This window comes from Paraburkholderia kururiensis, from assembly GCF_034424375.1.
Taxonomy (GTDB): domain Bacteria; phylum Pseudomonadota; class Gammaproteobacteria; order Burkholderiales; family Burkholderiaceae; genus Paraburkholderia; species Paraburkholderia kururiensis_A.
In genome coordinates this window covers 3,896,941-4,009,714 of the sequence record NZ_CP139965.1, presented here as the reverse complement: position 1 = coordinate 4,009,714, position 112,774 = coordinate 3,896,941, and the positions used below count along the sequence as shown (strand labels likewise).

The 112,774-nt window shown below is 63.2% G+C and carries 115 protein-coding genes, 6 tRNA genes, 3 rRNA genes and 1 riboswitch (2 of these 125 running past the window's edge); of the genes, 108 read left to right on the top strand and 16 right to left on the bottom strand.

Annotated features, from left to right (window positions below):
• Positions 1–520 carry the 3' portion of an Lrp/AsnC family transcriptional regulator gene (locus tag U0042_RS18010; RefSeq protein ID WP_114814995.1) on the top strand. 8 nt of this gene lie to the left of the window's left edge, so 520 of the gene's 528 nt are visible here — the last part of the coding sequence; its start codon lies off the left edge, out of view; its stop codon occupies positions 518–520.
• A gap of 183 nt (positions 521–703) precedes the next feature.
• Here U0042_RS18010 and U0042_RS18005 read toward each other — a convergent pair whose 3' ends face one another.
• The 7 genes from U0042_RS18005 to paaA form a co-directional block, all read right to left on the bottom strand.
• Entirely contained in the window at positions 704–1,369 is a 666-nt protein-coding gene (locus tag U0042_RS18005; protein WP_114814996.1) for a GNAT family N-acetyltransferase, read from the bottom strand.
• Positions 1,370–1,608: 239 nt separating this feature from the next.
• Positions 1,609–2,211 carry a TetR/AcrR family transcriptional regulator gene (locus tag U0042_RS18000; RefSeq protein WP_114814997.1) on the bottom strand — a complete coding sequence of 201 codons (603 nt, stop codon included), beginning with the start codon at positions 2,209–2,211 and terminating at the stop codon, positions 1,609–1,611.
• A 145-nt stretch (positions 2,212–2,356) separates the two neighbouring features.
• Positions 2,357–3,445: a 1,2-phenylacetyl-CoA epoxidase subunit PaaE gene (gene paaE / locus U0042_RS17995; RefSeq protein ID WP_114814998.1), complete on the bottom strand. Its 1,089-nt coding sequence runs from the start codon at positions 3,443–3,445 to the stop codon at positions 2,357–2,359.
• Between the two features lie 2 nt (positions 3,446–3,447).
• A complete protein-coding gene (gene paaD, locus U0042_RS17990) occupies positions 3,448–4,020 on the bottom strand; it encodes a 1,2-phenylacetyl-CoA epoxidase subunit PaaD (RefSeq protein WP_114814999.1) in 573 nt (190 codons plus the stop codon).
• Between the two features lie 37 nt (positions 4,021–4,057).
• A complete protein-coding gene (gene paaC / locus U0042_RS17985; RefSeq protein ID WP_114815000.1) occupies positions 4,058–4,861 on the bottom strand; it encodes a 1,2-phenylacetyl-CoA epoxidase subunit PaaC in 804 nt (267 codons plus the stop codon).
• A 10-nt stretch (positions 4,862–4,871) separates the two neighbouring features.
• Complete coding sequence (gene paaB / locus U0042_RS17980) at positions 4,872–5,156, bottom strand: 1,2-phenylacetyl-CoA epoxidase subunit PaaB (protein ID WP_114815001.1); 285 nt, start codon at positions 5,154–5,156, stop codon at positions 4,872–4,874.
• 123 nt (positions 5,157–5,279) lie between these two features.
• Complete coding sequence (paaA, locus tag U0042_RS17975) at positions 5,280–6,278, bottom strand: 1,2-phenylacetyl-CoA epoxidase subunit PaaA (protein WP_114815002.1); 999 nt, start codon at positions 6,276–6,278, stop codon at positions 5,280–5,282.
• 225 nt (positions 6,279–6,503) lie between these two features.
• Between paaA and U0042_RS17970 the strand changes: the two genes are divergently transcribed.
• From U0042_RS17970 to dsbD, 55 genes are all read left to right on the top strand, one after another.
• Positions 6,504–7,775: an SGNH/GDSL hydrolase family protein gene (locus U0042_RS17970; RefSeq protein WP_114815004.1), complete on the top strand. Its 1,272-nt coding sequence runs from the start codon at positions 6,504–6,506 to the stop codon at positions 7,773–7,775.
• Between the two features lie 439 nt (positions 7,776–8,214).
• Positions 8,215–9,745: ribosomal RNA gene (locus U0042_RS17965) — 16S ribosomal RNA — on the top strand.
• Positions 9,746–9,808: 63 nt separating this feature from the next.
• Positions 9,809–9,885, top strand: a tRNA-Ile gene (locus tag U0042_RS17960).
• Positions 9,886–9,974: 89 nt separating this feature from the next.
• A tRNA-Ala gene (locus U0042_RS17955) sits at positions 9,975–10,050 on the top strand.
• A gap of 292 nt (positions 10,051–10,342) precedes the next feature.
• Positions 10,343–13,223 (top strand): 23S ribosomal RNA (locus U0042_RS17950).
• Between the two features lie 138 nt (positions 13,224–13,361).
• A 5S ribosomal RNA gene (rrf, locus tag U0042_RS17945) occupies positions 13,362–13,475 on the top strand.
• Together the 16S, 23S and 5S rRNA genes with 5 tRNA genes alongside form the textbook arrangement of a ribosomal RNA operon.
• A gap of 145 nt (positions 13,476–13,620) precedes the next feature.
• Positions 13,621–13,706, top strand: a tRNA-Tyr gene (locus U0042_RS17940).
• A 42-nt stretch (positions 13,707–13,748) separates the two neighbouring features.
• Positions 13,749–13,822, top strand: a tRNA-Gly gene (locus tag U0042_RS17935).
• Positions 13,823–13,837: 15 nt separating this feature from the next.
• Positions 13,838–13,912 (top strand) — tRNA-Thr (locus tag U0042_RS17930).
• A gap of 63 nt (positions 13,913–13,975) precedes the next feature.
• Complete coding sequence (gene tuf / locus U0042_RS17925) at positions 13,976–15,166, top strand: elongation factor Tu (RefSeq protein WP_327204985.1); 1,191 nt, start codon at positions 13,976–13,978, stop codon at positions 15,164–15,166.
• A 63-nt stretch (positions 15,167–15,229) separates the two neighbouring features.
• Positions 15,230–15,305: transfer RNA gene (locus tag U0042_RS17920), tRNA-Trp, on the top strand.
• A 36-nt stretch (positions 15,306–15,341) separates the two neighbouring features.
• Positions 15,342–15,722: a preprotein translocase subunit SecE gene (secE, locus tag U0042_RS17915; RefSeq protein ID WP_114815396.1), complete on the top strand. Its 381-nt coding sequence runs from the start codon at positions 15,342–15,344 to the stop codon at positions 15,720–15,722.
• A gap of 1 nt (position 15,723) precedes the next feature.
• The gene (gene nusG, locus U0042_RS17910) at positions 15,724–16,281 is read left to right on the top strand and encodes a transcription termination/antitermination protein NusG (protein WP_026121916.1); all 558 of its coding nucleotides are present in this window, start codon (positions 15,724–15,726) and stop codon (positions 16,279–16,281) included.
• 151 nt (positions 16,282–16,432) lie between these two features.
• Complete coding sequence (gene rplK / locus U0042_RS17905) at positions 16,433–16,864, top strand: 50S ribosomal protein L11 (RefSeq protein WP_114815397.1); 432 nt, start codon at positions 16,433–16,435, stop codon at positions 16,862–16,864.
• The gene (gene rplA, locus U0042_RS17900) at positions 16,865–17,563 is read left to right on the top strand and encodes a 50S ribosomal protein L1 (protein WP_114815398.1); all 699 of its coding nucleotides are present in this window, start codon (positions 16,865–16,867) and stop codon (positions 17,561–17,563) included.
• A 302-nt stretch (positions 17,564–17,865) separates the two neighbouring features.
• Entirely contained in the window at positions 17,866–18,363 is a 498-nt protein-coding gene (gene rplJ / locus U0042_RS17895; RefSeq protein ID WP_114815399.1) for a 50S ribosomal protein L10, read from the top strand.
• Between the two features lie 72 nt (positions 18,364–18,435).
• Positions 18,436–18,813, top strand: coding sequence for a 50S ribosomal protein L7/L12 (rplL, locus tag U0042_RS17890; RefSeq protein WP_114815400.1), 378 nt, complete (start codon positions 18,436–18,438; stop codon positions 18,811–18,813).
• A 380-nt stretch (positions 18,814–19,193) separates the two neighbouring features.
• On the top strand, positions 19,194–23,300 hold the full coding sequence (gene rpoB / locus U0042_RS17885) for a DNA-directed RNA polymerase subunit beta (RefSeq protein WP_114815401.1): 4,107 nt from the start codon (positions 19,194–19,196) through the stop codon (positions 23,298–23,300).
• A gap of 21 nt (positions 23,301–23,321) precedes the next feature.
• Positions 23,322–27,563, top strand: a complete 4,242-nt coding sequence (gene rpoC / locus U0042_RS17880; protein ID WP_114815402.1) for a DNA-directed RNA polymerase subunit beta' — start codon at positions 23,322–23,324, stop codon at positions 27,561–27,563.
• Positions 27,564–27,808: 245 nt separating this feature from the next.
• Positions 27,809–29,656, top strand: coding sequence for a DNA helicase RecQ (gene recQ / locus U0042_RS17875; RefSeq protein ID WP_114815403.1), 1,848 nt, complete (start codon positions 27,809–27,811; stop codon positions 29,654–29,656).
• A gap of 230 nt (positions 29,657–29,886) precedes the next feature.
• A complete protein-coding gene (gene rpsL, locus U0042_RS17870; protein ID WP_017777150.1) occupies positions 29,887–30,267 on the top strand; it encodes a 30S ribosomal protein S12 in 381 nt (126 codons plus the stop codon).
• Positions 30,268–30,443: 176 nt separating this feature from the next.
• On the top strand, positions 30,444–30,914 hold the full coding sequence (rpsG, locus tag U0042_RS17865) for a 30S ribosomal protein S7 (RefSeq protein ID WP_114815404.1): 471 nt from the start codon (positions 30,444–30,446) through the stop codon (positions 30,912–30,914).
• A 138-nt stretch (positions 30,915–31,052) separates the two neighbouring features.
• Entirely contained in the window at positions 31,053–33,155 is a 2,103-nt protein-coding gene (gene fusA, locus U0042_RS17860; protein ID WP_114815405.1) for an elongation factor G, read from the top strand.
• A gap of 47 nt (positions 33,156–33,202) precedes the next feature.
• Complete coding sequence (tuf, locus tag U0042_RS17855) at positions 33,203–34,393, top strand: elongation factor Tu (protein ID WP_327204985.1); 1,191 nt, start codon at positions 33,203–33,205, stop codon at positions 34,391–34,393.
• A gap of 130 nt (positions 34,394–34,523) precedes the next feature.
• Complete coding sequence (rpsJ, locus tag U0042_RS17850) at positions 34,524–34,835, top strand: 30S ribosomal protein S10 (RefSeq protein WP_017777154.1); 312 nt, start codon at positions 34,524–34,526, stop codon at positions 34,833–34,835.
• Positions 34,836–35,054: 219 nt separating this feature from the next.
• Positions 35,055–35,714 carry a 50S ribosomal protein L3 gene (gene rplC / locus U0042_RS17845; RefSeq protein ID WP_114814102.1) on the top strand — a complete coding sequence of 220 codons (660 nt, stop codon included), beginning with the start codon at positions 35,055–35,057 and terminating at the stop codon, positions 35,712–35,714.
• A complete protein-coding gene (gene rplD, locus U0042_RS17840) occupies positions 35,714–36,334 on the top strand; it encodes a 50S ribosomal protein L4 (RefSeq protein ID WP_017777156.1) in 621 nt (206 codons plus the stop codon). Before rplC ends, rplD begins: the two co-directional genes overlap by 1 nt.
• Positions 36,331–36,645 (top strand): 50S ribosomal protein L23, encoded by a 315-nt coding sequence (gene rplW / locus U0042_RS17835; protein ID WP_017777157.1) that lies wholly within the window; start codon positions 36,331–36,333, stop codon positions 36,643–36,645. The genes rplD and rplW overlap by 4 nt, the downstream gene beginning before the upstream one ends.
• Before the next feature lie 2 nt (positions 36,646–36,647).
• On the top strand, positions 36,648–37,475 hold the full coding sequence (gene rplB / locus U0042_RS17830; RefSeq protein ID WP_114813981.1) for a 50S ribosomal protein L2: 828 nt from the start codon (positions 36,648–36,650) through the stop codon (positions 37,473–37,475).
• Positions 37,476–37,484: 9 nt separating this feature from the next.
• Positions 37,485–37,760: a 30S ribosomal protein S19 gene (rpsS, locus tag U0042_RS17825; RefSeq protein WP_004199273.1), complete on the top strand. Its 276-nt coding sequence runs from the start codon at positions 37,485–37,487 to the stop codon at positions 37,758–37,760.
• 12 nt (positions 37,761–37,772) lie between these two features.
• Entirely contained in the window at positions 37,773–38,102 is a 330-nt protein-coding gene (gene rplV, locus U0042_RS17820; protein ID WP_004199272.1) for a 50S ribosomal protein L22, read from the top strand.
• Positions 38,103–38,113: 11 nt separating this feature from the next.
• A complete protein-coding gene (gene rpsC / locus U0042_RS17815; protein ID WP_017777159.1) occupies positions 38,114–38,914 on the top strand; it encodes a 30S ribosomal protein S3 in 801 nt (266 codons plus the stop codon).
• A gap of 2 nt (positions 38,915–38,916) precedes the next feature.
• Complete coding sequence (gene rplP / locus U0042_RS17810; RefSeq protein WP_017777160.1) at positions 38,917–39,333, top strand: 50S ribosomal protein L16; 417 nt, start codon at positions 38,917–38,919, stop codon at positions 39,331–39,333.
• A gap of 10 nt (positions 39,334–39,343) precedes the next feature.
• Positions 39,344–39,538, top strand: a complete 195-nt coding sequence (gene rpmC / locus U0042_RS17805) for a 50S ribosomal protein L29 (protein ID WP_017777161.1) — start codon at positions 39,344–39,346, stop codon at positions 39,536–39,538.
• Positions 39,535–39,807, top strand: a complete 273-nt coding sequence (gene rpsQ / locus U0042_RS17800) for a 30S ribosomal protein S17 (RefSeq protein ID WP_009888377.1) — start codon at positions 39,535–39,537, stop codon at positions 39,805–39,807. The genes rpmC and rpsQ overlap by 4 nt, the downstream gene beginning before the upstream one ends.
• Before the next feature lie 308 nt (positions 39,808–40,115).
• Positions 40,116–40,484 (top strand): 50S ribosomal protein L14, encoded by a 369-nt coding sequence (gene rplN / locus U0042_RS17795; protein WP_004197951.1) that lies wholly within the window; start codon positions 40,116–40,118, stop codon positions 40,482–40,484.
• Between the two features lie 9 nt (positions 40,485–40,493).
• A complete protein-coding gene (rplX, locus tag U0042_RS17790) occupies positions 40,494–40,802 on the top strand; it encodes a 50S ribosomal protein L24 (protein ID WP_114813982.1) in 309 nt (102 codons plus the stop codon).
• A gap of 16 nt (positions 40,803–40,818) precedes the next feature.
• Positions 40,819–41,358 (top strand): 50S ribosomal protein L5, encoded by a 540-nt coding sequence (gene rplE / locus U0042_RS17785; RefSeq protein WP_017777164.1) that lies wholly within the window; start codon positions 40,819–40,821, stop codon positions 41,356–41,358.
• 7 nt (positions 41,359–41,365) lie between these two features.
• Positions 41,366–41,671 (top strand): 30S ribosomal protein S14, encoded by a 306-nt coding sequence (rpsN, locus tag U0042_RS17780; RefSeq protein WP_017777165.1) that lies wholly within the window; start codon positions 41,366–41,368, stop codon positions 41,669–41,671.
• 14 nt (positions 41,672–41,685) lie between these two features.
• Positions 41,686–42,081 (top strand): 30S ribosomal protein S8, encoded by a 396-nt coding sequence (rpsH, locus tag U0042_RS17775; protein ID WP_114813983.1) that lies wholly within the window; start codon positions 41,686–41,688, stop codon positions 42,079–42,081.
• A gap of 18 nt (positions 42,082–42,099) precedes the next feature.
• A complete protein-coding gene (gene rplF, locus U0042_RS17770; RefSeq protein ID WP_114813984.1) occupies positions 42,100–42,630 on the top strand; it encodes a 50S ribosomal protein L6 in 531 nt (176 codons plus the stop codon).
• Between the two features lie 12 nt (positions 42,631–42,642).
• Positions 42,643–43,008, top strand: a complete 366-nt coding sequence (gene rplR / locus U0042_RS17765; protein WP_017777168.1) for a 50S ribosomal protein L18 — start codon at positions 42,643–42,645, stop codon at positions 43,006–43,008.
• Positions 43,009–43,022: 14 nt separating this feature from the next.
• Positions 43,023–43,541: a 30S ribosomal protein S5 gene (gene rpsE, locus U0042_RS17760; protein ID WP_004197945.1), complete on the top strand. Its 519-nt coding sequence runs from the start codon at positions 43,023–43,025 to the stop codon at positions 43,539–43,541.
• Positions 43,542–43,551: 10 nt separating this feature from the next.
• Complete coding sequence (gene rpmD / locus U0042_RS17755; RefSeq protein ID WP_004202755.1) at positions 43,552–43,734, top strand: 50S ribosomal protein L30; 183 nt, start codon at positions 43,552–43,554, stop codon at positions 43,732–43,734.
• Between the two features lie 30 nt (positions 43,735–43,764).
• A complete protein-coding gene (rplO, locus tag U0042_RS17750; protein ID WP_114813985.1) occupies positions 43,765–44,199 on the top strand; it encodes a 50S ribosomal protein L15 in 435 nt (144 codons plus the stop codon).
• 47 nt (positions 44,200–44,246) lie between these two features.
• The gene (gene secY / locus U0042_RS17745; RefSeq protein ID WP_114813986.1) at positions 44,247–45,593 is read left to right on the top strand and encodes a preprotein translocase subunit SecY; all 1,347 of its coding nucleotides are present in this window, start codon (positions 44,247–44,249) and stop codon (positions 45,591–45,593) included.
• Between the two features lie 7 nt (positions 45,594–45,600).
• Positions 45,601–45,819, top strand: coding sequence for a translation initiation factor IF-1 (infA, locus tag U0042_RS17740; RefSeq protein ID WP_004521905.1), 219 nt, complete (start codon positions 45,601–45,603; stop codon positions 45,817–45,819).
• Between the two features lie 20 nt (positions 45,820–45,839).
• Complete coding sequence (gene rpmJ / locus U0042_RS17735) at positions 45,840–45,956, top strand: 50S ribosomal protein L36 (protein WP_026121918.1); 117 nt, start codon at positions 45,840–45,842, stop codon at positions 45,954–45,956.
• Between the two features lie 47 nt (positions 45,957–46,003).
• Entirely contained in the window at positions 46,004–46,369 is a 366-nt protein-coding gene (gene rpsM, locus U0042_RS17730) for a 30S ribosomal protein S13 (protein WP_017777172.1), read from the top strand.
• 28 nt (positions 46,370–46,397) lie between these two features.
• Positions 46,398–46,802, top strand: a complete 405-nt coding sequence (gene rpsK, locus U0042_RS17725) for a 30S ribosomal protein S11 (RefSeq protein WP_017777173.1) — start codon at positions 46,398–46,400, stop codon at positions 46,800–46,802.
• Between the two features lie 149 nt (positions 46,803–46,951).
• Positions 46,952–47,575 (top strand): 30S ribosomal protein S4, encoded by a 624-nt coding sequence (gene rpsD, locus U0042_RS17720; RefSeq protein ID WP_114813987.1) that lies wholly within the window; start codon positions 46,952–46,954, stop codon positions 47,573–47,575.
• 124 nt (positions 47,576–47,699) lie between these two features.
• Positions 47,700–48,677, top strand: coding sequence for a DNA-directed RNA polymerase subunit alpha (locus U0042_RS17715; RefSeq protein WP_114813988.1), 978 nt, complete (start codon positions 47,700–47,702; stop codon positions 48,675–48,677).
• A gap of 161 nt (positions 48,678–48,838) precedes the next feature.
• Positions 48,839–49,234: a 50S ribosomal protein L17 gene (gene rplQ / locus U0042_RS17710; RefSeq protein WP_114813989.1), complete on the top strand. Its 396-nt coding sequence runs from the start codon at positions 48,839–48,841 to the stop codon at positions 49,232–49,234.
• A 169-nt stretch (positions 49,235–49,403) separates the two neighbouring features.
• Complete coding sequence (cutA, locus tag U0042_RS17705) at positions 49,404–49,736, top strand: divalent-cation tolerance protein CutA (RefSeq protein WP_114813990.1); 333 nt, start codon at positions 49,404–49,406, stop codon at positions 49,734–49,736.
• Complete coding sequence (dsbD, locus tag U0042_RS17700; RefSeq protein WP_114813991.1) at positions 49,729–51,591, top strand: protein-disulfide reductase DsbD; 1,863 nt, start codon at positions 49,729–49,731, stop codon at positions 51,589–51,591. Before cutA ends, dsbD begins: the two co-directional genes overlap by 8 nt.
• Before the next feature lie 141 nt (positions 51,592–51,732).
• Here dsbD and hemB read toward each other — a convergent pair whose 3' ends face one another.
• Together hemB and yihA are read right to left on the bottom strand one after the other, a co-directional pair.
• Positions 51,733–52,731 carry a porphobilinogen synthase gene (gene hemB, locus U0042_RS17695; protein ID WP_198665387.1) on the bottom strand — a complete coding sequence of 333 codons (999 nt, stop codon included), beginning with the start codon at positions 52,729–52,731 and terminating at the stop codon, positions 51,733–51,735.
• Positions 52,732–53,024: 293 nt separating this feature from the next.
• Entirely contained in the window at positions 53,025–53,684 is a 660-nt protein-coding gene (gene yihA / locus U0042_RS17690) for a ribosome biogenesis GTP-binding protein YihA/YsxC (RefSeq protein WP_114813994.1), read from the bottom strand.
• A gap of 263 nt (positions 53,685–53,947) precedes the next feature.
• Between yihA and U0042_RS17685 the strand changes: the two genes are divergently transcribed.
• The 5 genes from U0042_RS17685 to msrQ all read left to right on the top strand — a co-directional run bounded on the left by U0042_RS17685 (position 53,948) and on the right by msrQ (position 60,097).
• A complete protein-coding gene (locus U0042_RS17685; protein ID WP_114813995.1) occupies positions 53,948–54,601 on the top strand; it encodes a c-type cytochrome in 654 nt (217 codons plus the stop codon).
• A gap of 131 nt (positions 54,602–54,732) precedes the next feature.
• Complete coding sequence (locus tag U0042_RS17680; RefSeq protein WP_114813996.1) at positions 54,733–56,946, top strand: cytochrome c biogenesis protein ResB; 2,214 nt, start codon at positions 54,733–54,735, stop codon at positions 56,944–56,946.
• 4 nt (positions 56,947–56,950) lie between these two features.
• Entirely contained in the window at positions 56,951–58,162 is a 1,212-nt protein-coding gene (gene ccsB / locus U0042_RS17675; protein WP_114813997.1) for a c-type cytochrome biogenesis protein CcsB, read from the top strand.
• A gap of 182 nt (positions 58,163–58,344) precedes the next feature.
• Positions 58,345–59,349 carry a protein-methionine-sulfoxide reductase catalytic subunit MsrP gene (msrP, locus tag U0042_RS17670; protein WP_114813998.1) on the top strand — a complete coding sequence of 335 codons (1,005 nt, stop codon included), beginning with the start codon at positions 58,345–58,347 and terminating at the stop codon, positions 59,347–59,349.
• 58 nt (positions 59,350–59,407) lie between these two features.
• On the top strand, positions 59,408–60,097 hold the full coding sequence (gene msrQ, locus U0042_RS17665) for a protein-methionine-sulfoxide reductase heme-binding subunit MsrQ (protein ID WP_232833522.1): 690 nt from the start codon (positions 59,408–59,410) through the stop codon (positions 60,095–60,097).
• Between the two features lie 118 nt (positions 60,098–60,215).
• Here msrQ and lysA read toward each other — a convergent pair whose 3' ends face one another.
• Both lysA and lptM read right to left on the bottom strand, forming a co-directional pair.
• Positions 60,216–61,478 carry a diaminopimelate decarboxylase gene (lysA, locus tag U0042_RS17660; protein ID WP_114814000.1) on the bottom strand — a complete coding sequence of 421 codons (1,263 nt, stop codon included), beginning with the start codon at positions 61,476–61,478 and terminating at the stop codon, positions 60,216–60,218.
• Positions 61,479–61,486: 8 nt separating this feature from the next.
• Positions 61,487–61,810, bottom strand: a complete 324-nt coding sequence (gene lptM / locus U0042_RS17655) for an LPS translocon maturation chaperone LptM (RefSeq protein WP_114814001.1) — start codon at positions 61,808–61,810, stop codon at positions 61,487–61,489.
• A gap of 35 nt (positions 61,811–61,845) precedes the next feature.
• On the opposite strand from lptM, the gene cyaY reads away from it, so the two are divergent.
• Positions 61,846–62,163 (top strand): iron donor protein CyaY, encoded by a 318-nt coding sequence (cyaY, locus tag U0042_RS17650; protein WP_114814002.1) that lies wholly within the window; start codon positions 61,846–61,848, stop codon positions 62,161–62,163.
• Between the two features lie 45 nt (positions 62,164–62,208).
• On the opposite strand, the gene U0042_RS17645 is transcribed toward cyaY, so the two are convergent.
• Positions 62,209–64,632 carry a penicillin-binding protein 1A gene (locus U0042_RS17645; RefSeq protein WP_114814003.1) on the bottom strand — a complete coding sequence of 808 codons (2,424 nt, stop codon included), beginning with the start codon at positions 64,630–64,632 and terminating at the stop codon, positions 62,209–62,211.
• A 247-nt stretch (positions 64,633–64,879) separates the two neighbouring features.
• Here U0042_RS17645 and pilM point away from each other — a divergent pair, with 247 nt between their 5' ends.
• The 8 genes from pilM to ugpQ all read left to right on the top strand — a co-directional run bounded on the left by pilM (position 64,880) and on the right by ugpQ (position 73,165).
• Positions 64,880–65,890 carry a type IV pilus biogenesis protein PilM gene (gene pilM, locus U0042_RS17640; RefSeq protein ID WP_114814004.1) on the top strand — a complete coding sequence of 337 codons (1,011 nt, stop codon included), beginning with the start codon at positions 64,880–64,882 and terminating at the stop codon, positions 65,888–65,890.
• Positions 65,891–65,894: 4 nt separating this feature from the next.
• A complete protein-coding gene (locus tag U0042_RS17635) occupies positions 65,895–66,593 on the top strand; it encodes a fimbrial assembly protein (protein ID WP_114814005.1) in 699 nt (232 codons plus the stop codon).
• Between the two features lie 200 nt (positions 66,594–66,793).
• On the top strand, positions 66,794–67,510 hold the full coding sequence (locus U0042_RS17630; RefSeq protein WP_157977881.1) for a hypothetical protein: 717 nt from the start codon (positions 66,794–66,796) through the stop codon (positions 67,508–67,510).
• Complete coding sequence (locus U0042_RS17625; protein WP_232833514.1) at positions 67,507–69,216, top strand: type IV pilus secretin PilQ; 1,710 nt, start codon at positions 67,507–67,509, stop codon at positions 69,214–69,216. Before U0042_RS17630 ends, U0042_RS17625 begins: the two co-directional genes overlap by 4 nt.
• Positions 69,217–69,376: 160 nt before the next feature.
• Positions 69,377–69,928 (top strand): shikimate kinase AroK, encoded by a 552-nt coding sequence (aroK, locus tag U0042_RS17620; RefSeq protein WP_114814007.1) that lies wholly within the window; start codon positions 69,377–69,379, stop codon positions 69,926–69,928.
• Positions 69,929–69,944: 16 nt separating this feature from the next.
• Entirely contained in the window at positions 69,945–71,036 is a 1,092-nt protein-coding gene (aroB, locus tag U0042_RS17615; protein ID WP_198665388.1) for a 3-dehydroquinate synthase, read from the top strand.
• Positions 71,037–71,104: 68 nt separating this feature from the next.
• Complete coding sequence (locus U0042_RS17610; protein WP_114814008.1) at positions 71,105–72,313, top strand: deoxyguanosinetriphosphate triphosphohydrolase; 1,209 nt, start codon at positions 71,105–71,107, stop codon at positions 72,311–72,313.
• Positions 72,314–72,403: 90 nt separating this feature from the next.
• Positions 72,404–73,165, top strand: a complete 762-nt coding sequence (gene ugpQ / locus U0042_RS17605) for a glycerophosphodiester phosphodiesterase (protein ID WP_232833515.1) — start codon at positions 72,404–72,406, stop codon at positions 73,163–73,165.
• 68 nt (positions 73,166–73,233) lie between these two features.
• On the opposite strand, the gene U0042_RS17600 is transcribed toward ugpQ, so the two are convergent.
• Positions 73,234–73,611: a DUF883 family protein gene (locus U0042_RS17600; RefSeq protein WP_114814010.1), complete on the bottom strand. Its 378-nt coding sequence runs from the start codon at positions 73,609–73,611 to the stop codon at positions 73,234–73,236.
• Between the two features lie 345 nt (positions 73,612–73,956).
• The gene (locus U0042_RS17595; protein ID WP_114814011.1) at positions 73,957–74,679 is read right to left on the bottom strand and encodes an OmpW/AlkL family protein; all 723 of its coding nucleotides are present in this window, start codon (positions 74,677–74,679) and stop codon (positions 73,957–73,959) included.
• 187 nt (positions 74,680–74,866) lie between these two features.
• Here U0042_RS17595 and U0042_RS17590 point away from each other — a divergent pair, with 187 nt between their 5' ends.
• From U0042_RS17590 to thpR, 4 genes are all read left to right on the top strand, one after another.
• Positions 74,867–75,574 carry a transposase gene (locus U0042_RS17590; protein WP_114814012.1) on the top strand — a complete coding sequence of 236 codons (708 nt, stop codon included), beginning with the start codon at positions 74,867–74,869 and terminating at the stop codon, positions 75,572–75,574.
• A 312-nt stretch (positions 75,575–75,886) separates the two neighbouring features.
• A complete protein-coding gene (locus U0042_RS17585; RefSeq protein WP_114814013.1) occupies positions 75,887–80,593 on the top strand; it encodes a glutamate synthase-related protein in 4,707 nt (1,568 codons plus the stop codon).
• A gap of 105 nt (positions 80,594–80,698) precedes the next feature.
• Complete coding sequence (locus U0042_RS17580) at positions 80,699–82,165, top strand: glutamate synthase subunit beta (protein WP_114814014.1); 1,467 nt, start codon at positions 80,699–80,701, stop codon at positions 82,163–82,165.
• A gap of 233 nt (positions 82,166–82,398) precedes the next feature.
• Positions 82,399–82,953, top strand: coding sequence for an RNA 2',3'-cyclic phosphodiesterase (gene thpR / locus U0042_RS17575; RefSeq protein WP_114814015.1), 555 nt, complete (start codon positions 82,399–82,401; stop codon positions 82,951–82,953).
• Between the two features lie 15 nt (positions 82,954–82,968).
• On the opposite strand, the gene U0042_RS17570 is transcribed toward thpR, so the two are convergent.
• Positions 82,969–84,717, bottom strand: coding sequence for an ABC transporter ATP-binding protein/permease (locus U0042_RS17570; RefSeq protein ID WP_114814016.1), 1,749 nt, complete (start codon positions 84,715–84,717; stop codon positions 82,969–82,971).
• Positions 84,718–84,969: 252 nt separating this feature from the next.
• Positions 84,970–85,083, top strand: a riboswitch (TPP riboswitch).
• Between the two features lie 223 nt (positions 85,084–85,306).
• On the opposite strand from U0042_RS17570, the gene U0042_RS17565 reads away from it, so the two are divergent.
• The 28 genes from U0042_RS17565 to tatC all read left to right on the top strand — a co-directional run bounded on the left by U0042_RS17565 (position 85,307) and on the right by tatC (position 106,780).
• On the top strand, positions 85,307–86,437 hold the full coding sequence (locus U0042_RS17565; RefSeq protein ID WP_114814017.1) for an FAD-dependent oxidoreductase: 1,131 nt from the start codon (positions 85,307–85,309) through the stop codon (positions 86,435–86,437).
• Positions 86,438–86,479: 42 nt separating this feature from the next.
• Positions 86,480–86,677, top strand: coding sequence for a sulfur carrier protein ThiS (gene thiS, locus U0042_RS17560; RefSeq protein WP_114814018.1), 198 nt, complete (start codon positions 86,480–86,482; stop codon positions 86,675–86,677).
• A 41-nt stretch (positions 86,678–86,718) separates the two neighbouring features.
• The gene (locus U0042_RS17555) at positions 86,719–87,534 is read left to right on the top strand and encodes a thiazole synthase (protein ID WP_114814019.1); all 816 of its coding nucleotides are present in this window, start codon (positions 86,719–86,721) and stop codon (positions 87,532–87,534) included.
• Positions 87,531–88,631: a thiamine phosphate synthase gene (thiE, locus tag U0042_RS17550; RefSeq protein ID WP_114814020.1), complete on the top strand. Its 1,101-nt coding sequence runs from the start codon at positions 87,531–87,533 to the stop codon at positions 88,629–88,631. The genes U0042_RS17555 and thiE overlap by 4 nt, the downstream gene beginning before the upstream one ends.
• Before the next feature lie 128 nt (positions 88,632–88,759).
• Positions 88,760–89,578: an ABC transporter ATP-binding protein gene (locus U0042_RS17545; RefSeq protein WP_114814021.1), complete on the top strand. Its 819-nt coding sequence runs from the start codon at positions 88,760–88,762 to the stop codon at positions 89,576–89,578.
• The gene (gene mlaE, locus U0042_RS17540; RefSeq protein WP_114814022.1) at positions 89,575–90,342 is read left to right on the top strand and encodes a lipid asymmetry maintenance ABC transporter permease subunit MlaE; all 768 of its coding nucleotides are present in this window, start codon (positions 89,575–89,577) and stop codon (positions 90,340–90,342) included. Before U0042_RS17545 ends, mlaE begins: the two co-directional genes overlap by 4 nt.
• Before the next feature lie 89 nt (positions 90,343–90,431).
• Positions 90,432–90,971 (top strand): outer membrane lipid asymmetry maintenance protein MlaD, encoded by a 540-nt coding sequence (gene mlaD / locus U0042_RS17535; RefSeq protein WP_114814105.1) that lies wholly within the window; start codon positions 90,432–90,434, stop codon positions 90,969–90,971.
• Between the two features lie 20 nt (positions 90,972–90,991).
• Positions 90,992–91,939, top strand: a complete 948-nt coding sequence (locus U0042_RS17530) for a VacJ family lipoprotein (RefSeq protein WP_198665389.1) — start codon at positions 90,992–90,994, stop codon at positions 91,937–91,939.
• 113 nt (positions 91,940–92,052) lie between these two features.
• The gene (locus U0042_RS17525) at positions 92,053–92,685 is read left to right on the top strand and encodes an MlaC/ttg2D family ABC transporter substrate-binding protein (protein ID WP_114814024.1); all 633 of its coding nucleotides are present in this window, start codon (positions 92,053–92,055) and stop codon (positions 92,683–92,685) included.
• Positions 92,682–92,960: an STAS domain-containing protein gene (locus tag U0042_RS17520; protein ID WP_232833516.1), complete on the top strand. Its 279-nt coding sequence runs from the start codon at positions 92,682–92,684 to the stop codon at positions 92,958–92,960. The genes U0042_RS17525 and U0042_RS17520 overlap by 4 nt, the downstream gene beginning before the upstream one ends.
• A gap of 219 nt (positions 92,961–93,179) precedes the next feature.
• Positions 93,180–94,106 (top strand): ABC transporter ATP-binding protein, encoded by a 927-nt coding sequence (locus tag U0042_RS17515; protein WP_114814025.1) that lies wholly within the window; start codon positions 93,180–93,182, stop codon positions 94,104–94,106.
• Entirely contained in the window at positions 94,103–94,858 is a 756-nt protein-coding gene (locus U0042_RS17510) for an ABC transporter permease (protein WP_114814026.1), read from the top strand. The genes U0042_RS17515 and U0042_RS17510 overlap by 4 nt, the downstream gene beginning before the upstream one ends.
• A 14-nt stretch (positions 94,859–94,872) precedes the next feature.
• Positions 94,873–95,112, top strand: coding sequence for a BolA family protein (locus U0042_RS17505; protein ID WP_114814027.1), 240 nt, complete (start codon positions 94,873–94,875; stop codon positions 95,110–95,112).
• A gap of 111 nt (positions 95,113–95,223) precedes the next feature.
• On the top strand, positions 95,224–96,486 hold the full coding sequence (gene murA / locus U0042_RS17500) for a UDP-N-acetylglucosamine 1-carboxyvinyltransferase (RefSeq protein WP_114814107.1): 1,263 nt from the start codon (positions 95,224–95,226) through the stop codon (positions 96,484–96,486).
• Complete coding sequence (hisG, locus tag U0042_RS17495; protein WP_114814028.1) at positions 96,483–97,190, top strand: ATP phosphoribosyltransferase; 708 nt, start codon at positions 96,483–96,485, stop codon at positions 97,188–97,190. Before murA ends, hisG begins: the two co-directional genes overlap by 4 nt.
• A gap of 27 nt (positions 97,191–97,217) precedes the next feature.
• Complete coding sequence (gene hisD, locus U0042_RS17490) at positions 97,218–98,537, top strand: histidinol dehydrogenase (RefSeq protein WP_114814029.1); 1,320 nt, start codon at positions 97,218–97,220, stop codon at positions 98,535–98,537.
• A gap of 88 nt (positions 98,538–98,625) precedes the next feature.
• Positions 98,626–99,696 carry a histidinol-phosphate transaminase gene (gene hisC / locus U0042_RS17485; RefSeq protein ID WP_114814030.1) on the top strand — a complete coding sequence of 357 codons (1,071 nt, stop codon included), beginning with the start codon at positions 98,626–98,628 and terminating at the stop codon, positions 99,694–99,696.
• Between the two features lie 77 nt (positions 99,697–99,773).
• A complete protein-coding gene (gene hisB / locus U0042_RS17480; protein ID WP_026121934.1) occupies positions 99,774–100,361 on the top strand; it encodes an imidazoleglycerol-phosphate dehydratase HisB in 588 nt (195 codons plus the stop codon).
• Positions 100,362–100,610: 249 nt separating this feature from the next.
• Entirely contained in the window at positions 100,611–101,252 is a 642-nt protein-coding gene (hisH, locus tag U0042_RS17475; RefSeq protein ID WP_114814031.1) for an imidazole glycerol phosphate synthase subunit HisH, read from the top strand.
• Between the two features lie 183 nt (positions 101,253–101,435).
• Complete coding sequence (gene hisA, locus U0042_RS17470) at positions 101,436–102,188, top strand: 1-(5-phosphoribosyl)-5-[(5-phosphoribosylamino)methylideneamino]imidazole-4-carboxamide isomerase (protein WP_114814032.1); 753 nt, start codon at positions 101,436–101,438, stop codon at positions 102,186–102,188.
• Positions 102,189–102,386: 198 nt separating this feature from the next.
• Positions 102,387–103,160 carry an imidazole glycerol phosphate synthase subunit HisF gene (gene hisF / locus U0042_RS17465; RefSeq protein ID WP_114814033.1) on the top strand — a complete coding sequence of 258 codons (774 nt, stop codon included), beginning with the start codon at positions 102,387–102,389 and terminating at the stop codon, positions 103,158–103,160.
• 1 nt (position 103,161) lies between these two features.
• Entirely contained in the window at positions 103,162–103,587 is a 426-nt protein-coding gene (hisI, locus tag U0042_RS17460; RefSeq protein ID WP_114814034.1) for a phosphoribosyl-AMP cyclohydrolase, read from the top strand.
• Positions 103,584–103,949 (top strand): phosphoribosyl-ATP diphosphatase, encoded by a 366-nt coding sequence (locus U0042_RS17455; RefSeq protein WP_114814035.1) that lies wholly within the window; start codon positions 103,584–103,586, stop codon positions 103,947–103,949. The genes hisI and U0042_RS17455 overlap by 4 nt, the downstream gene beginning before the upstream one ends.
• Before the next feature lie 130 nt (positions 103,950–104,079).
• Positions 104,080–104,475, top strand: coding sequence for a DUF4870 family protein (locus U0042_RS17450; RefSeq protein WP_114814036.1), 396 nt, complete (start codon positions 104,080–104,082; stop codon positions 104,473–104,475).
• 72 nt (positions 104,476–104,547) lie between these two features.
• Positions 104,548–104,916 (top strand): histidine triad nucleotide-binding protein, encoded by a 369-nt coding sequence (locus U0042_RS17445; protein ID WP_114814037.1) that lies wholly within the window; start codon positions 104,548–104,550, stop codon positions 104,914–104,916.
• Positions 104,917–105,082: 166 nt separating this feature from the next.
• The gene (tatA, locus tag U0042_RS17440; protein WP_114814038.1) at positions 105,083–105,316 is read left to right on the top strand and encodes a Sec-independent protein translocase subunit TatA; all 234 of its coding nucleotides are present in this window, start codon (positions 105,083–105,085) and stop codon (positions 105,314–105,316) included.
• 74 nt (positions 105,317–105,390) lie between these two features.
• A complete protein-coding gene (gene tatB / locus U0042_RS17435) occupies positions 105,391–105,966 on the top strand; it encodes a Sec-independent protein translocase protein TatB (RefSeq protein ID WP_114814039.1) in 576 nt (191 codons plus the stop codon).
• A 34-nt stretch (positions 105,967–106,000) separates the two neighbouring features.
• On the top strand, positions 106,001–106,780 hold the full coding sequence (gene tatC, locus U0042_RS17430) for a twin-arginine translocase subunit TatC (RefSeq protein ID WP_114814040.1): 780 nt from the start codon (positions 106,001–106,003) through the stop codon (positions 106,778–106,780).
• Between the two features lie 56 nt (positions 106,781–106,836).
• On the opposite strand, the gene U0042_RS17425 is transcribed toward tatC, so the two are convergent.
• Entirely contained in the window at positions 106,837–108,051 is a 1,215-nt protein-coding gene (locus tag U0042_RS17425; RefSeq protein WP_114814041.1) for a Do family serine endopeptidase, read from the bottom strand.
• Between the two features lie 19 nt (positions 108,052–108,070).
• Here U0042_RS17425 and U0042_RS17420 point away from each other — a divergent pair, with 19 nt between their 5' ends.
• From U0042_RS17420 to U0042_RS17395, 6 genes are all read left to right on the top strand, one after another.
• A complete protein-coding gene (locus U0042_RS17420; protein ID WP_114814042.1) occupies positions 108,071–108,817 on the top strand; it encodes a Nif3-like dinuclear metal center hexameric protein in 747 nt (248 codons plus the stop codon).
• Between the two features lie 206 nt (positions 108,818–109,023).
• Complete coding sequence (petA, locus tag U0042_RS17415) at positions 109,024–109,644, top strand: ubiquinol-cytochrome c reductase iron-sulfur subunit (RefSeq protein WP_114814043.1); 621 nt, start codon at positions 109,024–109,026, stop codon at positions 109,642–109,644.
• Entirely contained in the window at positions 109,645–111,030 is a 1,386-nt protein-coding gene (locus U0042_RS17410) for a cytochrome b (protein ID WP_114814044.1), read from the top strand.
• Between the two features lie 22 nt (positions 111,031–111,052).
• Positions 111,053–111,832 carry a cytochrome c1 gene (locus tag U0042_RS17405; protein ID WP_114814045.1) on the top strand — a complete coding sequence of 260 codons (780 nt, stop codon included), beginning with the start codon at positions 111,053–111,055 and terminating at the stop codon, positions 111,830–111,832.
• A 95-nt stretch (positions 111,833–111,927) separates the two neighbouring features.
• The gene (locus tag U0042_RS17400) at positions 111,928–112,539 is read left to right on the top strand and encodes a glutathione S-transferase N-terminal domain-containing protein (RefSeq protein WP_006052302.1); all 612 of its coding nucleotides are present in this window, start codon (positions 111,928–111,930) and stop codon (positions 112,537–112,539) included.
• Between the two features lie 110 nt (positions 112,540–112,649).
• On the top strand, positions 112,650–112,774 hold the 5' end (the start) of the coding sequence (locus U0042_RS17395; RefSeq protein WP_114814046.1) for a ClpXP protease specificity-enhancing factor. The gene runs 394 nt beyond the window's last position; 125 of the gene's 519 nt are visible here — the first part of the coding sequence; it begins with the start codon at positions 112,650–112,652; its stop codon lies beyond the right edge, outside the window.

The window sequence follows — 112,774 nt, the reverse complement described above, 5'->3', positions numbered from 1 at the left end:
AATCGAGATTGATGCAATCGACCGGCGCATTCTGGCCATCCTCCAGGAGAATGGGCGACTCTCCAACCAGGAGATCGCCGAGCGGGTGAACCTCTCGCCAAGCCCGTGCCTGCGGCGCATCCGCCGACTCGAGGAAAGCGGCGTGATTCGCGGCTATGTGGCGCTGCTCGCGCCGCAAAAGCTTGGGCTGGATCTGCTCGCGTACGTGAGCGTGAGGCTGGAGAAGCGGGGCGGCCCGGCCCCGTCGACGCCCGCGGCGGGTGGGCCAGGCTCACCGGCTCGCGCCGGGGCAACCCACGCGGAGCTGTTTCGCGCGGCGGTGCAGGCGTGGCCCGAAGTGGTGGCCTGCCACGCGATGACAGGCGACATGGACTATCTGCTGCGCGTGCAGGTGGAAGACATGGCGCACTTCTCGCGCTTCATGCAGGAGCAACTGCTGCATCACCCGTCGGTGATCGACGTGAAGACGAGCTTTTCGCTGGAAACGTTCAAAGAGACGACGGCGCTGCCCATTCCTTGAGGTCACGCGCGGGATGGCAGTGGGTGGGTGAGGCGTTGGGGGGGGGCCAAAGACCAGGAGGGCGCCAGGCCGCGAGGTCGCCAGAAAAGCAGAAGGGCGGCCAAGGCCGCCCTTCGTCGTCTGTCATTATCGTCGCCATCGCGGCGGGCGCCAGGCTGGCGCCACGTCCGGCGGCCAGTTCGCTTAAGCGGCGATGGCGTGCGGCAAGATCGACTCGATGATCTTCGATGCCTGGCGCGCCTGGCGCTTCAGCGCGTAATCGAACGCGGCGGCTTGCTCCTGCAGCATTTCCGCGATGATGCTCGTCTGGTCCGCAGGCGGCAGGGTGAGATACGCGTCGGCTTCGCCGTAGGCGTATTCGATCTTCATGCCGGCCTTCTTGGCGATGTGCATCATCGTGCTGTTGCGCGACAGGCAGTGCATGTAGAGCGTGGTGACGTGGGTGTTGCGGCTGCGGATGGCGGCGCGCTCGAACAGACGCGTGCCGATGCCCTGGCCGCGCGCGCTTTCGGTCACGGATACGCCGAACTCGGCTGTGCGCTTGTCGCCTTCGGCCGGAAGATAGGCGAGGTGACCGACGCCCACCAGTTGCAACTGTTGATCGAACACGCCGAACACGGTGTCGCGCGAGAAGTCGAGCGTGCGGACGTAGTTTTCGATCACGTGGTCGGGAACGACCTGGCCGAAACGCAGCAGGCGATCGTCTTCGTCGAGCGCGAGAAAGTGAGTGAGCAAGCGCTCACGGTCGATGGAGGTCAACTCCCGCACAAGCGCCGGCGCGCGACCAGCCGGCAACAGGCGATCGAAGGTCTCGATCGGCTCGTCGGTGAGGGCGGTAGGCGTGGTCATGGCGGGTTCTCCTGTTTGTCGAGCGCGTGATGCGACGCAAAACGAATTCTATCGGAGAAGGATGCCAATAACTAGGGAAAACCCCGATTCTCGGCTGAGCTGATCCTCTAACGCGATTTGACGCTAATTTTAAGTATTTGTTTTTGTGGTACTTTATTTTGATGCGCTTCGCATGGCACCGTTGTTCTGCGTCGACGGACAAAGCGTCGCACTTATGCTGCTTTGCAAAATCAGGCCGCTCAGCCGCTGATGAGGCCGTGGTCGATCACGGCAACGACCTGTTCCGCGAAATCGCGATAGCCCATGCGGCCGCCCGGCTTCAGCCAGGTGAACGTCCAGTTGATCATGCCGAACACCATCATCGTGAGCGCCGTCTGGTTTTCCCGCGTGACCCGCTGCGGATAGGCTCGCGACAGTTGCCGCGCGAACGCCGCCACCACGTCGCGCTGGCGATTCAGGATGATCTCCCGCTGCGCGTCTTCGAGATACTTGACGTCGTTGAGAAGCGCCACGTGCCGGCTATGCGACGTCTCGTACTCGGCGAGAAACGCGCGGATCAGCTCGGCGAAGGTTTCGCGCTCGTCGAGGCCGCGCCGCTGGCTTGCGCCTTCCACCTCCGCGATGATCAGCATCAGCCGCTTGGTGTAGCGGTCGAGCAGATCGAACAGAATGGCTTCCTTGCTCTCGTAGTAGTGGTAGAGCCGCGCCTTGGAGGTTCCGCTTGCCGCCGCGAGGTCGGCCATCGACGTGCTCGGGTAGCTCGTCTGCGCGAACTTGCCGGCTGCGAGTTCGAGGATCTGATCGCGTTGAGTGTCGTGATCGGGGGCGCGGGTGCGGGCCATGATTGTTGTTCTGGTCGGGTTGTCTGCGTCGAAGCGGTCAGGCCCGGCGACGGGCGATGACATAGAAAAGGCCGCTCGCGCGCCGGCGTACCGGGCGCGCGAGCGGCCTTAGTGTAAGCGGATCGTGCGCGGGGTTCCAGCCGCGCTAGCGCTCGTCGTAGCTCACCACCACACGCTCGCTGACCGGATGGCACTGGCAGGTCAGCACGAAGCCGTCGCGAATTTCCTGCTCTTCGAGCGTGTAGTTGCGGTCCATTTTTACTTCGCCCTCCAGCACCTTCGCGCGGCAGGTGCAGCAGACGCCGCCCTTGCACGCGTAGGGCAGCGCGAGCCCCGCGCGCAGGCCGACATCGAGCAGGCTCACGCCTTCGTACGGCAGGCGCAGCCGGCGCGTCTTGCCGTCCAGCACGATTTCGAGGTCGGCTGCAGGCGTGTTTTCAGTGATCTCCACGGGCGGCACACCGGCCTGCGGCAGCGGCGAGCCGAAGCGTTCCCCATGGATCTTTTCCTCGGCAACGCCCGCGCCGCGCAGCGCGCGCTCGGCGGCGTCCATCATCGGCGCGGGGCCGCAGATGAACGCTTCGTCGATGCCGTTTGCCGGAAGCAGCGTTTCGAGGAACGCCGCGCACTTGGCCTCGTCGAGCACGCCGTTGAAAAGCTCGACTTCCTGCAAGTCGTCGGAGAGCACGTGATAGAGCGCGAACCGGTTCATGAACCGGTTTTTCAGGTCTTCGAGCGTCTCGGCGAATATGATCGAATCGACGCTGCGGTTGCCGTAGACCAGCGCAAACGTGCTGCGCGGCTCCGTTTCGAGCGTCGTCTTGATGATGGCAAGCACCGGCGTAATGCCGGAGCCGCCAGCGAACGCCACGTATTGCTTGCCGTTCTCGGCGTTCAGGTGTGTGAAGAAGCGGCCGTCGGGTGTCATCACGTCGATGGTGTGACCCGGCTGCAGCGTGTCGAAGGCAAAGTTGGAGAAACGGCCGCCGCGCACGCGCTTGATGCCGATGCGCAATTCGCCGTCGCGGTCATAGTCCGTGACGCCGACGCAGATCGAATACGAGCGGCGCGTCTCTTCGCCATCGATGTGGGCCTTGAGCGTGACGAACTGCCCTTGCGTGAAGCGATACGCTTCGCGCAGCTCGGGCGGCACTTCGAACGCGACCGAAACGGCGTCGACAGTTTCGGGCCGGACTTCGCGGATGCGCAGCGGGTGAAATTCCGGAGTGGCCATAGTCAGTAGGGTTTGAAATAGTCGAAGGGTTCGCGGCAATCGAGGCAGCGGTACAGCGCCTTGCAGGCCGTGGAGCCGAACTGCGAGAGGCGTTCGGTATGTGCCGACCCGCAGTGCGGGCAAGCGGGTGGGACCAACGCGGCCGGCGGCACGAAGCGCAGCGCTTTTTCCGTGACGGTGTTCTGGCCGGCGTCTGTCGCGGCATCGTCGCCGCATTGCCCGGTGGGCGGCGCGATGCCGTACGCGCGCAGTTTTTCGCGCGCGTCGGCCGTGATCCAGTCGGTCGTCCAGGCGGGCGCCAACGTGGTCTCGATCCGGCAAGGTCCGAGTCCCGTGATTTCCAGCGCGTGCGCAATGTCTTCCGCGATCTGGGCCATCGCGGGGCAGCCCGAGTACGTCGGCGTGATGACGACTTCCAGCACGCCGTCCGCGGCGCGACGCACGTCCCGCAGAATGCCCAGTTCCCGGATGGACACGACCGGAATCTCCGGGTCGGGCACGCCCTCGAGCGCCGCCCAGGCGCGTTCGAGCATCGAGTCGGTGCTCGCGCGGGACGTGTCTGCAGTTGTCGTCATGGTTGTTTCCGCAATGGCCTGAGTGATCGGCGGCGGGCTACCACGTGGCACCAGGATGTTGCCGCGCGAGGCTTTGCATCTCGGCGAGCAGATAGCCCATATGCTCGGAGTGCTCGCCGTGCTTGCCGGTGGTGACGTGCTTGACCGGCGCCGGCAGCGCGAGCGTGGCCTCTTCGAGTGCGGCGCGCACGTCTTCATTCCAGGCGGCTTCGAGGTCGGCCGTTTTCGGCCCGATGCCCGCCGCGGCAATCGCGTCTTCCACAGCGTCCGACGCGAACAGCTCGCGTGTGTAGGGCATCAGATAGTCGAGCGCGGCCTGGGCGCGACAATGCGATTCGGCCGTGCCGTCGCCGAACCGCACGAGCCACTCGCGTGCGTGATGCAGGTGATAGCGCGTTTCCTTGAGCGACTTCGCGGCGATAGCGGCGAGCACTTCGTCCGACGACGCCGTGAGCGCGGTCCAGAGATGCGCCATCAGTGCGGCATACAGGAAGTTGCGCACGATCGTGACGGCGTAGTCCTTGTCGGCGTGCGCCGTGCCCGCGAGCGGGCCGTAGTGCGGCAGTTCGACGAGCGTGTAGTTGGCGAATTCGCGCTCGGCGCGGAAGTACGCGTAATCGTCTTCGGTGCGCTTGCGTCCGTTGAGCGCGGCTTCCAGCGTGGCGGCGTGCGTGTACAACAGCCGCGCCTGGCCGATGAGGTCGAGACTCATGTTGGTAAGCGCGATGTCCTCTTCGAGCGCCGGGCCGTGGCCGCACCACTCGGCGTTGCGCTGGCCGAGAATCAGCGCCGTGTCCGCGAGGCGCAGCACGTATGTGAGGTGGTCTTGCGTGGGCGTCATGGTGCACGTCTTACATGTGGTTGACTTCGTCGGGCAGTGTGTAGAACGTCGGATGACGATAGATCTTGTCGCCCGCGGGTTCGAAGAGCACGTCCTTCTCGTTCGGGTCGGATGCGGTGATGGCCGACGACGGCACGACCCAGATGCTTACGCCTTCCTGGCGCCGTGTGTAGACGTCGCGGGCCATGCGCAGTGCCATCGACGCATCCGCTGCGTGCAGGCTGCCGCAATGCTTGTGATCGAGCCCTTGCTTGCTGCGCACGAACACTTCCCAGATGGGCCATTCCTTGTTCATCGTGAATCTCCTGGAGTCTCTTGCTGATCGTTGTTCGGGCTTGCCTTGCGCGTGTGGCGCTTGATGCCTTTGAGCCCGCGGGAGCTGTGACGCGATTGATGCGGCAACTGGTGCGGGTAAGCGTCAGGCAGCTTGCTGGGCGGCGCGTTGGCGCACCTTTTCGGCGTGGGCGACGGCGGCCTCGCGTACCCAGGCGCCGTCGTCGTGCGCCTTGACGCGCGTGGCGAGCCGCTCGCGGTTGCACGGGCCGTCGCCGTTCACGACGCGCCAGAACTCGTCCCAGTCAATCGCGCCGTAGTCGTAATGGCCGCGCGCCTCGTTCCACCGTAGATTGGGGTCGGGCAGCGTGACGCCGAGAACCTTGGCCTGTTCGACGGTGGCATCGACGAATTTCTGCCGCAGGTCGTCGTTCGAAATGCGCTTGATGCCCCATTTCGTCGACTGGTTGCTGTGGATGGAGTCGGCGTCGCTCGGCCCGAACATCATCAGGACCGGCCACCACCAGCGGTTCACGGCCTGTTGCACCAACTCGCGCTGGGCTTCGGTGCCTTTCATCATGGCGAGGAGGGCGTCGAAGCCCTGGCGCTGGTGAAACGACTCTTCCTTGCAGATGCGGATCATGGCGCGCGCGTACGGGCCGTACGAGCAGCGGCACAGTGGAATCTGATTCATGATGGCCGCGCCGTCGACGAGCCAGCCGATCACGCCGACATCGGCCCAGGTCGGCGTCGGGTAATTGAAGATGCTCGAGTACTTGGCCTTGCCGGCGTGCAGCGCATCGATCAGCTGCTCGCGCGAAACGCCGAGTGTTTCCGCGGCGCTGTAGAGATAGAGGCCGTGGCCGCCTTCGTCTTGCACCTTGGCCAGCAGGATCGCTTTGCGCTTCAGGCTGGGCGCGCGGGTGATCCAGTTGCCTTCGGGCAGCATGCCGACGATCTCCGAGTGCGCGTGCTGCGAGATCTGGCGCACGAGCGTCTTGCGGTACGCGTCGGGCATCCAGTCCTGCGGCTCGATTTTTCCGTCGGCGGCGATCGTGGCGTCGAAACGGGCCTGCTCGGGCGAAGCGGCGCCGGCATCGAGCGGGGCGACGTTGCCGGGAATGTCGAGGGATTGCGTGTACATGGCGGGCGCTCTCGTGCGAAGTTGGTCCGTACGGCGCAGTATAAACCAACCGACCGGTCGGTTAATGGAATTTTCAAGCCACCGGGGGCACGCGGTAGTGGCGCTGGGCGGGGATGGCCGGAGTCGGAGCAGCTTGCCGAGCCGTGCTTTGTCGGGCCTCGTCCGGCACGGCGATCAGGCACAATGGCCGCCTTCCTTCTTCCCGATTTCCCACATCGCTTTAGCATGAAGACTCTTACTCTGGCACGCGTGCTCGGATTGCTGTTTCCGCTGCTGTCCCCGGCGCTCGCCGTCCCCCCTGCCGATGTCCAGACGCACTGGGTTGCCGCCTGGGCGACGGCGCTTCAGCCTATCCCGCAACGGGCCGATCTTCCGCCGCTCTATCGGGCGCCTGAGGTGGCAGGCCGTACGGTGCGGCAGATTGTTTATCCGACGTTAAGCGGGCGCGCTGTCCGGATTCGCATCAGCAATGAGTATGGGCGAACGGCGCTCGTGATTCGTGGCGTCCATATTGCGCGGTCGACGGGCGGTGCTGGTATCGATCGGCAGCGGGACATTCCGGTGACGTTTGGCGGCAAGCCCGGAGTCTCGGTGCCCGCGGGTGCTGACGTTGAAAGCGATCCTGTACCGATCGAGATCATCGCGGGAACGCCTTACGCAATCAGCTCATATATGGGGCAGGAGCAAGCGATGGTCGCGTGGCACCGGGTGGCTAGCCAGATCAATTACGTATCGCCCCCAGGCGATTACGTCGCCGATGCTTCGGGTGCTGGCTGGCGCCAGCGGTTCACCCAATATGCGTGGGTGAGCGGGCTCTCGGTGGAAGCGCCGGGCGCGACGGCGATTGTGGCGATCGGCGACTCCATCACAGACGGGATGCGCTCGAGCATCAATCGCAACCGGCGCTGGCCGGACGAGTTGGTACGGCGCCTCGCCAGGGAGCGGGAGATGTCGGTTGGCGTAGTGAATCTTGGGATTAGCGGTAACCGTCTGCTCAGCGATTCCCCCTGTTACGGCGAGGCACTCCAGAAGCGGTTCGAGCGGGATGCGCTTGCGCAGCCGGGCGTGAGAGCGGTCGTGCTACTGGTCGGCATCAACGACATCAATTTCGCCGCGATGCCGCCGCGCGCCGGACTCGATTGTGACTTCCCGCATACCCAGGTTACGGCGCAAGCGCTGATCGACGGCTACAAACGCGTAATCGCCGAGGCTCACCGCCGCAGTGTGCGGATTTATGGTGCGACGCTGACGCCGGCCTCATTGCCCCCGCAGAGGGAGATGATCCGGCTTGCCGTGAACAACTGGATCCGGACCGGCGGTGTGTTCGACGGCGTGGTGGATTTCGATGAAGCCCTTCGCGATCCCGCGCGGCCGGATCGCTTACGGGTCGTGTACGACAGTGGCGACCACGTTCATCCGAGCGACGAAGGCTACGCGGCGATGGCTCAGGCGGTGCCGCGCGCCGTGGTGGAAGCCGCTACGGCCGCCGGGAAGTGAGCGCGTTTGGTACGGGGCGAAAAAAGTTTGCGTCATCCCCTTGTCATACGGCCGGTGTTGGCCTACTATTCGCCTCCCCGTTGCAAACACGGGCCGCTGCAGAAACAGCGGGGCGCGAAGCCGACAGATTTTTAAGCGAACGCAAAATTATCTGTTGACGAAGCGACAAAGAGTCTTCATAATCTCGTTTCTCTGCTGCTGATGCAGCGACGCAGGCGGTACCGGGGTGAAGTGTCCTGGTGGCGCGGCGGACGATCTTTAAAAACTTACAGCCGATAAGTGTGGGCGCTTGATGGCGGCGCGCCCGGTGACGTGAAGTTGCCGGGAAGCAAAGGTATCAAGAGTCTCACACGGTAAGGAAGGTAGTGAAGAGATTCACGACCTGTCAGTACCGAGTTGAGCGACCTGTCCGGAGACGGACAGAGACAGTAACAGGTTTGAACTGAAGAGTTTGATCCTGGCTCAGATTGAACGCTGGCGGCATGCCTTACACATGCAAGTCGGACGGCAGCGCGGGCTTCGGCCTGGCGGCGAGTGGCGAACGGGTGAGTAATACATCGGAACGTATCCTGGAGTGGGGGATAGCCCGGCGAAAGCCGGATTAATACCGCATACGCTCTGAGGAGGAAAGCGGGGGACCTTCGGGCCTCGCGCTCAAGGGGCGGCCGATGGCGGATTAGGTAGTTGGTGGGGTAAAGGCCTACCAAGCCGACGATCCGTAGCTGGTCTGAGAGGACGACCAGCCACACTGGGACTGAGACACGGCCCAGACTCCTACGGGAGGCAGCAGTGGGGAATTTTGGACAATGGGGGCAACCCTGATCCAGCAATGCCGCGTGTGTGAAGAAGGCCTTCGGGTTGTAAAGCACTTTTGTCCGGAAAGAAATCATCGGGGCTAATACCTCTGGTGGATGACGGTACCGGAAGAATAAGCACCGGCTAACTACGTGCCAGCAGCCGCGGTAATACGTAGGGTGCGAGCGTTAATCGGAATTACTGGGCGTAAAGCGTGCGCAGGCGGTGCTGTAAGACCGATGTGAAATCCCCGGGCTTAACCTGGGAACTGCATTGGTGACTGCAGCGCTGGAGTATGGCAGAGGGGGGTGGAATTCCACGTGTAGCAGTGAAATGCGTAGAGATGTGGAGGAACACCGATGGCGAAGGCAGCCCCCTGGGCCAATACTGACGCTCATGCACGAAAGCGTGGGGAGCAAACAGGATTAGATACCCTGGTAGTCCACGCCCTAAACGATGTCAACTGGTTGTTGGGGATTCATTTCCTTAGTAACGTAGCTAACGCGTGAAGTTGACCGCCTGGGGAGTACGGTCGCAAGATTAAAACTCAAAGGAATTGACGGGGACCCGCACAAGCGGTGGATGATGTGGATTAATTCGATGCAACGCGAAAAACCTTACCTACCCTTGACATGTACGGAACCCTGGTGAGAGCCGGGGGTGCCCGAAAGGGAGCCGTAACACAGGTGCTGCATGGCTGTCGTCAGCTCGTGTCGTGAGATGTTGGGTTAAGTCCCGCAACGAGCGCAACCCTTGTCCCCAGTTGCTACGCAAGAGCACTCCGGGGAGACTGCCGGTGACAAACCGGAGGAAGGTGGGGATGACGTCAAGTCCTCATGGCCCTTATGGGTAGGGCTTCACACGTCATACAATGGTCGGAACAGAGGGTTGCGAAGCCGCGAGGTGGAGCCAATCCCAGAAAACCGATCGTAGTCCGGATTGCAGTCTGCAACTCGACTGCATGAAGCTGGAATCGCTAGTAATCGCGGATCAGCATGCCGCGGTGAATACGTTCCCGGGTCTTGTACACACCGCCCGTCACACCATGGGAGTGGGTTTTGCCAGAAGTGGCTAGTCTAACCGCAAGGAGGACGGTCACCACGGCAGGATTCATGACTGGGGTGAAGTCGTAACAAGGTAGCCGTATCGGAAGGTGCGGCTGGATCACCTCCTTTCCAGAGCAGCGCGTCCAAAGTCAGAGCGCTCACACTTGTCGGCTGTATGAATGACAGACTCAGGGGTCTGTAGCTCAGTCGGTTAGAGCACCGTCTTGATAAGGCGGGGGTCGTTGGTTCGAATCCAACCAGACCCACCATGTCGATGCGCGTTGGTGCTTCAGCACCTACGGGCATCCCACCCCCGAAGGGGGAGGGCGGATCACCTGGGTATGAATTGGTTATGCTTGGGGGCATAGCTCAGCTGGGAGAGCACCTGCTTTGCAAGCAGGGGGTCGTCGGTTCGATCCCGTCTGCCTCCACCAGTCCCCAGCGCGCAGCATCCGCATGAAGGCGGGTACTGCGCCCTGGCGACTGCCAGCCAGACGGCATGAAGTTGATGCCGCTGTCGTTCTTTAACAATCAGGAAGCAGCAGTAATTTGACTGATGCGAAAGCGCCTTGTGAGATGGGCGTGAGTAGGTCAGTCAGGGTTGTGATTGTATCGAAGTATCTCAGGGCCATTGCAAGATGGCATTGGAATACGGCACAACGCGAGAACTCAACCTGTAGCGGTTGTGGTCATGTCTCCATTGGGGACGAGACTCACCCGTTATAGGGTCAAGCGAACAAGTGCATGTGGTGGATGCCTTGGCGATCACAGGCGATGAAGGACGCGGTAGCCTGCGAAAAGCTCCGGGGAGCTGGCAAACAAGCTTTGATCCGGAGATGTCCGAATGGGGAAACCCACTCCTTCTGGAGTATCCGTGGCTGAATACATAGGCCATGTGAGGCGAACGCGGCGAACTGAAACATCTAAGTAGCCGCAGGAAAAGAAATCAACCGAGATTCCCAGAGTAGTGGCGAGCGAAATGGGAGCAGCCTGTACTCTTTATCTGCAGTGTTAGCTGAACGCTCTGGAAAGTGCGGCCATAGCGGGTGATAGCCCCGTAGGCGAAAGCATTGTGGAAGAACTGGGTGTACGACAAGTAGGGCGGGACACGTGAAATCCTGTCTGAAGATGGGGGGACCATCCTCCAAGGCTAAATACTCGTGATCGACCGATAGTGAACCAGTACCGTGAGGGAAAGGCGAAAAGAACCCCGGGAGGGGAGTGAAACAGATCCTGAAACCGCATGCATACAAACAGTCGGAGCCCTGAAAGGGGTGACGGCGTACCTTTTGTATAATGGGTCAGCGACTTACATTCAGTGGCGAGCTTAACCGTATAGGGCAGGCGTAGCGAAAGCGAGTCCGAACAGGGCGTCCAGTCGCTGGGTGTAGACCCGAAACCAGGTGATCTATCCATGGCCAGGCTGAAGGTGCGGTAACACGTACTGGAGGGCCGAACCCACTGACGTTGAAAAGTCAGGGGATGAGCTGTGGATAGGGGTGAAAGGCTAAACAAACCTGGAAATAGCTGGTTCTCTCCGAAAACTATTTAGGTAGTGCCTCGTGTATCACCTTCGGGGGTAGAGCACTGTCATGGTTGAGGGGTCCATTGCGGATTACCTCGCCATAGCAAACTCCGAATACCGAAGAGTGCAATCACGGGAGACAGACATCGGGTGCTAACGTCCGGTGTCAAGAGGGAAACAACCCAGACCGCCAGCTAAGGTCCCCAAACATGGCTAAGTGGGAAACGAAGTGGGAAGGCTAAAACAGTCAGGAGGTTGGCTTAGAAGCAGCCACCCTTTAAAGAAAGCGTAATAGCTCACTGATCGAGTCGTCCTGCGCGGAAGATGTAACGGGGCTAAGCCATGTACCGAAGCTGCGGATGCAGATTTATCTGCATGGTAGGAGAGCGTTCCGTAAGCCTGCGAAGGTGCACCGGAAGGTGTGCTGGAGGTATCGGAAGTGCGAATGCTGACATGAGTAGCGATAAAGGGGGTGAAAGGCCCCCTCGCCGTAAGCCCAAGGTTTCCTACGCAACGTTCATCGGCGTAGGGTGAGTCGGCCCCTAAGGCGAGGCAGAAATGCGTAGCTGATGGGAAGCAGGTCAAGATTCCTGCACCGGCGTGAAATGCGATGGGGGGACGGATCGCGGAAGGTTGTCCGGGTGTTGGAAGTCCCGGTCGCTGCATTGGAGAAGGTGCCCTGGCAAATCCGGGCACGCAATTCAAGGGTGTGGCGCGAGCGGCCTCGGCTGCGAAGCAACTGGAAGGGGTTCCAGGAAAAGCCTCTAAGCTTCAGTTTCACGTTGACCGTACCGCAAACCGACACAGGTGGGCGAGATGAGTATTCTAAGGCGCTTGAGAGAACTCGGGAGAAGGAACTCGGCAAACTGGTACCGTAACTTCGGGATAAGGTACGCCCTGGTAGCTTGACCGGCCTGCGCCGGAAGGGTGAAGGGGTTGCAATAAACTGGTGGCTGCGACTGTTTAATAAAAACACAGCACTCTGCAAACACGAAAGTGGACGTATAGGGTGTGACGCCTGCCCGGTGCCGGAAGATTAAATGATGGGGTGCAAGCTCTTGATTGAAGTCCCGGTAAACGGCGGCCGTAACTATAACGGTCCTAAGGTAGCGAAATTCCTTGTCGGGTAAGTTCCGACCTGCACGAATGGCGTAACGATGGCCACACTGTCTCCTCCCGAGACTCAGCGAAGTTGAAGTGTTTGTGATGATGCAATCTACCCGCGGCTAGACGGAAAGACCCCATGAACCTTTACTGCAGCTTTGCATTGGACTTTGAACCGGTCTGTGTAGGATAGGTGGGAGGCTGTGAAGCGTGGACGCCAGTCTGCGTGGAGCCGACCTTGAAATACCACCCTGGCTTGTTTGAGGTTCTAACCCAGGTCCGTGAATCCGGATCGGGGACAGTGCATGGCAGGCAGTTTGACTGGGGCGGTCTCCTCCCAAAGCGTAACGGAGGAGTACGAAGGTACGCTAGGTACGGTCGGAAATCGTGCTGATAGTGCAATGGCATAAGCGTGCTTGACTGCGAGACCGACAAGTCGAGCAGGTGCGAAAGCAGGTCATAGTGATCCGGTGGTTCTGTATGGAAGGGCCATCGCTCAACGGATAAAAGGTACTCTGGGGATAACAGGCTGATACCGCCCAAGAGTTCATATCGACGGCGGTGTTTGGCACCTCGATGTCGGCTCATCTCATCCTGGGGCTGTAGCCGGTCCCAAGGGTATGGCTGTTCGCCATTTAAAGAGGTACGTGAGCTGGGTTTAAAACGTCGTGAGACAGTTTGGTCCCTATCTGCCGTGGGCGCTGGAAGTTTGAGGGGGCCTGCTCCTAGTACGAGAGGACCGGAGTGGACGAACCTCTGGTGTACCGGTTGTCACGCCAGTGGCATCGCCGGGTAGCTATGTTCGGAAGAGATAACCGCTGAAAGCATCTAAGCGGGAAACTCGCCTCAAGATGAGACTTCCCCGGGGCTTCGAGCCCCTTGAAGGGTCGTTCAAGACCAGGACGTTGATAGGCCGGGTGTGGAAGCGCAGTAATGCGTTAAGCTAACCGGTACTAATTGCCCGTAAGGCTTGATCCTATAACCGGTGTGTTTCAGACACACACCGCCACAGTTGCGCGTTGTGCCCAGTCACAACCCCCATTACCACGCTGCTTCCCGATTGGCTGCGCCGCAGCCGGGCCACCTACGCCCCCAGCGACGCAGCAACCCGTCATGCCTGATGACCATAGCGAGTCGGTCCCACCCCTTCCCATCCCGAACAGGACCGTGAAACGACTCCACGCCGATGATAGTGCGGATTGCCCGTGTGAAAGTAGGTAATCGTCAGGCTCCCCTTGCCGATACAGACCCCGCCCCTCAAAAGGCGGGGTCTTGGCTTTGCGCCGACGGTTATAAGTGAGAACGCCTTGGCGTGGATCCCGCTGTTGGTGCTTGACATCGAGCGGTTACTCCCCCATAATCATCAGTTCTCTGCGGAGGGGTGCCCGAGTGGCTAAAGGGGGCAGACTGTAAATCTGTTGGCTTACGCCTACGTTGGTTCGAATCCAACCTCCTCCACCAGAATTGCTAAGCTGAGGTCGCGGCAGGAAATCGAAGGCCCTTGCGGGTGTAGCTCAATGGTAGAGCAGAAGCCTTCCAAGCTTACGACGAGGGTTCGATTCCCTTCACCCGCTCCAGCGTACAAAAGTAACGCCCATGTGGCTCAGTGGTAGAGCACTCCCTTGGTAAGGGAGAGGTCGGCAGTTCGATCCTGCCCATGGGCACCAGCGAGTGTCAGTGACAGTTTGCGCCCAGCGCAACGTACGGAAAAATCCTCTTAGGAGTCGAAAATGGCTAAGGGTAAATTTGAGCGGACCAAGCCGCACGTGAACGTGGGCACGATCGGTCACGTTGACCACGGCAAGACCACGCTGACGGCGGCGATTGCGACGGTTCTGTCGGCGAAGTTCGGCGGTGAGGCGAAGAAGTACGACGAGATCGACGCGGCGCCGGAAGAAAAGGCCCGCGGCATCACGATCAACACGGCGCACATCGAGTACGAAACGGCCAACCGCCACTACGCACACGTTGACTGCCCGGGTCACGCGGACTACGTGAAGAACATGATCACGGGTGCGGCGCAGATGGACGGCGCGATCCTGGTGTGCTCGGCCGCGGACGGCCCGATGCCGCAGACGCGCGAGCACATCCTGCTGGCGCGCCAGGTGGGCGTGCCGTACATCATCGTGTTCCTGAACAAGTGCGACATGGTGGACGACGCCGAGCTGCTCGAGCTGGTGGAAATGGAAGTGCGCGAGCTGCTGTCGAAGTACGACTTCCCGGGCGACGACACGCCGATCATCAAGGGTTCGGCCAAGCTGGCGCTGGAAGGCGACAAGGGCGAGCTGGGTGAAGTGGCGATCATGAACCTGGCCGACGCGCTGGACACGTACATCCCGACGCCGGAGCGCGCGGTGGACGGCGCGTTCCTGATGCCGGTGGAAGACGTGTTCTCGATCTCGGGCCGCGGTACGGTGGTGACGGGCCGCGTCGAACGTGGCGTGATCAAGGTCGGCGAGGAAATCGAGATCGTCGGTATCAAGCCGACGGTGAAGACGACGTGCACGGGCGTGGAAATGTTCCGCAAGCTGCTGGACCAGGGCCAGGCGGGCGACAACGTCGGTATCCTGCTGCGCGGCACGAAGCGCGAGGAAGTGGAGCGTGGCCAGGTGCTGGCCAAGCCGGGTTCGATCACGCCGCACACGCACTTCACGGCTGAGGTGTATGTGCTGAGCAAGGACGAAGGCGGCCGCCACACGCCGTTCTTCAACAACTACCGTCCGCAGTTCTACTTCCGTACGACGGACGTGACGGGCTCGATCGAGCTGCCGAAGGACAAGGAAATGGTGATGCCGGGCGACAACGTGTCGATCACGGTGAAGCTGATTGCACCGATCGCGATGGAAGAAGGCCTGCGCTTCGCCATCCGTGAAGGTGGCCGTACCGTCGGCGCCGGTGTCGTCGCCAAGATCATCGAGTAAGCCAGCTAGTTCTCGTTGATCGGTTGTTTCGGGGTTGGCGATATCGTCAACCCCAAATGGTTTAGGGGTATAGCTCAACTGGCAGAGCGTCGGTCTCCAAAACCGAAGGTTGGGGGTTCGATTCCCTCTGCCCCTGCCAAATTCTCGCGCTTGTCGCGATGTTCGTTAAGGTGTTATGGCGAATCCTTCCGTCGAAACTGTAAATACATCCGGTGACAAGCTGTTGCTCGTCGCGGGCGTATTGTTGGTGGTGGCCGGGTTCGTGGGCTTTTTCTGGCTCGGTAGCCAAGAATGGTATGTTCGCGGCGCCGCGCTGGCGGTTGGCGTGGTCGCAGGTGTGGTGGTCGGTTTGCTCTCGGCGCCCGGTAAGGGCTTTATCGCATTCGGCAAGGATTCGTACCGGGAAGTTCGCAAGGTTGTCTGGCCTACCCGTAAGGAAGCCACGCAAACCACGCTGGTGGTTTTCGGCTTCGTGCTGGTCATGGCCGTGCTCCTCTGGATCAGCGATAAGTCCATCGAATGGGTGATTTTCTCGGTGATTCTGGGTTGGAAATGATATGAGCGATACTCCGGCATCCCCGAGCGGAAAGCGTTGGTACGTCGTGCACGCCTACTCCGGCATGGAGAAGAGCGTGCAACGTGCGCTTCAGGAGCGCATTGAGCGCGCCGGCATGCAAGACAAGTTTGGTCAGATTCTCGTTCCGACCGAAGAAGTGGTTGAAGTGAAAGGCGGTCACAAGTCTGTGACCGAGCGTCGTTTCTTCCCGGGCTACGTGCTCGTCGAGATGGAAATGACCGACGAGACGTGGCATCTCGTGAAGAATACTGCCAAGGTGACCGGGTTCGTGGGTGGTGCGCGTAACCGGCCCAGCCCGATTTCGCCGCGCGAAGTCGAAAAGATCATGTCGCAGATGCAGGAAGGCGTGGAAAAGCCGCGTCCGAAGACCCTGTTCGAAGTTGGCGAGATGGTGCGGGTGAAAGATGGTCCGTTTACGGACTTCAACGGTAGCGTCGAAGAAGTCAATTACGAAAAGTCGCGCGTCCGGGTTTCTGTCACTATTTTTGGCCGCGCAACGCCGGTTGAACTCGAGTTCGGCCAGGTCGAGAAGCTTTAATCCAGATTTCGCGGATCGCGCCGGTGAGGCGCGGTCCGCCTTTCGCGCTTACGGTCCGCGCAATGGCCGTTGAGGAGCGTCAGTAGTCAGTTCACCGACGAGCGCGCGTTACTACTCACCGAACGCTCACGCGTTCCACTGAGGTTTTCAAATGGCAAAGAAAATTATCGGCTTTATCAAGCTGCAGATTCCTGCGGGTAAAGCCAATCCGTCGCCCCCCGTCGGTCCGGCGCTGGGTCAGCGCGGCCTGAACATCATGGAGTTCTGCAAGGCGTTCAACGCGCAGACGCAGTCCATGGAGCCGGGCCTGCCCGTCCCGGTGGTCATCACCGCATTCGCCGACAAGAGCTTCACGTTTGTCCTGAAGACGCCGCCGGCAACGGTTCTGATCAAGAAGGCCGCGAAGATCGACAAGGGCTCGAGCAAGCCGCACACCGACAAGGTCGGTTCGATCACGCGCGCTCAGGCCGAAGAGATCGCCAAGACCAAGATGCCGGACCTTACGGCAGCTGATATGGACGCAGCGGTTCGCACGATCGCTGGCAGCGCCCGCTCGATGGGCATCACCGTGGAGGGCGTGTAAATGGCCAAGCTTTCTAAGCGTCTGAAGGCATACGCGAACAAGGTCGACCGTCAGAAGCTGTACCCGATCGGCGACGCGCTCGCACTCGTGAAGGAATGCGCTACGGCGAAGTTCGACGAGTCGATCGACGTGGCCGTGCAACTCGGCATCGATGCCAAGAAGTCGGACCAGGTCGTTCGTGGCTCCGTCGTGCTGCCGGCTGGTACCGGTAAGTCGGTTCGCGTGGCAGTGTTCGCGCAAGGCGACAAGGCTGAACAAGCTCGCGCCGCCGGTGCGGAAATCGTCGGTATGGAAGATCTCGCCGAGCAGATCAAGGCCGGCAATCTGAATTTCGACGTCGTGATCGCTTCGCCGGACACGATGCGTGTGGTCGGTACGCTGGGTCAGATTCTCGGCCCGCGTGGCCTGATGCCGAACCCGAAGGTCGGCACGGTGACGCCGGACGTGGCCACTGCAGTCAAGAATGCGAAGGCCGGCCAGGTGCAATTCCGCGTCGACAAGGCGGGGATCATCCACGCGACCATCGGTCGTGCTTCGTTCGAACCCGCAGCGCTGCGCAGCAACCTCGATGCACTCGTCGACGCGCTGAACAAGGCGAAGCCGGCAACGAGCAAGGGCGTGTACCTGCGCAAGATCGCCGTGTCGAGCACGATGGGTGTTGGCGTGCGTGTCGATCAGGCCACGCTCGCGGCGCAGTAATCGTTTTGTCGCTCCGCTGCGGCATCGGGCGGAGCGCTTAAGGGCTTTGGGCGGTCGTGGGATGGCAGTGTGCATCGCGCGGCCGGTTGTCAAAGACCGTTGGTGGGGCGTAGCGGTTGGACGTTCCCTTAATGCAAACCAACGCAGATGGCGAACCCGAAAAGGTTTTGAAGTGCTGAAGCGGGTTGTCGCGCGCAGCAATGCGGGCGGGAACCAGCTGAAATACTCCGGACTGGTCGGACGCCGTTGTTGAACCCGATGCACAAGGCTCGTGCCGCGTGTATCGAATCTGGAGGCTAACCGTGCCACTCAACAAGGAAGACAAGCAGGCCGTCGTAGCTGAGGTTTCCGCGCAAGTTGCGAAAGCCCAGACGATGGTTCTTGCTGAGTATCGTGGGATTGCGGTTGGCGATCTGACCAAGCTGCGCGCGAAAGCGCGCGAGCAGCAGGTGTACCTGCGCGTGCTGAAGAATACGTTGGCACGTCGCGCAGTTGAAGGTACCCCGTTTGCTCCGCTGGCAGAGCAGATGACTGGCCCTCTGATCTACGGCATCTCGGAAGATGCCATTGCCGCTGCGAAGGTCGTCAACGACTTCAGCAAGGGCAATGACAAGCTGATCATCAAGGCCGGTGCCTACGAAGGCAAGGTGATGGACAAGGCTGGCGTGCAAGCGCTTGCCAACATCCCGAGTCGCGAGGAACTGCTCTCGAAGCTGTTGTTTGTCATGCAGGCCCCGGTTTCTGGCTTCGCGCGCGCATTGGCTGCGCTGGCGGAGAAGAAGCAAGGCGAAGCTGCGTAACGAACTTCAGCCTGGCGAGATCTGCGGACAGGATCGCTGGCTGTATCCGAATTCAATCTAGGAGTATTTCACATGGCAATCGCAAAAGAAGACATCCTCGAAGCCGTTGGCGCGATGTCGGTTCTGGAACTGAACGAACTGGTCAAGGCGTTCGAAGAGAAGTTTGGCGTGTCGGCAGCTGCCGTGGCAGTGGCAGGCCCGGCAGGCGGTGGCGGTGCTGCTGCCGCTGCTGAAGAGCAGACCGAATTCACGGTCGTGCTGACCGAAGCCGGTGGCAACAAGGTCGCCGTGATTAAGGCTGTTCGCGAACTGACGGGTCTGGGCCTGAAGGAAGCGAAGGACCTGGTCGACGGTGCACCGAAGCCCGTTAAGGAAGCGGTGCCCAAGGCTGCTGCTGACGAAGCGAAGAAGAAGCTGGAAGACGCTGGCGCGAAGGCTGAAATCAAGTAAGTTCCGGCGCGCTGTGCGAAGGCTGGCGGTTTTCACACCGCCGGCCTTTTTGTGCTTTGTGGGGACCGTGTTTTTTGCGCCTATCGGGGCGGAAACCGGCGCCCCAGAAGCCAAAGAAAATCGCCTTTCCAGACCTTCGGGTCACGTTTGAACGGCGCTTCTCTTTGTCTTCTGAAGCGACTGCAGAAGGCAAGTTTGGTCGGGCAGCGGGCAACACTGGCATCCGCTGCCGTCAGCCAGCGGTTGGTAGCGGCCAACCACCAAGCTTCTAAGGCTCGTTCAAGCCATCGGACGGCCATCGGGTCTCAGTCGGTGAACACTCGGGTCGTACCTGTCGGGCAATCCTGCCCCCGGCAACCCCGCCGTGATTCGGAGATCGTATGCAATATTCCTTCACCGAGAAGAAGCGTATTCGCAAGAGTTTCGCGAAGCGCCCCATCGTTCACCAGGTTCCTTTCCTGCTGGCCACCCAGCTTGAATCATTCAGCACATTTCTGCAAGCGGACGTGTCTACGGCGCAGCGCAAGCCCGAGGGCCTGCAAGCGGCGTTCACGTCCGTGTTCCCCATTGTTTCGCACAACGGCTTCGCGCGTCTCGAGTTCGTCAGCTACGCACTCTCGCCGCCCGCATTCAACATCAAGGAATGCCAACAGCGCGGCCTGACGTACTGCTCGGCGCTGCGCGCCAAGGTGCGTCTGGTGCTGCTCGACAAGGAGTCGCCGAGCAAGCCGGTCGTCAAGGAAGTGAAGGAGCAGGAAGTGTACATGGGCGAAATTCCGCTCATGACGCCGACGGGCTCTTTCGTGATCAACGGCACGGAACGCGTGATCGTGTCGCAGCTGCACCGCTCGCCTGGCGTGTTCTTCGAACACGACAAGGGCAAGACGCACAGCTCCGGCAAGCTGCTGTTCTCCGCGCGCATCATTCCTTACCGCGGCTCGTGGCTCGACTTCGAATTCGATCCGAAGGACGTGCTGTACTTCCGCGTCGACCGTCGTCGCAAGATGCCGGTCACGATCCTGCTGAAGGCGATCGGCCTGACGCCGGAACAGATCCTCGCGAACTTCTTCGTGTTCGACAACTTCACGCTGATGCCGGACGGCGCGCAGATGGAGTTTGTGCCCGAGCGTCTGCGTGGTGAAGTCGCGCGTTTCGACATCACGGATCGTGATGGCAACGTGATCGTCCAGAAGGACAAGCGCATCAACGCGAAGCACATTCGCGACCTCGACAACGCGAAGACGAAGTTCATCTCGGTGCCCGAGGACTATCTGCTCGGCCGCGTGCTGGCGAAGAACATCGTCGACAGCGAAACGGGCGAAGTGATCGCCAACGCGAACGACGAAGTCACGGAAAGCGTGCTCGAGAAGCTGCGCGAAGCGGGCATCAAGGACTTCCAGACGCTCTATACGAACGATCTGGACCAGGGCCCGTACATCTCGTCGACGCTGCGTGTCGACGAAACCGCCGACCGCATGGCCGCGCGCATCGCGATCTACCGCATGATGCGTCCGGGCGAGCCGCCCACCGAAGAAGCGGTCGAGGCGCTGTTCAACCGTCTGTTCTACAGCGAAGACGCGTACGACCTCTCGAAGGTCGGCCGTATGAAGTTCAATCGCCGCGTGGGCCGCGATGAGATCACGGGTCCGATGACGCTGCAGGACGACGACATCCTCGCGACCATCAAGATCCTCGTCGAGCTGCGTAACGGCAAGGGCGAAGTGGACGATATCGACCACCTCGGCAATCGTCGCGTGCGTTGCGTCGGCGAACTGGCGGAGAACCAGTTCCGCGCTGGTCTCGTGCGCGTCGAGCGTGCGGTGAAGGAACGTCTGGGTCAGGCCGAAAGCGAAAACCTGATGCCGCACGACCTGATCAACTCGAAGCCGATTTCGTCGGCGATTCGCGAGTTCTTCGGATCGTCGCAGCTGTCGCAGTTCATGGACCAGACCAACCCGCTGTCGGAAATCACGCACAAGCGTCGTGTTTCCGCACTGGGCCCGGGCGGTCTGACGCGCGAACGCGCAGGCTTCGAAGTGCGTGACGTGCACCCGACCCACTATGGCCGCGTGTGCCCGATCGAAACGCCGGAAGGTCCGAACATCGGTCTGATCAACTCGCTCGCGCTGTATGCGCACCTGAACGAGTACGGCTTCCTCGAAACGCCGTATCGCAAGGTCGAAGACGGCAAGGTCACGGACCAGATCGATTACCTGTCGGCAATCGAAGAAGGCCGTTACGTGATCGCGCAGGCGAACGCCGCAGTGGCCGACGACGGCACGCTCACCGACGAACTGGTGTCGTCGCGCGAAGCCGGCGAAACGCTGATGGTCACGCCGGACCGCATCCAGTACATGGACGTGGCGCCGTCGCAGATCGTGTCGGTGGCGGCTTCGCTGATTCCGTTCCTCGAGCACGACGACGCGAACCGCGCGTTGATGGGCTCGAACATGCAGCGTCAGGCTGTGCCGTGTCTGCGTCCTGAAAAGGCCGTGGTCGGTACGGGCATTGAGCGCACGGTGGCGGTCGACTCCGGTACGACGGTTCAGGCGTTCCGCGGTGGCGTGGTCGATTACGTCGACGCGGGCCGTATCGTGATTCGCGTGAACGACGACGAAGCGGTGGCCGGTGAGGTGGGTGTCGACATCTACAACCTCATCAAGTACACGCGTTCGAACCAGAACACGAACATCAACCAGCGTCCGATCGTGAAGGTGGGCGACATCGTCTCGCGCGGCGACGTGCTGGCCGACGGCGCCTCCACGGACCTGGGCGAGCTCGCGCTCGGCCAGAACATGCTGGTCGCGTTCATGCCGTGGAACGGCTACAACTTCGAAGACTCGATCCTGATCTCCGAGAAGGTGGTGGCCGACGACCGTTACACGTCGATCCACATCGAAGAATTGAACGTCGTTGCTCGCGACACGAAGCTCGGACCGGAAGAAATCACGCGCGACATTTCGAACCTCGCGGAAGTGCAGTTGAGCCGTCTCGACGAGTCGGGCATCGTGTACATCGGCGCGGAAGTCGAAGCGGGCGACGTGCTGGTGGGCAAGGTGACGCCGAAGGGCGAAACGCAGCTCACGCCGGAAGAAAAGCTGCTGCGCGCGATCTTCGGCGAGAAGGCATCGGACGTGAAGGACACCTCGCTGCGCGTGCCGTCGGGCATGAGCGGCACGGTGATCGACGTGCAGGTGTTCACGCGTGAAGGCATCCAGCGCGACAAGCGCGCCCAGCAGATCATCGACGACGAACTGAAGCGCTATCGCCTCGACCTGAACGACCAGCTGCGTATCGTGGAAGGCGACGCGTTCCAGCGTCTCGCACGCATGCTCGTGGGCAAGGTTGCGAACGGTGGTCCGAAGAAGCTCGCGAAGGGCACGAAGATCGACCAGGCGTACCTGGAAGACCTCGACCACTACCACTGGTTCGACATCCGCCTCGCGGACGAAGACGCAGCGGCGCAGCTCGAAGCCATCAAGGACTCGATCGAACAGAAGCGTCACCAGTTCGACCTCGCGTTCGAAGAGAAGCGCAAGAAGCTCACGCAAGGCGACGAACTCCCGCCGGGCGTGCTGAAGATGGTCAAGGTGTACCTCGCGGTGAAGCGCCGTCTGCAGCCTGGCGACAAGATGGCCGGCCGTCACGGTAACAAGGGTGTGGTGTCGAAGATCGTTCCGGTCGAAGACATGCCGTACATGGCCGACGGCCGTCCGGCCGACGTCGTGCTGAACCCGCTCGGCGTGCCGTCGCGGATGAACGTGGGTCAGGTGCTGGAAGTGCACCTGGGCTGGGCCGCGAAGGGTCTGGGCTGGCGTATTGGCGAAATGCTGCAGCGTCAGACGAAGGTCGAAGAGCTGCGCGTGTTCCTGACGAAGATCTACAACGAGTCGGGCCGCTCGGAAGAGCTGGACAGCTTCTCGGACGACGAGATCATCGAACTCGCGAAGAACCTGCGCGAAGGCGTGCCGTTCGCGACGCCGGTGTTCGACGGCGCGACCGAAGAGGAAATGTCGAAGATGCTGGATCTGGCGTTCCCGGACGAGATCGCCGAACAGCTCGGCATGACTAAGTCGAAGAACCAGGTCCGCCTCTACGACGGCCGCACGGGTGAAGCATTCGAACGTACGGTGACGGTGGGCTACATGCACTACCTGAAGCTGCACCACCTGGTCGACGACAAGATGCACGCGCGCTCCACGGGTCCGTACTCGCTCGTGACGCAGCAGCCGTTGGGCGGCAAGGCGCAGTTCGGTGGTCAGCGCTTCGGTGAAATGGAAGTGTGGGCGCTCGAAGCGTATGGCGCATCGTACGTGCTGCAGGAAATGCTGACGGTGAAGTCGGACGACGTGACCGGCCGTACCAAGGTCTATGAGAACCTGGTGAAGGGCGACCACGTGATCGACGCCGGTATGCCTGAGTCGTTCAACGTGCTGGTGAAGGAAATCCGGTCGCTGGGTATCGACATCGACCTGGACCGGAACTAATCGGACTACTGGAGAGAAGCGATGAAAGCTTTGCTCGATCTATTCAAGCAAGTCCAACAAGAAGAAGTTTTTGATGCGATCAAGATCGGTCTGGCCTCGCCGGACAAGATCCGGTCGTGGTCGTTCGGCGAAGTCAAGAAGCCGGAGACCATCAACTACCGCACGTTCAAGCCGGAACGCGATGGCCTGTTCTGCGCCAAGATCTTTGGCCCGATCAAGGACTACGAGTGCCTGTGCGGCAAGTACAAGCGCCTCAAGCACCGTGGCGTGATCTGCGAAAAGTGCGGCGTCGAAGTGACGCTCGCCAAGGTGCGTCGCGAACGCATGGGCCACATCGAACTGGCCTCGCCCGTCGCGCACATCTGGTTCCTGAAGTCGCTGCCGTCGCGTCTGGGCATGGTGCTCGACATGACGCTGCGCGACATCGAGCGCGTGCTGTACTTCGAAGCGTACGTGGTGATCGATCCGGGCATGACGCCGCTGAAGGCGCGGCAGATCATGACCGAAGAGGATTACTACAACAAGGTCGAGGAATACGGCGACGAATTCCGCGCCGAGATGGGCGCGGAAGGCGTGCGCGAACTGCTGCGTTCGATCAACATCGACGAGCAGGTCGAAACGCTGCGCACCGAACTCAAGAACACGGGTTCCGAAGCGAAGATCAAGAAGTACGCGAAGCGCCTGAAGGTGCTCGAGGCCTTCCAGCGTTCGGGCATCAAGCCCGAGTGGATGATTCTCGAAGTGCTGCCGGTGCTGCCGCCGGAACTGCGTCCGCTCGTGCCGCTCGACGGCGGCCGCTTCGCAACGTCTGACCTGAACGACCTGTATCGCCGCGTGATCAACCGTAACAACCGGTTGAAGCGTCTGCTGGAGCTGAAGGCTCCGGAAATCATCGTGCGCAACGAAAAGCGCATGCTGCAGGAAGCCGTCGACTCGCTGCTCGACAACGGTCGTCGCGGCAAGGCGATGACGGGCGCGAACAAGCGTCCGCTGAAGTCGCTCGCCGACATGATCAAGGGTAAGGGCGGTCGCTTCCGTCAGAACCTGCTGGGCAAGCGCGTGGACTACTCGGGCCGTTCGGTCATCGTGGTGGGCCCGACGCTGAAGCTGCACCAGTGCGGTCTGCCGAAGCTGATGGCGCTCGAACTGTTCAAGCCGTTCATCTTCAACAAGCTGGAAGTGATGGGCGTCGCGACGACCATCAAGGCGGCGAAGAAGGAAGTCGAGAACCAGACGGCGGTAGTGTGGGACATCCTTGAAGAGGTGATCCGCGAGCACCCGGTCATGCTGAACCGTGCGCCGACGCTGCACCGTCTCGGCATTCAGGCTTTCGAGCCGGTGCTGATCGAAGGTAAGGCGATCCAGCTGCACCCGCTCGTCTGCGCGGCGTTCAACGCCGACTTCGACGGTGACCAGATGGCCGTTCACGTGCCGCTGTCGCTCGAAGCGCAGATGGAAGCGCGCACGCTGATGCTCGCGTCGAACAACGTGCTGTTCCCCGCCAACGGCGATCCGTCGATCGTGCCGTCGCAGGATATCGTGCTGGGTCTGTACTACGCGACGCGTGAAGCCATCAACGCGAAGGGCGAAGGCATGACGTTCACGGGCGTGTCGGAAGTCCTCCGCGCGTACGAGAACAAGGAGGTCGAGCTCGCATCGCGCGTCAACGTGCGGATTACCGAAATGGTCCGCAACGAAGACACGTCGGAAGGTGCGCCGCAGTTCGTGCCGAAGATCTCGCTGTATGCGACGACCGTCGGCCGCGCGATCCTTTCGGAAATCCTGCCGCACGGCCTGCCGTTCTCGGTGCTGAACAAGCCGCTCAAGAAGAAGGAAATCTCGCGCCTCATCAACACCGCGTTCCGCAAGTGCGGTCTGCGCGCGACGGTCGTGTTCGCCGACCAGCTGATGCAGTCGGGTTTCCGTCTCGCGACGCGCGCCGGCATTTCGATCTGCGTGGACGACATGCTCGTGCCGCCGCAGAAGGAAACGATCGTCGGCGACGCCGCGAAGAAGGTGAAGGAGTACGACCGCCAGTACATGTCGGGTCTCGTCACCGCGCAGGAACGCTACAACAACGTGGTCGACATCTGGTCGGCAACGTCGGAAGCGGTCGGCAAGGCGATGATGGAGCAGCTGTCGACGGAGCCGGTGACGGACCGCGACGGCAACGAGACGCGCCAGGAGTCGTTCAACTCGATCTACATGATGGCCGACTCGGGCGCCCGGGGTTCGGCGGTGCAGATTCGTCAGCTGGCCGGTATGCGCGGCCTGATGGCGAAGCCGGACGGCTCGATTATCGAGACGCCGATTACTGCGAACTTCCGCGAAGGTCTGAACGTGTTGCAGTACTTCATCTCGACCCACGGTGCACGTAAGGGTCTGGCTGATACGGCACTGAAGACCGCGAACTCGGGTTACCTGACGCGTCGTCTCGTCGACGTGACGCAGGACCTCGTGGTGGTCGAGGACGATTGCGGCACCTCGAACGGCGTGGCCATGAAGGCGCTGGTCGAGGGCGGTGAAGTGGTCGAAGCGCTGCGTGACCGGATTCTCGGCCGCGTGGCGGTGGCGGACGTCGTCAATCCGGAATCGCAGGAAACGCTGTACGAAGCGGGCACGCTGCTCGACGAAGTCGCAGTCGAGGAAATCGAACGCCTCGGTATCGACGAAGTGCGTGTGCGCACGCCGCTCACCTGCGAAACGCGCTACGGCCTGTGCGCCTCGTGCTACGGCCGCGACCTTGGCCGCGGCTCGCTCGTGAACGTCGGCGAAGCAGTTGGCGTGATCGCGGCGCAGTCGATCGGCGAACCGGGCACGCAGCTCACGATGCGTACGTTCCACATCGGTGGTGCGGCGTCGCGTGCCGCTGTGGCTTCGTCGGTCGAAGCGAAGAGCAACGGTACGGTGCGCTTCACCGCGTCGATGCGCTACGTGACCAACGCGAAGGGCGAGCAGATCGTCATCTCGCGTTCGGGCGAAGCGATCATCGCGGACGATCACGGCCGCGAGCGCGAGCGTCACAAGGTGCCGTACGGCGCCACGCTGCTGCAGCTCGACGGTGCGCAGATCAAGGCCGGCACGCAGCTCGCCACGTGGGACCCGATGACGCGCCCGATCATTACCGAGTACAGCGGTACGGTGAAGTTCGAGAACGTCGAAGAAGGCGTGACGGTGGCCAAGCAGATCGACGACGTGACCGGTCTTTCGACCCTGGTCGTGATCGACGTGAAGCGCCGTGGTTCGCAAGCTTCGAAGAGCGTGCGTCCGCAGGTGAAACTGCTCGACGCCAGCGGCGAGGAAGTGAAGATCCCGGGTACCGAGCATTCGGTGCAGATCGGCTTCCAGGTCGGCGCGCTGATCACGGTGAAGGACGGCCAGCAGGTGCAGGTCGGTGAGGTGCTCGCACGTATTCCGACGGAATCGCAGAAGACGCGTGACATTACCGGCGGTCTGCCGCGTGTGGCCGAACTCTTCGAAGCCCGTTCGCCGAAGGACGCGGGCATCCTGGCGGAAGTCACCGGCACGGTGTCGTTCGGTAAGGACACGAAGGGCAAGCAGCGCCTCGTTATCACGGACCTCGAGGGCAACCAGCACGAGTTCCTGATCGCGAAGGAAAAGCAGGTTCTGGTGCACGATGGTCAGGTCGTCAACAAGGGCGAAATGATCGTGGACGGACCGGCGGATCCGCACGACATCCTGCGTCTGCAGGGCGTCGAGGCGCTGTCGCGCTACATCGTGGACGAAGTGCAGGACGTGTACCGTCTGCAAGGCGTGAAGATCAACGACAAGCACATCGAAGTGATCGTGCGTCAGATGCTGCGCCGCGTGCAGATCGTCGACAACGGCGATACGCGCTTCATTCCGGGCGAACAGGTCGAGCGTTCCGACATGCTCGACGAGAACGACCGGATGATCGCGGACGACAAGCGTCCGGCCACGTACGAGAACGTGCTGCTGGGTATCACGAAGGCGTCGCTGTCCACCGACTCGTTCATCTCCGCTGCGTCGTTCCAGGAAACGACCCGCGTGCTGACCGAGGCGGCGATCATGGGCAAGCGCGACGATCTGCGTGGCCTGAAGGAAAACGTGATCGTCGGTCGTCTGATTCCGGCCGGTACGGGCCTTGCGTTCCACAAGGCACGCAAGAGCAAGGAACTGGCGGATCGCGAGCGCTTCGACCAGATCGCAGCCGAAGAGGCGTTCGAATTCGGTACGCCGGAAGCCCCGGCCGCCGAACAGCAGCCTCACACGGGCGAGTAATCCGCAAGCGGCGCGAGCCGCTTCGGATGACCGCTTCGCACAAGCCGTCCAGTTTCGACTGGGCGGCTTTTTTATTTCCGGCTTCGCGTTTGCACTGGCTCGCCGGTGTTTTGCGCCGGACGTCGGCCCGCGTTGGCGCCGTATGGCCTCGTTCGGATGGCCAACGCAGCGGGATGGCCCGCATCGCAAGCGCCTCGCGTTGGTAGAATTCGGGCTGATCCGCTTTGCCGTTCTCTTCCCTCTACATGTCCCGCTCGCTCGAAATTCTCAACGAAGTTTTTGGTTATCCCGCGTTCCGGGGGCAGCAGGGCGAAATCGTCGAACATGTGGCGAGCGGCGGCGACGCGCTCGTGTTGATGCCCACGGGCGGCGGCAAGTCGCTCTGCTACCAGATTCCGTCGCTCGTGCGGCGGGAGGCGGGGCAGGGCGCGGGCATCGTGGTCTCCCCGCTCATTGCGCTCATGCAGGACCAGGTCGCGGCACTCACCGAAGTCGGCGTACGAGCGGCTTACCTGAACTCGACGCTTTCGGGCGCGGAGGCCGCGGCCACGGAGCGTGCATTGCGAGAGGGCGACATCGACCTGCTCTATGTCGCGCCCGAACGCCTGATGACACCGCGCTTTCTCGAACTGCTCGAGCGCACGCGCATCGGCCTCTTCGCCATCGATGAAGCGCACTGCGTGTCGCAATGGGGGCACGACTTCCGGCCGGAATATATCCAACTGTCGGTGCTGCACGAACGCTTTCCGGCGGTGCCGCGCATCGCGCTGACGGCCACGGCGGATGCCATCACGCGCGACGAAATCGTGCACCGTCTTGCGCTCGACGACGCGCGTATTTTCGTCTCGAGCTTCGACCGGCCCAACATCCGCTACCGGATCGTCGAAAAGGACAACGCGCGCGCTCAACTGCTCGACTTCATCCGTGCCGAACACACGCGTGCGGACGGCACCACCGACGCCGGCGTCGTGTATTGCCTGTCCCGCCGCAAGGTCGAAGAAACGGCGGAGTGGCTGAAAGGGCAAGGCATCCGCGCGCTGCCGTACCACGCCGGCATGGAATTCGCCGTGCGGCAGGAGCACCAGGAGATATTCCAGCGCGAAGAGGGCATCGTGATGTGCGCGACGATCGCTTTCGGCATGGGCATCGACAAGCCCGACGTTCGCTTTGTCGCGCACCTGGATTTGCCCAAGAGCGTGGAGGGCTACTACCAGGAAACCGGGCGCGCCGGCCGCGACGGTCTGCCGGCGAACGCGTGGATGGCTTACGGGCTGGGCGACGTGGTGCAGCAGCGCAAGATGATCGACGAGTCCGACGCCGACGACGCGCACAAGCGCGTGCAGACCAGCAAACTGGATGCGCTGCTCGGACTGTGCGAAACGGCCGCATGCCGTCGTGTGCGGCTGCTCGCGTACTTCGGCGAGGAGTCCGGGCCGTGCGGCAACTGCGACACCTGCCTTGAGCCGCCGGCCACGTGGGACGCCACGCGCGAGGCGCAGATGGCGCTCTCGTGCGTGTTTCGGGCGCAGCGCGCGAGCGGCTTCAACTTCGGCGCGGGACATCTGATCGACGTTCTGCGCGGTAACCGCAACGAAAAGATTCTTCAGCGCGGGCACGAACAGCTGAGCACCTTCGGCATTGGAGCGGCGCTCTCCGAGCCGGAATGGCGGGCGATCTTCCGGCAACTTGTCGCGTTTGGCTATCTGGCGGTCGACCACGACGGCTTCGGCTCGCTCGTGCTCACGGAGGCGAGCAAGCGGGTGCTCAAGGGCGAGGAGACCGTGACGATGCGGCGTTACGTGAAGCCCGCGCGCACACGGCAGGGGTCCGGCCGCACCAGCGAGCGCGCCGATCCGACGCTCGGCATGAGCGCACAGGAGCGGGCGCGCTGGGACAGGCTGCGCGCATGGCGAACGGCCACTGCCAAAAGCGAGGGCGTGCCGGCCTACGTCATTTTTCACGACGCAACCCTGGCCGAAATCGCGCGAGTGCATCCCGACACGATCAGCGACCTGCGCCATATTCCCGGCATTGGGGCCCGTAAGTTGGAACGGTTCGGCGACGAATTGCTCGAGGTCGTGGGTGCTGACTAGCGGCGGCGCCGCTCGGGGGCGCCCGTCACACCGTCCAAAATGCTGCAAGCTATTGACGCGCTTGGCATTTCCCGAATATGATGCTGGGTTCCGGTTCTTGGGATGTCGGTGTGCGTCCGTTTTAGTGACGCACGCAAGACGGTTTTTCCCGTCCGGAGATTCGAAACGTATCGATTTTCGCTTTGCCCGGAAATGGGTGCGTCGATTTTGTTCAATTTCAGGAATAAACAATGCCAACCATCAATCAACTGGTTCGCAAAGGCCGCACTTCGGAAGTCGCGAAGAGCAAGAGCCCGGCCTTGCAGGACTGCCCGCAGCGTCGCGGCGTGTGCACCCGTGTGTACACCACGACGCCGAAGAAGCCGAACTCGGCACTCCGTAAGGTCGCCAAGGTTCGCCTCACGAACGGTTTCGAAGTGATTTCGTACATCGGCGGTGAAGGCCATAACCTGCAGGAACACTCGGTTGTGCTGATCCGCGGCGGCCGTGTGAAGGACTTGCCGGGTGTGCGCTACCACATGGTTCGCGGCTCGCTGGATACCCAGGGTGTCAAGGATCGTAAGCAGGCTCGTTCGAAGTACGGCGCGAAGCGCGCCAAGGCTGCGAAGTAAGCAGTCGGGATGTCGCCTTCACGGGCGATAGAAGGCGGTGGTGCCGGATTCGCCGGTGCTGTCGAGTAAGTGGTCACCCGACCAGGCTGGTAAGTCGTCATGGATGAATCGGGTTAGTTGGTGACCGCGGGGTGGGCGCAGATCGCCGCTCCAACTGAAAAGGTAAAGGAAGAAACATGCCGCGTCGTCGCGAAGTCCCCAAGCGGGAAGTGTTGCCGGATCCGAAGTTCGGTAACGTCGAAGTAGCAAAGTTCATGAACGTGCTGATGCTCTCGGGCAAGAAGTCGGTTGCCGAGCGTATCGTGTACGGCGCTTTCGAGCAGATCCAGACCAAGGGTGGCAAGGACCCGCTGGAAGTGTTCACTGTCGCACTCAACAACGTGAAGCCGGTGGTGGAAGTGAAGAGCCGCCGCGTGGGTGGTGCGAACTATCAGGTTCCGGTCGAAGTGCGTCCGTCGCGTCGTATGGCATTGGCGATGCGTTGGTTGCGCGAGGCCGCGAAGAAGCGCAGCGAGAAGTCGATGGCACTGCGTCTTGCCGGTGAGTTGATGGAAGCGTCCGAAGGACGTGGTGGCGCAATGAAGAAGCGCGACGAAGTTCACCGGATGGCGGAAGCCAACAAGGCGTTCTCGCATTTCCGTTTCTAAGCATCCCGATTTCGGGTCGAACGGAAAGAAATTCCGGGCGGGTGCGCTTGAAAAGCGCCTCGCCCGTTTGTGTTAAGGCGCATCGGGCCTATATATCCGCAGTGGATTCCCGGTTTGCCAACCCCATAGAGGAACAAAGTGGCTCGCAAGACTCCCATCGAGCGCTACCGCAATATCGGTATTAGCGCTCACATCGACGCCGGCAAAACGACGACGACCGAGCGCATCCTGTTTTACACCGGCGTGAACCACAAGATCGGTGAAGTGCACGACGGCGCTGCAACCATGGACTGGATGGAGCAGGAACAGGAGCGGGGCATCACGATTACGTCCGCTGCTACGACTGCCTTCTGGAAGGGCATGGGCAACAACTATCCGGAACACCGGATCAACATCATCGACACCCCGGGCCACGTCGACTTCACGATCGAAGTGGAGCGTTCGATGCGCGTGCTCGACGGCGCGTGCATGGTCTACTGTGCCGTGGGCGGCGTGCAGCCGCAGTCGGAAACGGTGTGGCGCCAGGCGAACAAGTACAAGGTGCCCCGTCTCGCGTTCGTCAACAAGATGGACCGTACCGGCGCGAACTTCTTCAAGGTCTACGACCAGTTGAAGACCCGCCTGAAGGCGAACCCGGTTCCCGTCGTGGTGCCGATCGGCTCGGAAGAAAACTTCAAGGGCGTCGTCGACCTCCTGAAGATGAAGGCGATCATTTGGGACGAAGCATCCCAAGGCACGAAGTTCGACTACGTCGACGTCCCGGCTGAACTGGTCGATACGTGCAACGAGTGGCGCGAGAAGATGATCGAATCCGCCGCCGAAGCCAGCGAAGAGCTGATGGAAAAGTACCTCGGTGGCGAAGAGCTGAGCGAAGCGGAAATCGTCAAGGCGCTGCGTGATCGTACGATCGCTTGCGAAATCCAGCCGATGCTGTGCGGCACCGCGTTCAAGAACAAGGGCGTGCAGCGCATGCTCGACGCCGTGATCGACTTCCTGCCGTCGCCGGTCGACATCCCGCCGGTGAAGGGCGAACTCGAAAGCGGCGAAACGGCGGAGCGCAAGGCGTCGGACGACGAGAAGTTCTCGGCGCTCGCGTTCAAGATCATGACCGACCCGTTCGTCGGTCAGCTGATCTTCTTCCGCGTCTACTCGGGCGTGGTGAATTCGGGTGACACGGTGCTGAACTCGACCAAGGACAAGAAGGAACGCCTTGGCCGTATTCTGCAGATGCACGCCAACCAGCGCGAAGAAATCAAGGAAGTGCGCGCGGGCGACATCGCGGCGGCTGTGGGCCTGAAGGAAGCGACCACCGGCGACACGCTGTGCGATCCGGCCAACCCGATCGTGCTCGAGCGCATGGTGTTCCCGGAGCCGGTGATCTCGCAGGCCGTCGAGCCGAAGACGAAGGCCGACCAGGAAAAGATGGGTCTCGCGCTGAACCGTCTCGCGCAGGAAGATCCTTCGTTCCGCGTGCAAACGGACGAGGAATCGGGCCAGACGATCATCTCGGGTATGGGCGAGTTGCACCTCGAAATTCTCGTCGACCGCATGAAGCGCGAATTCGGCGTGGAAGCGACCGTCGGCAAGCCGCAGGTTGCGTACCGCGAAACGATCCGCAGCACGGCGAAGGACGTGGAAGGCAAGTTCGTCAAGCAGTCGGGTGGTCGCGGCCAGTACGGTCACGCCGTCATCACGCTGGAGCCGAACGAGCAGGGCAAGGGTTACGAGTTCCTCGACGAGATCAAGGGCGGGGTGATTCCGCGTGAATTCATTCCGGCTGTCGACAAGGGTATCGTCGACACGCTGAAGAACGGCGTGCTGGCTGGCTTCCCGGTCGTGGACGTGAAGGTTCACCTGACGTTCGGTTCGTACCACGACGTGGACTCGAACGAAAACGCGTTCCGCATGGCCGGCTCCATGGCGTTCAAGGAAGCCATGCGCCGCGCAACGCCGGTGCTGCTCGAGCCGATGATGGCTGTCGAAGTCGAGACGCCGGAAGACTACATGGGCAACGTGATGGGCGACCTGTCGGGCCGCCGTGGCATCGTGCAGGGCATGGAAGACATGGTGGGCGGCGGCAAGATCGTACGCGCCGAAGTGCCGCTGTCGGAAATGTTCGGCTACTCCACGTCGCTGCGTTCGCTCACGCAAGGCCGTGCAACGTACACGATGGAATTCAAGCACTACGCAGAAGCCCCGCGTAACGTGGCCGACGCGATCATCAACGCGAAGGCGAAGTAATCGTCGGCGTCCTGTCACCGATTCACTTTTTTTGAAAGAAGAGAAACATGGCTAAAGGTAAATTTGAGCGGACCAAGCCGCACGTGAACGTGGGCACGATCGGTCACGTTGACCACGGCAAGACCACGCTGACGGCGGCGATTGCGACGGTTCTGTCGGCGAAGTTCGGCGGCGAGGCGAAGAAGTACGACGAGATCGACGCGGCGCCGGAAGAAAAGGCCCGCGGCATCACGATCAACACGGCGCACATCGAGTACGAAACGGCCAACCGGCACTACGCACACGTTGACTGCCCGGGTCACGCGGACTACGTGAAGAACATGATCACGGGTGCAGCGCAGATGGATGGCGCGATCCTGGTGTGCTCGGCCGCGGACGGCCCGATGCCGCAGACGCGCGAGCACATCCTGCTGGCGCGCCAGGTGGGCGTGCCGTACATCATCGTGTTCCTGAACAAGTGCGACATGGTGGACGACGCCGAGCTGCTCGAGCTGGTGGAAATGGAAGTGCGCGAGCTGCTGTCGAAGTACGACTTCCCGGGCGACGACACGCCGATCATCAAGGGTTCGGCCAAGCTGGCGCTGGAAGGCGACAAGGGCGAGCTGGGTGAAGTGGCGATCATGAACCTGGCCGACGCGCTGGACACGTACATCCCGACGCCGGAGCGCGCGGTGGACGGCGCGTTCCTGATGCCGGTGGAAGACGTGTTCTCGATCTCGGGCCGCGGTACGGTGGTGACGGGCCGCGTCGAACGTGGCGTGATCAAGGTCGGCGAGGAAATCGAGATCGTCGGTATCAAGCCGACGGTGAAGACGACGTGCACGGGCGTGGAAATGTTCCGCAAGCTGCTGGACCAGGGCCAGGCGGGCGACAACGTCGGTATCCTGCTGCGCGGCACGAAGCGCGAGGAAGTGGAGCGTGGCCAGGTGCTGGCCAAGCCGGGTTCGATCACGCCGCACACGCACTTCACGGCTGAGGTGTATGTGCTGAGCAAGGACGAAGGCGGCCGCCACACGCCGTTCTTCAACAACTACCGTCCGCAGTTCTACTTCCGTACGACGGACGTGACGGGCTCGATCGAGCTGCCGAAGGACAAGGAAATGGTGATGCCGGGCGACAACGTGTCGATCACGGTGAAGCTGATTGCACCGATCGCGATGGAAGAAGGCCTGCGCTTCGCCATCCGTGAAGGTGGCCGTACCGTCGGCGCCGGTGTCGTCGCCAAGATCATCGAGTAAAATCGCTGGTTTGCAGTAACAGCAGTAAGTGCCCGGGACCGGGTACCTGCCTCCCCGGCGGACGCCCGGTCCTACGTTCTTTCTTAATCCGGCGGTGCAACATCGCCTCGCTCTTTTTCAAGGAATCGTCATGCAAAACCAGAAAATCCGCATCCGCCTGAAGGCTTTCGACTACCGCCTGATCGACCAGTCGGCAGCTGAAATCGTCGATACGGCCAAGCGGACTGGTGCAATCGTCCGTGGCCCGGTGCCGCTGCCGACGCGTATCCAGCGGTTCGACATCCTGCGTTCGCCGCACGTCAACAAGACGTCGCGCGACCAGCTCGAGATCCGTACTCACCTGCGCCTGATGGACATCGTCGACCCGACGGACAAGACCGTCGACGCGCTGATGAAGCTCGATCTGCCGGCAGGCGTGGACGTGGAAATCAAGCTGCAGTAAGGGTTTCCGGCGCCGACGCTCCGGCGGGCGGCGCTAAGTCATTGATTGCTTGCGGAAAACGAAAGGCCTCGCTATAATGCTAGGCTTTTCGCGCATCTGCGCAAAAAGCCAGTGGCTTGCCGTAGTCCCAAAGGCGCCTAAAGCGTCCGTCAGGCGCGGTGATCAGCTGGCACTTTGTAAATTAGCCCCGACCAATCGCAGTCGGGAATGGAGAAAACGATGAGCCTTGGACTCGTAGGTCGCAAGGTTGGCATGACCCGTATCTTCACGGCTGAAGGGGATTCGATTCCCGTCACCGTGCTGGACGTGTCCGACAACCGCGTGACGCAGATCAAGACTGTTGAAACCGACGGCTACACGGCTGTTCAGGTTGCATTCGGTACGCGCCGTGCATCGCGCGTGACGAAGCCGCTCGCAGGTCATCTCGCCAAAGCCGGTGTTCAGGCCGGTGAAATCCTCAAGGAATTCCGCATCGATGCAGCCAAGGCTGCCGAGCTGTCCGCCGGCGCTGTGGTTGGCACCGATCTGTTCGAAGTGGGCCAGAAGGTCGACGTGCAAGGCGTGTCGATCGGTAAGGGCTACGCCGGTACCATCAAGCGTTACAACTTCAGCTCGGGCCGTGCCTCGCACGGTAACTCGCGCTCGCACAACGTGCCGGGCTCGATCGGTATGGCACAGGATCCGGGTCGCGTGTTCCCGGGCAAGCGCATGACCGGTCATATGGGTGACGAGACCGTGACGGTCCAGAACCTCGAGATCGCTCGCATCGACGCAGACCGCAAGCTGCTGCTCGTGAAGGGTGCCGTTCCGGGTGCGAAGGGCGGCAAGGTTTTCGTGACGCCGGCCGTGAAAGCGCGTGCCGAGAAAGGAGCGAAATAATGGAACTTAAGCTCCTGAATGCCAATGGTCAGGAAGGCGCTGCGGTCAACGCGTCGGACGTCGTGTTCGGCCGTGACTACAACGAAGCCCTGATTCACCAGATCGTCATTGCGTACCAAGCGAACGCGCGCAGCGGTAACCGCGCCCAGAAGGATCGCACGGACGTCAAGCACACCACCAAGAAGCCGTGGCGTCAGAAGGGTACGGGCCGCGCTCGTGCCGGTATGTCGTCGAGCCCGCTGTGGCGCGGCGGTGGTCGCATCTTCCCGAACTCGCCGGAAGAAAACTTTTCGCACAAGGTCAACAAGAAGATGCACCGCGCAGGTCTGTGCTCCATCTTCTCGCAGCTGGCCCGCGAAGGCCGCATCTCGGTGGTCGAGGACCTCACGCTCGAAGCGCCGAAGACGAAGCTGCTGGCCGAAAAGTTCAAGGCTATGGGTCTCGAGTCCGTGCTCGTCATTACTGACACGGTCGACGAAAACCTGTACCTCGCGTCGCGCAACCTCGCCCACGTGGCGGTTGTCGAGCCGCGTTACGCCGACCCGCTGTCGCTGATCTACTTCAAGAAAGTGCTGATCACGAAGGCCGCGGTCGCCCAGATCGAGGAGTTGCTGTCATGAGCGAGATTCGCAAGAACGATCATCGTTTGATGCAGGTTCTGCTCGCGCCGGTGATCTCCGAAAAGGCGACGCTGGTTGCCGACAAGAACGAGCAGGTTGTGTTCGAAGTTGCGCCGGACGCGAACAAGCAGGAAATCAAGGCTGCAGTCGAGCTGCTGTTCAAGGTGGAAGTCAAATCCGTCAACGTGCTGGTCACGAAGGGCAAGAGCAAGCGCTTTGGCCGTTTCGTGGGTCGCCGCAAGGACGTGAAGAAGGCGTACGTCTGCCTGAAGCCCGGCCAGGAAATCAACTTTGAAGCGGAGGCCAAGTAATCATGGCACTCGTTAAAGTTAAGCCGACCTCGCCGGGCCGCCGCGCGATGGTCAAGGTGGTCAACAAGGAACTGCACAAGGGCAAGCCGTACGCACCGCTCGTCTCGAAGCAGAGTTCGACCGCCGGCCGTAATAACAACGGCCACATCACGACGCGTCACAAGGGTGGTGGTCACAAGCAGCACTATCGTGTGATCGACTTCCGCCGTACGAAGGACGGCATTCCGGCGAAGGTCGAGCGTCTCGAGTACGACCCGAACCGTAGCGCGAACATCGCGCTGGTTCTGTACGCAGACGGGGAGCGCCGCTACATCATCGCGCCGAAGGGCGTGACGGTTGGCCAGCAGATCATGTCGGGTTCGGAAGCGCCGATCCGCGCGGGTAACGCACTGCCGATCCGCAACATTCCGGTCGGTACGACGATTCACTGCATCGAGATGTTCCCTGGCAAGGGCGCGCAAATGGCGCGTTCGGCTGGCGCATCAGCCATGTTGCTGGCTCGCGAAGGCATCTACGCGCAGGTTCGTCTGCGCTCGGGTGAAATCCGCCGCGTGCACGTGGAGTGCCGCGCGACGATCGGTGAAGTGGGCAACGAAGAGCACAGCCTGCGCCAGATCGGCAAGGCCGGTGCAAACCGCTGGCGCGGTATCCGCCCGACGGTGCGTGGCGTTGCAATGAACCCGGTCGATCACCCGCACGGTGGTGGTGAGGGCAAGACGGCTGCAGGTCGCGACCCGGTAAGCCCGTGGGGCACGCCGACGAAGGGTTACCGCACCCGCAGCAACAAGCGCACGACGACGATGATCGTCCAGCGCCGTCACAAGCGTTAAGGAGCAGCAATGGCACGTTCTGTTAAAAAAGGTCCGTTCTGCGACGCCCATTTGCTGAAGAAGGTTGAGGCGGCTGCAGCTTCGCGTGACAAGAAACCGATCAAGACCTGGTCGCGTCGTTCGACGATCCTGCCGGACTTCATCGGCCTGACGATCGCCGTGCACAACGGCCGTCAACACGTTCCGGTGTACATCTCGGAAAACATGGTCGGCCACAAGCTTGGCGAGTTCGCATTGACCCGGACGTTCAAGGGTCACGCGGCCGACAAGAAGGCCAAGAAATAAGGGGCAATCAAGATGGAAGTGAAAGCAATTCATCGCGGTGCCCGCATCTCGGCGCAGAAGACGCGCCTTGTGGCTGACCAGATCCGCGGTTTGCCGGTCGACAAGGCGCTGAACGTTCTGACGTTCTCGCCGAAGAAGGCGGCAGGCATCGTGAAGAAGGTCGTGCTGTCGGCGATCGCGAATGCAGAGCACAACGAGGGCGCCGACATCGACGAGCTCAAGATCAAGAGCATCTACGTCGACAAGGCAGCGTCGCTCAAGCGGTTCACCGCGCGCGCAAAGGGCCGCGGCAACCGCATTGAGAAGCAATCCTGTCACATCACTGTGACGGTCGGGAATTAAGGGGTCACACGATGGGACAGAAAATTCATCCGACTGGCTTCCGTTTGGCCGTCAGCCGCAATTGGGCTTCGCGCTGGTACGCGAACAACAACAATTTCGCGGCGATGTTGAAGGAAGACATCGGTGTTCGTGAATACCTGAAGAAGAAGCTGAAGAACGCTTCGGTTGGCCGCGTGGTCATCGAGCGTCCGGCGAAGAACGCGCGCATCACGATTTACAGCTCGCGTCCTGGCGTCGTGATCGGCAAGAAGGGCGAAGACATCGAACTGCTCAAGTCGGAGCTGCAGAAGCGCATGGGCGTGCCCGTGCACGTCAACATCGAGGAAATCCGCAAGCCGGAAACCGATGCGCAGCTGATCGCCGATTCGATCACGCAACAGCTCGAGCGCCGGATCATGTTCCGCCGCGCGATGAAGCGTGCGATGCAAAACGCCATGCGTCTGGGTGCCCAGGGCATCAAGATCATGAGCGCGGGCCGTCTGAACGGTATCGAAATCGCCCGTACCGAGTGGTATCGCGAAGGCCGCGTGCCTCTGCACACCCTGCGTGCGGACATCGACTATGCGACTTCGGAAGCGAAGACGACGTACGGCGTGATCGGCGTGAAGGTGTGGGTCTATAAGGGCGACACGCTCGGCCGCAACGACGCGCCGGTCGTGGAAGAAGTTGCCGAAGAGAAGCGCCCGCGCCGCAACGCACGTCCGGGCGACCGCCGTGGCCGCCGTGATGGCGAAGGTGCCCCGGGTGCACGCCGTGGCGCGCCTCGCCGTGGTGCCGGCAAGCCTGAAGGCGACGGCAAGACTGGAGAATAACCATGCTGCAACCGAAACGCAGGAAGTATCGCAAAGAGCAGAAGGGCCGCAACACCGGTATCGCGACGCGCGGCAACGCCGTTTCGTTCGGTGAGTTTGGCCTGAAGGCTGTCGGTCGCGGCCGTCTGACCGCGCGTCAGATTGAGGCGGCGCGTCGTGCCATGACGCGTCACATCAAGCGCGGTGGCCGCATCTGGATTCGCATTTTCCCGGACAAGCCGATCTCGCAAAAGCCGGCCGAAGTACGTATGGGTAACGGTAAAGGTAACCCTGAGTACTACGTCGCCGAGATCCAGCCGGGCAAGATGCTCTATGAAATGGACGGCGTAACCGAAGAACTGGCACGCGAAGCGTTCCGTCTGGCTGCAGCGAAGCTGCCGCTGAAGACGACCTTCACCGTGCGTCAGCTCGGCGCCTAAGGAGCAAAAGATGAAAGCTTCCGAACTCCGGGAAAAAGACCAGGCCGCGCTCAACAAGGAGCTGTCGGACCTGTTGAAGGCGCAATTCGGTCTGCGCATGCAGCTCGCGACCCAGCAGCTCACGAACACGAGCCAGCTGAAGAAGGTTCGTCGCGACATCGCGCGCGTGCGGACCGTTCTGACCCAGAAGGCGAACCAGAAATGAACGATAGCGTAAAAACCTCGCTCAAGCGGACGCTGGTCGGCAAGGTCGTCAGCAACAAGATGGACAAGACCGTCACCGTGCTCGTCGAGCATCGTGTGAAGCACCCGATCTACGGCAAGTACGTCGTGCGCTCGAAGAAGTATCACGCGCACGACGAAGCGAACACGTACAACGAGGGTGACCTCGTCGAAATCCAGGAAACTCGTCCGGTGTCGAAGACGAAGGCCTGGACCGTGTCGCGCCTCGTCGAAGCAGCCCGCGTCATCTGAGCACGAGCCGGACTAAGCAGTAGAAGTACTTGAAATCGCAGTAGATTTCGCTTGCAAGACCGAGATTATTTGTTATAATCTCGGTCTTCCCTCTTTATGGGAGCCCGTCGCGGGCGAAATTGGTGGAGGGGGGCGGCTCGGCGTCAGTCCGTGGCTGTCAGGTTTCACCGGAATGCGATGGCGGGTTTCGTTATGCCGTCGCTGCTGTTCTAACCCAAGCAGCTGAGCAATGCAGTACGGCTGACGGGACCAAGACTGACCGGGTGCGCCATGGTGGTGCAGTCGGATTAAGTTGGGAAAGATAAACCATGATCCAGACCGAATCTCGGCTTGAAGTGGCCGACAACACGGGTGCGCGTGAAGTCATGTGCATCAAGGTGCTCGGCGGCTCGAAGCGTCGTTATGCCAGCATCGGCGACATCATCAAGGTGAGCGTCAAAGAGGCAACGCCGCGTGGGCGCGTGAAGAAAGGCGAAATCTATAACGCCGTGGTGGTTCGCACCGCCAAGGGCGTGCGCCGTCAAGACGGCTCGCTGATCAAGTTCGATGGCAACGCCGCCGTGCTTTTGAATAACAAGCTTGAGCCTATCGGCACCCGCATTTTCGGGCCGGTTACGCGTGAGCTGCGTAGCGAACGGTTCATGAAGATCGTTTCGCTGGCGCCGGAAGTGCTGTAAGGAGTCGCGATGAACAAGATTCGCAAGGGTGACGAAGTCGTCGTCATTACCGGCAAGGACAAGGGCAAGCGCGGCGTCGTGCTGGCTGTTGGCGAAGATCGCGTTACCGTCGAAGGCATCAACATCGCGAAGAAGCATGTGAAGCCGAACCCCATGAAGGGTACGACTGGTGGCGTGGAAGCGAAGGCGATGCCGCTGCATATTTCGAACGTCGCGCTGGTGGACGCCAATGGCAAGCCGTCGCGTGTCGGCATCAAGGTCGAAGGGGACAAGAAGGTTCGTTTCCTGAAGACGACCGGTGCTGTCCTGAGCGCCTGACGCTGCGGAGTAAAAAATGGCACGTTTGCAAGAGTTCTATAAAGAGAAGGTTGTTCCCGGCCTGATCGAGAAGTTCGGTTACAAGTCGATCATGGAAGTGCCGCGTATCACCAAGATCACCCTGAACATGGGCCTTGGCGAAGCAGTCGCGGACAAGAAGGTGATCGAGAACGCCGTGGGCGATCTGACGAAGATCGCAGGTCAGAAGCCCGTCGTGACGAAGGCCCGCAAGGCAATCGCCGGCTTCAAGATCCGTCAGGGTTATCCGATCGGCGCGATGGTCACGCTGCGTGGCCAGGCAATGTACGAATTTCTCGACCGCTTCGTGACCGTGGCGCTGCCGCGTGTGCGCGACTTCCGTGGCGTGTCGGGCCGTGCATTCGACGGTCGCGGCAACTACAACATCGGTGTGAAAGAGCAGATCATTTTCCCCGAAATCGACTACGACAAGATCGACGCGCTGCGTGGGCTGAACATCAGCATCACCACGACCGCGAAGACCGACGACGAAGCAAAGGCTCTGCTCGCCAGCTTCAAGTTCCCGTTCAGAAACTGAGGTTACTGTGGCTAAACTGGCACTGATCGAACGTGAAAAGAAGCGCGCCCGCCTTGCGGCCAAGTACGCACCGAAGCGCGCGGCGCTGAAGGCGATCATCGACGACCAAACGAAGTCGGAAGAAGAGCGCTACGCAGCCCGCCTCGAACTGCAACAACTGCCTCGCAACTCGAACCCGACTCGCAAGCGTAATCGTTGCGCGATCACGGGTCGTCCGCGTGGCACGTTCCGCAAGTTCGGGCTCGCACGTAACAAGATTCGCGAAATCGCATTCCGTGGCGAGATCCCTGGCCTGACCAAGGCGAGCTGGTAATAGGAGAAACATAAATGAGCATGAGTGATCCTATCGCCGATATGCTGACTCGCATCCGCAATGCGCAGATGGTCGAGAAGGTTTCGGTGACGATGCCCTCGTCGAAAGTCAAGGTTGCGATTGCGCAGGTCCTGAAGGACGAAGGCTATATCGAAGACTTCGCGGTGAAGACCGAAGGTGCGAAGTCGGAGCTGAATATCGCGTTGAAGTACTACGCTGGCCGTCCGGTCATCGAGCGCCTCGAGCGCGTTTCGAAGCCCGGTCTGCGCGTGTACCGTGGTCGTAACGATATCCCCCAGGTCATGAACGGCCTCGGCGTGGCGATCGTTTCGACGCCCAAGGGTGTGATGACCGATCGCAAAGCGCGCGCCAACGGCGTGGGCGGCGAAGTCATCTGCTACGTCGCTTAACGCCGAAGGAGAGGAAACATGTCTCGAGTAGGTAAGAGCCCGATCGCGCTGCAAGGCGCAGAGGCGACGATCAGCGACGACCGCATTATCGTCAAGGGTCCGTTGGGCACAATCTCGCAAGCTGCGAACAGCCTGGTGAAGGTGGTGAACGACAACGGCACGCTGAAGCTTGAGCCGGCTGACGAAAGCCGCGAAGCAAATGCGATGTCGGGCACGATGCGCGCGTTGATTGCGAACATGGTGCAAGGCGTGACGAAGGGTTTCGAGCGCAAGCTGACGCTGGTTGGCGTTGGCTATCGTGCTCAGGCGCAAGGCGACAAGCTGAACCTGTCGCTGGGTTTCTCGCACCCGGTGGTGCACCAGATGCCGGAAGGCGTCAAGGCTGAGACCCCGTCGCAAACGGAAATCGTGATCAAGGGGATCGACAAGCAGAAAGTCGGCCAGGTAGCAGCGGAAGTCCGCGGTTACCGCCCGCCTGAGCCCTACAAGGGCAAGGGTGTGCGCTACGCCGACGAGGTTGTGATCCTCAAAGAAACGAAGAAGAAGTAAGGGTGCGCAATCATGGATAAGACTCAATCTCGCCTGCGCCGCGCTCGTCAGACGCGTATCAAGATCGCCGAGCTGCAGGTCGCGCGTCTGGCCGTGCATCGCACGAACATGCACATCTATGCGCAAGTGTTCTCGCCCTGCGGCACCAAGGTGCTCGCCAGTGCGTCGACGCTCGAAGCCGAAGTGCGTGCGCAACTCGCCGACCAGTCGGGCAAGGGCGGCAACGTCGCTGCCGCGACCCTGATCGGCAAGCGTATTGCAGAAAAGGCCAAGGCTGCCGGCATCGAATCCGTCGCCTTTGACCGCTCGGGTTTCCGCTACCACGGCCGCGTGAAGGCGCTGGCTGATGCTGCGCGCGAAGCCGGGCTCAAGTTCTAAGGAAGGAATTCGTCATGGCAAAGATGCAAGCGAAAGTTCAGGCTGACGAGCGCGACGACGGCCTTCGTGAAAAGATGATTTCGGTCAACCGCGTGACCAAGGTCGTGAAGGGTGGCCGTATTCTCGGCTTCGCCGCACTGACCGTGGTTGGCGACGGTGACGGCCGCGTCGGTATGGGCAAAGGCAAGGCGAAGGAAGTGCCGGTCGCTGTCCAGAAGGCAATGGAGCAGGCTCGTCGCAACATGTTCAAGGTGCCGCTGAAGAACGGCACGTTGCAGCACGAAGTGCACGGCAAGCACGGTGCGTCGACCGTTCTCCTCGCTCCGGCGAAGGACGGTACGGGCGTGATCGCCGGCGGTCCGATGCGCGCCGTGTTCGACGTGATGGGCGTGCAGAACGTTGTGGCGAAGAGCCACGGTTCGACGAACCCGTACAACCTCGTTCGCGCGACGCTCGACGGCCTGCGCAAGCAGTCCACGCCGGCTGACATCGCGGCCAAGCGTGGCAAGTCCGTCGAAGAAATTCTGGGCTAAGGTGGGCACCATGTCTGAAAAAACTGTCAAGGTCCAGCTCGTCAAGAGCCTGATCGGTACCCGCGAATCGCACCGCGCCACTGTGCGCGGCCTCGGCCTGCGCCGCCTCAACTCGGTTTCCGAGCTGCAGGACACGCCGGCTGTGCGCGGCATGATCAACAAGGTCTCGTACCTTGTTAAGGTCATCGGCTAAGTGGCTGACCAGGGACTCAAGGAGTTGATTATGGAATTGAATAACCTGAAGCCGGCAGCAGGCTCGAAGCACGCGAAGCGTCGCGTCGGCCGTGGCATCGGCTCCGGCCTCGGCAAGACCGCAGGTCGTGGTCACAAGGGTCAGAAATCGCGTTCGGGCGGCTTCCACAAGGTCGGCTTCGAAGGCGGTCAGATGCCGCTGCAACGCCGTCTGCCGAAGCGCGGCTTCACCTCGCTGACGAAGGAATTCGTTGGTGAAGTGCGTCTGGCTGATCTGGAAAAGCTGCCGGTCGACGAAATCGATCTGTTGGCGCTCAAGCAGGCTGGCCTCGTCGGCGAGCTGACGAAGAGCGCTAAGATCATCGCGACGGGCGAGCTTAAGCGCAAGATCGTTGTGAAGGGTCTGGGTGCGACGCAGAACGCGCGCGCCGCGATCGAAGCGGCTGGCGGTTCTTTTGCCGAGTAACGTGCAGGTTCGCCTGCCGTCACTAGCATTTGCATCGGAGAAGCTACTTGGCTAACAGCCCGAGTTTCGCAAAAACCGGACGGAGCGCGCCGAAGTTCGGCGACCTGCGTCGGCGAGCAGTATTCCTGCTGCTGGCGCTGGTTGTCTATCGGATCGGCGCGCACATTCCGGTGCCGGGCATCGACCCGGACCAGCTGGCGAAGCTGTTCCAGAGCCAGTCTGGCGGCATCCTTGGCATGTTCAACATGTTCTCGGGTGGCGCGCTGTCGCGCTTCACGATTTTCGCCTTGGGGATCATGCCGTACATCTCCTCGTCGATCATCATGCAGTTGCTCGCGATCGTATCGCCGCAGCTCGAGGCGTTGAAGAAGGAAGGGCAAGCCGGCCAACGCAAGATTACGCAGTACACGCGCATCTTCACGGTAGTTCTGGCGACCTTCCAGGCGTTCGGTATCGCGGTTGCGCTGGAAAACCAGCCGGGCCTCGTGATCGATCCGGGCATGGTGTTTCGCCTGACGACGGTCGTTACGCTCGTGACCGGTACGATGTTCCTGATGTGGCTGGGTGAGCAGATCACGGAGCGCGGGCTGGGCAACGGTATCTCGATCATCATCTTCGGCGGGATCGCAGCGGGTTTCCCAAATGCGATCGGCGGGCTCGTGTCGCTCGTGCAAACGGGCTCGATGGGTCCGGTGTCGGCGATTTTCATCGTGGTGCTTATTGCCGCGGTGACATATCTGGTGGTGTTCATCGAACGCGGCCAGCGCAAGATTCTCGTGAACTATGCGAAGCGCCAGGTTGGCAACAAGATTTACGGCGGACAGTCGTCGCATCTGCCGCTGAAGCTGAATATGTCGGGCGTGATTCCGCCGATCTTTGCGTCGTCGATCATCCTGTTCCCGGCAACGATCCTGAACTGGTTCAGCTCCGGGTCGCGTAACAGCTGGTTTGCCGACACGCTGCACAACGTTGCCGAAGCGCTGAAGCCGGGCCAGCCGGTCTATGTGCTGCTGTATGCACTGGCAATCGTGTTTTTCTGCTTCTTCTACACCGCGTTGGTGTTCAACAGCAGGGAAACCGCGGACAACCTGAAGAAGAGCGGCGCGTTCGTACCGGGTATTCGCCCGGGCGACCAGACGGCACGCTATATCGACCGCATCCTGACGCGTCTGACGTTGGCCGGTGCAATCTATATCGTGTTCGTGTGTTTGCTGCCTGAATTTCTGGTGCTGCGCTGGAACGTGCCGTTTTATTTTGGCGGAACGTCGCTGCTGATCATCGTCGTCGTCACGATGGACTTCATGGCGCAAGTGCAGTCGTACGTGATGTCGCAACAATATGAATCGCTGCTCAAGAAGGCCAACTTCAAGGGTGGCGGCGTCCCGATGCGTTGAAAGGACTATGGCCAAAGACGATGTAATCCAGATGCAAGGTGAGGTCATCGAAAACCTCCCGAACGCTACCTTCCGGGTGAAGCTGGAAAACGGCCATGTCGTGCTGGGACATATTTCCGGAAAGATGCGGATGCACTACATCCGTATTCTGCCCGGCGACAAGGTTACGGTTGAACTGACGCCTTACGATCTATCGCGTGCGCGGATCGTATTCCGGGCGAAGTGATTTGAAAAAAGGGTAATATCATGAAAGTGATGGCATCGGTTAAGCGGATGTGCCGCAATTGCAAGATCATCAAGCGCAACGGCGTCGTGCGCGTGATTTGCAGCTCGGATCCGCGCCACAAGCAGCGTCAAGGCTGATTGAGACAGGCGCACTTTTGCCTGCGCTTTTTGTTTGAGGAAAAACAATGGCTCGTATCGCAGGGGTTAACATCCCGAACCACCAGCACACCGAAATCGGTCTGACCGCGATTTATGGCGTCGGCCGTACGCGCTCGCGCAATATCTGCGCCGCAGCTGGTGTCCCGTTCAACAAGAAGGTCAAAGATCTGACCGACGCAGACCTCGAAAAGCTGCGTGAGGAAGTCGGCAAGTTTGTCGTCGAAGGCGATCTCCGCCGTGAAGTGACGATGAACATCAAGCGCCTGATGGACCTCGGCTGCTATCGCGGCGTGCGCCATCGCAAGGGCCTGCCCCTGCGCGGCCAGCGCACGCGCACGAATGCCCGCACCCGTAAGGGTCCGCGTCGTGCAGCTCAGGCGCTGAAGAAGTAAGCGGAACTGACAGTTACAGGGAAACGTAATGGCTAAGGCTTCGAACAACACCGCGGCGCAACGCGTTCGCAAGAAGGTCAAGAAGAACGTCGCCGAGGGCGTGGTTCACGTTCACGCGTCGTTCAACAACACCATCATCACGATCACCGACCGTCAAGGCAACGCGCTTGCCTGGGCAACGTCGGGCGGTCAGGGCTTCAAGGGCTCGCGCAAGTCGACGCCGTTTGCAGCTCAGGTCGCAGCCGAGTCGGCTGGTCGCGTTGCGATGGAATACGGCGTGAAGAACCTCGAAGTGCGGATCAAGGGCCCGGGTCCTGGCCGTGAGTCTGCGGTGCGCGCGCTGCATGGTCTTGGCATCAAGATCACCGCGATCTCCGACGTGACTCCGGTGCCGCACAACGGCTGCCGTCCGCCGAAGCGCCGCCGTATCTAAGACGTCGCTTTTGCCAGCGCCTGTTGCCGCCTCGTGCGTCGACGGGTTGCTTGCGTTATTGAATCGACTAAGCCCACTGTTCGGCCCAAAGGGTCCGGACTAGCGCGAAGGCAGGATGTTCGCGTGATCAATCATCAAAGGAATACAACGTGGCACGTTATATCGGCCCGAAGGCCAAGCTGTCCCGCCGTGAAGGCACCGACCTGTTCCTGAAGAGCGCGCGCCGCTCGCTCGCCGACAAGTGCAAGCTCGATAGCAAGCCGGGTCAGCACGGTCGTACCTCCGGCGCCCGTACGTCGGACTACGGCACGCAGCTGCGCGAAAAGCAAAAAGTGAAGCGCATGTATGGCGTCCTCGAACGTCAATTCCGCCGCTACTTCGCCGAAGCTGACCGCCGCAAGGGCAACACCGGCGAAAACCTGCTGAAACTCCTCGAGTCGCGCCTCGACAACGTCGTGTATCGCATGGGCTTCGGCTCGACGCGCGCTGAAGCGCGTCAGCTGGTGAGCCACAAGGCGATCCTCGTGAACGGTCAGGTCGCCAACATCCCGTCGCTGCAAGTCAAGGCGGGCGACGTGGTGGCAGTGCGTGAACAGGCGAAGAAGCAGGCTCGCATCGTCGAGGCGCTGTCGCTGGCCGAGCAAGGCGGAATGCCGAGCTGGGTGTCGGTCGACGCAAAGAAGTTCGAAGGCGTCTTCAAGGGCATGCCGGAGCGCAGCGATATCGCTGGCGACATCAACGAAAGCCTGATCGTCGAATTGTATTCGCGGTAATCGGATTGACGGCCGGGGTACCCGTATTGCGTTGCGCAAGGGGTTGCCTCGGCTGTTTATTTTCAGGTTGTTACCGGTCAGCCTTATCGGTGTAACGAGCCGAGGGTATTGAAAAGGAAAACCTATGCAAACCAGTTTGTTGAAACCCAAGATCATCGCAGTGGAATCGCTCGGCGACAACCACGCGAAAGTGGTCATGGAGCCGTTTGAACGCGGTTATGGCCACACCTTGGGCAACGCGCTTCGGCGCGTACTGCTGTCGTCGATGGTGGGCTACGCGCCGACCGAGGTGACGATCGCAGGCGTCGTGCACGAATACTCGACGCTCGACGGTGTGCAAGAGGACGTGGTCAACCTGTTGTTGAACCTGAAGGGCGTGGTGTTCAAGCTGCATAACCGTGACGAAGTGACGGTGACGCTGCGCAAGGAAGGCGAAGGCGTCGTGACGGCGGGCGATATCGAACTCGCGCACGACTGCGAAGTGATCAATCCGGATCACGTGGTCGCGCACCTGTCGAAGGGTGGCAAGCTCGACGTGCAGATCAAGATCGAGAAGGGCCGTGGCTATGTGCCGGGCAACGTGCGCCGCTACGGCGACGAAACGGCGAAGATCATTGGCCGTATCGTGCTGGACGCGTCGTTCTCGCCGGTGCGTCGCGTGAGCTACTCGGTGGAAAGCGCGCGTGTCGAACAGCGTACCGACCTCGACAAGCTCGTGATGAACATCGAAACCAACGGTGTGATCTCGCCTGAAGAGGCGATCCGCCAGTCGGCTCGCATTCTGGTCGATCAGCTGTCGGTGTTCGCGGCACTGGAAGGGACCGAAGCCGCTGCTGAAGCGCCGTCACGTGCTCCGCAAATCGACCCGATTCTGCTGCGTCCGGTGGACGACCTCGAACTCACGGTTCGTTCGGCGAACTGTCTGAAGGCCGAGAACATCTACTACATCGGCGACCTCATCCAGCGCACCGAAAACGAGCTGCTGAAGACGCCGAACCTGGGCCGCAAGTCGCTGAACGAAATCAAGGAAGTGCTCGCTTCGCGCGGCCTCACCTTGGGTATGAAGCTCGAAAACTGGCCGCCGGCTGGTCTCGACAAGTAACTGCCTGCAGCAAGCATTGAGGCGGGCCTGTCCCGCCGCTGGTAAGGGCGCGGATTTTCCTTTAAAATCCGCGTCTTGCTTTTTTCACTACCGGCCCGTGCCTACGGCTTGTCCTGGGCGATAGAAGAGCTGGATCAAAACTTTGATTCAAGGAAACTGAAATGCGTCACCGTCATGGCCTGCGGAAACTGAACCGCACGAGCAGCCACCGTCTGGCAATGCTCCGTAACATGTCCAACTCGTTGATCGAGCACGAAGTCATCAAGACCACGCTGCCGAAGGCGAAGGAACTTCGCAAGGTTGTCGAGCCCCTCATCACGCTCGGCAAGAAGCCGTCGCTGGCAAACCGCCGCCTCGCATTCAACCGCCTGCGCGACCGCGACTCGGTCACGAAGCTGTTCGACGTGCTGGGTCCGCGCTTCGCCAACCGCCCGGGTGGTTACCTCCGCATCCTGAAATTCGGCTTCCGCGTGGGCGACAACGCTCCGATGGCGCTCGTCGAGCTGCTCGACCGTCCGGAAACGGTGGAAGCGGAAGAGGTCCAGGAAGCTGAATAAGCTTTCCTCGTTCTCTTGATGTACAGAAGAAGCCAGGCCGAAGCCTGGCTTTTTTGCGTCTGCGCGCCCGGTCCTGACTGGTTGGCTATCCGTGCGGGCGACCGCCGAAGTGTACGCGGATCAGGTGGTACGATAGGTGCACCCTGATTCTCGACGTTTTGGAGCGGCTGTGAGCGTCAACGTGACCCTGATTTTGACCACTGTGCCCGACGTGCAGACCGCCCAGCAACTCGCGTCCAACGCGCTCGATGCACGCCTCGCCGCCTGCGTGACGCAGCTAGGCTCGGTGCATTCGAATTACCACTGGCAAGGCAAGATCGAATCCGCCGACGAGATCCAGTTGCTCTTCAAGACGAGTGCCGCCCGGTCACTGGAGCTTGAACAGTTCATCCAGAGCCATCACCCATACGAAACGCCGGAAGTGCTCTCGTGGCAGGTCGCCGCCACGCCGGCCTATGGCCAATGGATCATCGCCGAAACCCAACGCCCGCTTCATGTTTAATCGTCCTCATCAGCGCGCGGCTCGCGTGATGCGCGCAATCGTTCTGCTGCTCTGCAGTCTCTTCGGGATGCTGCTCGGGGCGGGCCTCGCGCAAGCGGCCGACGACTTCCTGGACCCCGACGCCGCATTCCGCTTCAGCGCCACCGAGCAGCCCGGCGAGGTGGACGTTCACTACCGTATCGCGGATGGCTATTACATGTATCGTGAGCGGTTCACGTTCGCAGTGCAAAAAGGCAGTGGCACCTTGGGCGATCCGCAGTTGCCGCCCGGCCACGTCAAGTTCGATACGACATTCCAGAAGAACGTGGAGACGTATCGCAACGAGTTGACCATCCGCGTTCCCGTGAAGCAGGCGACAGCCGGATTTGACCTGGCCGTCACGTCGCAGGGTTGCGCAGATGCGGGAATCTGTTACCCGCCCATGGTGCGCACATATCACGTGAGCGGCGCCGCGCTGCAGGCCTCGAGCTCGGCGCCGGGCACGGCCGCTACCGCTGCCCGTAGCGGTGCCGATTCAAGCGGTCCTTGGTACGACCGCGTCACAAGCGCTGACTACGCACAGCAGTTGCTGACGAAGGGCGGTTTCCTCGCCGTCGTCGCGCTCTACTTTGTCGCCGGCGCGGTGCTGAGCCTGCTTCCTTGTTCGTACCCGATGGTGCCTATCCTGTCGGCCATCATCATTGGCGAAGGCGCAGGCGTTACACGTACGCGCGGGTTCGCGCTGTCGCTTGCTTACGTGCTGGGCATGGCGCTCGTCTATACGGTGCTTGGCATCGTGGCCGGTTTCGTCGGGCAGAGCCTTGGCGGATGGTTGCAGAACCCATGGGCGCTCGGTGCTTTCGCCGTTCTGCTCGCGATATTCGCATTCGCGCTGATCGGCGGTATGGACATCGCGTTGCCGCGTCGTTGGCAGGACGGCGTGTCGCGCGCGACGCAAGGTCGACCCACCGGCAAGTACGCGGCAGTCGCGTCACTTGGTGCGCTTTCGGCGCTGGTGGTTGGCGCCTGTATGACAGCCCCACTCTTTGCTGTGCTGGCGTTTATCGCGCACACCGGAAACGCCTTGCTGGGCGGCGCGGCGCTGTTTGCGATGGGGCTGGGCCTCGGCGTGCCGCTACTGGTTCTGGGCTTGGGCGCTGGCGCGCTGTTGCCGCGTGCCGGCGCGTGGATGGATGGCGTGAAGGTGTTCTTCGGCGTGATCCTGCTCGCCGCCGCCTTGTGGATCGTCTGGCCGGTGTCGGGCGGCGGGACGAGGATGCTGCTTGCTGCCGTTTGGCTGTTGATTGCCGCCGCTGCGCTCGGCCTCTTCACGCCGAACTCGGGTGGTCCGACGCCGTGGCGCCGCCTCGGGCGTGGCGTTGGCGCGGCGCTGGCCATCTGGGGCGCGACGTTACTCGTGGGCCTGGCTGCGGGGTCGTCCGACCCGCTTCGTCCGCTCGCCGTTCTGGCAGCCCGGGGCAACGAAGCCGGCTCGGGCAGCGGCATATCGCCTAACCAGCTCGCGTTTGCGCCGGTGCGTTCGTCGACGCAGCTTGACGACGCGGTGAAGACCGCATTGAAGCCGGCTATGTTGGACTTCTACGCGGATTGGTGCGTCAGCTGCAAGGAGATGGAGAAGTTCACCTTCAGCGACCCGCGCGTGCAACGCCGTCTGAAGCAGCTCAATCTCCTGCGCGCCGACGTGACGGCGAACAACACGGACGACCAGGTTCTGCTCAAGCGCTTCGACCTGTTCGGACCGCCGGGGATCATCTTCTTCGACCAGACCGGCAGAGAGGTTCTGCGCGTAGTCGGCTACGAATCTGCCGACCGCTTCCTGCGCAGCCTGGATCGCGCGGCGCCACCGCAGTCCTAGCGGCGCACGCGGCACTGCATCGACGCGCGCTACTGCAACGAACACAACACATCATGTAAAAGAGGCACATCGGACGAAAACCGATGTGCCTCTTTTACTTTGTGTGCCTAAAGCCGCAACCGGGGCGACAGACAGCCTGGACTATCGCTGCGTGCGCAGAATCCGCGCTGCGTCGAGCGCGAAGTAAGTGAGCACGCCATCCGCGCCTGCGCGCTTGAACGCGAGCAGCGATTCCATCATCACCTTATCGTGATCGAGCCAGCCGTTTTGGGCGGCCGCTTTCAGCATCGCGTACTCGCCGCTCACCTGATACACGTAGGTCGGATAACGGAACTCGTCCTTCACGCGGCGCACGATGTCCAGATACGGCATGCCCGGCTTGACCATCACCATATCGGCGCCTTCTTCGATATCGAGGCGCACTTCGCGCAGCGCTTCGTCGCTATTCGCCGGGTCCATCTGGTAGGTCATCTTGTTGCTCTTGCCGAGGTTCGACGCGGAACCCACTGCATCGCGGAACGGGCCATAGAACGCCGACGCGTATTTCGCCGAATATGCCATGATGCGCGTGTGGATATGGCCCTCGCTCTCGAGCATCTCGCGGATCGCGCCGATGCGGCCGTCCATCATGTCCGACGGCGCGACGATATCGACGCCCGCTTGCGCTTGCGCTTGCGCCTGCTGAACGAGGATTTCGACCGTCTCGTCGTTCACCACGTATCCGGCTTCGTCGAGCACGCCGTCCTGGCCGTGACTGGTGTACGGGTCGAGCGCAACGTCGGTGAGCACGCCCAGATCCGGGAAGTGCCTTTTCAGCTCGCGCACGGCGCGCGGAATCAGGCCGGCTTCATTGGCGGCTTCGCGGCCGTCGGGCGTTTTGATAGACGGCTCGATGGCCGGAAAGAGCGAAATGACCGGCACGCCGAGTTCGACGCATTGCTCGGCCACACGCATCAGCAGATCGACGGAGACGCGTTCGACGCCAGGCATCGACGGCACCGCTTGCCGCACGTTCTCGCCTTCTACGACGAAAACGGGGTAAATCAGGTCGTTGGTGGTGAGGATGGTTTCGCGCATCAGGCGGCGCGAGAAGTCGTCGCGTCGCATGCGGCGCGGACGGAGATGAGGGTAGAAGCTCATGTCGGATATCGTGGGAGAGGACGGCAGAAGGGCGGGACGCAGCGGTTCCCGCGTGGCAGAAACTTTTCAGGTCAATGGTATATCATACCGATCGAGCGAGGCGCTCTGCGCCGGACTCCCCGCTTCTCCTCCCTGAGCGGGTGCCTGTCGTTTTTCGATTAGGCTGTTAACCCGCCGCCAACCCGGCGGGTTTTTTTATGGGCGCCCGGAATGACGGGGCCGTCGCCGTGCCCAACAAACGGGCGTTTCCGTAGCCGGGCCGCCGCGACGGCATGTCGCATGTATGCTCGCCGTTATTCCGCTGCCGCTTCCGCCTCGCCGGCGTGCTCGGCCGGCGCAATCCAGCTTTCGATCAATTCGTGCGCTTCGTCCAGCCCGATGCGCTTGAGCGAAGAGAAGAGCTGTGCGCTGAGTTCGCCCGTGTGGCCGGCTGCCCGATATTCGTCGAAGCCCTTCTTCGTCATGCGCAGCGCATTGGTACTCTCTTGACGCGTCAATTTGTCGCATTTCGTCAGCAACGCATGGATCGGCTTGCCGGTGGGTTCGAACCACTCGATCATCCGCCGGTCCAGTTCGGTCAGCGGACGGCGGGCGTCCATCATGAGAATCAGGCCGCGCAACTGGGCGCGGGTCTGCAGATAGCGCGACAGCAGTTCCTCCCAGTGCGCCTTCGATGCGTCCGGCACCTCGGCGTACCCGTAGCCGGGCAGGTCCACGACGTGCGCCACCGGCTCCGCGGCCGGCCCCACCGAGAAGTAGTTGATGTGCTGCGTGCGCCCGGGCGTCTTCGAGGCGAAGGCGAGCCGCTTCTGGTTGCACAGCACGTTGATGGCCGTCGATTTCCCTGCGTTGGAACGCCCTGCAAACGCGATCTCGGGCTGCGCCGTGGCCGGCAGGTCACGCAAATGATTGACCGTCGTGAAGAAGCGGGCTTGATGGAGCAGGAAGGCCATGAGGGGGAAACCAGAATGTGAGACGCCGCGGCGAATGCCGGACGCCCGGACGGAAGGCGCCGTGCGGCGGAGGAGGCGCCGGGGAGAGGTCCGACTGGCGCCATTGCGTATAGCGAGTTATTGTACAATACAGCGGTTTACTGAAGACCTTACTAAAGTCCTCGATACGGAGACAATTCGAGGCGTGCGCGGGTCTTCGCGGTAGATCGGTCGCCGTCGTATTTTGCAGAGCCTAATCCCACAAGACGAAACAGGGTGTGCGAATGAATCGACTGTGCAAGTCCTTGATGGTGCTTGAATTTGCGGTAGCGGCAGGTCTTTCGGCAGTGGCAGTGCAAAAAGCAATGGCAGCGGATCAGGCAAAGCCCGATCTGAATCGCGGGCAGACAATCGCAACACAGGTCTGCGCCGCATGTCACGGGGCAGACGGCAATAGCGCCGGCGGCGCGTATCCGAAGCTCGCCGGCCAGCATCCCGAGTATCTCGTCAAGCAGCTCCACGACTTCAAGCCGGCCGACGGCAAGCCGGCGGCGCGCAGCAACCCGATCATGGCCGGTATCGTCGGCGCGCTGTCCGATCAGGACATGCAGAACGTCGCGGCCTATTTCGCGGCGCAAGCGCCAAAGCCCGGGTACGCGCATAATGCGAGCACCGTTGCGCTGGGCCAGAAGATTTATCGCGGCGGTGACGCCGAGCGGGGGGTGCCGGCGTGTGCCGCCTGTCACGGCCCCACGGGGCAGGGTATCCCGTCCCAGTACCCGCGGCTCTCAGGGCAGTGGTCCGAGTACATCGTTGCGCAGCTCACCGCTTTCCAGCAGGGCACGCGCAATAACAACGAACCGATGCATGCGGTGTCGCAGCGACTGTCCGATAGCGAGATCAAGGCGGTCGCCGACTATATCGCCGGGCTGCACTGAAGGGCTCGCGGTTCGCGTCGGATGAGAACCAGCCGGCCCAGTCAGGGCGGGCAAGAAAACAAGAAAAGGGTGGGGGCGTCGTCACGACACGACAGCCCTTCACCCTTTTTTGCTGTTGAGTCGGAGTTTGAATGAGCGTCACCACGTCGGGTTTGCAGTTGAATACGCGTCAGCGGGCATGGCGCAATGCGATCGAATTGCTGAGCTCGATGCGCTTCGCCATCGCGCTGCTCGTGGTTCTTTCGATCGCGAGCATCATCGGCACCGTCCTCACCCAGGACGACCCGTATCCGAATTACGTGAATCAGTTCGGCCCGTTCTGGGCCGACATCTTCCGTTCGCTGGGCCTCTACAGCGTGTACAGCGCGTGGTGGTTCATGCTGATCCTCGGCTTTCTGGTCGTGTCGGTTTCGCTGTGCGTGATCCGCAACGCGCCGAAGATGATTGCCGACATGAAGAGCTGGAAAGACAAGGTCCGCGAAGGCAGCCTGCGCGCGTTTCATCACAAGGGCGAGTACATGGTGCAGGGCTCGCGTGCGCAGACGGCCCAGCTGCTCACGAAGCTTACCGGCCGGCTCGGCTACAAGTTCGTGACGCGGGAAAGCGAGGGCGCTACGCTCATCGCGGCCAAACGCGGCGCGCTCACGCGCATCGGCTACATCTTTGCTCACGTGGCCATCGTCGTGATCTGCATCGGCGGGCTGCTCGACAGCAACCTGCCTATCAAGCTGCAGATGTGGCTCTTCGACAAGACGCCGATTCGCAGCAACACGGTCATCAGCCAGATCGCGCCGGAGCACCGGCTCTCCGTTTCCAATCCGACGTTCCGCGGCTATGCGTGGGTGCCGGAAGGCCAGTTCGTTTCCACGGCGATTCTCAACCAGCCGAACGGTTCGCTGATCCAGGATCTGCCGTTTTCCATCCAGCTCAACAAGTTCATCGTCGATTACTACTCGACCGGCATGCCGAAGCTCTTCGCGAGCGACATCGTCGTAATCGATCACAAGACCGGCCAACGCGTTCCGGCGCGCGTCGAGGTGAACAAGCCGTTCGAATACGACGGCGTGTCGATCTATCAATCGAGCTTCCAGGACGGCGGCTCGCAGATGCAGATGACCGCCTGGCCGATGACGGGCGACAGCACGAAGTCGTTCGCGTTCGGCGGCACGATCGGCAATTCCGCGCCGCTGCCCGCGTCGACGCCGGGTGCGGATGGCCAGACCGTCGAATTCACCGATTTCCGCGCCATCAACGTCGAGAACATCTCGAACGGCAGCGGCTCGACGGACGTTCGCGGCGTCGCGCATCGATCGCTCAAGGAAGTGTTCGACGAGCGCCTTGGCTCGGGCGCGAAGACGTCGAAGCCGCTCGACCTGCACAACGTCGGCCCCTCCGTGCAGTACAAGGTGCGCGACAAGGACGGGCAGGCGCGCGAGTACAACAATTACATGGTGCCCGTCGACGTAGGCGGCGCCCGGATGTTCCTCGCCGGCATGCGCACGAACCCGGACGACCCGTTCCGCTATCTGCGCATCCCGGCCGACAGCGGCGGCACCGTGAACGAATGGATGCGCGTGCGCGCCGCGTTCGAAGATCCGGCGCTGCGTGCCCAGGCGGCGCACCGGTTCGCGGCGCGCTCCGTGCCGGAAGCCAATCGCGAGCTGCAGCAGCATCTCGAGGAAAGCGCGGTGCGCGTCCTGACCCTCTTTGCAGGCGCCGACGACGTCTCCGGCAAAGCTGTGCCGGGGCAATCCGTCGGCGGCTTCCAGGCCATTGCGGCGTTCATCGACAAGTCGGTGCCGAAGGGAGAGCAGGAGAAGGCTGCGGGCCTCCTGCTGCGCATGCTGGAAGGCTCGACCTGGGACTTGTGGCAGCTCGCCCGCGAGCAGGCGGGCGAGCCTGATGTAAAGCCCGATACCCAGACCACGCGCTTTGTGCAAGATTCGATCAACGCGGTGTCCGACAGCTTTCTGTATGGAGCCCCCGTCTACCTGCAACTCGATTCGTTCAAGCAGGTGCAGGCGTCGGTGTTCCAGCTCACGCGGGCGCCTGGCAAGAAAGTCGTGTATCTTGGCAGCCTCCTTCTCGTGCTCGGCATCTTCTCGATGTTCTACGTGCGCGAACGCCGGCTGTGGTTCTGGCTCAAAGATAGCGGCTCGGGCGTGAACGTCGTCATGGCCATGTCGACGGCGCGCAGGACCTTCGATTTCGAAAAAGAGTTTGCCCGCACCCGCGATGCCGTCGGCCAGGCGCTGGGCGTCAAACCGCTGACTCCCGACGCTTCCGACGCTCGTGGCACAGCCCCTGCTGTGCCGTCAGAGAACGCTGCAGATTCGACCCGGTAAGAACATGGATTTGACTCAGGTTTCCTCATCCCGCCCCGGCGCGCCGCGCGTGCCTGCTACGCCGCCCGCCGCCCCGGAGATAAACGCGCTCGGCGACGAGCGTTCCTTCCTGCGGCGTCTCGGCGCTTTCGACTGGCTGTTCGCACTTGCGCTCGTGGCCGGCGCGGGTTTCGCGCTCTCGCGTTACCACGCGCACATGAACTACTACGACAAGCTCGTGCTGGTCTGCACCGTGCCCGCGCTCATCGTGCTGGGCTGGCGCTGGAAGCCGGCGCGGCTGCTCATGGCCGGTATCGCGGCGCTGTCGCTGGCCGGCATCCAGTTCTATCACGGCGATCTGGCGCGAGCGGACACCGCCTTTTTCCTCAAGTACTTCCTGTCGAGCCAGTCCGCGATCCTCTGGATGAGCGCGCTGTTCGTGCTCGCCACCCTGTTCTACTGGATCGGTACGCTCTCGCGCTCGCCGGTGGGCGGCGCGATCGGTTCGAAACTGACGTGGGCGGCGGTGCTGATGGGCTTCGTCGGCCTGATGGTGCGCTGGTACGAGTCGTACCTGATCGGCGCGGACGTTGGCCACATTCCCATCTCGAACCTCTACGAAGTGTTCGTGCTGTTCAGCCTGATCACCGCGCTCTTCTACCTCTTCTACGAGAAGCACTACAACACGCGCTCGCTGGGCGCGTTCGTGCTGCTCGTGATCAGCGCGGCCGTCGGCTTCCTGATGTGGTACTCGATTGCGCGCGACGCCCAGCAGATCCAGCCGCTCGTGCCCGCGCTGCAAAGCTGGTGGATGAAGATCCACGTGCCGGCCAACTTCATCGGCTACGGCAGCTTTGCGCTGTCGGCCATGGTGGGCGTTGCGTATCTGATGAAGGAGCGCGGCGTGCTGGCGGACCGCCTGCCGGAGCTCGAGGTGCTCGACGACGTTATGTACAAGTCGATCGCCGTGGGTTTTGCGTTCTTCACCATCGCGACGATTCTCGGCGCGCTGTGGGCCGCCGAAGCCTGGGGCGGCTACTGGAGCTGGGACCCGAAGGAAACCTGGGCGCTGATCGTCTGGCTCAATTACGCTGCGTGGCTCCACATGCGGCTCATGAAGGGACTGCGCGGGTCGGTGGCGGCCTGGTGGGCGCTGACGGGCCTCCTCGTCACCACGTTCGCGTTCCTGGGCGTCAACATGTTCCTGTCGGGGCTGCATAGCTACGGCAAGCTGTAAGATCCGCCGCTCTCGAACGACAAACAACCGCCGGATGGTTTTCTCCGGCGGTTTTTTGTTTCTGGTGGAAGCTTTTTGCCCGGCAGGTGTTTGCCAGAACGTGACCCGCGCGGGGTGGGTCGGACGAACGTGGATGATGCGGTTGCACGGGACGCACCCGGAGCGCCGCGAGGAGTGAAGTCATGTGGATCAAGCGAGCGAGCAGGATTCTGCTGAACGGCGACGACATTGCTGGAAGCGAGATCACGCCCGAATCGGTGTACCGAAACCGCCGGCGTGTGCTGCAGGCGGCGAGCGCCGCGGCCATCGGCTCGTTGGCGGGGCCGTTTGGACTCAGCGCATCGGCGTTCGCGGAGTATGCGTCACCGGACCCGAAGGCGCAGAAGCTGGTGGCGAAAACGAACCCTAAATTCGTCGCGATGGACAAGGTCACGTCCTTCAAGGACATCACGACCTACAACAACTTCTACGAATTCGGCACCGACAAGAGCGACCCCGCCGCCAATGCCGGCACGTTGCGGCCACGCCCGTGGCGCGTGAGCGTGGAGGGCGAGGTGAAGAACGCGAAGGTCTACGACATCGACGAGCTGCTCAAGGTGGCGCCGCTCGAAGAGCGCGTGTACCGGCACCGCTGCGTGGAAGGGTGGTCGATGGTGATGCCGTGGATCGGCTTTCCGTTATCGGAGCTGATTCGTCGCGCTCAGCCCACCGGGAACGCGAAGTACGTCCAGTTCATCACGCTGGCGGACCCTTCCCAGATGCCGGGCCTCGCGCAGCCGATTCTGGACTGGCCCTATTCCGAAGGCCTGCGCATGGACGAGGCGATGAATCCGCTCACGCTCCTCACGGTCGGGCTGTATGGCCAGGTGCTGCCGAACCAGAACGGCGCGCCCATCCGCATCATCGTGCCGTGGAAGTACGGCTTCAAAAGCGCGAAGTCGCTCGTGAAGATCCGCTTTGTCGAGAAGCAGCCGAAGACGAGCTGGAACACGTACGCCGCGAACGAATACGGCTTCTACTCGAACGTGAATCCGAACGTGGACCACCCGCGCTGGAGTCAGGCAACGGAGCGGCGCATCGGCGAAGACGGCTTCTTCACGCCGAAGCGCAAAACGCTGATGTTCAACGGCTACGGGGACCTAGTCGCGTCGATGTATCAGGGCATGGATCTGAAAAAGAACTTCTGAGGCGCCCGCACGAGCGGCTGGGGCGGTGGAGCAAGCAATGCAACGCGTATCTGAAACGATGGGCACGGCTGGAAAGGGGCGGCCACCGGCTGCATCCGTGGGCACTTCGCGCGGCCGGCCCCGCGCTGCCGCTGGCGCGCGCTGGGTCGCGCCAGCGAAGGTTGCCGTGTTTCTCGCGGCGCTGTACCCGCTTGGGCGGCTCGTGCTGCTGGGATTCACGGGCGGGCTCGGCGCGAATCCGATCGAGTTCATCACCTGGTCCACAGGACTATGGACGCTCGTGTTCCTCTGCATCACGCTGGCCGTCACGCCGCTGCGCCGTCTCACGGGCCTTAACGCGCTCGTGCGTTTTCGCCGCATGCTGGGCCTCTTCGCGTTCTTTTACGCGACGTTGCATTTCACGACCTACATCTGGCTCGACAAGTGGTTCAACGTTGCCGACATGTTCAAGGACATCGCCAAGCGGCCGTTCATCACGGTGGGCTTTGCGGCGTTCGTGCTGCTGATTCCCCTGGCGGCAACGTCGCCGCGCGCGATGGTGCGGCGGCTCGGCCGCCACTGGCAGACGCTGCATCGCGCCATCTATGCGATCGGCGCGCTCGCGATTCTTCACTTCTGGTGGTTGAAGGCGGGCAAGCACGACCTGGTGTTGCCGAAGATCTACGGCGCGATTGTGGTGGTGCTGCTTGGATGGCGGCTCGCGGTGTGGCTGCGCGAGCGTTTTCGGGCGACGGGAGGCGCGGGCTGAGTTAGCAGGCGGGAGGGCGTTGCCTCCGAATTGGCTCGGTCTGCCGCGGAGTGGATGTTGGGGCAGCCGTTGGGCCCAGACCTCGGGCCCAGACTTGGAACCCGGTCCAGGCAGGGCATTAAGCGGGCAGGACGCTTTCGCCCGCGAACAGCTGCTTCACGCTTTCGCGCTCGCGCACGACATGCGCTTGCTCGCCGTCCACCATCACCTCGGCGGCGCGGCCGCGCGTGTTGTAGTTCGAACTCATCACGAAACCATAGGCGCCGGCGGACCGAATGGCGAGCAGATCGCCGGGTTCGATCGCAAGCGACCGCTCGCGACCGAGCCAGTCGCCGCTTTCACACACAGGGCCCACGACGTCGTAGACCTGGGCCGGCGCATGTCGCTCGATGACCGGTTCGATCGCGTGAAAGGCCTCGTACATCGCCGGGCGGGCCAGATCGTTCATCGCTGCGTCCACGATCGCGAAATTCTTTTCGGCGCCCGGCTTAAGGAATTCGACGCGCGTGAGCAGCACGCCCGCGTTGCCCACGAGCGAGCGGCCCGGCTCGAAGTACACCTCGCGATGGCCGTGGCCACGCGCTTCGATGCGGTCGAGCACCATGCGCACGAACGCGCCGATGTCGGGCGGCGTTTCGTCGTCGTAGCGGATGCCGAGGCCGCCGCCCACGTCGATGTGGCGAATCGCGATGCCATCGGCCTCGATCTGCTCGACGAGTTCCAGCAGCTTGTCCACCGCGTCCAGGTACGGTTCGACTTCAGTGATCTGCGAACCGATATGGCAGTCGATGCCCACCACCACGAGATTCGGCATTGCCGCGGCCGCGCGATAGGTGGCGCGGGCGTCGTCGAATGCGACCCCGAACTTGTTCGACTTCAGGCCCGTGGAGATATACGGATGCGTCTTCGCATCGACGTCCGGATTCACGCGCAGCGAAACGGGCGCCTTCTTGCCGAGTTCGCCGGCAACGGCGTTGAGCCGATCGAGTTCCGGTATGGACTCCACGTTGAAGCACTTCACGCCGGCCGCGAGCGCTTCGCGCATTTCGGCCGCGCTCTTGCCCACGCCCGAAAATACGCTGTTCTCCGCCTTGCCGCCGGCAGCGAGCACGCGCGCGAGTTCACCGCCCGACACGATGTCGAATCCCGCTCCCATGCGCGCAAAGAGGTTGAGCACGGCGAGGTTGCTGTTCGCCTTCACGGCGTAGTGAATCGACGCGCGGCGACCCGCGCATGCGTCCGCGTAGGCGTGCCAGGCCGCAGTGAGCGCGGCGCGTGAGTAGACGTAAAGCGGCGTGCCGAACTGCGCGGCCAGCGAAACGGCGGAAACGCCTTCGACATGCAGCACGCCGTCGACGCGTGTGAACGCGGGTTGAACCATGTGAAGTCTTATTGGGTTTGCGCCGCATCCGATGCGGCACGCGAGGGCGCGGCGGGAGCGGTATTGAGTTCGGTGTCAGGCGAGAGCGTCAGGGCGGTACCCGAGGTGTCCGGCACTTCGCCCGCCGATTTCCCCGACGCCGCCGAAGACGCAGTCTCGTCGCCCGGCTTGACGTCTTCGCCGGGCGGTTCGGTTCGTTCGTTCGGTTTCGCCGGCAGGGGCGGTACCGTGGGCAGATAGAGCGCGCCGCGTTGGCCGCAACCGGCGAGCGCGCCGCCTGCGAGAATGGCCAGAGCCGCTACAATCGCGCTCATCCTGAAAACGACTCGCATGACTGTCCCAGAGAATTTAACCAGCGGAGTTTAGCATGACCGACAGCGACTACCTGACCCGTGCCGAAGCCGTGCTGGACGCGGTGGAGCGGGCGATCGACGAGATCGACGCCGACATCGAACTCGAGCGCAGCGGCAACGTTTTGACGCTCGAATTCGCCAACCGGTCGAAGATCATCGTCAACCTTCAGCCGCCCATGCAGGAGATCTGGATCGCCGCGAAGGCCGGCGGTTTCCATTTCCGCTACGTCGACGGCGCGTGGCGCGACACGCGCAACGACTCGGAATTTTTCGAGGCGCTCTCCGGGTACGCCACGCAGCAGGCCGGCGAGCCGGTGACTTTTACGGCGTAAGTTCTACGTCGCGGTTTTACGCTGAACGCGCGAGCCTTCGCGCGTTCAGTGCCCTTTGAAAAGATTCATGATGTCCTGCTTCTCTTTCTCGTCGACGCGTTCAGGCGCGGGTTGCGGCTCGGCGCCCGCCGCGGCGCTGGCTTGCGCATCGAGCGTCTCCTGGCTCACGCCGACCGTGGAGACGAAGCCGTGTCCCGGCGTGAATCCGTCGAAGTACAGTTCGTCGCCGAGCGTCACCACGCCGTCCGGCATCGGCATCTTGTAGGGCGGAACGCCCTTCAGCATGCGGCTCATGTAATCGATCCAGACGGGTAGCGCGAGGCCGCCGCCGGTTTCGCGGTCACCGAGGCTGCGCGGATTGTCGTAGCCGATCCATGCCACGGCTGTGAGCGTGTGCTGGTAGCCGACGAACCAGGCGTCGCGCGATTCGTTCGTCGTGCCCGTCTTGCCGGCGAGGTCCGTGCGGCCCAGCACGTTCGATCGCGCGCCGGTACCGTGCTGCGCCACGCTCTGCAGGAGGCTGTTCATGACGTACGCGTTGCGTGCGTCGATTGCGCGCGGCGCGTTCTGCTCCGCGATAAGCGGTTGTGCGTGCGCGACCACCATGCCGCGCTGGTCCGTGACCTCGGCGATCAGATACGGATTGATGCGATAGCCGCCGTTGGCGAACACCGAGACGCCACTCGCCATCTGGAGCGGCGTGACGAGACCCGCGCCCAGCGCCATGGGCAGATAGGCGGGATGGCGCTCCGCGTCGAAGCCGAAGCGCGTGATGTACTGCTGCGCGTACCTCGTGCCGATGTAGTTGAGGATGCGGATCGACACGAGGTTCTTCGACTTCTGCAGCGCCGTGCGCATCGTCATGGGGCCGTCGAAGCCGCCGCCGTAGTTCTTGGGCTCCCACGCTTCGCCGCCTGGCGTCGTGGCGGGAAAGAAGAGCGGCGCGTCGTTGATGATGGTGGCCGGTCCCAGTCCTTTTTCCAGCGACGCCGAATAGATGAAGGGCTTGAAGCTGGAGCCCGGCTGGCGCCACGCCTGCGTCACGTGGTTGAACTTGTTCTTGTTGAAATCGAAGCCGCCCACGAGCGCACGAATCGCGCCATCCTGCGGCACGACGGAAACGAGCGCGCCTTCCACCTGGGGCAATTGCGTGATCGACCATTTGCCATCGTCGTCGCGCACGAGCCGAATGATGGCGCCCGGCCGAATGCGCGAGTTGGGCTGCGCACGTGGCCCCAGTGCGTACTGCGCGAAGCGCAGACCGTCGCCTTCGATGGTAGCCGTGTTGCCGTCGATGAACGTTGCCTGCACCTGCTTCGGGCTTGCCGACGTGACCACCGCCGCAATGATCTCGCCATTATCGGGATGTTCGAGCAGCGCGTCGTCGATTTCCTGTTCGCGTTCGCCGGCGTCCTGAGGCAGATCGACGAACGCCTCGGGGCCGCGATAGCCGTGGCGGCGCTCGTAGTCCATCAATCCTTTGCGGACGGCGCGATATGCGGCGTCCTGTGCCGCGGAGTCGATCGTCGTTACGACGTTCAGGCCGCGCGTATAGGCTTCTTCGTGGTACTGGGCATACATCATCTGCCGCACCATTTCCGCGACGTATTCCGCGTGCACACTGAATTCGCGTGCCGCGCCCTTCACCACGAGCGGTTGCTTCACGGCGTCGTCGTACTGCTGCCGCGTGATGTAGTGGAGTTCGAGCATGCGCTGCAGGATGTATTCCTGGCGCACCTTCGCCCGCTTGGGATTCACCACCGGGTTGTAGGCGGATGGCGCTTTCGGCAGCCCTGCCAGCATGGCCGCTTCGGCGAGCGTGAGGTCCTTCATGTCCTTGCCGAAATAGACGTGTGCCGCACTCGCGAAACCGTAAGCGCGCTGACCCAGGTAGATCTGGTTCATGTAGACCTCGAGAATCTGGTCCTTGGTCAGCTTCGTTTCGATCTTGTACGCCAGCATCATTTCGTAGATCTTGCGCGTATAGGTCTTCTCGCTGGAGAGGAAGAAATTGCGCGCCACCTGCATGGTGATCGTGCTTGCGCCCTGCGTGGCGTGACCGTTCGTGAGCGCGACGATGCCCGCCCGCGCGATGCCGGTGAGGTCCACCCCGCCATGCTCGTAGAAGCGCGCGTCTTCGATGGCGAGGATCGCTTTTTTCAGGTGATCCGGCACATCCTGAATCCGCACGATGTCGCGCCGCTCTTCTCCGAATTCGCCGATCAGCACATGGTCCGCGGTGTAGATTCGCAGCGGCACCTTCGGCCTGTAGTCGGTGAGCGCATCGAGCGAGGGCAGGTTGGGTGCCGCCACAACGAGCCCGTAGCCGATCACGAGCGCCACGCCCACAATGCCGGCCGCGACGAGCCCGACGAAGCCGAGCAGCAACCTTGCCCATAGAGGGCGCTTGCGTGCTTTCGGTGCGGGCGGCGGGGCGGCGTTGTCGGGCGTAGGGGATGGGGATTGCATGGGAACACCAGAAAAACAGTCCCGCGATTATAGCCGCCGGGTATGGCGCCTTTCGGCGCGCTTACGTCGGCTCGGCTCGGCGTGGGACGACGATGCAACTCTAGCGTCCCTGAGCGTGCCCGGATAGGCGTTGCACGCTGCGTTAGCCATCCGGCCGAATGTCGTGCCATGCCCGCAGTTCGCACAATCTCCTCCAACGATCGCATGCGAATGGTTCGCGGCGACGTGCAGGCGAGGAGGAGGCGCAATGTCGCTGAGGAATGCGTGGCAACTGTCGGTCTGCCGGTTTGGCGCCGGCATCGATCTCAATGCGCAAGGCGTGAGGTGCGCGGTGTTGAGCCGGCGTCTGCGCACCACGGGGCCGGTGCGGATCGAATGGCTGGGCGCATGGCCGCTTGCCCCGGGCGCCGTGGCGGGCGCCGAGATTCTGGACCGCGCCGCAGTGAGCACGGTGCTGCGCGCGGCGTTTGCCCAGATGCCGGCCCGGTGTGCCGCCCAGGCCATGCGATGCGCGATGGCCATACCTGCGTCGGCCACGTTCTCGGCTTCCGTGCCGATGGGGCAACTCGCTGCAAGCGGCGAGCAGGACACAGGCTTTCTTCCCGCGGGACCGGCGTGGACAGCGTTCGAACCAGCCGTGCTGGCCGAGGCCGAGCGCGTGGCCGGGCTCGAGCGCGACGCGCTGGCGGTGGACTGGTTCGTCGACGAGTCGCTGCATCATGTTGCGGACGGCGGCCCGGGCGGGCACTACGTGACCATTGCTGCCGCATCGCGCCACCATCTGGAGTCGCGCCTCGAATGTGCCGCTGCGGCGGGCTTTACGCTGCACACGCTCGACGGCGAACCTCACGCGGCATTGCGCGCCATGCGGCATGCCGCGAAGGTCGAGCTGCAGCCGTATGAACCCTATGCGGCCCTGTGGGTTGGCGGCGACGGCGTCTATGGATGGCGCGTGGTCGATGGCCTGGTGGCCTGCGAGATCCGCTATCCCGCGCTCGAATATCCGGACTTCGTCGATGCGCTGCGCGAGCTTTCGAAGGGCGCGGCGGTGCGATGCGCGCTGCTGTCCGGCGACCTGCAACTGCTCGTAGGCGCGGGGTTTTCACTCGCGGACGTGGGCGACGTGCTGGGTTGCCCGGTGTTGCCGTTCGAGTGCGCGGCACTGGCCGACGGCACGCGGCCGCTCGCGCCCGAACTGCTGCACGAGCCGGCGTGTGCAGTGGCGGTTGGCCTTGCCCTGCGCGGCGTGATGGAGTGACGCGATGAACGTGAACGCAATCACGCGCGCGCGACTGGCTACGGCGCGCAGTGCGGCCTGGGTGGGCGGCTTCAATCTGCTGCCCTGGCGGCAGTCGCAGTTGCGCCGTGCACGCCGGCGTTGCCTCGTTGACTGGGCCTGTGCAGCGGCATTGGGCGGTGCGGGGGTACTCGCGCTGGGCGGTTGGCAAGTGTTCGAGCGCATGCGTGTCGACGCACAGCGAGCCGAAATGGAACGCTCGCTCGCGACGATGGCAGGACCGCTTGCCGAGCACGATCGTCTGGCTCGACGTATTGCCGCGCAGCGCGAACACGACGAGCGCGCCGTTGCAATGGGCGCATCGCTCGCGCATCTGTTCAACCTTCTTGCAGCACTGAGCCGCGAAGCGTCTGCGGAAGTCACGGTACAGCGGCTCGTGCAACGGGACGGTGAAATCGTACTGACCTGTGAGGCGCGCGATCATGCCGCGTCCGCCGAATGGCTGGAGCAGCTACGTGACCTGGAAGGCGTGCGTTCGGTATCGGTGAGCGAGTTGAAACGCGCAGACGCGGGACCTGCATCCCACGCCGGTGCGCAGCCGCGCGAGACGGTGCAATTCACTGCCACGGTGCGATGGGACGATGCGCAGGGCGCGCCCGGCCGGGCACAAGCTTCGCAACGACCGGGCGCTGCTCGCGCCGACGAATCGCGGGGGCGGACATGAGCGGCGTCGGCATGCGTTATCCGTATGGTTTGAGCGAGGCTCGTGTGGGCCGCGGGTCGTGGATCGCGGCATGGTCGCGTCCGGAGATATGGACTGTGTGGCAACGCGCAGGTGTGGCTGCGCTGGTTGCCGCATTGACGTTCGGGGCCGGCGCAAGAGCGTGGCTGACCGAAGATGTAAGCGGTATCGACGCCGCGCGCGTGGCGCTTGCCGAGGCGCAAGCGCGCCTCGACGATGCCCGCGAAGGCATCGCGCATCTGCCCGAGCTACGGAGTATCGCGCGCGGTTTGCCAGAGTCGAATGAAGCCGGCAAGCGCGGTTCGTTTGCCGGAGACGCGCGGGCGATCGCCGCGCTAGCCGCGTCGGCGGGCATGGTGCTATCGAGTCTGGAACCAGGTTCCGAGAACGGATCGGCCACGGACGCGATGCGCCCGATCAAGCTCGCTGCGCAGGCTGACTTCTCGCAGCTCATGGATTTCCTGCAAGGGCTTCAGGCCTTGCCAGCCCTCGCCGTTCCCATCGAGTCGACGGTGAAGCGCAACGCCGACTCACTGCATATCGAGACGTTGCTGCACGTTCATGACGACCTGCGCGTGCCCGAGGCCATGCGCGAAGCAAGCCGCGACCGGGCGGCCGACCTGTTCGCGCTCGATCCCGACGAGACCTTCCAGCGCTATCTTGCCGACCCGTTTGCCGCAGATCGTTCCGATGCCGCCGCCGACGCGCTGCGCCTCACCGGTCTGCTACGTGATCGCAGGCACGCGCTGGCGCTTGTGGAAACATCAGACAGCGCGATAGACGTGACTGCGGGCGAACGTCTTCTCGGCGAGCGGGTTCTCGGCGTAGGCGAGACCAGTCTCACGCTCGCGAGCGACAGCGGTACGCATGAACTCGTACTGCAGGAGGTGGCGCGATGAGGCTATTCGATCGCATCACGATCGCCGTTTTCTGCGCATGGTTCGCGACCGCCCCAGTGCATGCCGCGCTACCCCCGCTGCCGCAATGGGCGCAAAGCGACGGCCCCGCCGCCGCGTATGACGACGTTCCTCCGCTACCCGCGGGCCTCGCGGACGACAGCTACGGCGCGCGAGGCAGTAAAGCCCGCACCGCGACGCGCACGCAGCGCAATCCGTTCGTCTCCGAAGACTCCGGCAATTTGCCGGGCAGTATCGACACGGAAGACGACGCGAGCTATCGCTTCGCCGCGTCCCCGGACCGGCAACTAGCCGAAGACGATGGACTCATCGACGCGTACGTTGATCTGGACAATTCACGTCCGCAGCGCGGCGGCTCGGCATCACGCGCCGCAGATGCCGAAGGTTCGCGACCCAGCGTGCTGGAAGGTCCGCCCGTTCCGCTGCCTGCCGAAGCGCGGCTCGCAAGCGGCGGCCCGGCCTCCCGCGACGCCGGCCTTCCGCCGGACCGCCCCATCACGCTGGATTTTCGTCATGCCGAACTAGGCGCCGTGCTGCACGCGTTCGCGAAGTTCACGGGGCTCAACATCGTTGCGGCCGACCGCGTGCGCGGCGAAGTGACGCTGCGCTTCGACAACGTCCCCTGGCGCGCCGCGTTCGACACGCTGCTCGACCTTCATGGGCTCGCCATGGAGCGCCACGGCAACATTGTCTGGGTGGTCCCGGCCGCCGATCTTGCGGCGCGCGAACGTCGGCGTTTCGAAGCCCACGCCCGCGCCGCGGAGCTCGAACCGCTCGCCAGCCGCACCTTCGAATTGCACTACGCCCGCGCCGACGACCTTCGCCGCCTGTTTACCGGTTCGGGCGCCCAACGCGTGCTTTCGAAGCGCGGCTCCGTCATGGCCGATGCCCGCACAAATCTGCTCTTCGTAACGGACCTTCAGGGGCGTCTCGATCAGCTCGCCGAACTGGTCCGGCGCCTCGATCAGCCGTCGCGGCAAGTGCTGATCGAAGCGCGCATCGTGGAAGGCGAACAGGGCCTCTCGCGCAATCTCGGGGTGAAGCTTGCGATGTCCGCAAGAAACGATGGACCGTCCACGGGGCTGCACGGCGGCACGGAAGGCGCACTGCTCAACCTCGGCGCCACGGCGCTTTCAGGCTTCGACGCCGCGAATATCGGCATGACGCTGCTCGCCGCGCGCGCAACGCGATTGCTCGACGTGGAACTGAGCGCGCTGGAAGCCGAGGGCCGCGGCCAGGTGGTGTCGAGTCCGCGCGTGGTCACGGCAGACCGGATGAAGGCCATCGTGGAGCAAGGCACCGAGCTGCCGTATCAGGCCAAGGTTGGGCAGGGCGTCTCCGGCGTCCAGTTCCGTCGCGCGAGCCTGAAACTGGAGGTCGAACCGCGTATCACGCCCGACGGCCGGGTGATTCTCGACCTCGACGTGGCAAAGGACAGTGTCGGTGAACAGACCGCGTCAGGCCCCGCGATCAACACGAAGCACGTGCAGACGCGCGTCGAAGTGGAGGACGGCGGCACAGTTACCATTGGCGGCATCGACGCCAGCGACGAACGGCTCGATGTGACTCGCGTGCCGCTCCTGGGCAAAATACCGGTTTTGGGCGCGCTTTTTCGTCACCGTGCGCAGCGCAATCAGCGCAGCGAGCTTGTCGTCTTCATTACGCCGCATGTTGTGCAGACGAATTGAGCGGCGGCGCGACGTGCGGTTGCCGCTGGCGGCCAGTACCCGGCAGTGGCTTGCCGCGCGGGCGCGAGGGGCTTGCCGCCCGTGCCCGCAGGCTCGACAAGGCGGTCGCTTTGCCAGTAAGCTGCGGCACGAACCATACCGGATTGACCAGAGGAAACCGTTGCAACCGCGGGACGCACACGCCAATGTATTTTTCGTAGGGCTCATGGGGGCGGGGAAGACCACCGTGGGCCGGGCAGTGGCGCGCCGGCTGGAGCGGCCTTTCTTCGATTCGGATCATGAAATCGAGGCACGCACCGGCGCCCGTATTCCCCTGATCTTCGAACTGGAAGGCGAGGCGGGCTTTCGCGACCGCGAATCACAGGTGATTGCGGACCTCACCAGCCGCGAAAACATCGTGCTGGCTACGGGGGGCGGCGCCGTGTTGCGTCCCGAGAATCGCGAGCTGCTCAAGAGCCGCGGCATCGTGGTCTATCTGCGCGCGAATCCGCACGACCTCTGGTTGCGTACCCGCCGCGACAAGAACCGTCCGTTGCTGCAGACCGAAGATCCGAAAGCGCGTCTTGAGGCGCTGTACGAGGTGCGCGACCCGCTCTATCGCGAATGCGCCAATTTCGTCATCGAGACGGGGCGGCCTTCCGTCAACGGGCTCGTCAACATGGTTTTGATGCAACTGGAGATGGCGGGCGTGGCCCGCAGCACTGCGTCATGAGCCGTCGTCATCCATAATGGCCAGCATGATCACTGTTCACGTCGACCTGGGCGAGCGCGCCTATCCCATCCATATCGGGGCCGATCTGCTCGGCCGTACCGAGCTGTTTGCTCCGCACATCGCCGGCGCGGCCGTCACCATCGTCACCAACACGACGGTCGACCCGCTCTATGGCGAGACGTTGCGGCGCGCGCTCGCGCCGCTCGGCAAGCAGGTTTCGACCGTGGTGCTGCCCGACGGCGAGGCGTACAAGAACTGGGAAACGCTGAACCAGATCTTCGACGCGCTGCTCGGTGCACGGGCGGATCGAAAAACCACGCTGATCGCGCTGGGCGGCGGTGTAACCGGCGACATGACCGGCTTCGCGGCCGCGTGCTACATGCGGGGCGTCCCGTTCATCCAGGTGCCGACGACGCTGCTTTCGCAGGTGGATTCGTCGGTGGGCGGCAAGACGGGCATCAACCATCCGCTCGGCAAGAACATGATCGGCGCGTTCTACCAGCCGCAGGCAGTGATCGCGGATATCGCGACGCTGCGCACGCTGCCTCAGCGCGAGCTGGCCGCCGGCGTGGCCGAGGTCATCAAGACCGGCGCTATTGCAGATGCAGCGTTCTTCGAGTGGATCGAAGGCAACGTCGAAGCGCTCAATCGTTGCGAGCCTGAAGCGCTTGCGTACGCGGTGAAGCGGTCGTGCGAAATCAAGGCGTCCGTCGTAGCGGCGGACGAACGCGAAGGTGGCCTGCGCGCCATCCTCAATTTCGGGCATACGTTCGGCCATGCGATCGAGGCAGGTCTGGGCTACGGCGAGTGGCTGCACGGCGAAGCGGTGGGTTGCGGCATGGTGATGGCAGCCGACCTCTCGGTGCGTCTCGGCTACCTCGACGAAGCGTCGCGCCAGCGCATCGTTCGCGTGGTGGCGGCCGGACATTTGCCCACGCGCGCACCCGCGCTGGGTGAAGCTCGCTACATGCAGTTGATGCAGGTCGACAAGAAGGCCGAAGCCGGTGCGATCAAATTCATTCTGCTGAAGCGTTTCGGTGAGACGCTGATCACCCGCGCGCCCGACGAGGCCGTCCACGCCACGCTTGCCGCAACGGTCGCCGCCTGAGACGACCGGCGTCGGCCGAACGCGAGACAGCACGGCTCGCGACGGCGCGCCAACAACTGGAGGAGCCGGTGAACGAAAGGCGCAGCGACATCCCGGGTGAACCGCACGGCCATACGGCCGCAGCCGCGGCTGCCTCTCCCACGGTTGCCGCGCTCGAAGCGCATCTTGCGCCGTATGCGGCGCGTTCATTGCAATCTCGCGGACGCCGTTTCGACGAACCGCCACCTTCAGCGCGCACCGAGTTCCAGCGCGACCGCGACCGCATCGTTCACTCCACCGCGTTTCGGCGGCTCGAATACAAGACGCAGGTGTTCGTCAATCACGAAGGCGACCTGTTCCGTACGCGGCTCACGCACAGTCTGGAAGTCGCCCAGATCGCGCGGTCGGTGGCGCGCAATCTGCGCGTCAACGAAGACCTGGTCGAAGCCATCTCGCTTGCGCACGATCTCGGCCATACACCGTTCGGCCATGCCGGCCAGGACGCGCTCAACGAATGCATGCGCGAGCATGGCGGCTTCGAGCACAATCTGCAAAGCCTCACCGTGGTGGACGAACTCGAGGAGCACTACGGGGCGTTCAACGGCCTGAACCTGTGCTTCGAAACACGCGAGGGCATTCTCAAGCATTGCTCGCGCGAAAATGCGCGGCGCCTCGGCGCGCTCGGCGAGCGGTTCCTGCTGGGTCGCCAGCCGTCAATCGAAGCGCAGATCGCCAATGTCGCGGACGAGATTGCCTACAACAATCACGACGTCGACGACGGCCTGCGCTCCGGACTGCTTTCCATCGACCAGCTTGCCGAGGTCGAGCTTTGGCAAACGCATTACGAGGCGGCGCGCCGCGACTATCCGCAGATCGAGGGGCGCCGGCTGATTCACGAGACCGTTCGTCGGATCATCAACACGCTGATCGTCGATCTGATCGACACGACGCGCCGCAATCTGACCGAGCACGCGCCCGCGTCGCTCGACGACGTGCGCGCCGCGCCGCCGCTCGTGGCGCACAGCGAGACGGTCGCGATACAGGCCACGCAACTGAAGCGCTTTTTGTTCGTGAATCTTTACCGTCACTATCGCGTGATGCGCATGGCGAACAAGGCGCGGCGCGTCGTGGTCGGCCTATTTGACGCCTTCATCGAGGACGCGCGGCTGTTGCCTCCCGCGTATCAGTCGAAGGATCCGGCGGTGCAGCCGCGCCTTGTCGCGCACTACATCGCGGGGATGACCGACCGCTATGCGCTCAAGGAGTATCAGCGGCTCTTCGTGATTGCCGACAACTGAGCGCGGGTGCCGGTTGCATGCAAGCGGCTCGCGCCCGTTTCCCTCTCGTCGTCATTTTGACTGTCGCATTCCCTCATGGACCGCATGCCCATGCAAGCCCATCCAATGAAAACATGGCCGTACCCGCGCGTGGCCGCCCATCGCGGCGGAGGCACGCTGGCTCCCGAGAACACGCTCGCCGCGCTGGAGACGGGCGCTCGCTTCGGGCACCGAATGGTGGAGTTCGACGCGAAGCTCTCCGTCGATAACGTCGTTTTCCTGTTGCACGACGACACGGTGGATCGCACGTCGAACGGCAGCGGCGCGGCGGCGCGCATGCGCTACGACGCGCTGGCGGCGCTCGATGCCGGCAGTTGGTTCGATGCGTCTTTCGTGGGCGAACGCATGCCTGCGCTCGAGCAGGTGGCCGCGCGCTGCAAGGCATTGGGACTTGCAGCGAATGTCGAGATCAAGCCATGTCCCACTCGCGACGAGGACACAGGGCGGCTCGTCGCCTTCGAAACGGCGCGGCTGTGGGCCGGCGTGGAGCCGACGCCGCTGCTGTCGTCGTTTTCGTTCGATGCGCTCGCGGCCGCTCGCGATGCGGCGCCCGACCTGCCGCGCGGCCTGCTCGTCGAACACTTGCCCACGGACTGGCGCGCGCAGACAGACGCCCTCGGCTGCGTCTCCCTGCACGTGGACCACGAGCAGCTCGACGCGCAACGCGTCGCGCAGATCAAGGCAGCGGGGCTGTTCGTACTGGCCTATACCGTCAACGACCTGCAGCGTGCGCGCGAACTCGTGCAGTGGGGCGTGGATACGATCTGTACCGACCGCATCGACCTGATCGCGCCGGATTCGCTGGACGCCTGAACCCCTGAACCCAGGCCGTATCAGGCCGAGACAGGCATCGGCTCATACCCGGGCGCGCATCTTCCGCCTTATCGCGACCGGGCCAGCACCGCGCCCAGGATCAGCGCCACGCCGCCTACGATGGCCAGCGACTGCCACGGATTTTCCCGGACGTAATCCTGGGCATGCTCGAGCGCGTCGCCAGCACGGTCGCGCACGGCGGCGCGCGTTTCGTCGAGTCGGGCGCGGGCTGCGTCGAGGCGCTTGCGCATGTCGGCGCGCAGCGTCACGGCGTCGGCCTGTGTGCCGTCGGCGAGCGTCGTTTCCAGTTCGGCGAGCAACGCGCGCAGTTCGCCGGCCACGTCTTCGGCCGCGTGGCGCGTGTGCCGCGCGATACGGCGCGCGTGGCGGCCGGTCGTGCTCCAGGATTCTCCGATGGCGTCCCGAGTGTTGGGAAATGCAGTCATGATCGCTCCGTCGATGAAGAATGAAGAGGTGTCGTCCCGCGCGCCTGCGTGGAATATTCGCGGGAAGCCCAGTATCACGCAACTTGGATGCCCGCGATACCGCTGTGGCGCAACACGCCGCTTTGTGCGGCCTATCAGGCGCCGCAACGCTCATGCAGCCGGCAGCGGACACTGTCGGAATTACAACGCGTTACGGGGTCAGCACATTTGATCAGGCAGGCATAGAATCAAAAAACGCCGCCACGGAACCGGCGAGATTCCGTGGCGGCGTTCAGGTGAAAAGCGAAGAACTGGCGAAGGCTCGAGTGGGCCGCTGACTTGCGTACCTTCGCCGGTACCGATGCTTTAGAAGGCGTAGCCCACCTTGACGTAAGTGACGACCGGGTTCAGCTTGATCTTCGTTTCGGACGTCGCGTTCAGCGTACCCACCGGTGTCGAGCGAGCCGTGTTGAGGGTAGCCTTTACGCTGACCGGAATGTACGAGACGGAGAGTCCGGCGAACCAGTGTTTAGTGAACGCGTAGTTGAATCCGATATTAAATACCGGCGACCAGGAACGATCCGTCGACACGCTGGTCGGACCGTTCAGTACGCCCTGCTCGAACTGGCCGTTGGTGATCTTGGCGTCGGTGAACCAGACGCGGGTCACGCCAAGACCCACATATGGCCGGAACTTCGCCTGGGCGTCGTTGAAGTTGTATTTGAACAGAAGGGCAGGGCTCCACAGTTTTGCCGAACCGATCTTGCCGAACTGTTCGAAGGTGCCTTTGCCGTTCAGGTCGAATTTAGGCGGAATGCCGAGTTCCAATTCCGTCGAAATGTGGTCCGTGATGAAGTAACCGAGACTCAAACCGATCGTGTCGGAATCGTCGATGCCGGCGCCCGTGTTGGGGATCGTGATGTTGACGGGCGACCCGCCGACGTTGGTCACTTTGAGTGGATCGCTGCTGTCTTGGGGCATGAAATGAAACCACCCCGTCGTGACGTAAAAAGTATTGGCCGTTTGCGCGTGCGCTGCGGTCATGCAGGCGAGCGCCGCCATCCCCGTCAAGGCCTGTTTTAATTTCATATGTGCTCCTCCATAAAAGGCGTGCTCATTATGACCAGGACGTTTCAAACAGACCATATGGCACGGTTAGAGCTTTCTCCCTAAGCGCTGCGGGGTTTCCGCGCGAGCCACGCCACGCCGAAGGCTGCGCGGCGACCGTTGTGCGGACCCGCGGGTATTCACTAACGCCACTATTGGAAAATCCAGCATGGCACGGCTTGCACGTCTTTATGTCCCAGACCAGCCCCAGCACGTGATCCTGCGCGGACTCGACCAGCAGCCCGCTTTCGTCGACGACCAGGACTACGAGCTGTTCATCGATTGCCTGAAGGCAGCGGCGCGCGATCATCACCTCGCCGTACACGCATGGGCGCTCATGCCGGGCGCGGTGCAACTGCTTGTGACACCGTCCGACGAAGCGAGCCTGCCCAAAGCGATGCAGGCCGTGGGCCGCCGTTACGTGGCTCACTTCAATCGGCGCTATTCGCGGCGCGGCACGTTGTGGGAGGGCCGCTATCGCGCAACGGTGATCGAGGGCGAGCGGTATTTCCTGCTCGCGAGCCGCGTGGTGGAACTCTCGCCTGTGCGCAACAAGCTCGTCACCGCGCCCGAGGACTACCGCTGGTCGAGTTATCGCCACCATATCGGCCTGACAGTCGATAGCCTCATCACCGACCATCCGCTCTACTGGTCGCTTGGCAATACGCCGTTCGAACGGCAGCGTGCCTACCGCGAACTGTGCGAGCAGCCGCTCGACGAGCGCGAAGCGAATCAGCTGTTGCAGGCCACGCTGAAGGGCTGGGTGCTGGGCGGCGAGTCGTATCGCGAATGGGCGTCGCGCACGGCGAACCGGCGCGTGTCGCCGCTGCCGCGCGGCCGGCCGCGCAAGGTTCGGGAAACGCCCCAGACCCAATAGCGACAGGCCGGGCGGCGGTCGGGAAAGACGGCATCTGCGGATGCCGTTTCTTTTGCCCCATTTTGATATGGAACCAATTTAAAACGGAGAAAATGCACCAATACAGTTATTGGTTCCATATCATCACATTTTGTTTGCTATTTCATTGATTCGTCGCGTATATTCCGAATTCCGGCGATTCCTGGGCGCACGACGCGGGAAATCCGCTCCCCGGCGCGGCCCTCACTCGGGCGTCAGCGCGCAGCGGGAACAAGAACATGGTTTCAACGGCTGGTACGTCTACGTACCGGTCCTCTTTCAGACGGTGTCCCCATGAACGACCACCACGAGCACCCGGGTGCCCTGCGCCCCGCCGCCCAGGGTCTGTACGACCCGCAGAACGAGCACGACGCGTGCGGCGTCGGCTTTGTTGCGCACATCAAGGGCAAGAAAAGCCACGAGATCATTCAGCAAGGGCTGAAGATCCTCGAGAATCTCGATCACCGGGGCGCCGTGGGCGCCGACCCGCTGATGGGCGACGGCGCCGGCATCCTCATCCAGATTCCGGACGGCTTCTATCGCGAAGAGATGGCGAAGCAGGGCGTGACGCTGCCGCCCGCCGGCGAGTACGGCGTCGGCATGATCTTCCTGCCGAAGGAGCACGCTTCGCGCCTCGCCTGCGAACAGGAGCTGGAGCGCACGGTGAAGGCCGAAGGCCAGGTGGTGTTGGGCTGGCGCGACGTGCCGGTCGACCACGCCATGCCCATTTCGCCGAACGTGAAGGCGACCGAGCCGGTGATCCGCCAGATCTTCATCGGCCGCGGCAAGGACATCATGGTCACGGACGCGCTCGAGCGGAAGCTGTACATCATCCGCAAGACCGCGAGCCACCGCATCCAGGCGCTCAAGCTCAAGCACGGCAAGGAATATTTCGTCCCGTCGTGCTCGGCGCGCACCGTGGTCTACAAAGGGCTGCTGCTCGCGGGCCAGGTGGGCGTGTACTACCGCGACCTGCAGGACGAGCGCGTGGTGTCGGCGCTCGCGCTCGTGCACCAGCGCTTCTCGACCAACACGTTCCCGGCCTGGGAACTCGCCCACCCGTACCGCATGATTGCCCACAACGGCGAAATCAACACGGTGAAGGGCAACGTCAACTGGCTCAACGCCCGCACGGGCGCCATTGCCAGCCACGTGCTCGGCGACGACCTGCCGAAGCTCTGGCCGCTGATCTACCCGGGCCAGTCGGACACGGCATCGTTCGACAACTGCCTCGAGCTGCTCGTGATGGCGGGCTACCCGCTCGTGCACGCGGTCATGATGATGATTCCGGAAGCGTGGGAACAGCACACGCTCATGGACGACAACCGCCGCGCGTTCTACGAGTACCACGCGGCCATGATGGAGCCGTGGGACGGCCCTGCTGCCATCGCGTTCACGGACGGTCGCCAGATCGGCGCGACGCTCGACCGTAACGGCCTGCGTCCGGCGCGCTACATCATCACGGACGACGACCTCGTCATCATGGCGTCCGAATCGGGCGTGCTGCCCATTCCCGAATCGAAGATCGTCAAGAAGTGGCGCCTGCAGCCGGGCAAGATGTTCCTGATCGACATGGAGCACGGCCGCATCATCGACGACAAGGAACTGAAGGACAACCTCGCCAACGCGAAGCCGTACAAGAGCTGGATCGACGCCGTGCGCATCAAGCTCGACGAGATCGAGCCGAAGGCCGAGGAAGTCGCCACGGAACGCCGCGAAGCCGCCGCGCTGCTGGACCGCCAGCAGGCGTTCGGCTACACGCAGGAAGACCTCAAGTTCCTGATGGCGCCCATGGCGCAGGCCGGTGAAGAGGCCATTGGCTCGATGGGCAACGACTCGCCGCTCGCGGTGATGTCGAACAAGAACAAGACCCTCTATCACTACTTCAAGCAGCTGTTCGCCCAGGTGACGAACCCGCCGATCGATCCGATCCGCGAAAACATGGTGATGTCGCTCGTCTCGTTCATCGGTCCGAAGCCGAACCTGCTCGACACGAACAACATCAACCCGCCGATGCGTCTCGAAGTCTCGCAGCCTGTGCTCGACTTCAAGGACATCGCGAAGATCCGCGCCATCGATCAGTACACCGGCGGCAAGTTCAGCTCGTACGAACTGAACATCTGCTATCCGGTTTCGTGGGGCAAGGAAGGCATCGAGGCGCGTCTTGCTTCGCTGTGCGCCGAAGCCGTGGACGCGGTGCGCTCGGGCTACAACATCCTGATCGTGTCCGACCGCAAGACGGACCGCGACAACGTCGCCATTCCGGCGCTGCTCGCTACCTCGGCCATCCATACGCACCTCGTGCAGCAAGGCCTGCGCACGAGTACGGGTCTCGTGGTCGAAACGGGCTCGGCGCGTGAAGTGCACCACTTCGCGCTGCTCGCCGGCTACGGCGCGGAAGCCGTGCATCCGTACCTCGCGATGGAAACGCTCGCGCAGCTCGCTTCGGGCTTCAAGGGCGACCTGTCGCCGGAGAAGGCGGTCTACAACTTCACGAAGGCGGTCGGCAAGGGCCTGCAGAAGGTCATGTCGAAGATGGGCATCTCGACGTACATGTCGTACACGGGTGCGCAGATTTTCGAAGCGGTCGGCCTTGCCGAAGACCTCGTGCAGAAGTACTTCAAGGGCACGGCGTCGAAGGTGAGCGGCATCGGCCTCTTCGAAGTGGCCGAAGAAGCCATTCGCCTGCACCGCGACGCGTTCGGCGAAAACCAGGTGCTCGCCAACATGCTCGACGCGGGCGGCGAGTACGCGTACCGCGTGCGCGGCGAAGACCACATGTGGACGCCGGACGCCATCGCTAAGCTCCAGCACTCCACGCGCAGCAACTCCTACCAGACGTACAAGGAGTACGCGAACCTGATCAACGACCAGACGCGCCGTCACATGACGTTCCGCGGCCTGTTCGAGTTCAAGGTGCATCCGGCGCGCGCCATTTCGCTCGACGAAGTGGAGCCCGCGAAGGAGATCGTGAAGCGCTTTGCGACCGGCGCGATGTCGCTCGGTTCGATCAGCACCGAAGCGCACGCCACGCTCGCCATCGCGATGAACCGCATTGGCGGCAAGTCGAACACGGGCGAAGGCGGCGAGGACGAAAACCGCTATCGCAACGAACTGCGCGGCATTCCGATCAAGAACGGCGACACGCTGGCTTCGGTGATCGGCAAGGAAATCGTACGGGACATTCCGCTCAAGGACGGCGACTCGCTGCGCTCGAAGATCAAGCAGGTGGCGTCCGGCCGCTTCGGTGTGACGGCCGAGTACCTCGTCTCGGCGGACCAGATCCAGATCAAGATGGCGCAGGGCGCGAAGCCCGGCGAAGGCGGCCAGTTGCCGGGGCACAAGGTGTCCGAGTACATCGGCAAGCTGCGTTACTCGGTGCCGGGCGTCGGTCTCATTTCGCCGCCGCCGCACCACGACATCTACTCGATCGAAGACCTGGCGCAACTGATTCACGACCTCAAGAACGTGAATCCGTCGGCCAGCATTTCCGTCAAGCTGGTGTCGGAAAGCGGTGTCGGCACGGTGGCGGCGGGCGTCGCCAAGGCGAAGTCCGATCACGTCGTGATCGCGGGCCATGACGGCGGCACGGGCGCATCGCCGCTCTCGTCCATCAAGCACGCCGGCACGCCGTGGGAATTGGGCCTTGCCGAAACGCAGCAGACGCTCGTGCTGAACCGCCTGCGCGGCCGCATCCGCGTGCAGGCCGACGGCCAGATGAAGACGGGCCGCGACGTGGTGATCGGCGCGCTGCTGGGCGCCGACGAGTTCGGCTTCGCGACGGCGCCGCTCGTCGTGGAAGGCTGCATCATGATGCGCAAGTGCCACCTGAACACCTGCCCGGTGGGCGTGGCGACGCAGGATCCGGTGCTGCGCGCGAAGTTCCAGGGGCAGCCCGAGCACGTGGTGAACTACTTCTTCTTCGTGGCCGAGGAAGTGCGCGAAATCATGGCGCAGCTCGGCATCCGCAAGTTCGACGACCTGATCGGCCGCGCGGATCTGCTCGACATGAAGAAGGGCATCGAGCACTGGAAGGCGAAGGGACTCGACTTCACGAACGTGTTCTATCAGCCGGCCGTGCCGGAAGACGTGGCACGCCGCCATCTGGAGTCGCAGGACCACGGCCTCGACCGCGCGCTCGACCACACGCTGATCGAGAAGGCGAAGGCCGCTATCGAGCGTGGCGAGCACGTCTCGTTCATCCAGCCGGTGCGCAACGTGAACCGGACGGTAGGCGCCATGCTCTCGGGCGTGGTGGCGAAGAAGTACGGCCACGACGGCCTGTCCGACGACGCCATCCACATCCAGCTGAAGGGTACGGCGGGCCAGAGCTTCGGCGCGTTCCTCGCGAAGGGCATCACGCTCGACCTCGTCGGCGATGGCAACGACTACGTCGGCAAGGGGCTTTCCGGCGGACGCATCATCATCCGCCCGACCAACGACTTCCGCGGCAAGTCGGAAGAAAACATCATCTGCGGCAACACGGTGATGTACGGCGCGCTGGAAGGCGAAGCGTTCTTCCGCGGCGTGGCCGGCGAGCGCTTCTGCGTGCGTAACTCCGGCGCCACGGCGGTGGTGGAAGGCACGGGCGACCACGGCTGCGAGTACATGACGGGCGGCACGGTGGTGGTGCTGGGCGAGACGGGCCGTAACTTCGCGGCCGGCATGTCGGGCGGCGTGGCCTACGTCTACGACCCGGAAGGCACCTTCGCGCCGAAGTGCAACAAGTCGATGGTCGCGCTCGAACCGGTGCTGCAGCAGGCCGAGCAGGAGCACACCGTGGACCGTGCGCTGTGGCACGCGGGCCAGACGGACGAGGCGCTGCTCAAGGGCCTGATCGAGCGTCACTTCCAGTTCACCGGCTCGCCGCGAGCGAAGGCGCTGCTGGAAAACTGGGACGCGGCGCGGCGCCAGTTCGTGAAGGTATTCCCGACCGAATACCGGCGCGCGCTGGGCGAGATCGGCGCGAAGAAGGCGAGCAAGGAAGTTCTCGCCGCATAACTTCGCAGCGTCAGCCCGACACGATCGACGAGGCGTGAGCCGTGCGCGAAAGCGCGCGCGGCCCACGCCGATCCCCCACCGAATACATGGACAGACGAGAGCCACATGGGTAAGGCAACCGGTTTTCTCGAATTCGAACGCCGCCACGAGGCGTACGAAGCACCGCTCACGCGGGTGAAGCACTACAAGGAATTTGTCGCGGCCCTCACCGACGAGGACGCGAAGGTCCAGGGCGCGCGCTGCATGGATTGCGGCATTCCGTTCTGCAACAACGGCTGCCCGGTCAACAACATCATTCCGGACTTCAACGACCTGGTGTTCCGCCAGGACTGGAAGAGCGCGATCGAAGTGCTCCATTCCACGAACAACTTCCCGGAGTTCACGGGCCGCATCTGCCCGGCGCCCTGCGAAGCGGCGTGCACGCTCGGCATCAACAACGACCCGGTCGGCATCAAGTCGATCGAGCACGCGATCATCGACAAGGCCTGGACCGAGGGCTGGGTGGCACCGCAGCCGCCGAAACACAAGACCGGCAAGAAGGTGGCCGTGGTGGGTTCGGGCCCCGCGGGTCTCGCTGCCGCACAGCAACTGGCGCGCGCGGGCCACGACGTGACCGTGTTCGAGAAGAACGACCGCATCGGCGGCCTGCTGCGCTACGGCATCCCCGACTTCAAGCTGGAGAAGTGGCTGATCGATCGCCGCATGCGTCAGATGGAAGCCGAAGGCGTGACGTTCCGCACCAACGTGTTTATCGGCAAAGACGCGCTGCCGGCCTACATCAGCAACACGGCGAAAGAAACGCTCTCGCCCGATGACCTCAAGGAACAGTTCGACGCCGTCGTGCTGGCTGGCGGTTCGGAAACGCCGCGTGATCTGCCGGTGCCGGGCCGCGAGCTTGCGGGCATTCATTTCGCGATGGAGTTCTTGCCGCAGCAGAACAAGGTCAATGCCGGCGACAAGGTGGCCGACCAGCTGCTCGCGAAGGGCAAGCACGTCGTGGTGATTGGTGGTGGCGATACGGGCTCGGACTGTGTGGGCACGTCGAACCGTCACGGCGCGAAGAGCGTGACGCAGTTCGAACTGTTGCCGCAACCGCCGGAAGAAGAAAACAAGCCGCTCGTGTGGCCGTACTGGCCGGTCAAGCTGCGCACGTCGTCGTCGCACGAGGAGGGCTGCGAGCGCGACTGGTCGGTGGCGACCAAGCGCTTCGAAGGCAAGAACGGCAAGGTCGAAAAGCTGATTGCCGCGCGCGTGGAATGGAAGGACGGCAAGATGCAGGAAGTGCCGGGCTCCGAGTTCGAGATGAAGGCCGACCTCGTGCTGCTCGCGATGGGCTTCACGCAGCCGGTGTCGCCCGTGCTCGAAGCGTTCGGCGTGGACAAGGACCCGCGCGGCAACGTGCGTGCAACGACCGAGGGCGACAAGTCGTACTACACGTCGGTGGACAAGGTGTTCACCGCAGGCGACATGCGGCGCGGGCAGTCGCTCGTCGTGTGGGCCATTCGCGAAGGCCGGCAGTGCGCGCGCTCGGTAGACGCCTACCTGATGGGCAGCTCCAGCCTGCCGCGATAAGCCTCTGCACCCACGGGCGCCGGCCTCGTGCGGGCGCCTCGCGAACAGACTGCGAGAGGAGATTCGCAGGACCAGGTGGAGACGACAGTGCCGTAACGAAAGAGCCGGGCGCCCGAAAGGGCGGCCCGGTTTTTTTGTTTGTCGTCTTCCGCTGATGGCCGTCTTTCGGCGCAAGGCTCGTACACGACGTTACGGCTAAGATCACGCTGTGTACGGACAGCCGGTCACCGACAATGCTCGATCACGACACCCGCGCCACCGAAGGATGGCAACGCTGCTTCATCGCGCTCGCGCCGGATGCGGCCACGCGGGATGCGCTGGCCGCTGTGCCCGTGCCGTCGGACGCGCGCCGCGTGCCCCATGAGCAACTGCATCTCACGGTGACGTTCATCGGCGCACTTCAGGCCGACGTGGCCGAGGCGCTCGCTGCCGCGCTGCACGCGCGCGCCGTGCCGCTCGGGCTGGCCGCGTTCGAGCGCATCGAGTGCTGGCCGGGCGTGGCGCATCCGCGATTGCTGGTGGCCACGCTGGCAATGTCCGACGACTTCGTGGCGCTCGACTGGCGCGTGCGTTCGCTGATGATCGAACTGGGCTTGCCTGTCGACACCCGAGCCTTCCGGCCGCACATCACGCTCGCGCGCTTCGCCCGCGGCACGCGAGCCGCGACGATTCCCGCCGACACCCGCCTGCCGCCGTTCGCGCGCTTCGAATCGCTGGTGCTGTATTCGAGCACGCTCGCGCGGCAAGGGGCGAGGTATCAGGCGCTGGCGAGCGTGGCGGTGGGGTGAGCGGCAGGGCCGCGCTTACGCGGCCGCCTGCTCCAGCGCACGTTCGATGATGAGCGTCTCGTCGTGGAATTGCGCCAGCGATTCGCGGTGTGCCACGCTCACGATCGCTGCATTCGGCAGCCGCTCGTTCATCACCCGATACACGTGTGCTTCGTTTTCGGTGTCGAGCGCGCTCGTCGCTTCGTCGAGGAACACGTAATCGGGCTTGTGCAGCAGCACGCGCGCCGCCGCAAGCCGCTGTTGTTCGCCGGGCGAGAGCACGCGTGTCCAGTGCGCCGATTCGTGCAGCCGGTCCACATAGTCTTCCAGCCGGCACAGGCGCAGTGCTTCGCGGCAGTCGTCGTCGCTGAAAGTGTCGCTCGTGGCGGGATAGGCGAGCGCCGCCTTCAGCGTGCCGATGGGCAGATAGCTCTGCTGCGGAATGAACATCATGCGTGCGCCCACGGGCGCGTCGATCGAGCCGCTGCCGAACGGCCAGAGGCCCGCCAGCGCGCGCAGCAGCGTGCTCTTGCCGGAGCCGGACGGACCGCGCACGAGCCAGCGCGAAGCGGGTTTGATGGCGACGTCGCGCACGTGCGCGAGTGTTTCGCCGTTGGGCAGCGCGAGCGTGAGGCCGCGTGTGACGAGCTGACTTTCGTCGACGTAATGGAGATTGATGCCGCCATGCTCGGTGGCAGGCGATACGGATTCCTTGAGATGCGGCTGGTGCATCACGCGCTTGAATTCGCGAAGACGGTTGACGGTGGCGCGCCACTCGACCAGGGTGCCGTAACTGTTGACGAACCACGACAGCGAGTCGCTCACGGAGCCGAAGGCGCCGGCAATCTGCATCAATGTGCCGAAGCTGATTGCGCCCGCGAAGTAGCGCGGTGACGCCACGACAATCGGGAAGATGTTTGCGATCTGCCCATAGAAGTTGACGACGAAGTAATACCGCTTCGTGTACTTCATCACGCGCCACCAGTTGTCGCGAATGCGGCTGAAGAGGTCCTTCGCACCGGCTTCTTCGGTGCGCATGCCGTCGTAGAAGGCGATCTGCTCCGCGTTCTCGCGCAGGCGGATCAGGCCGAAACGGAAGTCGGCTTCAACGCGCTGTTGCTGGTAGTTGATCGACACCAGCGGATGCCCGACCTTGTGCGTGAGGATCGAGCCCACGACGGCGTACCCGATCGCGGCCCACAGCATGTAACCGGGAATCTGCACCGGTGTGCCGCCCAGCATCACGGTCAGTGCGCCCGCGGTGCTCCAGAGCACGATCGAGAACCACACGAGGGTGGCGATGGTGGAGATCAGATCGAGGGTGAGCGCAAGCGTCGTGGTCGCGAACGAATCGAGGTCGACGGCGATCCGCTGGTCGGGGTTGTCGGTGAGGCGATCACGCTCGATGCGGTAGAACGTGCCTTCGCCCAGCCACTCTTGCAGATACTTCGTGGTGAGCCATTGGCGCCAGCGAAAGCCGAGCATCTGGCGCAGATAACGCGTGTACACCGCGATGATGATGAACGCGAACGCAAGGCCGGTGAAGATCAGCATCAGGTGCGGGAATTCATGCACGTTCTTGCTTTGCAGCGCGTTATAGAAGTCGCGGTTCCAGTTGTTCAGCCATGCGTTGATGCCCACGAGCATCAGGTTCATCATGATGATCGCGATCAGCAGACCCCAGGCGATCTTGCGTTCCTCGGACACCCAGTAGGGCTTGATGAGGCTCCACGCCGAGACGCGGTCGGTCTGGCTGGACGTAGGGCTGGAGGTGGGATTGGTCATGAGCTTCCTGATATCGGATTGAGATGCCGGCCCAACGGCGGGTTTGCAGATCCTGACGGGCGCGGGCGGTGAGGGCATTTCCCGCCGCGGCGACTGGGCGGATTTTGGCCGGCACCGCTTAAACACGCCTTAATCGGGTCCACGGCATTGTGCCAGAGCCCGCCCCCAGCTCCATATTCGGCGGCCCTGCCGCGCGTCCTGCGGCGCCCTGCCTCGTTTGCGGCGGCTCTGGCTTTTATGGTCTAATGGCCGCTGACGAAACAGGGGTGCTTCGCGCCGGCCGGCAGCACGCGGCGGCGAGGCTGAGAGAGACCCTTCGCACCCGATCCGGGTAATACCGGCGCGGGAAGTTTCGGGAAAGTCCCGCTGGATGCCCATGCGTCCAGTCTCCCGCCGGGCGGCGCTCCTTCATTGCATCGGAGCGTGTCCGGCCGGCCTCGCCAGCCGGTTTCGTCCTTGTGTACGTGTGCAGCCTGCCGTACGGAAAGGATACGATGACCGCTCATTCTCCAGTTCTTTGCTTTCACCGGCGCGTTCGTCGCGCTGCCGCGCGTATGGTCACGCAACGCGGGTCGTTTGGAGCGCGCTCATGAGCGCCGCTGTCCGACCGGATTTCGCCGTGGTCGGCGGCGGGCTCTGTGGCCGCCTCGTCGCGTGGCAGCTTGCCGGCGCGGGACATCGCGTGGCGCTTTACGATCGCGGCGACGCCGACGGCAGCAGCTCGGCCGCGTGGGTGGCCGCGGCCATGCTCGCGCCGCTTGCCGAGGCCGCCGTGGCTGAACTGCTCATCACCGAACTCGGCGTGGCGTCGCTGGAAAGCTGGCCGCGCATCCTGGCTCAACTGCCCGAACCCGTCTTCTTTCAGCGCAACGGCACGCTCGTCGTCTGGCATCACGCCGACCGCGCCGAAGCGCCGCTGTTCGAACGGCGCGTGCGCGCCAATGCGCCGGCGGGCCTGGTCGACGGTGGGTTCGTGTCGCTCGCGGGCACCGAGGTAGGCGACGCCGAGCCAGCGCTGGCTGGCCGGTTCGCCAAAGGATGGCTGCTGCCCAACGAAGGTCAGCTCGACAACCGCCAGGCCTTGCGTGCACTCGCGGCCGGGCTCGCCCAGCGTAAGGTCGATACGCATTGGAACAGTGCGGTCGAGGGCACGGCGTATCCCGACGCACGTGTCGTGATCGACTGCCGCGGGTTGGGCGGCAAGCCGGTCTGGCCCACGCTGCGCGGCATTCGCGGCGAGGTGGCGCGCGTGCACGCGCCGGGCATTGCGCTGACGCGCCCTGTGCGGTTGCTGCATCCGCGCTATCCGCTCTATGTCGCGCCCAAGCAGGACGACGTCTATGTGATCGGCGCAACGGAGATCGAAGGCGAAGACATGTCGCCCGTCAGCGTGCGCTCCGCGCTGGAGCTGCTGAGCGCGGCGTTTTCGGTGCATCCCGCCTTTGGGGAGGCGCGCATTCTCGAACTGAACTCGCAATGCCGGCCGACCTTGCCCGACCACCGGCCCGCGCTCGTCTGGGACGGCGCACGCACCTTGCGCGTCAACGGCCTGTATCGGCACGGCTACATGATCGCGCCGGAAGTGGCCGACTCCGCGGCACGCTTCGCGCAGACGCTGTTGACCGGCCGCATCGCAAATGCCGACGCATTTGCGCAGTGGCGCAGCGAGGCGCGCTGGTCCAGTCTTTTTCATCTCGAGCACGCCGAGGTATCGGTCTGAACGCGATCGAGTCCTCGTGAGCGAACCGACAGAACGCGAACCATGGAAATACACGTAAACCAGAAGCCGTTTTCGTTGCCCGACGGCGCAACCGTTGCCGATGCGCTGGCCGCATTCGGCGCGCGTCCGCCGTTCGCGGTCGCGTTGAACGGCGATTTCGTCGCGCGCGGCCAGCATGCGGCGCGCGCGCTCCAGCCGGGCGACCGGCTGGATGTCGTCACCCCTGTCGCGGGCGGCTGAGCGGCGCCGCACGCTCGCCGTCACCTGCAAAGGATCGTCCCATGACCCTCTCCCCATCCGCCGACGCGCTCACGCTCTACGGCGAAACCTTCGCGAGCCGGGTGCTGCTCGGCACGTCGCGTTATCCGTCGCTGCAGTCGCTGTCGCGTTCCATCGAGGCGGCGCGCCCCGGCATGGTCACCGTCGCGCTGCGCCGGCAAATGACCGAAGGCGGCGCCGAAGCCGGCTTCTTCGATCTGCTCAAACGCCATGCCGTGCCGCTTCTGCCGAACACGGCAGGCTGCCAGACCGTGGCCGAGGCCGTGACGACCGCGCACATGGCGCGCGAAGTATTCGAAACCGACTGGATCAAGCTCGAACTGATCGGCGACGACTACACGCTGCAACCGGACCCGGTCGGGTTGATCAAAGCGGCTGAGCGCCTCGTCAAGGACGGCTTCAAGGTGCTGCCGTACTGCACCGAAGATCTCGTGATCGGCCGGCGCCTGCTCGACGCGGGCTGCGAGGCGCTGATGCCGTGGGGCGCGCCCATCGGCACGGGCAAGGGCGTGATGAATCCGTACGCGATGCGCGTGCTGCGCGAACGGCTGCCCGATGTGCCGCTCATCGTCGATGCGGGGCTCGGCGTACCGTCGCACGCGTGCCAGGTGATGGAGTGGGGCTTCGACGGCGTGCTGTTGAACACGGCCGTGTCGCAGGCGACGCACCCGGAAGCGATGGCGCGCGCCTTCGCGCTCGGCGTGGACGCCGGACGCGAGGCATACCTTGCCGGGCCGATGGCCGAACGGCAGACGGCGCAGGCGAGCACGCCCGTGGTGGGCATGCCGTTCTGGCATCAGGATGGGAGTGCAGCATGACCGAAAGATTGCCCTTGCCGGCGCGCGAGCTGTTCTGGCCGCCCGCCGATGAACTGACCGAGGCCGTGGAGCGCATCCGCGCGCGTCTTGGCGACTGGCCGCCCACGCACGCGCCTTGGCGCGTCTGCCTGACCGCGCCGGACGAGCCGAACGGCGGCGACCTGATCGTCGTGTCGAATGTGTCCCACGCGGGCGAACACCTCGCGAGCTGGCTCGTGCGCGGCGCGGGCGTGATCGAAGCCGCCGAAGCGCGCGTCACGTTGCATCTGGGCGGCGAACGCTATGCGCTCGAAGGCCACCTCGCCGAAGACTGGATTCCCGCGCTGGCAGCGTTTCTCGACTGCGGCTTTGATCCCCACGATGCGCTGACGCTCGCGATGGCCTGGCGCGACGGCGACGAACGGACCGCCGCCGACGCATGGCCCACGGACCTCGCGCGCTTCCCAAGCGTGGCTGGACTGCCGGCCGCGCCGGCACAATCGTTCCCGGCCTGCCCCTCGCGCCTGGGGCTCTATCCCGTGCTGCCCACAGCCGATTGGGTGGAGCGCGTGCTGGACTACGGCGTGAAGACGGTGCAATTGAGGCTCAAGCACGCTGAGCCGGACGTGCTGAAGGCGGAAATCGCGCGTTGTGTGGCGGCCGGTCGCCGGCACGATGCGCAGGTATTCATCAACGATCACTGGCGCGAAGCGATCGAGGCGGGCGCGTACGGCGTGCATCTCGGTCAGGAAGATCTGCGGGTGGCCGACTTCGCCGCGATTGCGGCGGCAGGCCTGCGGCTCGGCCTCTCGACGCACAGCTACTACGAAATGCTCACGGCACTGCACTTCCGGCCCAGCTACATTGCGCTGGGCGCGGTGTTTCCCACCACGACAAAGGTGATGCCGACCGCGCCGCAAGGACTCGTGCGGCTTGGCCGCTATGTCCAACTGCTGGGCGGCGTTGTGCCGCTCGTGGCGATCGGCGGCATCAGCGCAGACGTGCTGCCTCGGGTGCTGGCCACGGGCGTGGGGTCGGCGGCGCTCGTGCGGGCCGTGACGGAAGCGGCCGACCCCGCGGCCGCGGTTGCTGCGTTGCAGCGGGAGTTTACGCAATAATCGTCCGACCAGACATCTGGCCTTAACCTCTGATGTTTAGATTTGGTTAAGCGGACGGGGCACGTCGCGGCAGCAACTTCATGATGGCCCTATAATTCGGCCTTCGTGTAAAAGGATTGTCAGCCCACGTGCCTTCTTCTTCTGAGACCCTTCTCGAGCTTCGCGACGTCGATTTCGGTTACGGCGACCGGCTCGTCCTCTCCGGTCTGAACATGCGCTTCGCGCGTGGCCAGGTGGTAGCGGTCATGGGCGGCTCGGGCGGCGGCAAGACTACGGTGCTGCGCCTCATCGGCGGACTCGTGCGCGCGCAGCGCGGCCAGGTGCTGTTTCACGGCGAGGACGTCGGCGCGCAGACACGCGAAGGCCTCTACGCGCTGCGCCGCAAGATGGGCATGCTGTTCCAGTTCGGCGCGCTTTTCACCGATATGTCGGTGTTCGAGAACGTCGCGTTCGCGCTGCGCGAGCACACCGACCTGCCCGAAGAACTGATCCGCGACCTCGTGCTCATGAAGCTGAACGCTGTCGGCCTGCGCGGCGCGCGCGACCTTGCGCCGTCCGAGGTGTCGGGCGGCATGGCGCGGCGCGTGGCGCTTGCGCGCGCCATCGCACTCGACCCCGAACTCATGATGTACGACGAACCGTTCGCCGGGCTCGACCCGATTTCGCTCGGCATCACGGCCAACCTGATTCGCACGCTCAACCACGCACTCGGCGCCACCTCGATTCTCGTCACGCACGACGTGCCGGAGTCGTTCGCGATTGCCGACTACGTCTACTTTCTCGCAAACGGCCGCGTGCACGCCGAGGGCACGCCCGACCAGTTGCGCGCATCGAGCGACCCCACCGTTCGCCAGTTCATCGACGGTGCGCCGGACGGCCCGTTCCGCTTTCATTACCCCGCTGCCAGCCTCGGTGCGGACTTCGGCATGGGCGGGGGTAACGCATGATCAGTCTGATCGGAAGCCGCGTCATCGCGGCGCTCGTGCGCGCGGGTTACGGCACGAGGCTCTTCCTGCGCCTGCTGCTCGAGTTCTTCCCGTTGCTGCGGCGTCCGCGCCTCGTGACGAAGCAGATTCACTTCGTCGGCAACTACTCGATCGTGATCATCGCGGTGTCCGGCCTGTTCGTCGGCTTCGTACTCGGCTTGCAGGGCTATTACACGCTGAATCGCTACGGCTCCGAGCAGGCGCTCGGGCTGCTCGTCGCGCTTTCGCTCGTGCGCGAGCTCGGGCCGGTCGTCACGGCGCTGCTGTTCGCGGGCCGGGCGGGCACTTCGCTTACGGCCGAGATCGGTCTGATGAAGGCGGGTGAGCAACTCACGGCGATGGAAATGATGGCCGTGGACCCCGTTCGCGTCGTGATCGCGCCGCGCATGTGGGCGGGTGTCATCGCGATGCCTATTCTCGCGGCGATTTTCAGCGCCATTGGCGTGCTGGGCGGCTACGTGGTGGGCGTGCTGCTGATCGGCGTCGACTCCGGCGCATTCTGGTCGCAGATGCAGGGCGGCGTGGACGTCTGGAGCGACGTGGGCAACGGCGTGATCAAGAGTATCGTGTTCGGTTTCGCCGTCACGTTCGTGGCGCTGTTCCAGGGCTACGAGGCGAAGCCGACGCCTGAAGGCGTATCGCGCGCCACGACGAAGACAGTGGTGTATGCCTCGCTCGCGGTGCTAGGCCTCGATTTCCTGCTGACCGCATTGATGTTCAGCTAGCGCGGCATGCGCCGCGCGGCCTGTGGAGCGCTGAACGCGCCCCGCCGCCCGGCGCCGTGCCGCGGCAACGGTTTCTCATTGGGATGACGATGAAAAAGACTGCTCTCGACTTCTGGGTCGGCCTGTTCGTGGTGGCGGGCTTCATTGCGCTGCTGTTTCTCGCGCTGAAGGTCGGCAACATGAGCTCGCTGTCCTTTCAGGCGACCTACCCGGTCAAGCTCAAGTTCGACAACATCGGCGGGCTGAAGCCGCGCGCGCCGGTGAAGAGCGCGGGCGTGACGGTGGGCCGCGTGGCGTCCATCAGCTTCGACACGAACACGTACCAGGCGCTCGTCACGATCGATCTGGACAAGCAGTACCAGTTTCCGAAGGACACGTCGGCCAAGATCCTCACCTCGGGTCTGCTGGGCGAGCAGTACATCGGGCTCGAGCCGGGCGGCGACAGCGAAATGCTGAAGGCCGGCGACACGATCGCCATGACGCAGTCGGCCATCGTGCTCGAGAACCTGATCGGGCAGTTCCTGTACAGCAAGGCGGCGGACTCGGGGGCTGCGAAGCCCGCCGCAGGCGCAGCACCGCCCGCGCCAGCGGCACCGGCGGTGGCGGCGCCGGCCTCCGGCGCCCAATAAGAACACGGAGAACAAGAACGATGAAAAACGCACCCATTCGTCGCACTGCGCTGGCTCTTGGGGTGGTCGCCCTGGCGGGCTGCTCGACCGTGCAGACGCCGACGAAGGAAGACCCGCTCGAAGGCCTGAACCGCACGATCTTCACCTTCAACGACAAGGTCGACCAGTACGCGCTCAAGCCCGTGGCGCGCGGCTACGTCAAGGTCACGCCGCAGCCCGTGCGCGACAGCGTCACGAACTTCTTTTCGAACATCGGCGACGTCTATATCGCAGCCAACAACCTGTTGCAGCTGAAGATCACGGACGGCGTGGAAGACATTATGCGCATCGTGATCAACACGGTGTTCGGCGTGGGCGGTCTGTTCGACGTGGCCACGCTCGCGAAGCTGCCCAAGCACAACCAGGATCTCGGCCTGACGCTCGGCCATTACGGCGTGCCTGCCGGCCCGTACCTCGTGCTGCCGCTGTTCGGGCCGAGCACGGTGCGCGACGCGGTGGGGTCGATCGGCAACTACTATGTGAACCCGCTCAGCTACATCGATCCGCCGGGTCTCAGCTGGGGCCTTTACGGCCTCAACATCGTGAACACGCGCGCGAACCTGCTGGGTGCGGGCGACGTGCTGGAAGCGGCCGCCATCGACAAGTACTCGTTTGTGCGCAACACCTATCTGCAGCGGCGCCAGTCGCTGCTGTCCGACGGTTCGTCCGCGGCGCTGCCCAACTATGACGAAGGCGCGCCGCCGCCGAAGTACGAAAACGTCGAGGACGGCGCGGCGCCGGCCACAGGTGCGGCCACTGCGGCCAGCGGTGCCGCTGCGGCTGCTGCCGCCTCGGGCACGGCGGCCACCGCTTCGCCGGCATCCGGTACGGCCGCGCCTGGTCTCGCGCCCGGAACGGAAACGACGGTGCCGGCCGGTCAGATCGTGCCGCCCGCACGTTTCGGCTATCCGTCGCTCAAACTGCACTGAACAGGCACCGTAACACCTGGAAACGACTGTCGCAGTTTGCGTATGGAGCCGGCCAGAACTTGCGTGCTATCGTCGGCTCCAATAACTGCGTTTTTCCAACAGCAGGAACCCACATGAAAAAGTTCTTCCTCATTCCGCTGCTTCTCGCGTTCTTTTCTTTCACCGGCGTCGCGTCCGCGCAGACTTCGGACACCACCTCGCCGGACGGCCTGATCAAGACAGTCACCACCCAGGTCATGGACACGATCCGCAGCGACAAGTCCATCCAGAAGGGCGATATCGGCGAGATCACGAAGCTCGTCAACGAGAAGATCCTGCCTTACACGGATTTCCGCCGCACCACGCAACTCGCCATGGGCCGCGCGTGGCGCACGGCCACGCCGGACCAGCAGAGCCAGCTCGTCGAGCAGTTCAAGATGCTGCTGATTCGCACCTACGCCGGCGCGCTCGCGCAGGTTCGCGACCAGCAGATCCAGTACAAGCCGTTCCGCGCGAATCCTGACGATACGGACGTCGTCGTGCGTTCGGTGGTCATGAACAACGGCTCGCCGGTCGAGCTCGACTATCGGCTGTACAAGACGCCGCAGGGCTGGCGCGTGTACGACATCAACGTGCTAGGCGCGTGGCTCATTCAGGCCTACCAGCAGCAGTTCAACGAGAAGATCCAGCAAGGCGGCGTGGACGGTCTGATCCAGTTCCTCACCCAACGCAACCAGCAGCTGGCATCGGGCAAGGTCTCGTCGTGAGCCGCTTCGAAACGGGCGGCACGCTGACCCACGCGAGCGCGAACGCCGCGCTCGCGGCGGGGCTCCAACGCATTGCCGCCGGCGCCACGGTGGTGGACTGCACGCCGCTCACCCAGTTCGATTCGTCGGCGCTTGCCGTGCTGCTCGCATGGCAACGCGCCGCGACGAAGCGCGGCGCGGCGCTCGAAATCGTCAATCTCCCCACGGGGCTCGCCAGCCTCGCACAGGTCTACGGCGTAGACGCGCTGCTCACGCCGCAACCGGCTCGACATTGATGCCCGGTGCCGGCGCATGCCGGACCGGGTCACTTCCTTCCTCTGCTTCTCCGAAAGCCCATGCGGGCGAGGGCATGTCACTTTGCCCTATAATCAAGCGTTTTTTTGGGGCTTCAGGCCGCTCCAGCTGGCCCCAAAAGCATGCGGTTACAGCAGACCTTTGCCTCACACCTATCGCACCTATCAGGCGCCGCCGCGCAGCGAAGCGGCGCACCAGTCATGCCAGCCATAGAAATCCGTAACGTCAGGAAGCGCTTCAAGGAGTTGCAGGCGCTCAAGGGCGTCAGTCTCACGGTTGAAGAAGGCGAATTCTTCGGGCTGCTCGGCCCGAACGGCGCGGGCAAAACGACGCTCATCAGCATTCTCGCCGGACTCTCGCGCGCGGACGAAGGCACGGTGAAGGTACTGGGCCACGACGTCGTGAGCGATTTTCGCGCCGCGCGGCGCGCGCTCGGCGTCGTTCCACAGGAACTTGTCTTCGACCCGTTCTTCACGGTTCGCGAAACGCTGCGCATCCAGTCCGGCTACTACGGCCTGCGCAACAACGACGCGTGGATCGACGAGGTGATGGCCAACCTCGACCTCACCGAAAAGGCGGACGTCAACATGCGCGCGCTCTCGGGCGGCATGAAGCGTCGCGTGCTCGTGGCGCAGGCGCTGGTGCACCGGCCGCCTGTCATCGTGCTCGACGAACCCACGGCCGGCGTCGACGTCGAACTGCGCCAGACGCTCTGGAAATTCGTTTCGCGCCTGAATCGCGAGGGACACACCATCGTGCTCACGACGCACTATCTGGAAGAAGCCGAGGCGCTGTGCGATCGCATCGCGATGCTGCGGCGCGGTGAAGTGGTGGCGCTGGACCGCACGAGTGCGTTGCTGCAGCGCTTCGCCGGCATGCAGCTCTTCGTGCGCTTCGCGACCGGCGTGTTGCCGGCCGAACTGCGCGCGCTCGAAGTGGATCCGACCAACGTACAGGGTCACCAGCATCTGCTGCGTCTGTCGAGCTACGACGACGTGGAAGGCATCCTCGCGCAGTGTCGCGCGGCGGGCTGCACGTTCGACGAAATCGAAGTGCGCAAGGCCGATCTGGAAGATGTCTTCGTGCAGGTCATGAACGGCCCCGAAGTGGTCGAGGGGCTGGCATGAGCGGATTTCGCACGCTGTTCTACAAGGAAGTGCTGCGTTTCTGGAAGGTCTCGTTCCAGACCGTGCTGGCACCCGTCATCACCGCGCTGCTTTATCTCACCATTTTCGGCCACGCGTTGCGCGATCACGTCGAGGTGTATGCCGGCGTCGAATACACGAGCTTCCTGATACCAGGCCTCGTGATGATGAGCGTGCTGCAGAACGCATTCGCCAACAGCTCGTCATCGCTGATCCAGTCGAAGATCACGGGGAACCTCGTGTTCGTGCTGCTGCCGCCGCTGTCGCATTGGGAAATGTTCGGCGCCTACGTGCTGGCCTCTGTCGTGCGCGGCCTCGCCGTGGGCGCGGGCGTGTTTGTCGTGACCATCTGGTTCATTCCGGTGAGCTTCGCAGCGCCGCTCTACATCGTGCTGTTCGCGCTGCTCGGTTCGGCGATTCTCGGCACGCTCGGACTCATTGCCGGCATCTGGGCTGAGAAGTTCGACCAACTCGCCGCGTTCCAGAATTTTCTGATCATGCCGCTCACGTTCCTTTCGGGCGTGTTCTACTCCACGCACACGCTGCCGCCCGTATGGCGCGAGGTGTCGCGGCTCAATCCGTTTTTCTACATGATCGACGGCTTTCGCTACGGCTTTTTCGGCGTGTCGGACATCGACCCGCTGGCGAGCCTTGCGATCGTCGCCGGTTTCTTCGTGGCGCTTGCCGTGCTCGCGATGCGCATGCTCGCATCCGGCTACAAGCTGCGTCACTGACGAGGAGCCCTTCCATGTTGCCGACTCCCGAACAGATCAAGCAATACATCGCGGCGGGCCTTGCCTGCCAGCACCTCGAAGTCGAGGGCGACGGTCAGCATTTTTTCGCGACCATCGTTTCGGCGAATTTCGAGGGCAAGCGCCTGATTCAGCGACATCAACTCGTGTACGCGGCCCTCGGCGACCGCATGCGCGAGGAAATCCACGCGCTCAGCATGAAAACCCTGACTCCCGCCGAATGGCAGAACGCATAATCTGGAACATCAGTGCGAATCACACAGGAACAAGGCGACGCCGCGAGCGGTGCCGCGAACGAACAACGTTCGACGCCGGCCGCGGGCCGGGCAGAAGAGGAAACGAGAGGCATGGACAAACTCGCTATAGTGGGGGGCCGCAGGCTCGCAGGTGAGATCACCGTTTCGGGCGCGAAGAACGCGGCGCTGCCCATTCTGTGCGCGAGCCTGCTCACGGCAGACCCGGTGGACCTCGACAACGTGCCGAATCTGCAGGACGTGCGTACCACGCTCAAGCTGCTCGGCCAGATGGGCGTGCGCACCGAGTACGCGGACGGCCGCGTGCATCTGGATGCATCGAAGGTCGACAACCTCGTCGCGCCGTACGAACTGGTGAAGACCATGCGTGCGTCGATTCTCGTGCTCGGTCCGCTCGTGGCGCGCTTCGGCGAGGCCAAAGTGTCGCTGCCGGGCGGCTGCGCGATCGGCGCCCGTCCGGTGGACCAGCACATCAAGGGTCTGCAGGCGATGGGCGCCGAGATCAATATCGAGCACGGCTTCATCGAAGCCCGCGCGAAGCGCCTGAAGGGCGCGCGCATCATCACGGACATGATCACCGTGACGGGCACCGAGAACCTGCTCATGGCCGCGGTGCTGGCCGACGGCGAAACGGTGATCGAAAACGCCGCGCGCGAACCCGAAGTGGGCGACCTCGCCACGCTGCTCGTGCAGATGGGCGCGAAGATCGAGGGCATCGGCACAGACCGCCTGGTGATCCAGGGCGTGGAGCGTCTCTCGGGCGCTCATCACAAGGTGATTCCGGACCGTATCGAAGCCGGTACGTTCCTGTGCGCGGTGGCCGCGGCGGGCGGCGACGTTGTGCTGCGTCGCGTGCGTCCGCAGATTCTGGACGCCGTGATCGACAAGCTGCGCGAAGCCGGCGTGAGCATCGAGGAGGGCGACGACTGGATGCGCGTGCGCATGGACGCGCGTCCGCGTGCCGTGAACGTGCGCACCTCCGAATACCCCGCCTTCCCGACCGACATGCAGGCGCAGTTCATGGCGCTCAACGCGATCGCAGACGGCACCTCGCAGGTCGTCGAGACGATCTTCGAGAACCGCTTCATGCACGTGCAGGAACTGAACCGGCTGGGCGCGAACGTGACCATCGACGGCAATACGGCGCTCGTGAACGGCGTGGCCAAGCTCTCGGGCGCCAAGGTGATGGCGACGGACCTGCGTGCGTCGGCGAGCCTTGTGATCGCCGGCCTCGTGGCCGAAGGCGAGACGCTGATCGATCGCATCTACCATCTGGACCGCGGCTACGACCGCATGGAAGCGAAGCTCACGGGCGTCGGCGCCGATGTGAGGCGTATCAAGGGGAGCGCCGCATGAGTTCGGTGCCGCAGACGTCGTCGTCGAGCGCGGCGAGCGCGGCGAGCGCGCCCCTCACGCTCGCGCTCTCGAAGGGCCGCATCTTCGAAGAGACGATGCCGCTCCTCGCCGCGGCCGGCGTGCACGTGACGGAAGACCCTGAAACCTCGCGCAAGCTGATCCTGCCCACGAGCGACGCCAATGTGCGCGTCATCATCGTGCGCGCCACCGACGTGCCGACCTACGTCGAGTACGGCGCCGCCGACTTCGGCGTGGCCGGCAAAGACGTGCTGCTCGAACACGGCGGCAGCGGCCTGTATCAGCCCATCGACCTCGACATCGCACGTTGCCGCATGTCGGTGGCGGTGAAGGCCGGCTTCGACTATGCGAGCGCCGTTCGCCAGGGCGCACGGCTACGCGTCGCGACGAAATACGTGAACACCGCGCGCGAGCATTTCGCGGCGAAGGGCGTGCACGTCGATCTGATCAAGCTCTACGGGTCGATGGAACTCGCGCCGCTCGTGGGCCTTGCCGATGCGATCGTCGATCTGGTCAGCTCGGGCGGCACGCTGCGCGCCAACAATCTTGTCGAGGTCGAGGAGATCATGAACATTTCCTCGCGCCTCGTGGTGAACCAGGCTGCGCTGAAGCTCAAGCGCGCGGCGCTGCGCCCGTTCATCGACGCGTTCGAACGCGCGTCGCGGCGCGCGGCGGACGCCGCCTGAGCGCGGCCGAAACGGACGGATATCAACATGGCTATCAGCATTCGCAAACTCGATTCCAGCGCCAACGGGTTTCGCGACGCGCTGCACGCGGTGCTCGCGTTCGAGGCGAGCGAAGACGAAGCGATCGAGCGCTCGGTTGCGGAGATCCTCGCGGACGTGAAGGCGCGCGGCGATGCGGCGGTGCTCGAATACACCAATCGCTTCGACCGCCTTGACGCGTCGAGCGTGGCTGCGCTCGAGCTGCCGTTCGTGGAGCTCGAGGCGGCGCTCGAAGGGCTGGAGCCCAAGCAGCGCGCAGCGCTCGAGGCTGCGGCGGCGCGCGTGCGGGCTTACCACGAGAAGCAGCGTATCGAATGCGGCAGCCATAGCTGGCAGTACACCGAGGCCGACGGCACCGTGCTCGGTCAGAAAGTGACGCCGCTCGACCGCGTGGGCATCTACGTGCCGGGCGGCAAGGCGGCGTATCCGTCGTCGGTGCTGATGAATGCCATTCCCGCGCGCGTGGCCGGCGTGCGCGAAATCGTGATGGTCGTGCCGACGCCGGACGGCGTGAAGAACCCGCTCGTGCTGGCCGCGGCGCTGCTGGGCGGCGTGGATCGCGTGTTCACGATCGGCGGCGCGCAGGCGGTGGGTGCGCTGGCCTACGGCACGGAGTCGGTGCCCGCCGTGGACAAGATCTGCGGACCCGGCAATGCCTATGTGGCCTCGGCCAAGCGCCGCGTGTTCGGCACGGTGGGCATCGACATGATCGCGGGCCCTTCCGAAATCCTCGTGCTCTGCGACGGCACCACGGACCCGCGCTGGGTCGCGATGGACCTGTTCTCGCAGGCCGAACACGACGAACTGGCGCAGTCGATCCTGCTGTGTCCCGACGAGGCGTTCATTAGCCGTGTGGAAGAAGCCATCACGGAACTGTTGCCCATCATGCCGCGCGCCGATGTGATCCGTGCTTCGCTGGAAGGGCGGGGCGCGCTCGTCAAGGTGCGCGACATGGACGAGGCGTGCGCGATCGCCAACGAGATCGCGCCGGAGCACCTCGAAATCTCCGCACTGGAACCGCAGCAGTGGGCCAACGAGATTCGCCATGCGGGCGCCATTTTCCTCGGTCGCTACACGAGCGAAAGCCTGGGTGACTACTGCGCCGGTCCGAACCACGTGCTGCCGACGTCGCGTACCGCGCGCTTTTCGTCGCCGCTCGGCGTCTACGATTTCATCAAGCGTTCGAGCCTGATCGAAGTCAGCGCCGAAGGCGCGCAGACGCTCGGCGAGATCGCCGCGGAACTCGCGTACGGCGAAGGGCTGCAGGCCCACGCGCGCAGTGCCGAATACCGCATGAAGCACAACTGACGCCAACACTGAGATAGCAACCCGGCGGCGCGCAGCGAGTGCGGCCGCCATGTGAGACGGGGTCCCTTGCACGGACCGGTCCTCTGCCATGACCACACCACAAGACATCATTCGCCGCGACGTGCTCGCCATGACGAGCTACCCGGTAGCGGACGCGAGCGGCTTCGTGAAGCTCGACGCGATGGAAAACCCGTTCGCGCTGCCCGAGGCGCTCGCGGCGAAGCTCGGCGAGCATCTGGCCGCCGTCGCGCTCAATCGCTATCCGGCCCCGCGCCCGGAAGCGCTGATCGCCAAGATCAAGCGCACGATGAACATTCCGGCCGAATGCGACGTGCTGCTCGGCAATGGCTCGGACGAGATCATCAGCATCATCAGCACGGCGTGCGCGAAGCCTGGTGCGAAGATTCTCGCGCCGGTGCCCGGCTTCGTGATGTATCAGGTGAGCGCGAAGCTCGCGAACGTGGAGTTCGTGGGCGTGCCGCTCAAGACGGATTTCACGCTCGACGTCGACGCGATGCTTGCCGCGATCGCCGAGCATCAGCCGGCCGTGGTCTGGCTCGCTTATCCGAACAACCCCACGGGCACGCTGTTCGACGACGCCGAGATGGAGCGCATCATCGCCGCGGCGACGAAGAGCCTCGTGGTGATCGACGAGGCCTACCAGCCGTTTGCGCAGAACAGCTGGATGCCGCGCGCCGCGGCGTTCGACAACGTCGTCGTGATGCGCACGGTCTCGAAGCTGGGCCTTGCCGGCATCCGGCTCGGCTATCTGGCGGGCTTGCCCGCATGGCTCAACGAGTTCGACAAGGTACGTCCTCCGTACAACGTGAACGTGCTGACCCAGGCGGCGGCGGACTTCCTGCTCGATCACGTGGACGTGCTCGACGCCCAGGCGGCTCAATTGCGCGACGAGCGCACGAAGCTGGCGGCAGCCGTCGCACAGCTGCCCGGCGCCGAGGTGTTCCCGAGCGCCGGCAACTTCCTGCTGGTGCGCGTGCCCGATGCGGCGGCGACGTTCGAAACGCTTCTCACGGCGCGGGTACTGATCAAAAACGTGAGTAAAATGCACCCATTGCTGGCAAATTGCGTGCGTTTGACGGTGGGATCCCCCGACGAAAACGCCCAGCTTCTCGCGGCCCTGAAACTCATATTGCACTGACCGGCCGACCGCTCGTGAAGCGAGCGGTCGCCGTTTTGCCTCCCACCTCCCTATTTGGCTCGACTGAAGAAATGACCATGCGCGTGGCGGAAGTCGTTCGCAACACCAGCGAAACGCAGATCCGTGTGAAGATCGACCTGGACGGCACCGGCCAGCAGAAGCTGGCCACCGGCGTGCCGTTTCTCGACCACATGCTCGACCAGATCGCGCGGCATGGTCTGGTGGATCTGGACATCGAGGCGCATGGCGACCTGCATATCGACGACCACCATACGGTCGAAGATGTCGGCATCACGCTGGGCCAGGCCGTGGCGAAAGCCGTGGGCGACAGGAAGGGCATTCGCCGCTACGGCCACGCCTACGTGCCGCTCGACGAGGCGCTTTCGCGCGTGGTGATCGACTTCTCCGGCCGTCCGGGCCTCGAATTCCATGTTCCGTTCACGCGCGCGCGCATCGGCACGTTCGACGTGGATCTGTCGATCGAATTCTTTCGCGGCTTCGTCAATCATGCCGGCGTGACGCTTCATATCGACAATCTGCGTGGGCTCAATGCGCACCACCAGATGGAAACCGTGTTCAAGGCGTTCGGCCGCGCGCTGCGCATGGCCGTCGAGATCGACGAGCGTGCAGCGGGACAGATTCCGTCCACCAAGGGCAGCCTTTAGGATTCAGCGAACCTGCGTCCAGAACGTGTGCGCCGAAATGGGGCGCCGTGGCTCTGGGCCTTGCTCGGCGTCGCGTGTGTGGTCCGATTCCGCAGCGGGTCGGATAAGTCCGCATGGCAGTGCGGACGGCACGCGCGAAAGGACCAACGCGACGCGCGCTGCACCCACCGCTGTCAGCAGCAAACATTGACATTCCCGGCACAGCTTCCCGCTATGCTGTCGCCAGACAAGGCCGCGGCCTGATTCGAGATGAAGACTTCAATTGCGATTGTGGATTACGGAATGGGCAACCTGCGCTCGGTCGCCCAGGCGCTGAAGAAGGCGGCGCCCGAGGCCGGCGTGGCGATCGTCGACCGGCCCGAGGCGATTCGTGCCGCCGACCGCGTCGTGTTGCCCGGCCAGGGCGCGATGCCCGACTGCATGCGCTGCCTCGGCGAATCGGGTCTGCAGGAAGCGGTGATCGCGGCGTCGCGGGAAAAGCCGTTGATGGGCGTTTGCGTAGGCGAGCAGATGTTGTTCGACTGGAGCGCCGAAGGCGACACGCCCGGCCTCGGCCTGCTGCCCGGCAAGGTGGTGCGCTTCGAACTGGAGGGTCAGTTGCAGGACGACGGCTCGCGCTTCAAGGTGCCCCAGATGGGCTGGAACCGCGTGCATCAGACGCAACCGCACGCCGTGTGGGACGGCGTGCCCGACGGCAGCTTCTTCTACTTCGTGCACAGCTACTACGTGGTGCCCGACAACCCGGCACATACGGTGGGCGAGACGGTGTACGGCGTGACCTTTACCTCGGCGGTGGCGCGGGATAACATTTTTGCGACCCAATTCCACCCCGAAAAGAGCGCGGAAGCCGGATTGCGGCTGTATCGCAATTTCGTGCAATGGAATCCATGAGCGCGGTCGGCAGCCTGTGGCGGCAGCCGGCCAACCGCCGGAATGCCGCGTGTCCAGACCCGCTCGACGCCTGCAAGGGCGCCGAAAGACTTGTACTAAACTAGCGAAACGGCGCCCCGGCAGGCTTGATGTGCCTGCCAAGGCCGCCGGTACCCAAATTCCTCCCAGACAACACCGATTGCTATGCTGCTGATTCCGGCCATCGATCTCAAAGACGGTCAATGTGTGCGCCTCAAACAGGGCGATATGGACCAGGCGACCATTTTTTCCGAGGAACCGGCAGCCATGGCGCGGCATTGGGTCTCCCGCGGCGCCCGGCGGCTCCACCTCGTCGACCTGAACGGCGCGTTTGCCGGCAAGCCGAAGAACGAGGAGGCCATCCGCGAAATCATCGCGGAGGTGGGCGACGAAATTCCGGTGCAGCTGGGCGGCGGCATCCGCGATCTCGACACGATCGAGCGGTATCTGGACGACGGCCTCTCGTACGTGATCATCGGCACGGCCGCGGTGAAGAACCCGGGCTTCCTGCAGGAAGCGTGCACGGCGTTCGGGGGCCACATTATCGTCGGGCTCGATGCGCGCGACGGCAAGGTGGCCACGGACGGCTGGAGCAAGCTCACGGGCCACGAAGTGGTCGACCTCGCACGTAAGTTCGAAGACTACGGCTGCGAGTCGATCGTCTACACAGACATCGGCCGGGACGGCATGCTCCAGGGCATCAACATCGAAGCGACCGTGCGCCTTGCGCGCGCCGTGAAGATTCCGGTAATCGCGAGCGGCGGCCTCTCGAATCTGGGCGACATCGACGCGCTGTGCGAAGTGGAGGACGAAGGCATCGAAGGCGTGATCTGCGGTCGCGCGATCTACTCCGGCGACCTGGACTTCGCGGCAGCGCAGGCCCGGGCGGATAGTCTTCGCGAATCGGACGACGCCTGAGCCGCGAGCTCGCGCATTGACCGTCTACGGCCGGCGGCAAGCGGTGCACGAGGGGCTCCGGGCAGCCGTTGGCGGCCTACATGAATGCCCCGACAAGGCCCGGACAAAAGCCCGAGAAGACGCTCCAACAACGAACGCCTCAACAACGCCTCATCAAGCGGCACAGCGCCGCGTGGCTCACCACTGGCAAGATCGATCATGGCTCTGGCTAAACGCATCATCCCCTGTCTCGACGTCACGGCTGGACGCGTGGTCAAGGGCGTCAATTTCGTCGAACTGCGCGACGCCGGCGACCCTGTCGAAATCGCCCGACGCTACGACGAGCAGGGCGCCGACGAGCTCACCTTTCTCGACATCACCGCCACCTCCGACCAGCGCGATCTGATCCTGCCGATCATCGAGGCGGTCGCCTCGCAGGTATTCATTCCGCTCACCGTGGGCGGCGGCGTGCGCACCGTGGAAGACGTGCGACGCCTGCTGAACGCGGGCGCGGACAAGATCAGCATGAATTCGTCGGCGGTGGCGAATCCGCAGCTCGTGCGGGACGCCACGGGCAAGTACGGCTCGCAATGCATCGTCGTGGCGATCGATGCGAAACGTGTCTCGGCAGAGGGCGAAACGCCGCGCTGGGAAGTGTTCACGCACGGTGGCCGCAAGCCGACCGGCCTCGACGCCGTGCAATGGGCACGGCAGATGGCCGAGCACGGCGCGGGCGAAATTCTTCTCACCAGCATGGACCGCGACGGCACGAAGAGCGGCTTCGACCTCGCGCTCACGCGCGCCGTGTCGGACGCGGTGCCGGTACCGGTGATCGCGTCGGGCGGCGTCGGATCCCTCAAGGACCTCGCCGACGGCATCACCGAAGGTCACGCGGACGCCGTGCTGGCGGCGAGCATCTTCCACTACGGCGAGCACACCGTGGGCGAGGCCAAGCGCTTCATGGCCGAGCGCGGCATTTCGGTGAGGTTGTGACGTGACGAACGCACCGGCAACAAAGGCGAGCGAGGCAAGCTGGCTCGACAAGGTTCACTGGGACGCGAACGGACTCGTGCCCGTGATCGCGCAGGAAGCCGTCACGGGCGACGTGCTGATGTTCGCGTGGATGAACCGGGAGGCGCTCGCGAAGACGGTCGAAACGGGCCGCGCGGTGTACTTCTCGCGCTCGCGGCAGCGGCTGTGGTTCAAGGGCGAGGAGTCGGGGCACGTGCAGCACGTGCACGAAGTACGGCTCGACTGCGACGAGGACGTGGTGCTGCTCAAGGTCGAGCAGGTCTCCGGCATCGCGTGCCACACCGGCCGTCACTCCTGCTTTTTCCAGAAATTCGAAGGTACCGCGGACGACGGCGAGTGGGTCGCAGTCGATCCCGTGCTGAAAGATCCCGAACACATCTACAAATGACGCAATCCACCACCGACACGCTGCTGCGCCTTGCAGCCGTGCTCGACAGCCGCAAGGGCGGCGATCCCGATGTCTCCTACGTCTCGCGCCTTTTCCACAAGGGCGACGATGCGGTGCTCAAGAAGATCGGCGAGGAGGCCACCGAAGTGGTGCTCGCCGCCAAGGACGTGCGTCAGGGCGGCGCGCCCGCGAGCCTCGTGGGCGAAGTGGCCGACCTGTGGTTCCACTGCCTCGTCATGCTTTCGCATTTCGACCTGAGCCCGGCCGACGTGCTCGCGGAACTGGAACGTCGCGAAGGGCTTTCGGGACTCGAGGAAAAGGCGTTGCGCAAGAGCCGCGAGCGAGAGCAGAACGGCGACTGACGCCTGCTTCTGCACGAGCGCTGCGCAGCACACCGCAAGCACACGTCGGGTTGACGCTGCCGGGATGCATGGCGTCCCGCGGCTGCTACCATCTTCAATACCGCCTTGCCACCGCAACAGGGAGACAAAGATGGAGCAATCGCCCGGCGGATATCCGCCCCCGTCGTACCACAACGCGCTGGAAGCGGACCGCCTGCGCAGCCTGCGTACGCTCACGCATGTTCTCTACGCGCTCTACGCCGTGTACTGGCTCACCGGCGGCATCTCGGTGCTGGTCGCGATCATCATCAATTATTTGAAGCGCGGCGACGTGGCCGGCACGCCGTACGAACAACACTTCGAGTGGCAGATCCGCACGTTCTGGATGGGACTGATCGCTCACTTGATCGGTGTCGCGCTCATCATCGTTGTGATCGGCATTCCTATTCTCTGGGCTGTCGCCATCTGGACGTTGTACCGTATTATCAAGGGCTGGCTGTTTCTGTACGACAACAAACCCCTGCTGAACCCGCGCGGGTGGTTCTGACCGGTCGTTGCAAGCCAGCTTGCGTCCGTCCCCATTTGCATGAAGCGTGCACCTAGCGCACCAGGAATACCCATGAGTCACGACCGCAGCAGCTGTCTTTTCTGCAAGATCGCCGATGGCGCGATTCCCAGCACCCGCGTCTACGAGGACGACGAGTTCGTCGCCTTTCGTGACATCCGTCCGGCGGCCGAGACGCACGTACTCGTGATCCCGCGCCAGCACATCGCCACGCTAGCCGATTGCACCGAAAGCGACGCGCCGCTGCTTGGTAGAATGTTCGTGCTCGTCGCACGCATCGCGAAGGAACTGGGCGTGTCGTACACGGGCGGTGAAACCGGTTTCCGCACGGTGGTCAACGTGGGTCCAGGCGGAGGGCAGGAGGTATACCATCTGCACGCGCACATTCTCGCCGGGCCGCGCCCGTGGCAGCGAATGGGTTAAGCAGGCCGCAAAGGCCCGACACCATGCGTACACGTGCGTTGGGCATGATGGCTGCGTCCAGCAAAAAGAGCATTGAAGGAGCGTTCGAGGCTCCAGGTCCGGCAACCGTCCGGATCGTCAATCGCCGCGCCCAAGCGCGGCAGCGGGGTTAAGGAGAGTTTTGATCATGGGTTCGTTGAGTATCTGGCACTGGCTGATTGTTCTGCTGATCGTGGCACTCGTGTTCGGCACGAAGAAACTGCGCAACATCGGTAGCGATCTGGGCGGTGCGGTGAAGGGCTTCAAGGAAGGCATGCGCGACGCCGACGCGCCTTCGGACGCGCAAAAGCGCGAGCTTCCGGAATCGAACACGGTGGACGTCGACGCGAAGGAAAAAGCGCGTTCGGGCGACTCGCGCTAAGGTTTCGCACGGCGCGCCTCCAGGGCGCGCGTTCTTTTCCCTTTCCTGTTCCGGGCTGACGGAAGCTTCCATTCATGCTGGACCTCGGTCTCACCAAGATGGCGCTGATCGGCGTCGTCGCGCTCGTTGTTCTCGGGCCTGAGCGGCTGCCGCGCGTTGCACGCACGGCCGGCGCGCTGTTCGGTCGCGCGCAGCGCTACATCAACGACGTGAAGGCGGAAGTCACGCGCGAAATCGAGCTCGACGAACTGCGTCGCATGAAGACGGAGTTTGAAAAGGCGGCGCAGAACGTGGAGACCACCATCCACGACAATCTGCGCAAACACGAAACCGAGCTGAACGAGGCCTGGAACGCGGGCACGTCCGTTTCGCCGAGTGTGGCGGGCGGTGCGGATCCGGCTGCGTTAGGCGGCGACAACCCGAGCAGTACCGGTGGCAACCTCGGCGGCGGCTTCTGGAACAGCAGCGTGGCGGCTTCGGGCGGATCGAGGCGTAGCCGGGGCGGCAAGAGCTGGCGCGTCAAAACGACTGCCACGCCGGTCTGGTACAAACGCGCCACGCTGCGCCGCACGCGAGTGCAGTCGGGCGCCGCGCGCGTCGCACGGCACACGCCCGAAAGCCTGCGCCGCCCTACGCGCTTCTTCTTCTGATGTCCCGAGCGACCATCTCCAACCGAGGGCCGGTGTGAGCGACCCCCAGCATAATCAGCACGAAGGCACTGAAGAGACCTTCATCTCCCACCTCGTCGAACTGCGTGACCGCATTATCCGGGCCGGTATTGCTGTCATCGTCGTGTTCATCGGGCTTGTCTACTGGGCGCCGGACATCTTCAAGCTGCTCGCGCGGCCGCTCATGCAGAACCTGCCGAAAGACGGAAAGATGATCGTCACCGACGTCACCGGTTCGTTCTTCGTGCCGATGAAGGTGACGATGATGGTCGCGTTCGTCATCGCGCTGCCCGTGGTGCTGTACCAGATCTGGGCGTTCGTCGCGCCCGGACTCTACCAGCACGAAAAGCGGCTCGTGGCGCCGCTGGTGGTGAGCAGCTATTCGCTCTTTCTGTGCGGCATGGCGTTCGCGTATTTCGTGGTGTTTCCCACCATCTTCCGCGTGATGGCGCACTACAACGCGCCGCTCGGCGCGGAAATGACCACCGACATCGACAACTACCTGAGCTTCGTGCTCACCATGTTCCTCGCGTTCGGGGTGACGTTCGAGGTGCCCATCGTCGTGGTGCTGCTGGTGCGGATGGGTGTGCTGACGGTGAAGAAGCTGAAGGAAATCCGGCCTTACGTGATCGTGGGCGCATTCGTCGTGTCCGCGGTCGTGACGCCGCCCGACGTCTTTTCCCAACTGATCCTCGCGGTGCCGCTGATCGTCCTGTACGAGGCGGGGATTATCGCCGCGCGGCTCTTTGTCTCGAAGCCCACGCCGGCTGCCGATAGCAGCGAAGCGGCCAACTGAGGTTCTTCGGCGGTTGAGGGCGGCAACGCAGGCTGCCCTCTGGCCTCCGTCAGATCTCAGCCCCCGTCGTCCGACCCATCGTCCTGATCGGATTGCTGCTTCGGCGGCGGAGGCCGCTTGCCGATCATCACATCGAGGTCCAGAGGCCGGTTCTTGCGCACGAGGTGCACCTTCGCGTCCGTGCCCGGCTTGATCTGCGCGATCACGTTGAGCAGCCGCGTTGTGTCCGTGATCTCTTCGCCGTTCACGCTGAGCAGGATGTCGCCGGGCTTGATGCCGGCCTTGTCCGCCGGACCGTCGCGCAGCACGCCGGCCACGATTGCGCCGGACTTCTGGTCGAGACCGAACGACTCCGCAATTTCCGGCGTCACGTCCTGCGGCTCCACGCCAATCCAGCCGCGCGTCACGGTACCCGTGGTGATGATGCTTTCCAGCACGCTGCGCGCCGTGGAAACCGGAATGGCGAAGCCGATGCCAAGCGAGCCGCCCGAACGCGAGTAAATGGCCGTGTTGATGCCGAGCAGGTTGCCGTTCACGTCGACGAGTGCGCCGCCCGAGTTGCCGGGGTTGATAGGCGCGTCGGTCTGGATGAAGTTCTCGAACGTGTTGATGCCGAGGTGATTGCGGCCGAGCGCGCTGACGATGCCCATCGTCACCGTCTGGCCCACGCCGAACGGGTTGCCGATGGCGAGCACCACGTCACCTACCCGCGTCTGGTTCATGCGTCCCAGCGTGATGACCGGCAGATTCGGCAGATCGATCTTCAGCACGGCGAGGTCCGTTTCCGGGTCCACGCCGATCACTTTCGCGGTGGTGGTGCGTCCGTCGGAGAGCGCGATCTCGATCTGGTCGGCGCCGTCCACCACATGCTGGTTCGTTAGAATGTAACCTTCCGGGCTCACGATGACGCCCGAACCGAGGTTCGCCGCCGGCTGGTCCTGCTGCTTGCGGCTGTTGTTGCGGTCGCCGAAGAAGTAGCGGAACAGCGGGTCTTTGGCGCGCGGGTCCGGCGGCAGGGAGCCGTCCTTGCTGGAAAACACGTTGACGACGGCGGGCATCGCCCTCTGGGCCGCGTCGGCATAGGAGCCTTGTGCCGGGCCGTTGCCGATGCCAGGCGCCACTTCCCGCAACGCGACAATCGGCGCAGCGAGTTGCTTGCCGAATTGTCCCTGACGCTGCAGCCACTGCGGTTTCAGCGTCGCGATGATGAACATCAGCGCGAGCAATACCGTTACCGCCTGGGCGAAAAACAGCCAAAAGCGTCTAAGCATCTGAAGATAGAGGAATTATATGGATCGCATCGAACTGGAATTGTATCTGAACAATCTTCTCGATATTGCGCGGTTCAAGGACTATTGCCCGAATGGGCTCCAGGTGGAAGGCCGGCGCCGTATCGAGAAAATTGCCACGGGCGTTACCGCGTCGCTCGCGTTCGTCGAGGCCGCGCTGGAGTGGGGAGCGGACGCGCTGCTCGTCCATCACGGCTACTTCTGGCGCAATGAGCAGCCGCAAATCACGGGCCGCAAATACCGGCGCCTGCGCGCGCTGCTCGCCAACGACCTCAATCTGTTCGCCTACCACCTGCCGCTCGACGACCATCCCGAGTACGGCAACAACGCGCAACTGGGTGCGCGGCTTGGCCTGATCGGCGAGACGCGCTTCGGTGAAAACGGCATCGGCTGGATGACGACGTTGCCCATGCCCGTCACCCTCGCGCATTTCGTGGCGCAGGTGGAGCACACCTTGGGCCGGGCGCCGCTCGTACTGGGCGACCCGGACTGGGAACTGCGGCGCATCGCCTGGTGCACGGGTGGCGCGCAGGGCTACTTCGACGCGGCCATCGAGGCAGGCGCGGACGTTTACCTCACGGGCGAAATCTCCGAACAGACCACGCATACCTCTGCCGAAAGCGGCGTCGCGTTCGTTGCCGCAGGGCACCATGCCACCGAACGCTTCGGCGTACAGGCGCTCGGTACGCATTTGTCCGAGGCATTCGACATCGAGCATGTCTTTATCGATATCCATAATCCCGTCTGATTGGCGACAAAAAATTACCGAAACGGAGAACACGCTTAAAAAGGAGATAGAAAAAGTTTGCTATGCGTGCGGGAAAACCCTGATTTTTCAAGTACTTCGCACGCTTTTTGGAGGCCGGGCCTTGTAAATGGCGACTCCATTCGAGCAAACTAGCGGCGGTAGAACGACGTGACGGAAAAAATCCAACTCAGAAGTGGGGCGATGTGATGCGAGACAAAGAAGATGACCGCGTCGACAGCAGCCGGCGTACGTGGCTGATAGCGACGTCCGTAGCAGGTGGCATAGGAGGCGTAGCCACTGTCGTACCCTTCGTTAGTTCGTTTGCACCATCGGAGAAGGCCCGTGCGGCCGGTGCGCCGGTCGAGGTGGACATCGGCAACCTGAAGCCGGGCGAGATGATGACGGTGGCCTGGCGCGGGAAGCCGGTCTGGATCCTGAACCGCACTGACCGCATGCTGGCGGACATCCAGAAAGCCGACGGTGAGGTGGCCGACCCGCAGAGCAAAAATCCCTTTTCGATGCCCGAGCCGGAGTACTGCAAGAACGAGTTCCGCTCGCGTGCGGACCACAAAAACATTCTGGTGGCGGTGGCCGTGTGCACGCATCTGGGCTGCACGCCGACGCCGCGCTTCCAGGAGGGCGCGCAGCCGAACCTGCCCGACGACTGGCCCGGCGGTTTCCTGTGCCCCTGCCACGGTTCGACCTACGACCTCGCGGGCCGCGTGTTCAAAAACAAGCCCGCGCCGCAGAACCTCGACATTCCGCCCTACATGTTCACCTCGGCCACGCAACTGGTGATCGGCAGGGACGAAAAAGGAGAAGCGTAAATGGCGGGCGGCACTGAACACGAGGTGGAGACGACGGGCCTCGCCGGCTGGATCGACCGGCGCTTCCCGATGACCGAGACATGGAAGGCGCACCTGTCGGAGTACTACGCGCCGAAGAACTTCAACTTCTGGTATTTCTTCGGCTCGCTGGCGCTGCTGGTGCTGGTCAACCAGATCGTCACGGGCATCTTTCTCACGATGAACTACAAGCCCGACGCGACGCTGGCGTTCGGCTCGGTGGAGTACATCATGCGGGAGGTGCCGTGGGGCTGGCTGATCCGCTACATGCACTCCACGGGCGCGTCGATGTTCTTCGTGGTGGTGTACCTGCACATGTTCCGCGGGCTGCTGTACGGCTCGTACCGCAAGCCGCGCGAGCTGGTGTGGATCTTCGGCTGCGCGATCTTCCTGTGCCTGATGGCCGAGGCGTTCTTCGGCTACCTGCTGCCGTGGGGGCAGATGTCGTACTGGGGCGCGCAGGTGATCGTGAACCTGTTCTCGGCCATTCCGTTCATCGGCCCGGACCTGTCGCTGTGGATCCGCGGCGACTACGTGGTCTCGGACATCACGCTGAACCGGTTCTTCGCGTTCCACGTGATCGCGATTCCGCTGGTGCTGCTGGGGCTGGTGTTCGTGCACCTGATCGCGCTGCACCAGGTGGGCTCGAACAACCCGGACGGCATCGAGATCAAGGCGAAGAAGGACGCGCAGGGGCGCCCGCTGGACGGCATCCCGTTCCATCCGTACTACTCGGTGCACGACTTCATGGGCGTGTGCATCTTCCTGATGGTGTTCGCCGCGATCGTGTTCTTCGCGCCGGAGATGGGCGGGTACTTCCTGGAGGCGAACAACTTCATTCCGGCCAATCCGCTGCAGACGCCGCCGGAGATTGCGCCGGTGTGGTACTTCACGGCGTTCTACGCGATGCTGCGCGCCACCACGGACCCGTTCAAGATCGTGCTGATGATCGTGATCGGGTTGCTGGGGCTGCTGGCGCTGGTACGCGCGCGCGGGAAATGGCGGCTGGGGCTGCCGGTGCTCGCGGTGCTGGTGATCGTGGCGATGTACCTGACGGAGTCGAAGTTCTGGGGCGTGGTGGTGATGGGCGGCGCGGTGGTGTCGCTGTTCTTCCTGCCGTGGCTGGACCGCTCGCCGGTGAAGTCGATCCGCTACCGGCCGTTTTTCCACAAGGTGTTCTACGGGATCTTCGTGCTGGCGTTCCTGACGCTGGCGTTCCTCGGCACGAAGCCGCCGTCGCCGGCGGCCACGCTGATCGCGCAGGTGTGCGCGCTGGTGTACTTCGCGTTCTTCCTCGGCATGCCGTTCTGGACGCGGCTGGGCACGTTCAAAGAGCCGCCGGAGCGGGTGCGGTACAAGCCCCATTAACTGCGAGCGAGGACAACTGAACATGAAGACATTGCTTGCAGGGTTTGCGCGTGCGTGCGCGGCATCGGCTGCGCTGGTGCTGGCGCTGCTGGTGGCGGCAGTGCCGGCGCCGGTGGCGGCGCAGGAGAATATTCCGCTCGACCGCGCGCCCGATAACGGCGAAAATCTTGCCTCGCTGCAGCATGGGGCGCAGCTGTTCGTCAACTACTGCCTGAACTGCCACAGTGCGAACCTGATGCGCTACAGCCGGCTGCAGGACATCGGCATTGCGCAGAAGGAGATCCAGGCGAACCTGCTGTTCACCACGGACAAGGTGGGCAACACGATGACGGTGGCCATGCGGCCCGAGGACGCGAAGGCGTGGTTCGGGGCGGCGCCGCCGGACCTGTCGGTGGAGGCGCGGGCACGCGGGCGCGACTGGCTGTACACGTACCTGCGCAGCTTCTACCGTGACCCGACGCGGCCCACGGGCTGGAACAACCTGGTGTTCGCCAACGTGGGCATGCCCAATGTGCTGTGGCAGCTGCAGGGGCAGCGCGCGGCGAAGTTCGAGGACGTGGTGGACGAACGCACGGGCGAGAAGGTGCACCGCTTTGCGGGCTACGACCCGCTCACGCCGGGGACGATGTCGCGGGTGGATTATGATTCTGCGGTGGCGGACCTGGTGGCGTACCTGTCGTGGATGTCCGAGCCGCAGCAGAAGGCGCGCAGGCAGATCGGGGTGTGGGTACTGCTCTTCCTCGGCCTGCTGAGCTTCTTTGCCTGGCGACTGAACGCCGCTTACTGGAAAGAGATCAAATAGTCACGTCCTGACCGACGTGGGGCCGGCGTAGGAAAAAACCAGCTGGACGGTTTTTTCGGGCGCTGGCCTTTGAGTTTTTTGAGGAAACGTAAATCATGATGGTTCTGTACTCCGGCACTACCTGCCCGTTCTCCCAGCGTTGCCGGCTGGTGCTGTTCGAAAAGGGCATGGACTTCGAAATCCGCGATGTCGACCTGTTCAACAAGCCGGAGGACATCGCCGTGATGAATCCGTACGGTCAGGTGCCGATTCTCGTGGAGCGGGACCTGATTCTGTACGAGTCGAACATCATCAACGAGTACATCGACGAGCGCTTCCCGCACCCGCAACTGATGCCGGCCGACCCGGTGCAGCGCGCACGCGCGCGCCTGTTCCTGCTGAACTTCGAGAAAGAGCTGTTCGTGCACGTCGGCACGCTCGAAAACGAAAAGGGCAAGGCCGCGGAGAAGAACCACGAGAAGGCGCGTCTCGCGATTCGCGACCGCCTGACGCAACTCGCGCCGATCTTCCTGAAGAACAAGTACATGCTGGGCGAAGAGTTCTCGATGCTCGACGTGGCCATCGCTCCGCTGCTGTGGCGCCTCGACCACTACGGCATCGAGCTTTCGAAGAACGCCGCGCCGCTCATGAAATACGCGGAGCGCATTTTCAGCCGTCCGGCCTACATCGAAGCGCTGACGCCTTCCGAAAAGGTGATGCGCCGCTGATTGACCGGCGGGACGGCAGGGGCGGCAACGCCGCCGCCGAATGCCAGCCCGCTGCCATGTGGCCAGCGGGTATTCGGGGCGCTGCCGCTGTCCTCGCAAAAGGATTGTTGATGCAAGAGACTTCCACGAAGCCTTATCTGCTGCGGGCGCTGTACGAATGGTGCACCGACAACGGCTACACACCGCATATCGCTGTGCGCGTCGATAACCGCACCCGTGTGCCGCGCCAGTTCGT

Bases quoted from the DNA above. Each gene is read 5' to 3' on its own strand.
- rplF (WP_114813984.1), top strand. From the start codon at position 42,100: ATGTCTCGAGTAGGTAAGAGCCCGATCGCGCTGCAAGGCGCAGAGGCG.
- ugpQ (WP_232833515.1), top strand. From the start codon at position 72,404: ATGCAAGCCCATCCAATGAAAACATGGCCGTACCCGCGCGTGGCCGCC.
- hisD (WP_114814029.1), top strand. From the start codon at position 97,218: ATGGCTATCAGCATTCGCAAACTCGATTCCAGCGCCAACGGGTTTCGC.
- U0042_RS17600 (WP_114814010.1), bottom strand. From the start codon at position 73,611: ATGACTGCATTTCCCAACACTCGGGACGCCATCGGAGAATCCTGGAGC.
- rpsG (WP_114815404.1), top strand. From the start codon at position 30,444: ATGCCGCGTCGTCGCGAAGTCCCCAAGCGGGAAGTGTTGCCGGATCCG.
- rplD (WP_017777156.1), top strand. From the start codon at position 35,714: ATGGAACTTAAGCTCCTGAATGCCAATGGTCAGGAAGGCGCTGCGGTC.
- U0042_RS17425 (WP_114814041.1), bottom strand. From the start codon at position 108,051: ATGCTTAGACGCTTTTGGCTGTTTTTCGCCCAGGCGGTAACGGTATTG.
- U0042_RS17645 (WP_114814003.1), bottom strand. From the start codon at position 64,632: ATGCAATCCCCATCCCCTACGCCCGACAACGCCGCCCCGCCGCCCGCA.
- rpsC (WP_017777159.1), top strand. From the start codon at position 38,114: ATGGGACAGAAAATTCATCCGACTGGCTTCCGTTTGGCCGTCAGCCGC.
- rplQ (WP_114813989.1), top strand. From the start codon at position 48,839: ATGCGTCACCGTCATGGCCTGCGGAAACTGAACCGCACGAGCAGCCAC.
- tuf (WP_327204985.1), top strand. From the start codon at position 13,976: ATGGCTAAGGGTAAATTTGAGCGGACCAAGCCGCACGTGAACGTGGGC.
- U0042_RS17405 (WP_114814045.1), top strand. From the start codon at position 111,053: ATGAAGACATTGCTTGCAGGGTTTGCGCGTGCGTGCGCGGCATCGGCT.
- rplV (WP_004199272.1), top strand. From the start codon at position 37,773: ATGGAAGTGAAAGCAATTCATCGCGGTGCCCGCATCTCGGCGCAGAAG.
- U0042_RS17525 (WP_114814024.1), top strand. From the start codon at position 92,053: ATGAAAAAGTTCTTCCTCATTCCGCTGCTTCTCGCGTTCTTTTCTTTC.
- U0042_RS17625 (WP_232833514.1), top strand. From the start codon at position 67,507: ATGAGGCTATTCGATCGCATCACGATCGCCGTTTTCTGCGCATGGTTC.
- U0042_RS17595 (WP_114814011.1), bottom strand. From the start codon at position 74,679: ATGAAATTAAAACAGGCCTTGACGGGGATGGCGGCGCTCGCCTGCATG.
- U0042_RS17680 (WP_114813996.1), top strand. From the start codon at position 54,733: ATGAGCGTCACCACGTCGGGTTTGCAGTTGAATACGCGTCAGCGGGCA.
- U0042_RS17515 (WP_114814025.1), top strand. From the start codon at position 93,180: ATGCCAGCCATAGAAATCCGTAACGTCAGGAAGCGCTTCAAGGAGTTG.
- rpsM (WP_017777172.1), top strand. From the start codon at position 46,004: ATGGCTCGTATCGCAGGGGTTAACATCCCGAACCACCAGCACACCGAA.
- U0042_RS17400 (WP_006052302.1), top strand. From the start codon at position 111,928: ATGATGGTTCTGTACTCCGGCACTACCTGCCCGTTCTCCCAGCGTTGC.
- rpoB (WP_114815401.1), top strand. From the start codon at position 19,194: ATGCAATATTCCTTCACCGAGAAGAAGCGTATTCGCAAGAGTTTCGCG.
- rpsJ (WP_017777154.1), top strand. From the start codon at position 34,524: ATGCAAAACCAGAAAATCCGCATCCGCCTGAAGGCTTTCGACTACCGC.
- hemB (WP_198665387.1), bottom strand. From the start codon at position 52,731: ATGAGCTTCTACCCTCATCTCCGTCCGCGCCGCATGCGACGCGACGAC.
- nusG (WP_026121916.1), top strand. From the start codon at position 15,724: ATGAGCGATACTCCGGCATCCCCGAGCGGAAAGCGTTGGTACGTCGTG.
- infA (WP_004521905.1), top strand. From the start codon at position 45,601: ATGGCCAAAGACGATGTAATCCAGATGCAAGGTGAGGTCATCGAAAAC.
- tatA (WP_114814038.1), top strand. From the start codon at position 105,083: ATGGGTTCGTTGAGTATCTGGCACTGGCTGATTGTTCTGCTGATCGTG.
- U0042_RS17585 (WP_114814013.1), top strand. From the start codon at position 75,887: ATGAACGACCACCACGAGCACCCGGGTGCCCTGCGCCCCGCCGCCCAG.
- hisG (WP_114814028.1), top strand. From the start codon at position 96,483: ATGAGTTCGGTGCCGCAGACGTCGTCGTCGAGCGCGGCGAGCGCGGCG.
- rplA (WP_114815398.1), top strand. From the start codon at position 16,865: ATGGCCAAGCTTTCTAAGCGTCTGAAGGCATACGCGAACAAGGTCGAC.
- pilM (WP_114814004.1), top strand. From the start codon at position 64,880: ATGTCGCTGAGGAATGCGTGGCAACTGTCGGTCTGCCGGTTTGGCGCC.
- recQ (WP_114815403.1), top strand. From the start codon at position 27,809: ATGTCCCGCTCGCTCGAAATTCTCAACGAAGTTTTTGGTTATCCCGCG.
- rplB (WP_114813981.1), top strand. From the start codon at position 36,648: ATGGCACTCGTTAAAGTTAAGCCGACCTCGCCGGGCCGCCGCGCGATG.
- rplR (WP_017777168.1), top strand. From the start codon at position 42,643: ATGGATAAGACTCAATCTCGCCTGCGCCGCGCTCGTCAGACGCGTATC.
- tatB (WP_114814039.1), top strand. From the start codon at position 105,391: ATGCTGGACCTCGGTCTCACCAAGATGGCGCTGATCGGCGTCGTCGCG.
- U0042_RS17590 (WP_114814012.1), top strand. From the start codon at position 74,867: ATGGCACGGCTTGCACGTCTTTATGTCCCAGACCAGCCCCAGCACGTG.
- U0042_RS17580 (WP_114814014.1), top strand. From the start codon at position 80,699: ATGGGTAAGGCAACCGGTTTTCTCGAATTCGAACGCCGCCACGAGGCG.
- rpmC (WP_017777161.1), top strand. From the start codon at position 39,344: ATGAAAGCTTCCGAACTCCGGGAAAAAGACCAGGCCGCGCTCAACAAG.
- rpsS (WP_004199273.1), top strand. From the start codon at position 37,485: ATGGCACGTTCTGTTAAAAAAGGTCCGTTCTGCGACGCCCATTTGCTG.
- hisC (WP_114814030.1), top strand. From the start codon at position 98,626: ATGACCACACCACAAGACATCATTCGCCGCGACGTGCTCGCCATGACG.
- thiE (WP_114814020.1), top strand. From the start codon at position 87,531: ATGACCGAAAGATTGCCCTTGCCGGCGCGCGAGCTGTTCTGGCCGCCC.
- rpsK (WP_017777173.1), top strand. From the start codon at position 46,398: ATGGCTAAGGCTTCGAACAACACCGCGGCGCAACGCGTTCGCAAGAAG.
- mlaE (WP_114814022.1), top strand. From the start codon at position 89,575: ATGATCAGTCTGATCGGAAGCCGCGTCATCGCGGCGCTCGTGCGCGCG.
- msrQ (WP_232833522.1), top strand. From the start codon at position 59,408: ATGGGCACGGCTGGAAAGGGGCGGCCACCGGCTGCATCCGTGGGCACT.
- U0042_RS18000 (WP_114814997.1), bottom strand. From the start codon at position 2,211: ATGGCCCGCACCCGCGCCCCCGATCACGACACTCAACGCGATCAGATC.
- hisH (WP_114814031.1), top strand. From the start codon at position 100,611: ATGAAGACTTCAATTGCGATTGTGGATTACGGAATGGGCAACCTGCGC.
- rpoC (WP_114815402.1), top strand. From the start codon at position 23,322: ATGAAAGCTTTGCTCGATCTATTCAAGCAAGTCCAACAAGAAGAAGTT.
- rpsQ (WP_009888377.1), top strand. From the start codon at position 39,535: ATGAACGATAGCGTAAAAACCTCGCTCAAGCGGACGCTGGTCGGCAAG.
- rpmJ (WP_026121918.1), top strand. From the start codon at position 45,840: ATGAAAGTGATGGCATCGGTTAAGCGGATGTGCCGCAATTGCAAGATC.
- paaD (WP_114814999.1), bottom strand. From the start codon at position 4,020: ATGACGACAACTGCAGACACGTCCCGCGCGAGCACCGACTCGATGCTC.
- paaE (WP_114814998.1), bottom strand. From the start codon at position 3,445: ATGGCCACTCCGGAATTTCACCCGCTGCGCATCCGCGAAGTCCGGCCC.
- thiS (WP_114814018.1), top strand. From the start codon at position 86,480: ATGGAAATACACGTAAACCAGAAGCCGTTTTCGTTGCCCGACGGCGCA.
- U0042_RS17510 (WP_114814026.1), top strand. From the start codon at position 94,103: ATGAGCGGATTTCGCACGCTGTTCTACAAGGAAGTGCTGCGTTTCTGG.
- U0042_RS17685 (WP_114813995.1), top strand. From the start codon at position 53,948: ATGAATCGACTGTGCAAGTCCTTGATGGTGCTTGAATTTGCGGTAGCG.
- paaC (WP_114815000.1), bottom strand. From the start codon at position 4,861: ATGACGCCCACGCAAGACCACCTCACATACGTGCTGCGCCTCGCGGAC.
- hisB (WP_026121934.1), top strand. From the start codon at position 99,774: ATGCGCGTGGCGGAAGTCGTTCGCAACACCAGCGAAACGCAGATCCGT.
- U0042_RS17410 (WP_114814044.1), top strand. From the start codon at position 109,645: ATGGCGGGCGGCACTGAACACGAGGTGGAGACGACGGGCCTCGCCGGC.
- U0042_RS17715 (WP_114813988.1), top strand. From the start codon at position 47,700: ATGCAAACCAGTTTGTTGAAACCCAAGATCATCGCAGTGGAATCGCTC.
- rplP (WP_017777160.1), top strand. From the start codon at position 38,917: ATGCTGCAACCGAAACGCAGGAAGTATCGCAAAGAGCAGAAGGGCCGC.
- rplE (WP_017777164.1), top strand. From the start codon at position 40,819: ATGGCACGTTTGCAAGAGTTCTATAAAGAGAAGGTTGTTCCCGGCCTG.
- cyaY (WP_114814002.1), top strand. From the start codon at position 61,846: ATGACCGACAGCGACTACCTGACCCGTGCCGAAGCCGTGCTGGACGCG.
- hisF (WP_114814033.1), top strand. From the start codon at position 102,387: ATGGCTCTGGCTAAACGCATCATCCCCTGTCTCGACGTCACGGCTGGA.
- ccsB (WP_114813997.1), top strand. From the start codon at position 56,951: ATGGATTTGACTCAGGTTTCCTCATCCCGCCCCGGCGCGCCGCGCGTG.
- yihA (WP_114813994.1), bottom strand. From the start codon at position 53,684: ATGGCCTTCCTGCTCCATCAAGCCCGCTTCTTCACGACGGTCAATCAT.
- murA (WP_114814107.1), top strand. From the start codon at position 95,224: ATGGACAAACTCGCTATAGTGGGGGGCCGCAGGCTCGCAGGTGAGATC.
- secE (WP_114815396.1), top strand. From the start codon at position 15,342: ATGGCGAATCCTTCCGTCGAAACTGTAAATACATCCGGTGACAAGCTG.
- aroB (WP_198665388.1), top strand. From the start codon at position 69,945: ATGGCCAGCATGATCACTGTTCACGTCGACCTGGGCGAGCGCGCCTAT.
- U0042_RS17565 (WP_114814017.1), top strand. From the start codon at position 85,307: ATGAGCGCCGCTGTCCGACCGGATTTCGCCGTGGTCGGCGGCGGGCTC.
- U0042_RS17445 (WP_114814037.1), top strand. From the start codon at position 104,548: ATGAGTCACGACCGCAGCAGCTGTCTTTTCTGCAAGATCGCCGATGGC.
- rplO (WP_114813985.1), top strand. From the start codon at position 43,765: ATGGAATTGAATAACCTGAAGCCGGCAGCAGGCTCGAAGCACGCGAAG.
- tuf (WP_327204985.1), top strand. From the start codon at position 33,203: ATGGCTAAAGGTAAATTTGAGCGGACCAAGCCGCACGTGAACGTGGGC.
- dsbD (WP_114813991.1), top strand. From the start codon at position 49,729: ATGTTTAATCGTCCTCATCAGCGCGCGGCTCGCGTGATGCGCGCAATC.
- rplL (WP_114815400.1), top strand. From the start codon at position 18,436: ATGGCAATCGCAAAAGAAGACATCCTCGAAGCCGTTGGCGCGATGTCG.
- U0042_RS17530 (WP_198665389.1), top strand. From the start codon at position 90,992: ATGAAAAACGCACCCATTCGTCGCACTGCGCTGGCTCTTGGGGTGGTC.
- U0042_RS17570 (WP_114814016.1), bottom strand. From the start codon at position 84,717: ATGACCAATCCCACCTCCAGCCCTACGTCCAGCCAGACCGACCGCGTC.
- paaA (WP_114815002.1), bottom strand. From the start codon at position 6,278: ATGTACACGCAATCCCTCGACATTCCCGGCAACGTCGCCCCGCTCGAT.
- rplX (WP_114813982.1), top strand. From the start codon at position 40,494: ATGAACAAGATTCGCAAGGGTGACGAAGTCGTCGTCATTACCGGCAAG.
- petA (WP_114814043.1), top strand. From the start codon at position 109,024: ATGCGAGACAAAGAAGATGACCGCGTCGACAGCAGCCGGCGTACGTGG.
- U0042_RS17505 (WP_114814027.1), top strand. From the start codon at position 94,873: ATGTTGCCGACTCCCGAACAGATCAAGCAATACATCGCGGCGGGCCTT.
- U0042_RS17455 (WP_114814035.1), top strand. From the start codon at position 103,584: ATGACGCAATCCACCACCGACACGCTGCTGCGCCTTGCAGCCGTGCTC.
- msrP (WP_114813998.1), top strand. From the start codon at position 58,345: ATGTGGATCAAGCGAGCGAGCAGGATTCTGCTGAACGGCGACGACATT.
- thpR (WP_114814015.1), top strand. From the start codon at position 82,399: ATGCTCGATCACGACACCCGCGCCACCGAAGGATGGCAACGCTGCTTC.
- rpsE (WP_004197945.1), top strand. From the start codon at position 43,023: ATGGCAAAGATGCAAGCGAAAGTTCAGGCTGACGAGCGCGACGACGGC.
- U0042_RS18005 (WP_114814996.1), bottom strand. From the start codon at position 1,369: ATGACCACGCCTACCGCCCTCACCGACGAGCCGATCGAGACCTTCGAT.
- U0042_RS17970 (WP_114815004.1), top strand. From the start codon at position 6,504: ATGAAGACTCTTACTCTGGCACGCGTGCTCGGATTGCTGTTTCCGCTG.
- paaB (WP_114815001.1), bottom strand. From the start codon at position 5,156: ATGAACAAGGAATGGCCCATCTGGGAAGTGTTCGTGCGCAGCAAGCAA.
- lptM (WP_114814001.1), bottom strand. From the start codon at position 61,810: ATGCGAGTCGTTTTCAGGATGAGCGCGATTGTAGCGGCTCTGGCCATT.
- U0042_RS17420 (WP_114814042.1), top strand. From the start codon at position 108,071: ATGGATCGCATCGAACTGGAATTGTATCTGAACAATCTTCTCGATATT.
- rpsH (WP_114813983.1), top strand. From the start codon at position 41,686: ATGAGCATGAGTGATCCTATCGCCGATATGCTGACTCGCATCCGCAAT.
- hisA (WP_114814032.1), top strand. From the start codon at position 101,436: ATGCTGCTGATTCCGGCCATCGATCTCAAAGACGGTCAATGTGTGCGC.
- rplC (WP_114814102.1), top strand. From the start codon at position 35,055: ATGAGCCTTGGACTCGTAGGTCGCAAGGTTGGCATGACCCGTATCTTC.
- rpsL (WP_017777150.1), top strand. From the start codon at position 29,887: ATGCCAACCATCAATCAACTGGTTCGCAAAGGCCGCACTTCGGAAGTC.
- lysA (WP_114814000.1), bottom strand. From the start codon at position 61,478: ATGGTTCAACCCGCGTTCACACGCGTCGACGGCGTGCTGCATGTCGAA.
- rplN (WP_004197951.1), top strand. From the start codon at position 40,116: ATGATCCAGACCGAATCTCGGCTTGAAGTGGCCGACAACACGGGTGCG.
- rplW (WP_017777157.1), top strand. From the start codon at position 36,331: ATGAGCGAGATTCGCAAGAACGATCATCGTTTGATGCAGGTTCTGCTC.
- U0042_RS17450 (WP_114814036.1), top strand. From the start codon at position 104,080: ATGGAGCAATCGCCCGGCGGATATCCGCCCCCGTCGTACCACAACGCG.
- U0042_RS17555 (WP_114814019.1), top strand. From the start codon at position 86,719: ATGACCCTCTCCCCATCCGCCGACGCGCTCACGCTCTACGGCGAAACC.
- rplK (WP_114815397.1), top strand. From the start codon at position 16,433: ATGGCAAAGAAAATTATCGGCTTTATCAAGCTGCAGATTCCTGCGGGT.
- rpmD (WP_004202755.1), top strand. From the start codon at position 43,552: ATGTCTGAAAAAACTGTCAAGGTCCAGCTCGTCAAGAGCCTGATCGGT.
- mlaD (WP_114814105.1), top strand. From the start codon at position 90,432: ATGAAAAAGACTGCTCTCGACTTCTGGGTCGGCCTGTTCGTGGTGGCG.
- U0042_RS17635 (WP_114814005.1), top strand. From the start codon at position 65,895: ATGAACGTGAACGCAATCACGCGCGCGCGACTGGCTACGGCGCGCAGT.